Source organism: Roseateles sp. GW821-FHT09B06 (genome assembly GCF_059418245.1).
Genome location: NZ_JBWKPM010000007.1, coordinates 1 through 112,247 on the forward strand (window position 1 = coordinate 1; position 112,247 = coordinate 112,247).

A 112,247-nucleotide genomic window follows, 5' to 3' on the forward strand; every position below is an offset into this window, starting at 1 on the left:
ATCTCGCGGATGGACAGCCGCTCCCGCAGCGCCCATCTCCTGATGACACTTAGTGTCGCCACGTCAATCACTCCAATACTCCTGCCGCAATTTGCGGCAGGCTAGGGTTCATACGTGGGTCAGGTTTGAACGGAAATCAGTGACGGTTGAGGGTCAGTTCTTGCCGGAAATCAACAATGTTGACCTCTGACAGTTACGGTCCAGGGTCTATCCATGTGTTTTAGTCAAAACAGGCGCGCATCAGGGCCGCTAGCACCGGCCCTCCGGAAGCTGAAATCAGTGGCAAATCAGTGGCAGATTGGGCATTTCTGCCACTGCACGCAGCTACGCGCAACAACACGAAGCCAAACGCAAGTTGTTGATTTAAAATGACTTGGCTATTTTCTAGGAGCACGCGGAAGCTCAAAAATAGAAGTCATGACCCATTCGGGACGTAGAGGCCGGAGGTTCGAATCCTCTCACCCCGACCAGAATTTCCTTGCAAGTCGAGGATCCACGAAGCCCCTGACACAGGGGCTTCGTTATTTCCAGCCTACGTGGCGGCAAATTAGCGGCAGAACCATGTCCGCCCCCGCCCCACCTTCATGCGGCCCCGATGCTCCCCAGACGCCGCGCCTCAAGCATCGCCGCATTCGCAGGCATCTTGCGAGGACCTCTCACCGCGCATCTATAAGGGCCAAGCCCCCGTCCGCTTGAACAGCAACGCGCCACATCCGCAGGTCATGGCTGCCAACAGCACCGCAGTATTCGCTTAAGTTGCCCGCCCAACGGCCGATGACCGGTTTGAGCCTCCAACGCCCACCCCGGGGCTCCCGCCCTGATGCCTACAAACATCAGTCAAGGCCACCCATCACGGAATCGTGAGCTTCGGCACGGTCGGACATGCGCTCCGGGTACGGCTCGGTTTACAGTGGAAAATCCCTGGGCAATGATGACCCGCTGCGTCGGCAGCGTCCTTCTTGATACCCGGCAACAGCGCAACCGTCGATGAATGTGGACACATCCCTGATCGAGCCGCCCCACTCCGCCCTGTCGGGCGTCGCACGTGTGCTCGTGCATGCGGGCAAGTTGCCCGCCAAGACGGCAGAGGACCTGGCACGCCAGGCGCGCGAGAAGAAGACCAGCTTTGTGGCCGCCGTCATGGCGGCCAATGCCGTCTCATCCTTCGATCTTGCCCATACCTTGTCGTCCGCTCTGGCAATCCCGCTGGTGGACCTGGGTGCGATGGATGCGCAGCGCATGCCCGGCAACGTCATCGACAGCAAGTTGGCCCTTCAGTATCAGGTTGTTGTGCTGGGGCGCCGTGGCAATCGCCTGTTCATCGGCGGCGCGGACCCGACCGACCAAGAGGTGGTGGAACGCATCAAGTTCGCCACCCAACTGGCGCCGGAGTGGGTGATCGTCGAGTACGACAAACTGCTCAAGCATCTGCAGGGCACCGGCGCGAGCGCGGCCGAAACCCTGGAATCGATCGCCGGCGGCGACTTTGATTTCGATATTGCCGAGGAGGATGCCTCCCCCGAGCAGGAGAGTGCCGACATCTCCGACGTCGAGGACGCGCCGGTGGTGCGCTTCCTGCAGAAGATGCTGGTGGACGCCATCAATATGCGCGCTTCCGACCTGCATTTCGAGCCCTACGAATATCACTACCGTGTGCGCTTCCGCGTGGACGGCGAACTGCGCGAAATCACCCAGCCACCGATCGCCATCAAGGACAAGCTGTCCTCGCGCATCAAGGTGATCTCGCGCCTGGACATCGCCGAACGCCGCGTACCGCAGGACGGGCGCATGAAGCTGAAGTTCGGCAGCAAGGCCATCGACTTCCGCGTCAGCACCTTGCCGACCCTGTTCGGCGAGAAGATCGTGATCCGTATCCTGGATCCCTCCTCGGCCAAGCTGGGCATCGAGGCATTGGGCTACGAGAAGATCGAGAAGGAACGGCTGCTCGCCTGCATCGGCCGTCCCTACGGCATGATCCTGGTCACGGGTCCAACCGGCTCCGGCAAGACCGTGTCGCTCTACACCTGCTTGAATATCCTGAACCAGCCGGGCGTCAATATTTCGACAGTCGAAGACCCGGCCGAAATCAACCTGCCCGGCATCAACCAGGTCAACGTCAACGACAAGGCCGGCCTGACCTTCTCCGCGGCCCTGAAGTCCTTCCTGCGCCAGGATCCCGACATCATCATGGTCGGCGAGATCCGTGACCTGGAGACGGCCGACATTGCCATCAAGGCCGCACAGACCGGCCATATGGTGATGTCCACCTTGCACACCAATGACGCGCCGACCACGTTGACCCGTTTGCTGAACATGGGCGTGGCCCCGTTCAACATCGCCTCCAGCGTGCTGCTGATCACGGCACAGCGTCTGGCGCGCCGCCTTTGCGAACATTGCAAGGCAGCAGCCGAGTATCCCCGCGAGGCCCTGCTGCGCGCCGGTTTTGTCGAAGATGAGTTGGACGGTAGCTGGAAGCTCTACAGGGCCGTGGGCTGCTCGAGTTGCAACAATGGGTATCGAGGACGTGTCGGTCTTTACCAAGTGATGCCGGTCACCGAGGCGATTCAGCGCATCATCCTGGCCGAGGGAACGGCCATGGACATTGCCGTCCAGGCGCGTACCGAAGGTGTGCGTGACCTGCGGCAGTCCGGCCTGGTCAAGGTGAGAGCGGGCGTCACCACACTTGAAGAAGTGCTGGCGGCCACCAACGAATAAGCAACGGGACGGGCTCCCCCCGCTGGAGGTGATATGGCAACAAGCGCGATAGCCAAAAACGTGAAGGACTTTGTCTTCGAGTGGGAAGGCAAGGACCGCAACGGCAAGACCGTGCGCGGCGAACTGCGGGCCGGCGGCGAGGCCATGGTCAACGCTACCTTGCGCCGCCAGGGCATTCTGGTCAACAAGGTCAAGAAGCGCCGCGCCGGCGGCGGCAAGGCCATCAAGCAGAAGGACATCGCGGTCTTCACGCGCCAACTGGCGACGATGATGCGCGCCGGCGTGCCCCTGCTGCAGTCCTTTGACATCGTTGCGCGCGGCAGCACCAATGCGCGCATGACCCGGCTGCTCAACGAGATCCGCCAGGATGTCGAGACGGGCACGAGTTTGTCGGCCTCCTTCCGCAAGCATCCGATGTACTTCGATGCGCTGTACTGCAATCTGGTCGAGGCCGGGGAGGCGGGCGGTATCCTGGAGGCACTGCTGGACCGGCTGGCGATATATCAGGAAAAGACGGTCGCGATCAAGAACAAGATCAAGTCGGCCCTGACCTATCCGATCGCCGTGCTGGCGGTGGCCTTCGTGGTGGTGGCGATCATCATGATCTTCGTGATCCCTGCCTTCAAGGAGGTGTTCACCTCCTTCGGTGCCGATCTGCCCGCGCCCACCCTGATGGTGATCGCGATGTCGGAGTTCTTCGTCAGTTACTGGTGGGCCATCTTCGGCGCGCTGGGCGGCGGGATCTATTTCTTCATCCAGTCCTGGAAACGCTCGGAGAAGATGCAGAAGGCCATGGACCGGCTGCTGCTGAAGATCCCCGTGTTCGGCGATCTGCTCTACAAGTCGGCCGTGGCGCGCTGGACCCGCACGCTGGCCACCATGTTCGCTGCGGGCGTGCCGCTGGTCGAAGCGCTGGACTCGGTGGGGGGCGCCTCCGGCAATGCCGTGTTCTCCGAGGCCACCGAGAAGATCCAGCGCGATGTCTCCACCGGCTCGGCCCTGACCACCTCGATGCAGAGCACCGGCATCTTCCCGACCATGGTGCTGCAGATGGCCGCGATCGGCGAGGAGTCGGGCTCGCTGGACCATATGCTGTCCAAGGCCGCCGAGTTTTACGAGGACGAGGTCGACGAGGCCGTCAAGGCGCTGTCCAGCCTGATGGAGCCCTTCATCATCGTGATCCTGGGCACCATCATCGGCGGCATCGTGGTCTCGATGTACCTGCCAATCTTCAAGCTCGGCCAAGTGGTCTGATTCCCATCCCCTATCCATGACGCAAGAGCTTGAATGGTTGTTGTCGCCCTATGGCCTGGGCGTGCTGGGCCTGTGCATCGGCAGTTTCCTGAACGTGGTGGCACACCGCCTGCCGCTGATGATGGAGCGGCAATGGCTGGCCGAGGCCGGCGAGCAACTGGGCGACAGCGCCGAGCTGCAGCGCTGCGGCCTGGCCCAGCCGCAGGCCGATAAGCTGGCCGGCGCCGCGCAGGACCTGAGCCGTCGGCTGGGGGAAATGCCCGCCCTGGGCATCTCCCGACCCCGCTCGCGCTGCCCGTCCTGCGGCCATCAGCTCGCCTGGCACGAGAACCTGCCGCTGCTCGGCTGGCTGCGACTGGGCGGCCGCTGCGCGGCCTGCAAGGCCCGCATCTCGGCGCGCTACCCGCTGATCGAACTGGCCACCGGCCTGCTGTTCGCGGCCGTCGCCTGGCGTTTCGGTGCCCAACCCAGCAGCCTGCTGTGGTGCGGCTTCGCCGCCTGCCTGGTGGCACTGGCCGCAATCGACTGGGACACCACCCTGCTGCCCGATTCGCTGACCCTGCCGCTGCTGTGGGCCGGCCTGGCGGCGGCCCTGCTCGGATGGATTCCCGTTTCCCTCAGCAGTTCGCTGACCGGCGCCATGGTCGGCTACCTGTCGCTCTGGTCGGTCTACTGGCTGTTCAAGCTGGCCACCGGCAAGGAAGGCATGGGCTACGGCGACTTCAAGCTGCTGGCGGCGCTGGGCGCCTGGCTGGGCTGGCAGATGGTGCTGCCCATCGTGCTGGGCGCCTCGCTGATCGGCGCCGTCGTCGGCATCGCGATGAAGCTCAGCAGCGCGCTGCGCGAGGGCCGCTATGTGCCCTTCGGCCCCTTCCTGGCCGGCGGCGGCCTGGTCGTGCTGTTTGCCGGTCCGGAGCGCGTCCTGTCCTGGCTGGGCTGGGCCTGATGACCTTGCGCATCGGTCTCACCGGCGGCATCGGCAGCGGCAAGAGCACGGTGGCCGCCCTGCTGGCCGAAGCGGGCGCCGCGCTGGTCGACACCGATGCGATCTCGCGCGGGCTCACCGCATCCGGCGGCGCGGCCATGCCGGCCATCGCGGCCGCCTTCGGCAGCGCCATGGTGGCGGCCAACGGCAGCCTGGACCGGGCCCGCATGCGTGCCGCGGTGTTTGCCGATCCGCCCGCCCTGCAGCGCCTCGAGGCCATCCTCCACCCGCTGATCGGCGCCGAGACCGAGGCCCGGGCCGCGGCCGCCGGCCCGGGCGTGTCGATCGTCTTCGACGTGCCGCTGTTGGTGGAATCGGGCCGCTGGCGCCCGCGCGTGGACCGGGTGCTGGTGGTCGACTGCGAGGAAGACACCCAGATCCGGCGCGTGATGGCGCGCTCCGCCTGGACGCGCGAAGCGGTCGAGGCCGTGCTGCGCCAGCAAGCCGCGCGCACGCTGCGTCGCGCCGCGGCCGACGCCATCATCTACAACGAAGGGCTGAGCCTGGACGCGCTGCGCGCGCAAGTCCTGACCCTGGCCGCACGCTGGGGCTAAGACCTACACGGGGCGCCGGTCGCTTGTGAAACAATCGACCCCAAGCTCGGCACTGTCAGCCGGCATGCAAGGAATGGCCCCCTTGGTCCTCTACGAATACCCGTTCAACGAAAGCATCCGCACGATGCTGCGCCTGGAGCATCTGTTCGACCGACTTGGTCAGCTGATTGCCCGCGAGACGCCACTGGACCACCACTTCGCCCTGGTCACGATTTTCGAGATCATGGATGTGGCCTCGCGCGCCGACCTGAAGTCCGATCTGCTGAAGGAACTGGAGCGCCACAAGGCCCAGCTCAACAGCTATCGCGGCAACCCGGCCATTGCCGAGGAGGCGCTGGACGAGGTGATACGCCGCATCGACCACGCCTTCACCGGGCTGAACCAGCTCAACGGCAAGGCCGGCCACGCGCTCACGGCCAACGAATGGCTGATGAGCATCCGCAGCCGCATCAGCATCCCCGGCGGCACCTGCGAGTTCGACCTGCCGGCCTACTACAGCTGGCAGCAGCTGTTGCCGGTGCGCCGCCGCAACGACCTGATGCAATGGACCCAGAGCCTGATGCCGCTGGCCGAGGCCCTGCAGGTGCTGCTGGGCCTGCTGCGTGACTCCGGCGCCCCCCACAAGGTGGCGGCCCAGGGCGGACAGTTCCAGCAGAGCCTGCCGGCCGGCAAGACCTACCAGCTGTTGCGCATGCGCCTGGACCCGAGCCTGGGCCTGATTCCCGAGATCAGCGGCCACCGCCTGATGATCAATATCCGCCTGATGCGCCAGGACGAGGAAGGCCGCCTCAAGCCGGCGCAGCAGGATGCCAGCTTCGAGCTGACCCTTTGTGCATGAGCGAGCAGAAGCCCCCCGCCCCCAAACCCCGCATCGTGCCCTGCCCCACCTGCGGCGGGGACAGCGTGTTCGCGCCCAGCAATCAATGGCGCCCCTTCTGCAGCGAGCGCTGCCGCCAGATCGACCTGGGCGCCTGGGCCAGCGAAAGTTTCCGCGTGCAGGCCGCGCCGCCCAGCGATGACCAGGACCTAGAGCAGTAGGCCCAGCTCGCGCAGTTGCGGCCGTGCGGCCTCGGCCGTCGTGAAGTGCAGGGCCTGCCAGCCGACCGACCGAGCGGCCTCGATATTGGCCGGATGGTCGTCCAGGAACAGGCAGCTCTCGGGCGCCACACCGAAGCGCTCGACCGCCAGCCGGTAGATCTCCGGCCCCGGCTTGGACCGCTTGACCCGGCCCGAGAACAGGCCCGTCTCGAACCACCGATGCAGCGGATGGTGACGCTCGAGATGGTCCGCATAGGGCTCGGGCATGTTGGACAGGAAGAACAAGCGGTGGCCCGCCGCCTTCAGGTCCTCGATCAAACCCACCGTCTCGGGCAGCAGTTGCAGCTCGTCGGGCACCGCCGCCACCACCTGAGTCACCTCATCACGCGGCCAGCCGGTGCGTTCGGCAATGCGCGAGCTCACCTCCTCGGCGCCGATCAGGCCCTGATCGAAGGCGCCCCAGTCGCCGGCGTAATGCTGGAAGAAGGTGGCTGCCACGGCTTTGCCGGCCTCGAGATCGGCCACGCGATGCGGCCAGACGCGCGCCAGAAAACTGGGCGGGTGCCAGCGGAACAGCACGCCGCCGAAATCGAACACCACGTTCATCATGCGCGTAGCCTCTCCATCAGACCGGCGGTCGATCCGTCCAGGCCCACGACATCACCGCTCGCCAGCCGCGGCAGCAGGCTGTTGCACAGGGCCTTGCCGAGCTCGACACCCCATTGGTCGAAGCTGTTGATGCCCCATAGCGCGCCGGTGACGAAGATGCGGTGCTCGTAGAGCGCGATCAGCGCGCCCAGCGAGCGCGGGCTCAGGACATCCAGCAGCAGCGTCGTGCTGGGCCGGTTGCCCGGAAAACTGCGGTGTCGCGCCACGGTCAGCGCGCCCAGCGATTTCGACGCGGTCGGCGCCTTCTCCTGCAGCGCCTCCTCCACCGCCTTGCCCTGCATCAGGGCCTGCGACTGGGCCAGGCAGTTGGCCAGCAGTTTCCGGTGCTGGTCCTGCAGCAGCGCGGCCAGCTCGCCCCCCATGGGGTCGCCGTACCTGGGATGCTTGACCGCGATGAATTCGACCGGGATCACGTCCGTGCCCTGGTGCAGCATCTGGAAATAGGCATGCTGGCCGTTGGTGCCGGCCTCGCCCCAGACCACCGGGCTGGTGCCATAGGGCAAGACCTGGCCCTCGCGATCCACCCCCTTGCCGTTGCTCTCCATCTCCAGCTGCTGCAGATAGGCAGGCAGGCGGCGCAGCCCCTGGTGGTAGGGCGCCACCGAACGGCTGGTGAAGCCGTGGAAATTGCGGTACCAGATGTCGATCAGGCCCTGCAGCACCGGCAGGTTGCGCGCCAGCGGCGCCTGCCGGAAATGCTCGTCCATCGCATGCGCGCCGTCCAGCAGCGCGCGGAAGTTGTCGGCCCCGATCGCGATCGCGATCGGCAGGCCGATCACCGACCACAGCGAATAGCGGCCGCCCACCCAGTCCCAGAAGCCAAAGCTGGTGGTGATGCCGAAGGCTGCCGCGGCCTCGGTGTTGCTGCTGGTGGCGACGAAATGGCGCGCCACGTCGCCGCCGCCATTCTTCAGGAACCAGGCCTTGGCGGTACGGGCGTTGGCCAGGGTCTCCTGGGTCGTGAAGGTCTTGGAGGCGATCACGAACAGGGTCCGGCTCGCGTCCAGGCCGCGCAGCACCGCGGCCAGGTCGTGGCCGTCGACGTTGGAGACGAAATGCAGGCGCTGCCCCGGCTGGGTATAGGCGTCCAGCGCCTGCACCACCATCGCCGGGCCCAGATCGCTGCCGCCGATGCCGATATGCACGATGTCTCGGATGCCGCTGGCCGCCTGGTCGCGCACGCCCTCGGCAAAGGCCAGCATGCGCGCCAGCGCCTCCTGCACCTCGTCGCCGAACAGCCCCTGCCCGGCCGGCGCGCGCAGCGCCGTGTGCAGCACCGCGCGGCCCTCGGTGTGGTTGATCGGCGCGCCCCTGAACATCGCCTCGCGTTGTGACTCCAGATCGCAGTCGCGCGCCAGTTGCAGCAGCAGCTCCAGCGTGGCCGCGTCGATGCGGTTCTTGGACAGATCGGCGAACACCTCCGGCGCCTGCAGCGACCAGGCCGCAAAGCGGCCCGCATCGCTCGCGAAAGCCTCGCGCAGGTCGAAACCCCGGCCCTGCTTCAGATACAGGTCCTGCAGCGCGCCCCAGGCCGGGCTGTGGTCACAACGCGAATACACCATCAAAGCGCCTTTTCGATCATCTGGTCCAGCTTGGCCGAGTCGACGGCAAACAGGCGGATGCCTTCGGCCAGCTTCTCGGTGGCCATGGCGTCCTGGTTGAGGGCGAAGCGGAAGCCCGCTTCGTCGAAGGAGACCGCGGGAATGTCGGCCCGGCGGGCGGCTGCCGCGTCCAGCATGCGCGGCAGCGGAGTCTCGCTGGCCTGCAGCTGGCCCAGCAGATCGGGGCTGATGGTCAGCAGGTCGCAACCGGCCAGCGCCTGGATCTGGCCCACGTTGCGGAAGCTGGCGCCCATCACCTCGGTCTGGATGCCGTGCTTCTTGTAGTAGTTGAAGATCTGGGTCACCGACCTGACGCCAGGATCGTTGACGCCCGCCTGGGCTGCCTCGTCCCAGGCGGCACCGGCGCTCTTCTTGTACCAGTCGTAGATGCGGCCCACGAAGGGCGAAATCAGCCGGATGCCGGCGGCCCCGCAGGCCACGGCCTGGCAGAAGGAGAACAGCAGGGTCAGGTTGCAATGGATGCCCTCGCGCTCCAGCTCGGCGGCGGCCTGGATGCCTTCCCAGGTGGAGGCGATCTTGATCAGCACGCGCTCGCGCGGGATGTCGGCGGCTTCGTACAGACCGATGATGCGGCGCGCGCGGGCGGTGGTGGCTGCCTTGTCGAAGGACAAGCGGGCATCCACCTCGGTCGAGACGCGGCCCGGCACCACCTTCAGGATCTCCAGGCCGAAGCGCACCAGCACCCGGTCGACGATCTCGTCCAGCGCCAGGCCCTTGTGCGTGGCCACCGTGTCGTTCAGCAGCGGCGCGTAATCGCTCGACTGCACCGCCTTCAGGATCAGCGAGGGATTGGTCGTCGCGTCGCGCGGCGCGAACTGGGCCAGCTGCAGGAAGTTGCCGGTATCGGCGACGACGGTGGTGTGGGTCTTCAGTTGTTCGAGCTGGTTCATGATCGGTACGTCCAGTGGGTGACAGTCCCTATTAGAACCGCCTGGGCGGTCCGGATTGACCCCTTCAAGAAACTCGTGCATCATAAATCCGGTAACTTCGTTACATCAACGAAACATTCGAAAAAGCTCCGCGCATGTCATTCGATCTCGTGTTCTTCGGCGGTACCGGCGACCTCACCTGGCGCAAGCTGATGCCGGCCCTGTTCCAGGCCTTCCGCCACGGCAAGCTGCCCGAGGGCGGCCGCATCCTGGCCGTCGCGCGCGACGACATGCCCGACGAGCGCTATCGCGAATGGCTGAAGGAGCGCTTCCGCGAGGTCGAGGGCCCCAAGCGCCCCAGCGACGAGGAGTTCGAGCGCTTCGCCGCCCTGCTGCATTACCGCCGCATGGACCTGTCGCAGCCCGAGCATTACCAGCGCCTGAAGGAATGGCTGGCCGAACGCCAGGCCGACACCGTGGTGCTCTACCTCGCCACCAGCCCGCATCTGTTCACCCAGATCTGCGAGCAGCTGGGCGCGGCCGGCCTGAACGAGCCGCGCGTGCGCGTGGTGCTGGAGAAGCCGCTGGGCCATGACCTGGCCAGCGCCCAGCAGATCAACAAGGTGGTGAGCGCGGTGTTCTGCGAGGAGCAGGCCTTCCGCATCGACCATTACCTGGGCAAGCCTTCGGTGCAGAACCTGATGGCGCTGCGCTTCGGCAATGCGCTGTTCGAGCCGCTGTGGCGCCGCGAGAGCATCGCCAACATCCAGATCACCTTGGCCGAAAGCCTGGGCGTGGGCACGCGCGGCCCCTTTTACGACGGCACGGGCGCGCTGCGCGACATGGTGCAGAACCACGCGCTGCAGCTGCTGACGATGATCGCGATGGAGCCGCCGTCGACCAACGACGCCGATGCGATCCGCGACGAGAAGCTCAAGGTGCTGCGTTCGCTGAAGCCCTTCACCGCCGACTCCGTCACCCGCGACGTGGTGCGCGGCCAGTACCGCGCCGGCACGGTGGACGGCAAGGCCGTGGTGTCCTATCTCGACGAAGGCAGGATCCCGGCCGAAAGCGCCACCGAGACCTTCGTCGCGCTGCGCACCGAGGTGCAGAACTGGCGCTGGGCCGGCGTGCCCTTCTACCTGCGCACCGGCAAGCGCCTGGCGGCGCGCGACGCGCAGATCGTCGTCAATTTCCGCCCGGTGCCCCATCCGATCTTTCCGGGCGTCAACCAGCCGAACCGCCTCGTGATCAAGCTGCAGCCCGAGGACGGCCTGGAGCTGCAGCTGCTGGCGGCCAAGGGTGGCGCCCATGGCGAGGCGCTCTCGCCGGTCTCGCTGGACCTGGACTTCGACAAGGCGTTCGCGGCCAACCGTGTCGGCGCCTACGAGCGCCTGCTGCTGGATGCGATCGCCGGGCGTCTGAACCTGTTCGTGCGCAGCGACGAGCAGGAGCAGGCCTGGCGCTGGGTCGAACCCATCCTGGATGCCTGGGCCCGCGACAGCTCGGGGCCGCGCACCTACACGGCCGGCTCCTGGGGCCCGCCGGCCGCCAGCGCGCTGGTGGCGCGCGACGGTTTCGCCTGGGCGGAGGAACAATGATGGGTAGCCGCGCGGCGCCGGGCCGCCCCAGGCAAGCGGCCGTCCCCTCGGGGGACCGACTGCGGCACGCCGCAGCCGAGGGGCAGACATGAGCATGCTGGAACGCATCAAGGCGGCCCTGCCCGCCCTGCCCCCCGCCGAGCAGCGGGTGGCCAAGCTGTTGCTCAGCGATGCGCGCGCCTTCGCCAGCCTGCCGGTCAGCGAGCTGGCCGACCGCTCCCATGTCTCCAAGCCCACCGTGGTGCGCTTCTGCCGCAGCGTCGGCTATGACGGCCTGGCCGACTTCAAGCTCAAGCTGGCCGGCAGCGTCAACGAGGGCGTGCCCTTCGTGCATCGGGCGGTGGACGAGGACGACAAGCCCGGCGACCTGATCGTCAAGGTGGTGGACAACGCCGTCGCCGCGCTGCTGCATTACCGCAACGACGCGGCCGGCCATGCCTTCGAGCGCGCCATCACGGCGCTCGCCGAGGCCGGGCGCAACGGCCGGCGCATCGAGTTCTATGGCGTCGGCAACTCCGGCATCGTGGCGCAGGATGCACAGCACAAGTTCTTCCGCCTGGGCGTCAACACCATCGCCTGCAGCGACGGCCATGTGCAGCTGATGAGCGCAACCATGCTGCAGCCGGGCGACTGCGCGGTGATCATCAGCAATTCGGGGCGCAGCCGCGACCTGATGGATGCGGCCGAGATCGCGCGCAAGAAGGGTGCCACCACCATCATCATCACCGCGAGCGGCTCGCCGCTGGCGGCGATGGGGCAGGCGCCGGGCCAGGTCTTGCTGGCCGTGGACCATCCGGAAGATTTCGACCGCTACAGCCCGATGGTGTCGCGCCTGCTGCACCTGACCGCAGTGGACATCCTGACCACCGGCGTGGCGCTGCAGCTGGGCCCCAGGCTGCGCCCGCTGATGCAGGAGATCAAGCGCAATCTGCGCAGCAAGCGCTACGCCGCCTGACGCTCAGGCGCCATCCGGCAGCACGGCGGCGGGCCAGAGCAGTTCGGCCACGCCATAGACGCGTGCCAGCTCGCGCAGTTTGTCCGGCGCGCCGTGCACCTCCAGGGTCAGGCCTTGCAGGCCGCACAGCCGTGCCGCCTGCAGCAGCAGGGTCAACGCCGCCGAGTCGAACTCGCGCAGCTCGCCCGCATTGAGCCGCACGGTCTGGCCCGCGGCGTTGCCGACCTGCGCGGCCTCGGCGCGCAGGCTGGCCTGCAGGCCGGCCCACAGGGCCGGCGCCTGCTCCAGCCGGATGCTGGCCGGCAACTTCAGCATCGCCGCTGACATGGCGGCGCTCAGGACTTGGCGGCCGGGCCGGCCGCGGCCTTTGCGTTGCGGTCGGCCAGGGCCTTGATCAGGCCGTCGATGCCGTTGGCACCGATCTCCTGGGCGAAGCTGCTGCGGTATTGATCGGCCAGCCAGATGCCCAACACATTGACGTCGTAGATCTTCCAGATGCTGCCGACCTTCTCCAGGCGGTAGTCCAGCTGGATCGGCTCGCCCTTGCCGCGCACCTCGGTGCGCACCACCACTTCGGTGTCATCGGGGCTGGCGCGCAGCGGCTTCAGCGCAATGGTCTGCTCCTTCACCTGGGTCAGCGCGCCGGCATAGGTGCGCATCAGCAGAGACTTGAACTCGTCCTGCAGGCGCTTTTGCTGCTCTGGGCTGGCCTGGCGCCAGTAGCGGCCGACGGCCGTGGCGGTGATGCGCTGGAAATTCACATGCGGCATGACCTTGGCGTCCACCAAGGCGATGACCTTCTGGACGTCGCCGTTCTGGATGCCCTTGTCGGCCTTGACCGCTTCGATGGTTTCCAGCGAAAGCTGGCGGATCAGCAGATCGGGGGCGCTGGCATCGGCAGCACGCGCGGCAGGCAACATGGCCCCCGCCAGGCCCAGGGCCAGCAGGCCGCGCATCAGCGCGCGCTTGGAGACAACAGACATGGGTTTCCTTTCACTTTTGAGGCAGACCACCCCACAACGCGCAGGGGTGCTCGCCGGTTCACTGGCCGGCCTGGGGGCTCGCCGTCGGGGATGTAGGCGTCAGCACTTCGTAATCGTCCTTGCTTTCCCGCTCGATGCTGCCACGACGTGTCAGGTAGGCATCGCGGATGAAGGTGTACTTGTCCAGTGCGATGCCGTCTAGCATCTCGCCGGCGCGCAGGAAGTTGGAGCGGGCATTGACCGTGCTGAGCGCCGTCAGCGCCACCTTGGCCCGGCCATCGTCCAGCACCACGGAAGGGCTGGCCATCCAGTCCAGCGGCATGGCGATCGAGTCCCGCACCGAGGAGGGACCGAGCAGCGGCCAGACGATGTAGGCGCCGGTCCCGGCGCCCCAGCGCCCGAAGGTCGTGCCCATGTCCTCGCTGTGGCGCTCCAGGCCGGCCTCGGAGGAAATGTCCAGCAGGCCCGCGAAGCCCAAGGTCGAATTGACCGCCACCCGCATGGTTTGCTGCACACCGGTCTGAAAGCGCCCCTGCAGGAACAGGTTCACCGCCGACCAGGCATCGCGCAGATTGCCAAAGAAGTTGTCGACATTCTGGCGGATGGGCGCCGGCACCACCTCGCTGTAGGCGGTAGCCACCGGCTTCAGCACATGTTCGTCGAGTTTCTCGTTGAAGCCGAACACCTTGCGGTTCCAGTTCTCCCAGGGATCGAGTTGCTGGCCCTGTGAACCCGGGCCCTTCATGCTGGCGCAGCCGGCCAGACCGAGCACCAGCAGACCCAGCAACATCAATCGGCGCCAAGACAGGGGGGCGGCTGGCGTGTCGCTCATTTCTTCTCTCCGTTGGCACTGCCCATGTCTGCCGCCTTGCTGTTGATGAATTGGCCGATCAGGTTCTCCAGCACCACGGCCGATTGGGTCAGCTTGATGCTGTCGCCGGCAGCCAGGTTCTTCTCGTCCGCGCCGGGCTCCAGGCCAATGTACTGCTCGCCCAGCAGCCCCGAGGTCAGGATCTTGGCCGAACTGTCCTTGGGAAAGGCGACATTCTTGTGCAGATTCAAAACGACCCGCGCCTGGAAGGTCTTGTCGTCAAAGCCGATCGATTCCACCCGGCCCACGACAACACCGGCACTCTTGACCGCCGCACGCGGTTTCAGCCCGCCGATATTGTCGAATTTGGCCGTCACCCGATAAGTTTCATCAAAGTCAAGGCTGAGTAAATTGCCGGCCTTCAGGGCCAGGAACAGCAGGGCCGCGCCACCCAGCAGCACGAAGAAGCCCACCCACGCATCGTGACGAGACTGCATCCCATCTCTCCCTAATCTCAAATCAACTCAAATCGAAAACATCATCGCCGTCAGCACGAAGTCCAGCGCCAGCACCGCCAGCGAGGACAGCACCACCGTGCGCGTGGTCGCCTGAGACACCCCCTCCGGCGTGGGCTTGCAGGCATAGCCCTGCAGCAGCGCCACGAAGCTGACCGTCACGCCAAACACCAGGCTCTTGATCACGCCGTTGCCGACATCGGCGAACACGTCCACGCCGCCTTGCATCTGCGACCAGAAGGAGCCGGCGTCGACACCGATAAGTACCACACCGACCAGCCAGCCGCCAATCACCCCGACGGCAGAGAACACCGCCGCCAACATGGGCATGGCGATCACGCCGCCCCAGAAACGCGGCGCCAGCACGCGGCGGATCGGATCCACCGCCATCATTTCCATCGCGGTGAGTTGCTCGCCCGCCTTCATCAGGCCGATCTCGGCCGTCAGCGAGGTGCCGGCCCGACCGGCGAACAGCAGCGCCGTGACCACCGGCCCCAGCTCGCGCACCAGGCTCAATGCCACCAACAGGCCCACGGCCTCGGCCGAGCCATAGCGCTGCAGCGTGTAATAGCCCTGCAGCGCCAGCACGAAGCCGACGAACAGGCCCGAGACGCCGATGATGGACAGCGACCGGTTGCCCAGGAAGAACACCTGTTCGCGCACCAGGCCAAAGCGCAGCAGGGCCGTGCCGCTGCGCGCCAGCAGTTGCAGGAACAGCCGGGTGCTCCAGCCGATGTCGACCAGTTGCAGACGCAGCGCGCCGCCGATGTTGGCCAGCAGGTTCATGCCGCGCTCCCGACGCCAAAGTCCTCGGCCACCGGCACGGCCGGCTGGTGGAAATGCACCGGTCCGTCGGCCTGTGCGCCGACGAACTGCTGCACCAGCGGATCCTCGCTGTGGCGCAGCTCATCGGGCGTGCCCTGCGCGACCACCCGGCCGTTGGCAATCATCGCCACCTGGTCGGCGATCGCGAAGGTCTCGTGCAAGTCATGCGAGACGATGATGCTGGTCAGGCCCAGCGCGTCGTTCAGGTCGCGGATCAGCCGCGCCGCCACGCCCAGCGAGATCGGATCCAGGCCCGCAAAGGGTTCGTCATAGAGCACCAGATCCGGGTCCAGCGCGATCGCGCGCGCCAGCGCCACCCGGCGCGCCATGCCGCCGGACACCTCGGACGGCATCAGGTCGCGCGCACCGCGCAGGCCCACGGCGTTGAGCTTCATCAGCACCAGATCGCGGATCATGGCCTCCGGCAGCCGGGTGTGCTCGCGCAGCGGAAAGGCCACGTTCTCGAACACCGACAAGTCGGTGAACAGGGCGCCGAACTGGAACAGCATGCCCATGCGGCGGCGCACGGCGTAGAGCTGCTCCTGGTTCAGCGCCGCCAGATCCTGGCCGTCGAACAGCACCTGGCCCTTCACCGGCTTGAGCTGCCGCCCCAGCAGGCGCAGCACCGTGGTCTTGCCACCGCCCGAGGTGCCGATCAGGGCCAGCACCTTGCCGCGTTCCAGCCGCAGATTGACCTGCTCAAGAATCAAACGATCGCCATAGCCGCAGCTGACGTCGCGCAACTCGATCAGGGGAACTGCGGAAGCTGCCGATACCGTTTGTTGTGGGGCCATGAGGCACGCGATAGCAGGGCCGCGCGGCCCCTGGATGACAAAAGAGCGTGCATCATAGGGGAAAGCACGAGTAGCCGCCCTTTACAAGGCCGATCTGCCGCGCTCGTGGCTTGGCTGTCGTTTGTTTGCATTTGCTTTCAAACGGCACGTTGCGACACAAAAAACCCGACCCATTTCCCCATGAATTCGTGCGGCATTTCACAAATCGCCGCCGCCCGACCGCCCACGCCCGATCAGGCCCGATAAGTGGCGCGCACGCCGCCCCGTTCGCCTACAAAATGGGGCAGGGACGGATAAATGAGAATCATGACGTTTAAACCCGGGCACGGCCTTCGCCCTCCGCAACAGGGCTTCACCTTGATCGAGCTGATGGTGGCCGTGGCCATCGTCGCGATCCTGGCCTCGGTGGCCCTGCCTGCCTATACCGACTATGTGACGCGCGGCAAGATTCCCGAAGCCACCGCGCGCCTGTCGGTCCTGCAGGTGCAGATGGAGCAGTTCTTCCAGGACAACCGCAGCTATGTGGGCGCGCCGGCCTGCAATAACGATTCCGGCACCAGCAAGTACTTCAACTTTTCCTGCGCCTCGAAGAGCGCCACGGCCTTTGTGCTGCAGGCCGAGGGCAAGGATTCGATGGCCGGCTTCACCTACACGGTGAACCAGGCGGGCGCCAAGGCCACCACCTCGACCCCCTCGGGCTGGAGCACGGCCGCCACCTGCTGGATCACCAAAAAGGGCGGCATATGCTGAGGCGACCCGGCGGCCAGCGCGGCGTCGGTCTGATCGAAGCCATCGTGACCCTGGTGGTAGCCGGCCTGCTGCTGGCCATGGCGATGCCCTCCTTTTCCGTCTGGCTGCAGAACAGCCGCATCCGCCAGACCGCGGAATCCATCCTGGCAGGCCTGCAGTTCGCCAAGTCGGAAGCCACCACACGCAATGCCCTGGTGCGCTTCCAGCTGACCAGTTCGGTGGGCGACGACTGCGCCATCAGCGGCACCGGCAGCAGCTGGGTCGTGGATGTGGTGGACGCTGCCGACGACTCGGTGGAGGGGCGCTGCAATGCCGCGCCCTCGGACAGCGAAGCCCCGGGCATCCTGATGGTTCGTTCGGCCGCCGAAGGTTCCGGCGACACCCGGGTGCAGGCGACGACGGCCGCCCTGGTCTTCAACGGCCTGAGCCGGCTCTCCCCGGCACCGAACGGCAACATCACGATCAATGTCGGCAATGCCGACGCGCAGCGCTGCGCCGCGAATGGCGGGGACCTGAGCTGTCTGCGCATCGTCGTGACGACCGCCGGCCAGGTCCGCATGTGCAACCCGCGTTTCGCCGCCGGCGATCCGCAGGCCTGCTGACATGAGGCGCCTAGCCTACCCAGGATCGAGGGCCGGTGGCTTCATGCTGCTGGAGGTCTTGGTCGCGCTGCTCATCTTTGCCGTGGGTGTGCTGGGCCTGGTCGGACTGCAGGCGAACGCCATCCAGCAGTCGACCCAGGCCAAGTACCGGGCGGACGCGACCTTGCTGGCCAACGAGCTGATCGGGCAGATGCGGGTCTCGAACCGCGGCTTCGCCGGGATCCGCGACGACTTCGGCAGCAACGGCAATGGGCGGGCGCTGGGGCACTGGAAGACGCGCGTGGCCAATGTCCTGCCGGGCGCGGACGCGCTCCCGCCCAGGGTCGACGTCGAGCAGATCGATCCCATGCCGGCCCTGGTCGGCGCCGGCGCCAGCGCGGTGGCCGCCGGCTTGACCCCCAGCACGCGGGTGACGATCACGCTGCGCTGGAAAGCGCCCAAGGACGCGAGCTCGGGACCGCCGCGCAGCGTCGTCGTGGTCACCGAGATCAAATAACGGGGAGTCGCGGGTGCAAAAGGCAGCAATCCAACGGGCAGCAATCCAACGCCAGCGCGGCATCAGCCTGATCGAGCTGATGGTCGGCATCGTGGTGGCCATGGCGGCGGTGGTCGTCGTGATGCAGGTCTTCAAGGTCTCCGAAGGCGCGCGGCGCACCACCACCGGCAGTGACGACGCCCAGACCGTCGGCGCCATCGCCCTGACCGTGCTGCAGCGCGATCTGCGCCAAGCCGGCCAGGGGCTAAGCAATCTCAACCTGCTCGGCTGCAACCTGACCCTGCCCGCCGGCTGGCCCTTCAACGCACTGGCACCCGTGACGATCAATCACGCCAGCATCCCGGCCGGCGACCCCGATACCGACACCCTGCTGATCGCCTACGGCAGCGGGCTGGGTTCGCCCGAGGGCGACCGCATCAACACGCAGCCGGGCAGCAATGTCTACGCGGTGGCCACCACCTCGGCCTTCCGCAGCGCCGACCGCGTGGTCGTCGCCCCGACCGCCCGTGCCACGCCCTGCGAGCTGATCCTGACCCAGGTCACCGGGCAGCCCGAAGCGCCCCATGTCACGGTGGCCACGGGCATGGTGGGCGCGGCCAACGGCACGCTCTACAACTGGGGCCAGACCCCGCGCATCGCCGCTTATGCGGTGCGCAACGGGCACCTGACCAGTTGCGACTTCCAGACCCGGGACTGCCGCTCGTCCGCGGCGGCCAACTGGCCCGAGGTGGCCGCCGGCATCGTCAGCCTGCGGGCGCAGTACGGCCGCGACACCAGCACCGCGCGCGACGCCGTCGTCGATCTCTACGACCAGACCACGCCCGGCAATGCCTGCGGCTGGACCCGCGTCGTGGCCTTGCGCCTGGCCGTGGTCGCGCGCAGCGGCCAGTACGACAAGGAAACGGTGCTGCAGACCACGCCCGCCTGGGCCGCGGGCGCCAGCGCGCCGATCGTGCTGCAGGACGGCTGGGAGCATTACCGCTATCGGACCTTCGAGACCACCGTGCCGCTGCGCAATGTGCCGGGGCCGGGCTTTGCCGACATCGACCTATGCTGAGCCGCTACCCCAAGCCCGAGCGCCAGCGCGGCGTGGTGCTGCTGCTGTCCCTGATCGTGCTGGCCGCCATGTCGCTGGCCGCCATCGGCCTGATGCGCTCGGTGCTGATCAGCAACCGGGTCGCCGGGAACCTGGCCTTTCAGCAGTCGGCGACCCAGTCGGCCGATGTGGGGCTGGAGACCGCCATCGCCTGGCTGGAGCAGAAGGCGCGCGAACTGGAGGAGACACCCTCCAAGCAGAAGGTGCCGGCCAACAAGCTGTTCCAGGACATCGCCGCCGGCCCGGGCGAACCCTTCAGCTACACCGCGCGCCGCGAAGACCCGGCGCCCGGGCAGAGCTGGGAATCGTTCTGGAGCGGCAGCCTGCTGGCCAACCAGCGGGTCAACACCTTGCCGATGGACGCCGCCGGCAACACCGTGGCCTTCGTGATCCATCGGCTTTGCAATGGCAACGGCGACAGCCTGAACAGCGGCTGCGAGGCCTCCGCGGCGCTCGGCGCCTCGACCCAGACCAGCAGCAAGTCCAGCGGCATCAAGCTCCAGCTTCCCAGCCAGGTCTATTACCGCATCACCGTGCGGGTTCAGGGCCCGCGCAACGCGCTCAGCTTTGTCCAGGCCGTGGTCGCCATCTGAGCCCGGCTTCACCGACGCCCCCCGAGGTCGACATGAAATCCATCCGCATCTTCATCGCCGGCCTGCTGTGCGCGCTGGGCGCACCGGCCGCCCAGGCCGCCAACACCGACATCGCCTCGACGCCGCTGGTGGTCTCCTCGCCCACCAGCGTCAAGGCCAATCTGCTGTTCATCCTGGACGACTCGGGCTCGATGGATTTCGATTTCATGCCCGACCACGTCAACAGCGGCCTGTGCCGCTCCAAGGGAGCCGGCCTCGATGTCGGCGAAGCCTACAGCGGCAGCTTCACGAACCGCTGCTGCCAGGGTGGCAGCAGCACGGCGGCCTGCTGGGCAGGTGCGGCCCCCTTTGGCACGGACCGCGCCCACCCGCCGTTCCTGAGCAGCGGCTTCAACGGCATGGCCTACAACCCGGCGACCCGCTACCTGCCGCCGATCGATGCCACCGGCGCCGCCTACCCCAGCCAGGATCGCAGCGCGACGACCCAATGGACCCTGGTGAAGAACGACGCCTATGGCATCCAGAACAGCGGCAATATCAATCTGGTCAGCGGCTTCCCCGACACCGAATGGTGCACCGACGGCAGCTATACGAAATGCCTGCGCAATGGCAATTACGTGCTGCCCGGCAAGGTGGGCGGCGAGCTCTACAACAGCTACCGCGCCACCACGGCCAGCGGCGAAGGACTGATGGCCATCGGCGCGCCCGACGACGCGACGACCGAGACCCGCAAATGGGGGCCGCACTACTACCGCATCGTGCCCGGCGAGTACTGCGACGCCATGAACCTGCGCAACTGCCAGGCCACGGCCTCCTCCACCTACAGCCACCCCGCAGCGCTGCGCTGGTGCAGCAGCGACGCCGATGCCCGCGCCGCCAACCCGGCGGTCGGGTCCTGCCAGGCGGCGCGCACCGATGTCTATGCGCACGCGCGCTACCCCACCAAGGTGTTCACCACCGGCACGCCGGCGACCGAGGCTGCGCCGGCCGTACCGGCGCGGACCCATGTCTTCACGCTGGACATCAACGGCAGCTGCAACAGGAACAAGAAGATCGGCGTGGGCACGGTGCTGGTGAACGGTGTCGACCTGATGGGCGGCGTCGCGACCTCGCTGTACGGCAACGGCGACGAGAACAGCCTGGCGACCGACATACGCCGCAACATCAACGGCAGGACCGCGACCACCGGTTATTCGGCCAGCGGCACGGGCAGCAATATCGTGATCACGGCGCCGGTGTCCGCCGGCGATCTGACCGCAACGGCCTCGCTGAGCCGCGCCGCCGGCTCGCATGGCGACTGCAATCTCACGCCGATGACCACGCCGGCCTTCGCCGGCTATCAGGCCGAGGTCCCGGCCTCGCCCGGCGCCAAGGCCGGCTTTGCCGGCAGCTTCGAGCGGATCGACATCGTCCCGGAGCGCAGCAGCTATCCGAAGAGCATCGAGCGCAGCGACTGCGCCGGCACCACCTGCAGCTACGACGAGGAGATGAGCAACTTCGCGAACTGGTGGACCTATTACCACTCGCGCATGCAGTCGATGAAATCCTCCGCCAGCCGCGCCTTCGCCAATGCCGTCGGCAGCAACCGGCGCGTCGGCTACCTCAGCATCAACAACAACACCGGCGCCGACTTCCTCAACCTGGACACCTTTGAAGACACCGGCAGCTCCAAGCAGAAGAGCAACTGGTTCGGCAAGCTGTTCAAGGCCAAGCCCAGCAGCTCGACGCCGTTGCGCACGGCCCTGTCGCGTGCCGGCCGGCTCTACGGCGGGCGCCTCAACGACGCGCAGCTCAACGGCAGCACGGTCAAGGATCCGATGCAGTACTCCTGCCAGCGCAATTTCACCATCCTGTCGACCGACGGCTTCTGGAACGAGACGGCCACGCTGACCCAGTTCGACGGCACGACCGAGATCGGCGACCAGGACGGCGCCCTGGCCCGCCCGATGCTGGACGGCAACCAGGCCGGCAACACGCTGTCGGACGTGGCAGCCTACTACTACCGCACCGACTCGCGCACCGGCGACAGTGCCAAGAGCGAATGCAAGAGCGGCTCTTCCGGAGAGGATGTCTGCGGCAACAGCGCCGACAAGACCAAGGAGCCCGACGAGGTGCAGAACATGCGCACCTTCACCCTGGGTCTGGGTGCCTCCGGCTATATGCAGTTCAACAGCGACTACCTGAACGCCACGTCGGGCGACTTCTACGCGATCAAGCAGGGCTCCACACCCAACGCCGCGACCGGTGTCTGCAGCTGGGAGAGCGGCAGCAAATGCAACTGGCCGCTGCCCAGAAGCAACGAGCTGACCACCATCGATGACCTCTGGCATGCCGCCGTCAACGGCGGCGGCAGCTACTTCAGCGCCACGAACCCGACGACGCTCTATACCGGCCTGGCGACCGCCTTGAACGCGATCGATGTGCAGACCAAGGCCTCGGCGGCAGCCACCACCAGCAACCCCAATGTCTCGGCCGGCGACAACCAGCTGTTCGTCTCCAACTTCAGCTCCGGCGCCTGGTCGGGCGAACTGATGAGCCAGCGCATCAATGTCGAAACAGGCGCGGTGGACGACAGCAAGCAGGACTGGTCGGCGCGCGCCCTGCTGAACGCCAACACCAGCCGGACGATCTATATGTTCTCCGCCGGCGCGGGCGACAAGCTCAGGCCCTTCACCTGGAGCCAGCTCGGTGCCGACGAGCGGGCCTATTTCTCGAAGGACCATCTGCGCGCCACCGGCCGGGCCCTGAGCCAGTTCTGCGACGTCGGCATCTACTGCCTGACGGCCGCGGACCAGACGCTGGCGGCCGGCGAGCCGCTGCTCAACTTCCTGCGCGGCGACCGCAGCAACGAGGGCGATCCGAGCCAGGCGTCGCGCTACTTCCGCCAGCGCAGCGATGTGCTGGGCGACATCGTCAATTCCGAGGCCGTGTTCGTGAAACAGGCCATGTTCAACTACGCCGATGCCGGCTACAGCGCCTTCCGGGCCGCGACCAACAGCAGCACCAGCGGCCGCCAGGGCATGGTCTATGTCGGCGCCAACGACGGCATGCTGCATGCGTTCAGCGCCAGCACCGGTCAGGAACTCTGGGCCTATGTGCCCACGGCGGTGCTGCCCAAGCTCTACAAGCTGGCCGACAAGGAATACGCCAGCAAGCATGAGTACTTCGTCGACGGCACGCCGACGGTACAGGAGGTCCATATCGGCGGCCAATGGCGCACCCTGCTGGTCAGCGGCCTCGGGGCCGGCGGCCGCGCCTACTTCGCGCTCGATGTCACCGATCCGACCGCACCCAAGGCCCTGTGGGAGTTCACCCACGACAATCTGGGACTGAGCATGGGAAAGCCGGAGATCGGCAAGCTCGCCAACGGCAGCTGGGCGGTCTTCTTCGGCTCCGGCTACAACAATGTCTCGCCCGGCACCGGGCGGGGCTACCTGTTCGTCGTCGATGCCGCCAGCGGCAGCCTGCTGCAGAGCCTCGACACCGGCGCCGGGAGCAGCAGTGAGCCCAGCGGGCTGGCCCATATCCGCGCCTGGGTCGACAACGGCGATGCCGACAATACCGTGCAGCGCGTCTACGGCGGCGACAACCTGGGCAATCTCTGGCGCTTCGATGTCAACGACAGCATCGCGCCGGGCAGCGATGCACAGCGCCTGGCCACGCTGAAGGCGCCGGACGGCACGGCCCAGCCGATCACCTCGCGCCCCGAACTGGGCCAGGTCGGCAGCGTGCCCATGGTCTATGTCGGCACCGGGCGCTATCTCGGCCAGACCGACCTGTCGGACGCTACCCAGCAGAGCATCTACGCCATCAAGGACCGGCTCAACCAGCAGGACTTTGGCGATCCGCGCGACAAGGCCAACAAGTTCGTGGCCCAGGAGCTGAAGGTGTCGGCAAGCTGCCCGGAAGGCACCGCGGTCTGCAGCGCCGGTTCGACCGTGCGCACCAATGAAAACCCAAAGAGCGTCGACCTGGCGCACGACGGTGGCTGGTATGTGGACCTGCCCGCCGCCAGGGAGCGCGTCAACACCGACCCGCAGCTGGCCCTGGGCACCCTGGTGGTCAATTCGAACGTGATCGACACCGGCAATGTCTGCAAGGTCGGCGGCAGCAGCTTTGCCAACTTCCTGGACTACGCCACCGGCCGGCCGATCTCGACCGCGAAGGGGGTGGTCAGCGTGCCGCTGGGCAACGCCATCGCGACGCGCCCGGCCTTGATCAAGCTCCCCAACAACAAGGTGATCAGCGTGACCCGGCTTTCGGACAACCGCACGGTGTCGACACCGACACCGATCGAGCCCTCGGCCAGCAACACGCGCCGTCTTTCCTGGCGCGACCTGATCCAGGACTGAGCAGCGATGCGCGGCAGCCCCGGCGGAAGGCGCGGCACCGGCCTGGCAGGGCCGGCCTGCTGTGTTGCGCTGGCGCTGGTGTTGCATGGTCTGCTGCTGGTCCCGCAATGGGGCAAGCAGCCGCGCGCGATTGAGGGGGCAGCGGGGCATCGCGATGTCACGGCCAGGGTGCGCCTGCTGCCGCCCGTCCCGGTGATCGGCCCGTTGCAGGCTCCGGCCCCCTCCATGCTCGAGGGACCTCGGCCGCGCCGCCCGGATGAGTCGGCACCTCCCGTGGCGCCGCAGGATCAGGAGCTCTGGCAACCCTTGCCGGAAGGCCTGGTCTTGATCCAGTTCCCCGACGCCCCGATGCCGGGCAGCCGCCTGGCCTTGCGCGTGCTCCTCGCCGTCGATGCCGACGGCCACCCGCTGGACATCAGCAGCAATGCCGGTGCCGCGGTTGCCGAGGCCTTTGTCGAGGCGATCCAGCGTGGGCTGCGCGGCGTCGTCTTCGGCCCCGAGCAACGCGGCGGCCATGCCCTGCCCGCCACACTGTGCCTGAGCGTGGTGTTCGACGCGCGGCAGCCACAGGCCACGGCCCACCTCAACGCCACGGGCGGGCAGGACACGCGCCGCTGCCTGGCGGTACCCGTCGCCATCGAATCCTGAGCCCGGATCGGCGGCAGGGCACGGCCACCTCGGCCGGCGATCCACGCCCAGCCCAGTTCGGACAGGCGATGCGAGCGGTTGGGCCCCAAAGAAACGCTCTTTGCGCGTTGATTCGTGATCTCCCAGCCTGGCCTTGATCGCCTCTGCGAGGACCGGGTTACGCCGGGACGCGGGTGTGCGCAATGGCTCCGTGTCCCCCGGGCCGCAAGCGGCCCTCTTCCTTTACCTGCGCAATTGCGCACACCCGCATCCCGGCTTCTCCACCGCAGGGCTCTCGCGGAGAAAGCCAGACGCAACGCCAGGCCGTCGTCATTTCAGCATCACCAAACAACACGCAAAGCGCCAAAGAAAACGCCGGGAAAGATCCCGGCGCTCCTTAGGCAATCCTGCCTCGGCCCTTAGGCCCAGCGAGACTCAGCGCGGATTGCGGACGCTCCAGTCACGGCGCAGGCGTTGTGCCGGGGCACAGGCATAGATGTTGGTCGCGCCGATCGCCGAATTGACCAGGGATACATTGCCCTGGCAGTCTGGCGGCGGGATGCCCATTCCGACTGGCACCTGATTGCATTGCTCCGGGTGGGTTTCGCAGTTGGTGTTCGCATTGCGCGGAATCAGCACCGTGCCCACAGTCGCCGTCGGCGGGAAGCCACCGCCGGACAAGGTCTGGCTGGTGACGGGGCCGCACAGGGCGGGGATCGCGTAAGACCTGGCGACACCGAGGTTCCCGGTGCATGACTGACTGCTCGGGGCCGACGGCGTATTGGTGCCGAAGAAGGCGAAACCGCTGGTATAGGTCACCGCGTTGACCACCTTCTCGCCCGCGTTGGGCATGTTGTAGTAGCAGCCGTACTTGTCGTCGGCGATGGTGCTCAAGCCTGCCGTCGTCATCTGTGCCAGATCCGACAGCACCTTGGCATCCGTCTGGCCGCGGTCCAGAACCGTGTAGAAACGATTTTCGGTGCCGGAGGCCTTCAGCGGTTTTTCGCGGTCGCCGGTACCGACCTGGACCGCGTAGACCGGCTGCCCGCTCATGGTCACGGCCGTGACCGCCGGCGCGTAGAACATCTTCTGTCCGGTGCCGGACGAGCCGCTGAAATCGGCGATCTTGGTCAGCGTCCAGTCGGCCGGCGTGGCGCTGGCGAACTGCAGCCGGTAGACGCTACCGCCCAGGTCGACCGCATAGGCCCGGTCCATCTTTCCATCGCTGTTGGTGTCGACCGTGGCCACGGCGGCCGGAACGGGGCGATCGATACCGGTGAAGACCTTCAGGACCGAGCCGGTGCGGGCATTCAGTACGACGACGATATTGCCCATCGTGGTGGTGCCCGCCGGTGTGGTGTCCTCCGCCGGGTCATAGCCGCCACCCATGATCAGCACAGGATCCGCAACACCCTCGATGCGCGTCACCCGCGCCTCGGACCAGGTCTGGCCCAGGGCCGAGAGCCCGGTCGTCGCACTCGACACCTTCCACAGCAGGGTCGGGCTCGTGGGATCGGTCACATTGAAGGCATAGAGGGCCCGCCCACCGCGCCGCATCGCAGCATAGAGGAAGGTCTGCCCACCCGTGCCGCGGTTCTGATAGAAGGTGATGGGACCGTCCATTCCGTAATCCTTGCGCTGGGCCGTTGGATTCTGGGTCATGTTCGTGGCCGCGAACTGGATATCCGGCGCGTTGCTGCGCAGGCGCCCGAACTTGGTCCAGAACTCCGAGGGGACGAAGCTCCAGAGCTCATTTCCCGCATTGGTACCGGTCTTCGCCCCCCACACGGCATGCAGCATCCCGGCATTGGTGCCATAGAACACCACGACGCCGGTCGTGCCGCCGTAATTGATCACCACCGGGCTGGAATGGATCACGTCGCCATGGATGCTGCCCCGCACATTGACCGTCACGGCACTGCCGCCCGCTACGGGTGTCATCGTGCCCGGACCGGACTCGTCGCTGGGGCTGCGGTTGTCGGCGCCCCGGACCCAGGCGACCAGGGCGTCCCGCCCCGCGGTGTCGCCGGCACTCAGCCCCAGGTCGGCGGGAGCGATATTGCCGGTCGTGAAGTCCTGCAAACCGCCGCAGTTGCTGGTGCAGGTCTTGACCACGCGATTGGCCAGCAGCGCCGTGGTCAGGAACAGTTCGCGCATGCGCTGAGCGGCCCCCCCCTTCTCGACGATCTGTCCATCCGGCAGATCGCTGGCGCCGCCGGTGTTGACCTCGCCGGGCCAGACCTTGTTCTTCCAGAAGTCCGCATAGGGCGATGCCGTGCTCCAGAAGGAACGGGCCGACGGCAGGATGAAGCCGGTCACCGGATTGACCGCCGGCGCCGGCGGGTTTGCTGCATCGACCAGGCTGACCGCCTGGGTCGCCGCGGTATAGCCGAACTGATACTGCTTCAAGTTGCCGACCCAGCGCGGGTTGGTCTGTCCGTCCGGACGGAACATGCCCATGTAGACCTGGTTCAGGAAGGTGCCTTGCGCATTGACGCTCACCGGCAGGCTGGCCGAGGCGAACACGCTGTTGACCGCCTGGATCTGGTTGAACACATCATTCAGGGCATTGGTCAGCTGGTCGACGTTGGTCGCCTCATAGCCAAGGCCCCCACCCTGCACGGCGATTTCCTTGATGTAGTTGTTGGAGCGTACTTCCGATGGGCTTGGGCTGGCGCTGGTGATCGCCACCGAGTAGGTGATGATGTTCTGCACGCCGTCCTGGCTGCTCGCGTCGGCGTTGCGCAGGAAGCGCGAGGTCTCGTCGGCCCAGTTGTTCTGATCGTTGGTGCTGATGTAGCTGCTGGAGTAATTGATCTTGGTGGCATTGCCACCGGCCCCGGCCACGAGCGCCTGCACATCGGCCTCGGTCCCCTGGGGCGAACCATTGGAGATGATGATGACGTAGTTGCGCGCGCAGTTGTTGGCCGCGGGCGAGATGTAGTTGCCATCGGTCCCGAAGGCCTCGCCGTCCCATTGCCTGCGGCTGGCATTCGTCTGCGCCTTGCCCCGGTAGGGCGCGTTCCCCTTGTACCAGAGGTAGGCTTCCCACAGGGCCCGCGCATAGTCGGCATTGCTGCCCTGATCGGCACTGGACCCGATCGAGGTGCTCTTCAAGGCCTGGACCAGCGTCGGCTTGTTGGTGGCGTCGACCGGGAGGAAGCGCATGCGCGGATAGGCCCCGTCGGCATTGGGCGCATTCATATACATGATGCCGACCCTGAAACGTGCCGACCCATCCTGATTGACCGGCAAGGCCAGCAGCGTGTTCACCAGCGCGCATTTCTGGATGGCGATCTTCTTGCCCTGCTCGAGGTTGGGATTGTCCTGTTTGGGCCCGGGCGTATTGTCCGAATAGGTCGTGCAGGCATTGGCCGAACTCGAGGACCAGTTGGCCGAGGTATCCAGAACCAGCAGCACATTGGGCAGGTCCTCTTGCCTGGGCGGGTTGGCAAAGAGATCGATGTCCTCGTAACCCACCAGCGGCGACTGTTGAGCCCAGGCCGCCGACATGAGCAGGGGCGCCAGCAACACAGCCGCGCCGAAGCGGGCGCCGGCCAGCACGCGCTGGAGTGATGTCTTGTTCATTGCAATCCCCTCATGTTCATGTTCGGTCAGAGCGAGCCTCGATCAGTTGTTGCGCTCGCAGCGATCGCGGGACTCGCCCACCGAATAGGGCACGGCGACACCCTGGTTGACCTGGACGACTGTTCCGGTGCGCGCATCCGTGACATCGGCCTGCACATTCCAATGCGTCTCGACGCAGAAGGAATTGCCGGTCACCTGGGTCGATGTCGTGCCGCCCTCGATCAGTCCGGCGCCACCCGCACCGCTGCCCACCGCTCGACCGCCGCTGCCCGAGTCGCAGCGTATCCAGGCCGCCTTGGGCAAGCCGGTGGTGGACTCGCGCGGCAGTTCCTGGTTCAGCAGGGGCCGAATCTTGGAGCATTGGTCTGCCGGCGTCACGGTCACCGCATAGTCGCTGGTTCCGTCCCCGTCGACGTCCACATTGACGGAACTCGGTACCGCGGCCGACGCTGCCTGGAAGGCGGGAGTGCTGATCGTGGTCTCGATCGCCGCCTGCGCCGCGGCCGTGGCTTCTTGCCGAATGGCCATGTTCTGGGTCACGCGCAAATTGGTCGTGCTGGCGCGAAAGACGGAGATGCTCAGCAGACTGATGAGCACAAGGAAGATCATCACCATGATCAGGGTGACGCCTCTTTGAGCGGACGGCAGTCTCATGGGTTCTCCCTGGGGCCGGCGGTATTGGGCAGCGATACCAGGGCCGTATACGCACGGCGTTTGAACTGGGTCTCGCCGGACGCCGGCGAATAGGCAGCGAACAGGCTGCCGCGGTCATAGGACTTGTCGTCGGTGTAGCCCGGACTGCCGGAAGTGGCCCGCGAGATGAGTCGGATGCGCACCGCCACCACATTGGGCCAGTCGGTCGCGGCTCCGGTCGCGACGAAGTCGTCCACCGCGCTGTCGCCATTGGTGTCGCGCCCGAACTCGAACTGCAAATCCTCGATGCCATCGGAAACGATGCGCTCGACGATGCTGTTGCCCTGCAGCTCGCGCATCTTCAGGGTCGGTACCCCATCGCTGGGCGAGCAAACGCCGCAGGTCGAAACGAAATAGAGCCGCGAGGCATAGGCTCGAGCGGGACGCGCCGTCGTGCAATCCGGTCCCGTCAAGCCGAAATTAGCTGCGCCCGGCCCGGCTGCCAGCAGAAAACTGGTCGTCCCCGTCAAACACCCGTTGGACTGGACATACAAGGTGTTGGCCACCGTGGCCGCGGGAGCCACCGCCACCGGAGCCAGGCGCCGAACGATCAGGTAACCCGTGTTGGCGCGCTGATTCAGGGAGGCACAGCCCCAGGCAACAGGAACGGTCGTGCTCGCGCCCGGCCCTTGCACCGGTGCCGGTACGCGCACGGGCGTCGGCACCGCCGCCGTGGACCAGCCCATGTCGGCCGCCGTCGTTGTGCAGGGGTTCGCCTCACGAAAATCCACCACATCTCGCAGGCTCAGCTCGCCGTAGTACCCCGCCAACGCAATGTCGTCCCGCATCATGTCAATCGCGAAACGTCCGTTTTCGATCTGCCGGCTCGAACGGTCGAGTTCGGTACGGGCGGCGCTGTTGTTGACATACAGCACGATCAGGGCGGCGATCATGAACATCGATATCACGATGGCCACCATCAGCTCGACCAGCGTCATCCCTCGCTGATGCGCTCGGGACGCCAGAGCCATGGGCTTGCCAAGACACGCGTCACCTCGGCTCTTGCTGAAGCGCAGGCTAACCATCGAGATCTCCAAACCTCACAACCGTGGAAGTGAAGCGCATGAAACCATCGCTCACACTGAAGCCGTCGGGCACACAGGGCGCGGTGCTGGCGGTCAAGGATGCATTCGCCCCGCGCCATACCACCACGACATTGGCCGAGGCCGGGCCACTGGCACCCGCCGCCGGCGCGGCCACGGTGATGCAGCCGCGCGCATCGGACATAGCGCCCACATTGCTTCCGCCCGTCGTCTCGGCCGCACCGCGCAACAGGTTGCCCCATTCGCACAGGTCGGTGGCCGCTCGAGCCCCGGCAGCACATACGGCGGTGCCGCCCCCGCCGGCCGCGTTGGCCGCATCCAGCGCGTAACTGGAGACGGCCGCCCGATTGGCCTTGATGCGCTGGGCCATGTCCTCCACGAGAACCAGGGCCTGCGAGCGCTGATAAGACTCCGATTCGGCCACGAAGGCGCGCAGATTGAAGCCCAGCAATGCAAACAATCCAAACATGGTGACCACCAAGGCCACCAGGTTCTCGATCAGGGTCACACCACGATTGCGGGATCTTGCGGAGATAGGCCGGTTGCTCATGAGCATGCCCCCTTGTCGCTCTTGGGGCGCCCCGTGGCATCGATCACGATGCACGAGGCCGTAACGCCGCTGGGAACCGGTTCCGCCATGGTCACGTTGATGCGCACGGGGGTCAGGCCGACGATGCGTCCGTCGGCGCCGACACTCAGGCTGGAAAGCGCCGCAGCCGCCGAGTCCTTCGCATCAAATCGAAGCTTGGGTGCCACGCCGGTACGGCTGGTGACCAAGGTGCCGCCGGAGGTCGCCAGGTTGACGGTCCAGCCACTCGACCAACCGTCGGAACCCGTGCTGATGGGGGTGATCACCACCACCGAGCGTCGATTGATCGCCTCGCTCCGAGCCAACAGCAGGTCACCCACCAGATCGAACGAGCCATTGCGCACCCGCTGGTTATCGATGAAGGTGGACATGGCCGGCGCCGCGACGGCCGCGAGAATGGCGGCAATCGCGATGACCGTCACCAGCTCCACCAGCGTGAAGCCGCCCACGAGCCGCTGCATCGGTCTAGTTGGCATACCCATGGCTACCAGCATCCCGACGCCGGGGTCTTGGCGCCCAAATGGTTGACCGTCAAGGTCCCGCAGCTGTCGCTGGACTGCCCCCCTTGGGGAATTGCGGTGACGGTGAAGGTAGGTTGTGCACCTGCGGTATTGGTCGCGGTGACGCTGAAGCTGTACAGGGTTGCCAGCTTGGCGTCGATGCCGACGCCGATGGGGGCCGCCGCGATGGCCGCCGCATCGGCGGCCGCGACATAGCGACGCGCATCCAGCAGCAATTGCATTTCCTTCTGCGCGACCTGCAGCATGACCGACTGCGCGCCCGAACGACGCGACTTTCTGACCTGATCCTGGTAGGCCGGATAGGCGATCGCCGCCAGAATGCTCACAACGGCCACGACGATCATCAACTCGATCAAGGTGAAGCCGGCATGGATTCGCGGGGGTCTTGCACGCATGGTCATGCTTTGGATCCGATTGGGGAAAGAAGGGTTCAGGCTGCTTTCGACAAATTGTCTGCCGTGCCGCAATCCTTAAGCGTGAAAACTGCACGAACCGACACCTGGCAGCGACGAGCGGAAGGCGCTCAGCGACCAGTGGTCAGACTTGCGCAAGCCATGTGACTGAAATGCAAAAAGCCACCCGCAGGTGGCTGTGCCGGGGAATTGCTCTCCCCCTCAGCGCGGCAGCTCGCTGCCCCCCATCAGGAACTCATCCACCGCCCGCGCGGCCTGCCGGCCCTCGCGGATGGCCCAGACCACCAGGCTCTGGCCGCGGCGCATGTCGCCGGCGGCGAACACCTTGGCCACATTGGTGGCGTAGCCGCCCGTGAAGTCGGTCGAGGCCTTGGCGTTGCCGCGCGCATCCTTGGCCACGCCGAAGGCGTCCAGGATGGTGGCGACCGGGCTGACGAAGCCCATGGCCAGGAACACCAGGTCGGCCTTCAGCACCTGCTCGGAGCCGGCCACCTCGACTTGTCTGCCGCCCTGCCATTCGACGCGCACGGTCTTGACGCCGGTCAGCTTGCCCTTCTCGCCCAGGAATTCCTTGGTGGCGATCGCGAACTCGCGCTCGCAGCCCTCCTCGTGGCTGGACGAGGTGCGCAGCTTGATCGGCCAATAGGGCCAGGTCAGCGGGCGGTCTTCCTCTTCCGGCGGCTGGGGCATCAGCTCGAACTGGGTGACGCTCTTGGCGCCATGGCGGTTGCTGGTGCCCACGCAATCGCTGCCGGTGTCGCCACCGCCGATCACGATCACATGCTTGCCGTCGGCACGGATCTGACCCTTGAGCTTGTCGCCGGCATTGACCTTGTTCTGCTGCGGCAGGAACTCCATCGCGAAATGGATGCCGGCCAGCTCGCGACCCGGCACCGGCAGATCGCGCGAGGCCTCGGCGCCGCCGGTCAGCAGCACGGCGTCGAACTGGGTCTTCAGGTCCTCGGCCGAGATGGTTTCCTTGGCCCAGTTGGTGACCTTGCTGTCCTCGGCCAGCGCACCCACCAGCACGCCGGTGCGGAACCGCACGCCCTCGGCCTCCATCTGCTTGACGCGGCGGTCGATATGCGACTTCTCCATCTTGAAGTCCGGGATGCCATAGCGCAGCAGGCCGCCGACACGGTCGTTCTTTTCGAACACCGTCACCGCATGGCCGGCGCGCGCCAGCTGCTGGGCCGCGGCCAGGCCGGCCGGGCCGGAGCCGACCACGGCCACGGTCTTGCCGGTTTTTGCCTTCGGCGGCTGCGGCTTGACCCAGCCCTCTTCCCAGGCACGGTCGATGATGGCGTGCTCGATGGACTTGATGCCCACCGCGTCGTCATTGACGTTCAGGGTGCAGGCCGCCTCGCAGGGCGCGGGGCAGATGCGGCCGGTGAACTCGGGGAAGTTGTTGGTGCTGTGCAGCACATGAAGAGCATTCGCCCAGTCGTTGCGATACACCAGATCGTTGAAGTCCGGGATGATGTTGTTGACCGGGCAGCCGCTGTTGCAGAAGGGCGTGCCGCAGTCCATGCAGCGCGCGCCCTGGATCTTGGCCTGCTCGGCGTTCAGACCGATGACGAATTCCTGGTAGTTCTTGATCCGCGAGGTGACGGGCTCATAGCCCTCTTCCAGGCGCTCGTACTCCATGAAGCCGGTGACTTTTCCCATGATGCTTCTTCTTTCTACTTTCTGCGGCTTCAGGCCTTGACCGGGGCGGCCGGCGCCTTGGCGTGAGCGATGGTTTCGGCGGCTTCCTTGGCGGCATTGATCTCGCCCAGGGCGCGCTTGTACTCGTGCGGGAAGACCTTGACGAACCTGGCGCGCGATTCGGCCCAGTGGTCGAGGATGTCGCGGGCGCGCTGGCTGCCGGTCCAGCGGTGGTGGTCCTCGATCATCTTCTTCAGGATCGCCTCGTCGGTCTGCTGCGCGCCGTCGCCCAGGTGATGCCAGATCGCCCGTTCCGTGCTCGCCTCCTGCTCGGCCGCGGGCAGGATCTTGTCCAGCGCCACCATGCTGGGATTGCAGCGCTTGGCGAACTGGCCGTCCTCGTCATAGACATAGGCGATGCCGCCGCTCATGCCGGCCGCGAAGTTGCGGCCGGTCTTGCCCAGCACGACCACGGTGCCGCCGGTCATGTACTCGCAGCCATGGTCGCCGGTGCCCTCCACCACCGCGGTGGCACCCGACAGGCGCACCGCGAAGCGTTCGCCGGCCACGCCGCGGAAGAAGGCCTCGCCGCGGGTCGCGCCGTAGAGCACGGTGTTGCCGACGATGATGTTCTTCGTCGCGTCGCCGCGGAAGTCGATCGACGGCCGCACCACCACGCGGCCGCCCGACAGGCCCTTGCCGGTGTAGTCGTTGGCGTCGCCGATCAGGTAGAAGGTGATGCCCTGGGCCAGGAAGGCACCGAAGCTCTGGCCGCCGGTGCCCTCCATCTGGATGAAGATGCTCTGGTCCGGCAGGCCCTCGGGTTTGCGGCGCACCAGCTCGCCCGACAGCATCGCGCCCACGGTGCGGCGCACGTTCGTCACCTGCTGCATGAACTGCACCTTCTCGCCCTTCTCGAAGGCGGGCAGGCATTTCTCGATCAGCTTGACGTCCAGCGCGCGGTCCAGGCCGTGGTCCTGCACATCCACATGGATGCGCGGCACATCGGCCGGCACGTTCGGACGGTGGAACACGCGGCCGAAGTCCAGGCCCTTGGCCTTCCAATGCGTGATGCCCTTCTTCATGTCCAGCAGATCGCTGCGGCCGATCAGCTCGTCGAACCTGCGCAGGCCCAGCTGGGCCATGATCTGGCGCGCTTCCTCGGCGACGAAGAAGAAGTAGTTGACGACATGCTCGGGCTTGCCCGTGAACTTGGCGCGCAGCACCGGGTCCTGCGTCGCCACGCCCACCGGGCAGGTGTTCAGGTGGCACTTGCGCATCATGATGCAGCCCTCGGCCACCAGCGGCGCGGTGGCGAAGCCGAACTCGTCGGCACCCAGCAGGGCACCGATCACGACATCGCGGCCGGTCTTCATCTGGCCGTCGGCCTGCACGCGCACGCGGCCGCGCAGGCGGTTCAGCACCAGGGTCTGCTGCGCCTCGGCCAGGCCCAGCTCCCAGGGCGTGCCGGCATGCTTGATCGAGCTCCAGGGCGAGGCGCCGGTGCCGCCGTCATGGCCGGCGATCACCAGATGGTCGGCCTTGGCCTTGGCCACGCCGGCCGCGATCGTGCCCACGCCCACTTCCGAGACCAGCTTGACCGAGATGTCTGCCTTGGGGTTGACGTTCTTCAGGTCGTGGATCAGCTGGGCCAGGTCCTCGATCGAATAGATGTCGTGGTGCGGCGGCGGCGAGATCAGGCCGACGCCCGGCACCGAATAGCGCAGCATGCCGATGTACTCGCTGACCTTGCCACCGGGCAACTGGCCACCCTCGCCGGGCTTGGCGCCCTGGGCCATCTTGATCTGGATCTGGTCGGCGCTGACCAGGTATTCGGTCGTCACGCCGAAGCGGCCGGAGGCCACCTGCTTGATCTTGGAACGCAGGCTGTCGCCTTCCTTCAGCTCGTAGTCGACCGCGATCACCTTGTTGCCGATCACGTCGCTGACCTTGGTGCCGGCCGTGATCTTGATGCCCTTGAGCTCATTGCGGTAGCGCGCCGGATCCTCGCCGCCCTCGCCGGTGTTGCTCTTGCCGCCGATGCGGTTCATCGCGACGGCCAGCGTTGCATGGGCCTCGGTCGAGATCGAGCCCAGCGACATCGCGCCGGTGGCGAAGCGCTTGACGATGTCGGCCGCGGATTCGACCTCCTCGACCGGAATCGCCCTGCTCGGATCGAACTTGAACTCGAACAGGCCGCGCAAGGTCATGTGGCGCTTGCTCTGGTCGTTGATGATCTGGGCGTACTCTTTGTAGGTGTCGAACTTGCCCGAGCGCGCGCTGTGCTGCAGCTTGGCGATCGCGTCCGGCGTCCACATATGCTCCTCGCCGCGGCTGCGCCAGGCGTATTCGCCACCGGCCTCCAGCATCGTGTGCAGCACCGGGTCGTCGCCGAAGGCGGCCTTGTGCAGGCGGATCGCCTCCTCGGCCACCTCGAACACGCCGATGCCACCCACCTGGGTGGCGGTGCCGCGGAAGTATTTCTCGACGAAGTCCTTCTTGAGGCCGATGGCCTCGAAGATCTGCGCGCCGCAGTAGGACATATAGGTCGAGATGCCCATCTTGGACATGATCTTCGAAAGGCCCTTGCCCACGGCCTTGATGTAGTTGTAGACCGCCTTCTCGGCACTCAGATTGCCCGGCAGCTCGGCATGCATCGCGGCCAGGGTCTCCAGCGCCAGATAGGGGTGCACCGCCTCGGCGCCAAAGCCGGCCAGCACCGCGAAGTGATGCACCTCGCGCGCCGTGCCGGTCTCGACCACCAGGCCGGCGGTCGTGCGCAGGCCCTCGCGCACCAGATGGTGGTGCACGGCCGACAGCGCCAGCAGCGCGGGGATCGCGATGCGCTCGGCCGACACATGGCGGTCGCTGATGATCAGGATGTTGTGGCCGCTCTTGATCGCATCCACGGTCTCGGCGCACAGCGAGGCCAACTGGGCCTCGACGCCCTCGCGGCCCCAGGCCAGCGGATAGGTGATGTCCAGCTCATAGGGCTTGAACTTGCCATGCGTGTGCGCCTCGATCGCGCGCAGGCGCGCCATGCCCTGGAAGTCCAGGATCGGCTGGGTCACCTCCAGGCGCATCGGCGGGTTCACCGCGTTGATGTCCAGCAGGTTGGGCTTGGGGCCGATAAAGCTGTTCAGGCTCATCACGATGGCCTCGCGGATCGGATCGATCGGCGGGTTCGTCACCTGGGCGAACAGCTGCTTGAAATAGTTGTAGAGCGGCTTGTCCTTGGAGGACAGCACGGCCAAGGGCGAGTCGTTGCCCATCGAGCCGATGCCTTCTTCGCCGTTGGTGGCCATCGGCGCCATCAGGAACTTGATGTCTTCCTGGGTGAAGCCGAAGGCCTGCTGGCGCTCCAGCAGCGGGGTCTCGAACGCGAGCGGCTTGGCGTCGGCAACCTCGACATCGTCCAGCTTGACCCGGACGTTCTCGATCCACTGGCGGTAGGGCTTGGCGAAGGCGAACTGGTTCTTCAGCTCCTCGTCGTCGATGATGCGACCCTGCTCCAGGTCGATCACGAACATCTTGCCCGGCTGCAGGCGCCACTTCTTGACTATTCTGTTCTCGGGGATGGGCAGCACGCCGGACTCGGAGGCCAGCACCACCAGGTCGTCGTCGGTCACGCAGTAGCGCGCCGGACGCAGGCCATTGCGGTCCAGCGCCGCGCAGACCTGGCGGCCGTCGGTGAACACCATCGCGGCCGGGCCGTCCCAGGGCTCCATCATCGCCGCGTGGTATTCGTAGAAGGCGCGGCGGCGCTCGTCCATCAGCTCATGCTGCTCCCAGGCCTCCGGGATCATCATCATCGCCGCATGGGCCAGCGGGTAGCCGCTCATCGTCAGCAGCTCGATCGCGTTGTCGAAGGTGGCGGTGTCGCTCTGATGCTCGAAGCTGATCGGATAGAGCTTCTTCAGATCGTCGCCCAGCACCGGCGACTTCATCACGCCCTCGCGGGCGCGCATCCAGTTGAAGTTGCCCTTGACCGTGTTGATCTCGCCGTTGTGCGCGACCATCCGGTAGGGGTGGGCCAGCGGCCATTCGGGGAAGGTGTTGGTGGAGAAGCGCTGGTGTACCAGGGCGATGGCCGAGACCACGCGCGGGTCGGCCAGGTCCTTGTAATAGCTGCCCACCTGGTCGGCCAGCAGCAGGCCCTTGTAAATCACCGTGCGGCAGCTCATGCTGGGCACGTAGTACTCGCGGCTGTGGGTCAGCTTCAGCGCCTGGATCGCACTGGAGGCGGTCTTGCGGATCACATAGAGCTTGCGCTCCAGCGCATCGGGCACGATCACATCGGTGCCGCGGCCGATGAAGATCTGGCGGATGATCGGTTCCTTCTCGCGCACCGTCGGCGACATCGGCATGTCCCGGTCCACCGGCACGTCGCGCCAGCCCAGCAGGACCTGGCCCTCGGCCTTGATCGCGCGCGCCAGTTCCTGTTCGCAGGCCAGACGGGAGGCATGCTCCTTGGGCAGGAAGATCATGCCGACGCCGTATTCGCCGGGCGGCGGCAGCTCGATGCCCTGCTTGATCATCTCGGCGCGGTAGAAGTCGTCCGGGATCTGGATCAGGATGCCGGCGCCGTCGCCCATCAGCTTGTCGGCGCCCACCGCACCGCGGTGGTCCAGGTTCTCCAGGATCTTCAGACCCTGCTGGACGATGGAATGCGCCTTCAGTCCCTTGATATGGGCCACGAAGCCCAGCCCGCAGGCGTCCTTCTCGTTGGCCGGGTTGTAGAGGCCATGGGCACTCAGGTCTTGGATTTCTTGCTGGATCTGGTCGGCCTGGCTCATGCTGCTCTCCTTGGGCTGGGAGGCGAAGATTACTGCGGCGCACAAAAGCCTGCAATTGGCAATAAATAGGGTCAGACTCTTTTATTGCAGGAAGCACACAGATTGCTTGAATAAAATAGGGACACAGTCAAACAACGCGGGACGGTCGGCCGCGGCGGCGCGGCTGCAGCGGCCGATCGGTGTCCTGCGCCAGGCCTTGCAAGAAACCTGCCGAGCCCAGTGGCCAGCCCTTCTGCGCCGCCTCGTGCAGACGCTGCCGTTCGTCCGGCGCCACGCCCTGCTCCAGCCAGGCCCGCCAACCGGCCTCGCGCTCGAACGGGGTGTTGCCCAGGGCCCAGAACAAGGCGTGATCAAACACCAGCGGGTCGCGCCGCCGCCCCAGGTGATGGGCGGCGCTGGACCAAGGGTAGTCCTCCGGCGCGGCCAGCAGAAAGCCCGCGCGCTGCGGGTTCAGCTCGATGTAACGCATGCAGGCCAACAGATAGCCGGCCGGCTCCAGCGGCGCGGCGCGGAAGCGTCCGTCCCACAGCGTGCCGCTGCGACCATGGCGCTTGTTGAAGGCCGCCACATAGCGCCGCCCCAGCGACTGCATCATGCGGCTCAGGCCCTCGGCCGTTTCGGGCGTGGCCAGCAGGTGCAGATGGTTGTCCATCAGCACATAGGCGTGGATGGCCACCTTGTGCAAGGCCGCGCTCTCGCGCAGTTCGGCCAGCAGGCGTTCGCGGTCGGTATCGTCCAGCACGATGGGCTGGCGGTTCAGGCCGCGCTGGATCAGGTGGTGAGGGAGGCCGGCAAGAGCCAGCCGGGCAAGTCGTGCCATGGGAATCGGATCGAGTCTGACCCCAATTAAATCAGAACAAAGCCTTGCCCGTGAGTCGCTGATGCTCCTTCAGCGCGAAACGGTCCGTCATGCCGGCGATGTAGTCGGCGCAGGCGCGCGGCAGGTCGGGCTCGGCCGCATGATCGGCCGGCAGCTGCGCGGGATCGCTGCGATAGATCTCGAACAGCTCGCGCAACACCCGCTCGGCCCGCGTGCGGGTCTCCTGCACCTGGGGATGCCGGTACAGGCTGGCAAACAGGAAGCGCTTGAGCTCGGTGCTGGCGCGGCGCATCTCGGGGCTGAAGCGCAGCAGCGGCGCCGCGGCATGACGCACCGCATCCGCGTCGGCCGGCGCGGCCTCGGCCAGCGCCGCGCGGCTGGCATCGATGATGTCGTAGACCTGGCTTGAGAGCATGCGGCGGATGGTCTCGGCCAAGAGGCGCTTCGGCGCCAGGCCCGGATGCTCGGCCAGCGCCTCGCGCAGATAGCGCCGCACCAGGGGCACGGCCGCCTCCAACTGCTCCAGCTCCAGCAGGCCGGAACGCACGCCGTCGTCGATGTCATGCGCGTTATAGGCCACCTCGTCGGCCAGGTTGCAGAGCTGAGCCTCCAGGCTGGGCTGCCGCCCAAGCAGGAAGCGCGTGGCCACGCCACCGGGCTCGCGGGCCTCGATCAGTTCCGCATTGCGGCGGCTGCAATGCTTGAGGATGCCCTCCCGGCTCTCGAACGTGAGATTGAGTCCATCGAAGGCGGGATAGCGCTGCTCCAACTGGTCGACGACGCGCAGGCTCTGCAGATTGTGCTCGAAGCCGCCATGGTCCTTCATGCACTCGTCCAGCACGTCCTGACCCGCGTGCCCGAAGGGCGTGTGGCCCAGGTCATGGGCCAGCGCGATGGTCTCGATCAGGTCCTCGTCCAGGGCCAGGCTGCGGCCGATCGAGCGGCCCAGCTGCGCCACCTCCAGCGAATGGGTCAGCCGGGTGCGGAACAGATCGCCCTCGTGGTTCAGGAACACCTGGGTCTTGTAGACCAGACGCCGGAAGGCCGTGCTGTGGACGATGCGATCGCGGTCGCGCTGGTACTCGCTGCGCGTGGGCACGGCCGGCTCGGCGAAGCGCCGGCCACGGCTGTTCAGGGGGTCACAGGCGTAGCGGGCGAGCGGCATCGTGATGTCGGCGTTCGTCTCAGTCGCAGTGGGTATTCAGGACTTCGGCCACCAGGGCATCGGGTGCGCCCCGCATGCCAGCCTTGCCCAGGCCCTCGATCACGACGAAACGGATCTCGCCGCCCTCGCTCTTCTTGTCCACCCGCATCAGCTCCAGGTAGCGCTCGACACCGAGCCGGGGGGCGCACACCGGCAGGCCTGCGCGCTCGATCAGGCGCTGCATGCGCACCAGGAACTCCGGCGGCATCAGGCCCAGCCGCACCGAGAGGTCGCTGGCCAGCACCATGCCGCAGCCGACCGCCTCGCCATGCAGCCATTCGCCATAGCCCAGGCCCGTCTCGATCGCATGGCCGAAGGTGTGGCCGAAATTGAGGATGGCGCGCAGGCCCTGTTCGCGCTCGTCCTGGCCGACCACCCAGGCCTTGATCTCGCAGCTGCGCTTCACGGCGTACGCCAGCGCCGCCTTGTCACGCGCCAGCAGCGCGTCGAGATTGGCTTCGATCCAGGCCAGGAAGTCCGCATCGGCGATCGGACCGTACTTGATCACCTCGGCCAGGCCCGCAGCCAGTTCGCGTGGCGGCAGCGTGTCCAGCGTATCGAGGTCGGCGATCACGCGCGCCGGCTGGTAGAAGGCGCCGAGCATGTTCTTGCCCAGCGGGTGATTGATCGCGGTCTTGCCGCCCACCGAGGAATCGACCTGGGCCAGCAAGGTGGTCGGCACCTGCACGAAGGGCACGCCACGCATATAGACCGCCGCGGCGAAGCCGGTCATGTCGCCCACCACGCCACCGCCCAGCGCGAACAGCACCGTCTTGCGGTCGCTAGCCGTGGCCAGCAGATGGTCGATGATGCGGTTCAGCGAGGCCCAGTCCTTGTAGCGCTCGCCATCGGGCAGGATGACCGCCTCGACACGGGCATAGTGGGCTGCCAGCTGCTTGCGCACGCGCTCAAGAAACAGCGGTGCCACCGTTTCGTTGCAGACCACCAGCGCCGCTGCAGCGCGTGGCAGTTCCTGCCAGGTGGCCGGCCGGTCGAGCAGGCCGGAACCGATCAGGATGTCATAGCTGCGCTCGGCCAGCGCAATCGGAACATGGACGGGGGACGGCGAGTGCAAGGCGGCATTCATGCCCCCGAGTGTACGAGGCGCTCAGACGCGCTCGGCACCGACCGTGGCGGCCACCCGCTCGGGGCTGATCAGCCCGGCAAGCTCCAGCTGCATCAGGATCATGTTCACCAGGCCATGCACCGAAGGGCGCCCGGTCTCCAGCACATAGTGGGCGGTGAGGCGATACAGCGGGTCGCGCTGCGCATAGAGCTCGCGCAGCCTCTTCAGCGGATCGCGCACCTGCAGCAGCGGCCGTTGGGTGTCGTGGCGCAGGCGGCGGAACAACTCCTCGGGCGAGGAGCGCAGATAGAACACCGTGGCACCGCTCGACATCGCAGCGCGATTGGCCTCGCGCAACACGGCGCCACCGCCGGTGGCCAGTACCATCTCCTGATCCCGCGCCATCAGCTCGGCGATCGCCTCGGACTCGAGAATGCGAAAAGCCTCTTCGCCCTTGCGGTCGAAGAAGCTCTTGATGCTCTCGCCGCCAAGCCGCTTTTCGATCTCGGTGTCGGAGTCCAGGCAAGGGATGCCCAGTTGCCGCGCTAAGTGGCGCCCGACGGTGGACTTGCCACCGCCGGGCATGGCGACCAGGGCGATCTTCAAGAAGTTACCGCTCGCCGCGGCCCTCAGTCGGCCACCAGACAAGATCCGCTGGCGGCCACACCGTAGGGACTGCTCACAAACGCGGGGGGCGGCGTTTCCCGCTTGAGGGCCGTCGCCTCGACGGGCAGCCATGCCGTCCAGATGGCCGGCGGGCTACGGACATCGGCCGCCACGGAAATCTGCACCTGCACCCAGCCGGCATGGCTCTTTGGATACTCGATCTTCAGCACCGCCTGGCCCGAGGTGTCGGTCCTGTCGGAATTGACCATGCTCACCGTCACGTCGGACTTGCGCGGCTCCAGCATGCCGTTGCTGTTGCGGTCCTCGCCGACCTCCAGTGCCCCATTGCGGTTCAAGTCCTCGTTAGCGCAGGCCAGGAACCTCGTCAACACCCAGGCCGACGCGGCCTGACTCCATGAATAGAAGCCCTTGCCATAGGCCAGTGCATCGACAGAGGGCGTGACCTGCTGCGAACCGACGGGATTGCCAGCAGCATCCGCCACCTGCACGACGAAGCGCTTGACATAGGTCAGGCCCGTGCTGCCTTCTTCGATCGTGTCGTCGGTACCGATCGTTACCGCCAGACCTTCGGCCACCACCGTCAAGGTTTGCGTGCTTGAGTTGGGGCAGGTTCCGACCGCGAAATCGTTGTAGTCCCAGCAGGCCCGAATCACGACACCGTCGGTCGGGCTTGCCGCCGCCCCGGCCTTGTAGCTGGTCACCGCGGCTCCCTGGGCATCGGAATAGACCAAGGTGTTGCCGGAGCTGAGGCTGCCGTTGGGGGTTGCGGCACCGTTGAAGTCAAACCGCACCCGAACATTGGATACCGGGGTGTTGTTCGCACCCAGGAACAAGGCCTTGATCTGCGCCTGGTTGTTGGTCGTCGTCGTATTGACCTTGAGCACATTGGGCGTGGCGGTCACCGGCACCGGCAAGGTCACCACGGGCATGCTCGCCGGCGGAATCGTCGTTGTGCCGCCGGTGACGACCACGCTCTGCAATGCCGAAACCCCGGCGGCGGTCGCCGTGAAGGTCAGGGTACCGGCCGTGGCCGGAGCGGTGTAGTTGTGCACATACAGGCCATTGTCATCGGTCGTCCCGGTAACCGCGCTCAAGCCCGGCGCCGACACGTTGACCGCGATATTCCGGATCGGCGAGCCATTGACATCGGAAACGCGATACTCGATGGCAGCGGCCGCTCCCGGTACAACCGTGGCCGGCAGCGCCGTCGGTGCCAATTTGACGCCCGTCACCTGGAAGCGATCGGTCTTGGTCAAGGTGCCGCTCTTGGCCGTCAGGTTGATCAGTCGGTTGGACTTGTCGTCGCCGATCTTGACAACGGCGGTCCAGACACCGCTGGCATTGGTCACCGTGCCCGAGGGCACGTAGGTGGCGCCGCTGTCCACTTCGAAGGTCACCGGGATGCCGGCCACCACCTTGCCGCCCGTCCCGGTCGCTGTCACGGTCACGGTGACCGCATCGGTGCCGGAGTTGTTGACCGTGCGCTTGTCCAGCAACATCGACAGCGCCGTAGCGACCGGCTCGGTAGTGGTCGAATCCACCACCGTGAAACTGGCCGTCTTCGAGACACTGCCGGAGGTCGCGGTCAAGGTGATGGTCCGGTTGGTTTTGTCCGAACCGATCTCGATCGTTGCCTTCAGCTCACCCTTGTCGTCGGTCATCGTGCCGGCCGGCTTAACGACACCATTGGCATCGGCCGCAAAACCCACCGTGACGTTCTTGACCGCCACGCGGTTCTTGTCGAGCGCCGTGACGGTTGCCGTGACGGGCACGCTGCCGTCGTTGGGCACGCTGCTCTTGTCCAGCACGATGGATAACTCGGCCACGCCGGTCGTCGTGCCACCGCCGCCCAGCACAGGGTCGCCGGCATCACCGCCACCGCCACCGCAGGCACTTACCAGCGCCGTCAGAGCCACAACTGCCAGCGCACGCGCCGCAGCCATTTTCGAATCCCACAAGCTTCTCATCAAAAAACTCCTGCTACACCGAGGCTAGAAGGCCGCGGCATTCTCCCTTTGTACTCAGCGAACGGTCACGCGATCGTTGACGACCTTGGGCGTCAAGAAGATCAACAGCTCCGTCTTGCTGGAGACGCGCGCCCGGCTCTTGAACAGATGGCCCAGCACCGGCACATCGCCGAGCAGCGGCACCTGCGACACGTCCTCGCGCTCGTCCATCGTGAAGATGCCGCCGATCACCACGGTGCCGCCGTTCTCCACCAGTACCTGGGTCTGCACATGCTTGGTGTTGATCGCATAACCTTGCGGGGTCAGGGTGCCGCGGCTGTCCTTGTTGATATCCACGCTCAGGATCACATTGCCCTCGGGCGTGATCTGGGGCGTGACTTCCAGCTTCAGATTGGCCTTGCGGAACTGGATCGAGGTGGCGCCGCTGGAGGTGGCCACCTGATAGGGCAGTTCCTCGCCCTGCTCGATCAGGGCGCGCACCTGGTCCGCCGTGATGACGCGCGGGCTGGACACGATCTTGCCCTTGCCATCGGCCTCCAGGGCCGACAGCTCCAGGTTCAGGAAGCGATTGGCCGAGGCACTGAACAGCGAGAGCGCGAACGAGGCCGCGCTGGCGCCGCCGAAAAGGTCGGACGACACGTTGGCCGGCAGATTGACGAAGTTGCTGTTTCCGTAGTTCTGCGCCACGCCCTGATTGGTCTGGGCAGCGACGGCATTGGAGTTGCCGCCGATCGTCAGGTAGTTGTTGCCACCGACGTTGTAGCCCGGAATGCCCCCCTGCAGACCGCGCAGGTCCTGCGAGCCCAGCTTGACGCCCAACGAGCGGCCGAAGCGGTCGTCGGCCTCGACGATGCGCGCCTCGATCAGCACCTGGCGCACCGGGATGTCGATCTTGGCGATCATGGCCGTGATCTCCTCCAGCTTGGAGGGGATGTCGGTCACGAACAGCTGGTTGGTGCGGGTTTCATAGATCAGGCTGCCGCGCGGCGACAGGATGCGCGCGTTGTTCTGATTACCGCCACCGCCACCACCACCGCCCTGGCCGGCCGTCTGCCCGGTCAGGCCCTTGGCCACTTCCTCGGCCTTGGTGTAGTTGAGCTGGATGGACTGGGTGCGCAGCGGTTCCAGCTGCTGGATCTGGGCCTTGGACTCCAGGTCCAGCTTCTCCTTGGCGGCCAGCTCGTCCTTGGGCGCGATCCACAGCACGTTGCCGGACTTCTTCAGTCCCAGGCCCTTGGCCTGCATGATGATGTCCAGTGCCTGGTCCCAGGGCACGTCCTTCAGACGCAGAGTGACGCTGCCGGTCACGGTGTCGCTGGTCACGACGTTGAAGTTCGTGAAGTCCGCGATCACCTGCAGCAGCGCTCGCACCTCGATGTTCTGGAAGTTCAGCGACAGCTTGTCACCCGCATAGCCCGGGCCTTGCGTCAGCTTGTTGGGGTCGACCTTCTGCGGCCGCACCTCCAGCACGAACTGGTTGTCGCTCTGATAGGCGCTGTGCTCCCAGCTGCCCTTGGGCTCGACCAGCATGCGCACGCGATCACCGTTCTGCGCGATCGAAACCGTCTGCACCGGCGTGCCGAAGTCCGTCACGTCCAGCTTGCGGCGCAGCCGCTCGGGCAGGTTGGAGCGCAGGAACTCCACCACCAGGTTCTGCCCCTGCTGCTGGATGTCCACGCCCACCTGATTGCTGGGCAGGTTGACGATCACCCGGCCGGCGCCGTCCGCGCCGCGACGGAAGTCGATGTCCTGCAGGGTCTGCGGCGCGGAGTTGAGGCTCTGCGCGAAGTGCACCGGCTCGTTCGGCGCGGGGCTGGCCGCCACGCCGGGCGCGGGATCGAGCACGATCAGCAACGCACCCTCCTGCAACTCGGCGCGGTAGCCCGAGGGCTGGCGCAGGTTCAGCACGATGCGCGTACGTTCTCCGGCCTGCGCCAGATTGGCGGAGCGCAGATTGCCCTGGTTGATCTCGACCAGATTGCGCCCCAGCGCATTGCTCACGCCCGGCAGATCAATCGCGATGCGCGGCGGCGTCTGCACCGTGAAGCCCTTGGGCAACTCGGTCAGCGGCTGCGCCAGCTCGATGCGAAGCACCTCCGCACCGGCCTGCTGCATGGTATTGATCGAGCGTATGGCGTTCTGCGCCTGCGCTTGCGCGGGCAGCATCGCGCACAAGCCCAGGGCCAAGGCCCATGCGCCCGCCACGGTGCCCGCTCTTTGGCGCCATTGACTCATCCTCAAGATCTCCTGGAAGTTCTTCATCGTCCCTTCTCCTGAAGCTGGAGGGTACTGGTGCGTTCAATCCACTCGCCCGCAGCGTCCTGGACGACTTCTCGCAAGGTGATATCGGTCTCGCTGATCTTCATGATGCGACCGAAGTTCTGTCCCAGATAGTCGCCGGCCTTGACCTGATGCAATAGGTTGTCGACGCGCAGCAGCGCATAGCGTCGGTTCTGGCGCGTCAAGCTGCCCACCATGGACATGCTGTCGAGCGGGAAGGCCTCCAGCGGTTCGCGCCGCCGGCCCATCTCGGCCGCCAGCAGCGAGTTCGGCTGGTTTGCCTCCTGCTTGACCGCCACGCTCAGCTTCTGCGGACTGAAGGGCTCGACCCCACCCTGAGCCGCATAGGGCTGCGGCAGGAATTTCTTGGGCGGCACCAGGGGCGTCACGCTGGGACGCGCCTCACGCTTCTGCTGCTCCATCCATTCCTGCAACTCGCCAAGATCGGCCGCGCAACCGACCAGAAGCACACCCAGCAGCATGCTCGCGGCGAGCGAACGTGGCAGTGGGCGACAATCCATGCGCCTCAGCACCCTCATTTCTTGGCTCCCCCGTTCTTCTTGGCCGAAGCCGCCTTGCGCTGCTCCGCCACCTCGGTAGCGTCCAGATAGCGGTAGGTGCGCGCGGTGGCCTCCATGCTCAGGTTGCTGCCCACGGCCTCCTTGCCGGTGGGCATCACGACGATCAGGTTGTGCAAGGTGACGATGCGCGACAGATTCGACACGTCGGCCGTGAAAGAGCCGACGTCGTGATACCGCCCCGACACGCGCAGCGCGATCGGCAGCTCGGCGTAATAGTCCTTCACCACCACCTGGCCCGGGCGAAACAGCTCGAACTGCAGCCCGCGCCCCAGGCCGGCCTGGTTGATGTCGGACAGCAGCGCATCCATCTCGGCCTTGCCGGGCAACTGCTTCTCCAGCTGTGTCACATATTCCTCGACCTGACTCTTCTGCTTGCGCAGTTCGGGCAGGTTGATGGCCTGGGCCAGCTTGGCTCGGTAATCATCCTTGAGGGCGGGCTCCTTGGCCCGCTCGGCGTCCAGATTGGCCTGCTCGTCCGACAGCAACAGGAACCAGCCGACCACAACCGCGAACAACATCACGACCGCGAAGGCCGTCATGCGCGGCAGCAGCGGCCATTGCCCCGGCTGGTTGGGATTGAGGCCACGGAATTGACCTGCCACGCCCTCGAACCAGGCGTTCAGATCGATATTCAAAGAGGATTTCTTGCTCGCCATATGGGAACCCGGCTCGTCAGGATCGCTTGACCGGGGCCGCACTGGCGGCCCCTTCCGGCGCCTCGGCCGCCGGGCTCTTGATGGAAACCCGCATCGAGAACTCGAACAGGCGCCGCTGGTCGCGGGTGTTCGCGGTCACGTTGGCGAGCTTGATCTCGACCAGTTCTGGCTTTTCCAGCCATTCAGAGCTGCGCGACGCATTGCGCAAGAACTCCGATACCCGCTCATTGGTCTGGGCAATGCCGGTCACCGTCACCACCTTGTCGGCCTGGCGGATGGCGGTGAGGTAGATGCCTTCCGGGGTGTGCCGGGCCAACTCATTGAGCAGATGCACCGGCGTGTTGCGGTCGGTCTGCAGGTCCTCGACCGCCTTCTGGCGCGACTTCAGCGCATCGATCTCGGCACGCAGATTGGCGATGTCCTTGATCTGCGCCTCCAGACGGCCGATCTCATTGCCCAGATAGCGATTGCGGCTCTGCTGTTCGTCGGTCAGATGCAGCAGCAAGGCGTAGGCCGCGGCCACGATGCCGGCGCCGACCAAGGCGGCCAAGCCCATGCCGGCAAAGAAGGCCTGCTTGCGGTGCTTGCGCTTTTCTTCCCGATGGGGAAGCAGGTTGATCAGGATCACTGGAAGAACCTCCGCATCGCCAAACCGCAGGCGGTCAGGTAGGCGGGCGCCTCACGGCGCAGCTTGGGTTCACGCACCGCCGAACCCAGGACCATGTTTTCAAAGGGATTCACGACCATGCAGGCAAACCCCGTCAGCTCGGTGACCTTTTCCTTCAAACCGCCCAGGGTAGCGGTACCGCCGGCCAGCATCACGTAATGCACCTTGTGGTGTGGCGTGCTGGTGAAGAAATACTGCAGCGCCCGGCCGATTTCCTGCGACAGGCTGTCCACAAAGGGAATCAGCACCGCCTGTTCGAAATCCTCGGGCAAATCACCCGAGAGTTTCTTCTGCTCGGCTTCTTCAAAGGAAAACCCGTATTGCCTCGAGATCAGTTGCGTCAACTGCGAGCCGCCAAAGGCCTGATCGCGGTCGTACAACATCTCATCGTCGCGCAGCACCTTGAGGCTTGTCGTGTCGGCGCCGATCTCGAACAAGGCCACCAGCGCGTCCTTGCCCTCGCTCGGCAACGCGGCGATCAGGCGCCCCATCGCCATGCGCGAGGCATGAGATTCGATGTCCAGCACCATCGGCCGCAGCCCGGCCGCCTCGGCCAGACCCTGGCGATCCTGCACACGGTCCTTGCGCGATGCCGCGATCAGCACCTCAACATCGCCCACCGAGGTCGGGCTGGGGCCGATCACGCAGAAATCCAGACTCACCTCGTCCAGCGAGAAGGGAATGTACTGGTTGGCTTCGGCCTCGACCTGAATCTCCAACTCCTCCTCGCGCAGCCCCGCCGGCAACATGATCTTCTTGGTGATCACGGCCGATTGCGGCATGGCCAGCACGGCGTCGCGGGTACGGGTGCCGCTACGTGCCACGACGCGGCGCACCGCATCGGCCACCTCGTCGAATTTCTCGATCTGCCCGTCGGTGATCCAGCCCTTCTCGAAAGGCTCGGACGCGAAGCGCTCCAGCACCATTTCCCCGCTGGAACTCTGACTCAATTCCACCAGCTTGACACTGGAAGAACTGATATCCAGGCCAATCATGGGCGGATGCTTGCGACCACGCAGTACGTCAAGTATTCCCACGACGTGAACCCCCCAACGCGCTTAGGCAGCGCCCAACTATTAATAAGTTACTTGAATGCTAGCAGTAATGCCTTTGACGCCACGAGGCTTTCCCGCCACACAGCAAGTAACACCACGTTGCGAAACATACACGCCCGCCGGCAATCGAAAGCTCGGAAAAACACCTCCTTTACGGCCCCTGCAACCGGCTGCTAACAAGCGACAGCCCCGTTCGCCGGCGCTTTCTATAATGAGCGCACGCTATCCGAAAGGCCCATGAGCGACGCCCAGAAAAAGACCTCCCGGAGTTCCGCACCCGAGTCCTCGCGAGCCTCCCGCCCTCACCCCGTCCTGGCGCTTGCCGGCCGCAGCCTGGCCTGGCTGCTGGGCCTGGCGCTGGCAGGCCTGCTGTCGGTGCTGCTGCTGGTCGGCCTGGGCCTGGCCATGGCCTACCCCAACCTGCCCGACATCGGCGGCCTGACCGACTACCGGCCGAAGCTGCCGCTGCGCGTGCTGTCCAGCGAGGGGGTTCTGCTGGGCGAGTTCGGCGAGGAGCGGCGCAGCTATCTGCCGGTGGCCCAGATCCCCAAGGTCATGCAGGACGCCGTGCTGGCGATCGAGGACGCGCGCTTCTACCAGCATGGCGGCGTCGACTACCTGGGCGTGCTGCGCGCCGGCCTGGCGAACATCAGCGACTCGCGCAGCCAGGGCGCCTCCACCATCACGATGCAGGTGGCGCGCAATTTCTATCTGTCCACCGAAAAGACCTTCACCCGCAAGATCTACGAGATCCTGCTGGCGCTCAAGATCGAGCGCGTCCTGCCCAAGGACAAGATCCTCGAGATCTATATGAACCAGATCTTCCTGGGGCACCGCGCCTACGGTTTCGCGGCCGCCAGCGAGGTCTATTTCGGCAAGCCGCTCAAGGACATCTCGATCGCCGAGGCGGCCATGCTGGCCGGCCTGCCCAAGGCGCCCTCGGCCTACAACCCGATCAGCAATCCGCGCCGCGCCACCCTGCGCCAGCAGTACATCATCGATCGCATGCTGGACAACGGTTTCATCACCGAGGAGCAGCATGCCGAGGCCAAGGCCCAGCGCCTGCGCTACCGGCCCCAGATCAGCGAGAACGCCGCCCATGCCGAGTATGTGGCCGAAGCCGCGCGCCAGCTGATCTTCAGCCAGTACGGCGACGACACCTACAGCCGCGGCCTGAATGTCTATCTGACGATACGCGCCGACGAGCAGCTGGCCGCCTACCGCGCGCTGCGCCGAGGCATCATGGACTACGAGCGGCGCCAGGTCTACCGCGGCCCGGAGGCCTATGTGGACCTGCCCGCCGAGCCGGCCGACCTGGACAGCCGCATCGCCGAGGCCCTGTCCGACCATCCGCCCAATGACGAGTTGCTGCCGGCGGTCGTGCTCAGCGCCGACCCGAAGAAGGTGGTGGCGATGCTGCAGAACGGCGAGCCGGTGGAAATCGTCGGCGAAGGCCTCAAACCCGCCAGCTCGGGCCTGACCGACCGCGGCAATCCCAAGACCCGTATCCGCCGCGGCGCCATCATCCGGGTGCTGAAGACCGGCAAGGAAGGCAGCAAGGAGCCCTGGACCGTCACCCAGTTGCCCGAGGTCGAGGGCGCCTTCGTCTCGATGGATCCGCGCAACGGCAATCTGCGTGCCCTGGTCGGCGGCTTCGACTACGCCAAGAACAAGTTCAACCATGTCACCCAGGCCTGGCGCCAGCCCGGCTCCGCCTTCAAGCCCTTCATCTACTCGGCGGCCCTGGAAAAGGGCTTCACACCCAGCACGGTGGTCAACGACGCCCCGCTGTTCTTCGATGCCACCACCACCGGCAGCCAGCCCTGGGAGCCGAAGAACTACGACGGCACCTTCGAGGGCCCGATGCCGCTGCGCCGCGCGCTGGCCAGGTCCAAGAACATGGTGTCGATCCGCGTGCTGCAGTCCAGCGGCGTGCATTTCACCCAGGACTGGATCGGACGTTTCGGTTTCGAGGCCGACAAGCACCCCGCCTACCTGACGATGGCGCTGGGCGCCGGCTCGGTCACGCCGATGCAGATGGCTCAGGCCTATGGCGTATTCGCCAACGGCGGCCATCTGCTGGCACCGCGCCTGATCGCGCGCCTGACGGACAATTCCGGCCGCCAGCTCTACCAGGCCCCGACGGCCGAGGCCGAACAGAGCCCGCTGGTGATCGAACCGCGCAACGCCTTCCTGATGAGCAGCCTGCTGCAGGAGGTCACGCGCAGCGGCACCGCGGCGCGGGCCCAGTCGGCCCTCAAGCGCACCGATCTCTACGGCAAGACCGGTACCACCAACGACTCGATGGACGCCTGGTTCGCCGGCTACCAGCGCGAGGTGGTGGCCGTGGTCTGGATCGGCTACGACCAGCCGCGCAAGCTGGGCAGCCGCGAAACCGGCGGCGGCCTGTCGCTGCCGGTCTGGATCGAGTACATGGGCTTTGCGCTGCGCAATGCGCCGGTGGCCGAGTACAGCGCCCCCGAGGGGGTCGTGAACCTGAACGGCGAGTGGTACTACGACGAGTACGCCGGCAACAGCGGTGTGCGGGCGCTGAGCAATGACACCGGCCACGCGCCCCAGTCCCAGGACACGAGCCCCGAGGAAAAGAAGAGCATCCTCGACCTGTTCAGGCGCTGACCCTGAGCGCCGCGCACGCCTTCAGGGGGCCGCCCTGTTGAACCGGCAGAGTCGGATTGGCGGATTGGCAGATTGGCGAATTGGATCTGCGGGCCGCGCCGGGCCACAAAGCTCAGCGTGGCATGAAAACCAGTTCGCGGCCGCCCTGCTCGCTGGCGGACTTCGACAGCACCGCATGGAACTCCCGCCCCTCGCGCTCCAGCCATTGGCCGTTCACATGGCGGAAGTGGTAGCCGCCGGCACGCGCCGCCAGCCAGAGCTCCTGCAGCGGCGGCTGGGTGTTCAGCACGATCTTGCTGCCGTTCGGGAAACTCAACTCCAGCAGGCCGCCGGTGCGGTGGGTGTCGATGTCGATCACATCGGCCTCCAGCCAGACATCGACCTGCGCCTCGACCCCGGCCAGCACGGCATTGGCCTTGGCGTGATAGTCGGCGTCGCTGAGTGGGGTGCTGGCAAGGGCGGCGGTCATGACCGATAAACTCGTGGCAATGAATACATCCACAAGTGTAGGTCCGCGCGCCCTCGCCGTCCTGGGCGCAGCCCTGTTCTCCCTGCTGCTGGCGGGCTGCGGCCAGAAAGGGCCGCTGAAACTGCCGGAGCAGCCCAAGCCGCCGGCCGCGGCCGCCTCGCAGCCGAAGGCCTGATGAGGCGACCGGCGCCCTAGATTCGCCCTTCCTCGACGGCGTGGCAGGCCACCTGCACGCCCTTGAACTCGAGCAGCGCGGGCCGTTCGGCCTTGCAGCGCGCATTGGCATGCGGGCAGCGCGGGTGGAAGCTGCAGCCGCTGGGCGGGTTCAGCGGGTTCGGCACCTCGCCCTGCACCGGCGTGCGGGCGCGGCCCGACATATGGATGTCGGGAATCGCGTCCAGCAGCATGCGCGTGTAGGGGTGGCGCGGCGCGGCGAACAGATCGGCCTTGTCGGCCACCTCCACGAGGCGCCCCAGGTACATCACGCCGACCTGGTCCGACACATGGCGCACCACCGCCAGGTTGTGCGAGATGAACAGATAGGTCAGGCCCTGCTTGCGCTGCAGGTCCTTCATGATGTTCAGCACCTGGGCCTGCACCGAGACATCCAGCGCCGAGGTGGGCTCGTCGCAGACCAGGAACTCGGGCTCGGTGGCCAGCGCGCGGGCGATCGAGATGCGCTGGCGCTGGCCGCCGGAGAACTGGTGCGGGAACTTCTCGCGGTCCGCCGGCGACAGGCCCACCGACTGCAGCAACTCGCCGACACGCGTTTTCAGTTCCTCCGGCCGACTGATCAGTCCATGCTCGCGCAGCGGCTCGCCGATGATGTCCTGCACCTTCCAGCGCGGGTTCAGCGAGGCGTAGGGATCCTGGAAGATCATCTGCATGCGCCGGCGCAGCGCCTGGGCGCCCCCGGGACCACCGGCGGCCAGGGTCTGGGCGGTATCGGCGCCGTCGAAGCTGACCGCGCCGCGCGTGGGCTTATACAGCCCCACCAGCAGGCGCGCCACCGTGCTCTTGCCACAGCCCGATTCGCCGACCAGGGCCAAGGTCTTGCCCTTCTGGATGCTAAAGCTGACACCATCGACCGCATGCACGAAGGCCCTGGGCTTGCGCTCGACGACACGGTTCAGCCAGGGTGGCGAGACATCGAAGATCTTGGCCAGATCCCGGACTTCGACCAGCGGGCGGCTCATACGGCGGTTTCCTTGTGGGCTTCGGCATGCAGCCAGCAGGAGGCCTTCGTGGCCTGCACCTGCATCAGTTCGGGGCGCTCGGTGCGGCAACGGCCGAACACCTTGGGGCAGCGCGGGTTGTAGGCGCAACCCGCGGGAATCGTGTTCAGACGCGGCATCGCGCCGTCGATCTGCAAGAGGCGCTCGCGATCCTCGTCCATCGCGGGAATCGAGCCCATCAGGCCCACCGTGTAGGGATGTGCCGGCTTGTGGATCACATCGTGCACCGGCCCGATCTCGGCCACGCGGCCCGCATACATCACGGCCACGCGGTCGCAGGTCTCGGCGATCACGCCCATGTCGTGCGTCACCAACATCACCGCAGCCCCCTGCTCCTTGCAGATGCGCTTGAGCAGCGAAATGATCTGCGCCTGGATCGACACGTCCAGCGCCGTGGTCGGCTCGTCGGCCACGATCAGTTTGGGTTCGGCCGCCAGGGCCAGCGCGATCACGACGCGTTGGCGCATGCCGCCGGAGAACTGGTGCGGGTACTGGTCGATACGCTGCTCGGCGGCCGGGATGCCGGTCTGCTTCAGCAGATCGATCGCACGGGCGCGCGCCTGGCTCTCGCTCAGGTTCAGGTGCGTCGTGATCGTCTCGATCAGCTGGCGGCCCACCGTGTACAGCGGGTTCAGCGAGGTGAGCGGATCCTGGAACACCGCGCCGATCTGGCGGCCGCGGATCTTGCGCATCTCGTCGTAGGGCAGGTTGTCGATGCGCCGGCCCGCGAGCAGGATCTCGCCGCCGGCGATGCGCCCGGGCGGATCCAAGAGGCCGATTATCGAGGCACCGGTCAGCGACTTGCCGGCGCCGGATTCGCCCACCACGCCCAGGATCTCGCCCGGCGCGATGTCGAAGTTGATGTCGTCCAGCGCCAGCAGGGTGCCGCGCCGTGTCGGAAACTCGACGCGCAGATGGCGGACTTCAAGCAGGGGTGCGGTCATGGGGTGGTCTTCAGTTGCCGAGCAGGTGCCGCCGATCCGGCCTTGCCGGGCGGTCGGCGCCGCCCCCTCGAGGGGGCGCGCGAAGCGCGTAGGGGGTGGATCATCTCAGGCGAGGGTTCAGCGCATCGCGCAGCCAGTCGCCCAGCAGGTTCACCGACAAGGCGATCAGCACCAGCATCACGCCGGGCCAGATCGTGATCCACCATTCGCCGGAGAACAGGAAGTCGTTGCCGACGCGGATCAGCGTCCCGAGCGAGGGGCTGGTCGGCGGCACGCCGACGCCCAGGAAGGACAGGGTCGCCTCAGTGATGATGGCCGCCGCGACCTGGATCGTGGCCAGCACCAGCACCGGCCCCAGCACATTGGGCAGCACATGCTTGCGCATGATGCGCAGCGGGCTGACGCCGATCACGCGCGCGGCCTGCACATATTCCTTGTTGCGCTCCACCATCGTCGAGCCGCGCACCGTGCGCGCGTACTGCACCCAGCCGGTCAAGGCGATCGCGAAGATCAGCACCGCAAAGGCCAGCGTGTCATGGGCATTGGGGAACATCGCGCGGCCCACGCCATCGATCAGCAGCGCGATCAGGATCGAGGGGAAGGACAGCATCACGTCGCAGACGCGCATGATGAAGGCGTCCACCCTGCCGCCGACGAAGCCGGCCAAGAGGCCGAGACCGACGCCGATCAGCATCGACAGCAGCACCGAGGCCAGGCCGACGAACAGCGAGATGCGCGCGCCGTACATCAGCGCCGAGAGGATGTCGCGCCCCTGGTCGTCGGTGCCCAGCAGGTACTTGGTCGAGCCTTCGGCCTCCCAGGCCGGCGGCAGGCGCGCATCCATCAGCTCCAGCGAGGCCAGGTCGAAGGGGTTGTGCGGCGCGACGAACTCGGCGAACACGGCACAGAACACGCAGACGGTGGCAATCAGCGCCGCAACGATGGCGGTTGGCGAGCGGGTGAAAGAATGCCAGACGTCGCCGTCGAAGAAGCGCCTGAATGCGCTCGGGGCGGCCACCGCGGCGGCGGTGGAGCTTGGGGGACGGGAACTCATTGAGCAGGAACTCCGGGTGGCGTGGCGATGGCGAGGGGCAGGCCTTGCTCGACCAGGGCGGCGAACAGCGCGCCGCCCAGCGGCAGGATCTCGTCGTTGAAGTCGTAGCGAGGGTTGTGCAGGCCGCAGGCATTGCCGCTGCCATCGGTCGCGGCCTGGCCGATGCGCAGGTAGGCGCCGGGCTTGGCCTGCAGCATGAAGGAGAAGTCCTCCGAGCCCATGCTCGGCGGCAGGTCGGTCTGGACATTGGCCTCGCCGACCACAGACTGAGCGACCCGGGCCGCGAACAGCGCCTCGGGCGCCGTGTTGATGGTGGCCGGGTAGAGCCGCTTGTAATTCACCGTCGCATGGCCGCCGAAACCCAGGGCCAGCGATTCGATCAGGGCATTGAGCCGCTCCTCGACCAACTGCTGCACCTCCGGTCGGAAGCTGCGCACGGTGCCGCTCAGGCGCGCCTCGCGCGGGATCACGCTGAAGGCGCCCGCATCGCCGGCCTGCATCGAGCACAGGCTGATGACGGCCTGGTCCATCGGCGCGACATTGCGCGACACCAGGCTCTGCACCGCCGTGATCACATGGCCGGCCATCAGCACCGGGTCGATGGCCAAGTGAGGGTGCGCGCCATGGCCGCCGCGGCCCTGCAGCACGATCTCGATCTGGTCGGCCGCCGCCATCATCGCGCCCGTGTTCAGGCCGATGCGTCCGGCCGGCATCAGCGGCCAGTTGTGCATCGCATAAACCGACTCGACCGGAAAGCGCTCGAACAGGCCATCCTTGATCATCTCGCGCGCGCCGGCATAGCCCTCCTCGCCGGGCTGGAAGATCAGCACCGCGGTGCCGTCGAACTGGCGCGTCTCGACGAGGTGGCGCGCCGCCGCGACCAGCATCGCGGTATGGCCGTCGTGGCCGCAGGCATGCATCAGGCCCGGCGTGGCGGAGCGCCAGGGCACGTCGTTGTCCTCCTGCAGCGGCAGCGCATCCATGTCGGCGCGCAGGCCCAGCATGCGGCCACCGGCGCCGCCGCGGCCATGGATCAGGGCCACGACGCCGGTGCGGCCGATGCCGGTGTGGATCTCGTCGACGCCGCAGACGCGCAAGGCCTCGACCACGCGCGCCGCGGTGCGCGTCTCCTGGAAACCGAGTTCCGGCATCGCATGCAGCTCGCGCCGCAAGGCGGTCAGTTCGCCGCGCAGCGCGAAGAGGCGCTGGTAGGCGCCGTTGTCGGCCAAGGCTGCCATCTCAATGGCCTCCGGCCTTGCCTTCGATGCGCAGGCGCGGATCGACCGCGAAATAGAGCATGTCGACCAGCAGGTTGATCGTGACGAAGATGAAGGAGATCAGGCACAGATAGGCGGCCATCACCGGAATGTCGGCGAACTGCACGGCCTGGATGAAGAGCAGTCCCATGCCGGGCCACTGGAACACGGTCTCGGTGATGATGGCGAAGGCGATCAGCGAGCCGAGCTGCAGGCCGGTGATCGTGATCACCGGCACCAGGGTGTTCTTCAGCGCATGCCCGAAGTAGACCGAACGGTCGGAGAGGCCGCGGGCGCGCGCGAACTTGATGTAGTCGGTGCGCAGCACCTCCAGCATCTCGGCGCGCACCAGGCGCATGATCAGGGTCAGCTGGAACACCGACAGCGTGACCGCGGGCAGCAGCAGGTGCTTGAGGCCGTCCCAGGTCAACAGGCCCGTGGTCCAGGTACCGAAGGCGACCACGTCGCCGCGCCCGAAGCTCGGCAGCCATTTCAGGTTCACCGCGAAGATCAGGATCAGGAGAATGCCGATCAGGAAGGTCGGCAGCGACACGCCCAGCAGCGACAAGGTCATCAGCAGCTGCGACGCGAAGCGGCCGCGCCGCAGCGCCGCGTAGACCCCCAGCGGGATGCCCACCAGCAGGGCGATCACACCGGCCGCCGTGGCCAACTCCAAGGTGGCGGGGAAGCGCTCGACGATCAGCGTGGAAACCTTGCGCCCCTGGCGCAGGCTCAGGCCGAACTCGCCCTGCACCGCGTTGCCGATGAACTTGGCGAACTGCACCGGGAAGGGATCGTCCAGGCCCAGGTCGCGGCGCAGCTGTTCACGCTGCTCCTGCGTGGCATCCTGACCCAGCAGATTGGTGACCGGGTCGCCGACATACTGGAACAGCATGAAGGCGATGAAGGCCACCGTCAGCATCACGACGATGGCCTGCGCGAGGCGTCTCAGAATAAAAACTAGCATGTCTTGGTCGGCGATTGATGAGTGAGGCCCGGCGCAGCGCTGCTTGCCGCATGCATGATTCAGGCCACCCCGGCGACACGCCCGCAGACGTTCACGTCGCGCGCCAAGCTTGGCAGCTGGTCACAGCAAGGCAGCCCCTCAGCGCATGCTCCGGCAGCGCCGCACCACCGAGGGGCGTCCTGCCGTCTGGGCGCCATCATGGACAAGTCCGCCCGCGCGACAAACCGGGAAAGCCCTGATGAAAAGACGGCCCGGTTCAGAAAACAAGACTGCCCGGCAGACTGCGCTGCTGAGCGTCGCGGAACACCATGGCGCCATAGCAGGCCTCGGCACGCGTACCGGTGTTGTCGCCATCGGTCATGAAGGCCGCACCGACCAGGGAGCCGGGCTCCTCGCCGAAGGCGCGCCGGTAGTCGGCCGCGATGTCGCGCTCGAAGCGGCGCCAGCGCGCCGGCTCGGCCGACCCGGAGCCGACGACGATCTTGCGGATGCGGTCGCTGCGCGCGCTGACCACGAGGGTCTCGGGCGCCGCCTTGGCGTCCCAGACATACATCAGGGTCGCGAAGGGCGGCGCCTCGCCGCTGACGGTCTCGGCCAGTTCGAACAGCATGCGATTGCGTGCCGAGAGCCGCGCCACGTCGCCGTCGAAGGCCAGCAGCAGCCGCGCCGGGGCGTCGTCGGTTTCGGGTGCCGCGACGGTGGCGTTCTGCTGATGGCTGGCAATCCACCAGTCGAACTCCAGCCGCTCGACCTGCCGAACGTCCAGTTGCAGGCGCCGCCGCCACATGCTGACCGAGCGCTCGGCATGGGCCAGCACGCAGGGCCGCCCGCCGCGCTCGGCCAGGCTGTAGTTCGTCCTGCGCTTGCCGGGCAATTCGCGCATGACCCAGCCGTCCAGCTCGGGCGGCCGCTCGGCGGGTAGCGGAACCTGCGGCGTTTGCGCGCAGGCCGTCAGCAGCAGGGTGGACAGGCAGAACAGACGCAGGGGATTCATCGCGGGGCGGTGCAGAACATGGATCGGCTACGGCGCCTTGCCCACCAAGATCGGCAGGGGCCGCGAGTATCGCAGCGCGCCGACGGGCGTCGTACCGCCGGATCGGGTGTCACCAAGGCGCCAGGTGCGAGCAGGGTTTGCTCTTGTTGGCCTGTTGCAACAAGCGGCAATCTTGTTAGCGCTCTTCGCACAGAATCAGTCTCGGACCCCTATCACAAATAAAGGAGACATCGATGAACAAGGCCGTACTGGCTCTGAGTATCTTGGCAGCCAGCACCAGCGCCGCCTGGGCGCAGTCCAGCGTGACCCTGTACGGCATCGTTGATGCCGGCCTGCGCTGGACCAGCAATGCCAATCCGGGTGTCGCCAAGAAGACCATGACTCCCGGCGGCATGTCGCAGAGCCGCCTGGGCGTCAATATCTCCGAGGACATGGGGGGCGGCCTGCGGGCCATTGCCAACCTGGAGCATCGCCTGAACTCCGACACCGGCACGGTCGCCGCGGCCGATTTCTGGCGCCAGTCCTGGGTCGGCATCCAGTCGAGCGATTTCGGCCGCGTCACCCTCGGCCGCCAGTACAACATCCTGTTCGACATCTACACCTCGACCTACGCCTCCTTCCGGTACTCGCCCTATATCGAGGCCTACAAGCCCGAGATCGGCCTGTCGATGGGCGCCCGTCAGGACAATATGGTCAAGTACCTGGTCGAGTTCGGTCCGGTCCGCGGCGAGCTCCAGGTCTCCGCCGGCGAAGGCAACTCGCAGAACAAGTCTCATGGCGGCTTGCTGCGCTATGCCCAGGGCCCGATCGCGGTGGGTGGCGCCTTCCTGCAGGTCGAGGACACGCTGGGCAAGAAGGTCAAGGGCACCACCTTCGGCGGCTCGTACACCACCGGTCCTTGGTACATCAATGCGTCCTGGGCACAGAACAAGTTCGACAGCGGCGGTCTGCTGGGGGCCGCCTACACGGCCGGCCTGCTGGGGCCTGTGCTGAACGCGGCCGCCAACGACGTGAAGAAGCGCGACATGATCTCGGCCGGAGCCACCTATCAGCTGACCACCCAGCTGAATCTGGGCGCGCATTACTGGTATGCCACCCAGACCCACTACAGCCCGCTGCGTCCGCAGAAGAGCAAGGGCGACTACTTCGCCGTCGTTGCGGATTACGCCTTCTCCAAGCGCACCGATGCCTATCTGGAGATGGACTACACCAAGTTCGACGGTCATGTTGCCTACGGCAACAATGCCACCAAGCGCGGCGGCGCGATGGTCGGCGTTCGGCACCGCTTCTGAGCGCCAAGACCGCATCACGGTCAGCCAGCCAAGCCGCCTTCGGGCGGCTTTTTCATTGCTGGCGAAGTGTTGTTCGGCGCACAACACCCACCCAGCCCGACTCGCCAGAGGTCGGCAAGACGGTTAGACAGATATGCAGGCCAATCGATGCCGCCGCCCGCGAACGGCGTCGTGACCGTGGAATCTCCACGCGCCGACATCCGCTCTTCACCGCCCCCGCCATCCGGGCGGCCTCACGCCCACAAAAAAGCCGCCCGAAGGCGGCTCTCGATTCCGAGACAGGCCCGCCGAAGCGGGCCGATCATCAGAAAGCGTGGCGGATACCCACTTCAACGGCACCGTTGTCGTAGTTGTTCTTGATCAGGGCAGCGTTCTGGCCGGCGACGATGAACTTGGCGGTCGCCTTGTTCTTGATCATCGCGGCCGTGCCGTACAGAGCGGTGCGCTTGGACATGTCATAGACATAACCGACGGCGAACTGGTCGGCGTCGCCGAAGCTGGCGGCCTTCGCTGCATTGTTGGCGTCAGCCGTGGTGTAGCTGGCGCGCAGCGTGCCGCTGCCCAGAGGCATGGTCGCGCCGATCGTGTACAGGTTCTGCTTGCGGGTGGTGCCGCCGTTGATGTCGTACTTGTTCTGGCTGTAGATGCCGACCAGCTTGAACAGGCCGAAGTTGTACGAACCGGCAGCGGTGGCGGTCTTGAAATCGCCGGTGATGGTCTCGGTCTTGCTGACGCCGCCGTTCACATTGATCGGGCCTTGGGCATAGCCCACACGGCCGCCAACGTACTTGCCGCCCACCGAGCCTTCGCCGGCGGCCACGGCCGCTTCACCGTAGAAGCCGCCCAGGTTGCCCGGCAGGAAGTAACCAACCATATTGTCGGCACGGGTCTTGGTGTCAGCACCGCTGCCCAGCACCGAGTACAGGTTGGCAATGTCGCCAACGCCGTTGGTGCCGAACGGATCGAAGTCGGCGTAGGCGTTCCAGCTCGGGGTCAGGTAACGGCCCATGCGGACCTCACCGAAGTCGCCCGACAGGCTCACGGTCGAGCGGCCATGCCAGAAACGGCTGCTGGTCAGGTTGCCGTTGTCCGAATTGAAGCGGTGCTCGATCCAGAAGCTGGCCTTCAGGCCGCCACCCAGGTCCTCGACGCCACGGAAGCCCAGACGGCTGCTGGCCAGGCCGTTGTTGCCCATGGTTTGGGTAGTCGCACCGCCGCCCTTGTTGTAGCGCACGTTGGCATCAACGATACCGAACAGCGTGACCGACGACTGAGCTGCCGCAGCACCGACCATCGAGCCGAGCACGGCCAGCGCAATCAGGGATTTCTTCATTCGATTCTCCTTGGTTGAGTAAGAGGTCCCGATCCGGGAAGCCCTTCTGACAGGGCCGATCAGGCCAACCTCCTGAGCGGAAGTTGACGTATTGCACCAGAGCAAACCCTGGATGACCAGATGCGGACGGTGAAAAGCGAAGGCTTCGTTGTCGGAGCGCAACGAGGCGCGAAACTCAAAAAAACGTCATTTGCGTGGAGCACATTTGCTGGGCAAGAGATTGCGAAAAAGCAAACGACGTGCCGGGCAGCCCAGGCCTCTTAAACTCTGTGCATGCGTGTTTCATCATCCCGACTCTCGGCCCCCGACCGCCTGCTGGCCAGCCTGGATCATGGCCTGCGTACGGTATTCGGTCACCATGGCAGTGCGCGGCCGGCGCCGGCGCCGGCGGCGACGGCACCTCCCTTGGACGAACATGAGCAGCGCCTGTCCGGCGCGCTGATGCGCGTCAATCATGTGGGCGAGATCTGCGCCCAAGCGCTGTACCAGTCCCAGGCCCTCATTTGCAAGGACGAGGCGCTGCGCGCGCATTTCCTGCACGCCGCCCAGGAAGAGGTGGACCACCTGGCCTGGACGCGCGACCGACTGCGGGAACTGAACAGCCACACCAGCTACCTGGCCCCGCTATGGTGGGGCGGAGCTTTTGCCTTCGGCACCCTGGCCGGGCTGGCCGGCGACAAGCTGAGTCTGGGCTTCGTGGTCGAAACCGAGCGCCAGGTGGAAGCGCATCTGGCCGGTCATCTGGACCGCCTGCCCGCGTCCGACCAAACCTCGCGCGCCATCGTCGAGCAGATGAAGCAGGATGAAGCCCGTCATGCCGAGGAGGCGCTGGCCGCCGGCGGCCGGGAACTGCCCATGCCCGTCAAGGGCCTGATGCGCGCGGCGGCCAAGGTGATGACCCTGACCGCTCATCACATCTGATCAGACCTCGACGATCTCCACCGAGGTCGTGATCGCGGCCGTCTTGGCCAGCATGATGCTGGCCGAACAGTATTTCTCGTGCGACAGCGCCACCGCCCGCTCCACCGCGGCCGGATTCAGGCCCTTGCCCGTGACCACGAAATGCATGTGGATGCTGGTGAAAACCTTGGGGTCGCTGGGCGCCCGCTCGGCCTTCAGTTGCACCCGGCAGCCCTGCACGTCCTGACGTCCGCGCTTGAGGATCAGCACCACGTCATAGGCGGTGCAGCCACCGGTGCCGGCCAACACCGTTTCCATCGGCCGCGGCGCGAGATTGCGGCCGCCACCATCCGGGGAGCCGTCCATCGCCAGCATATGGCCGCTGCCGGTTTCGGCCACAAAGGCCATACCGTCGGCCCCCATCCAATTGATCGTGCATTCCATCGGGATTCCTTGTGATGCCACTCATTCCCCGCCGGCGGCGGCCGTGAATTTCTCACCCGCAGGACAAAAACATATTGCAGCGCAACATGAACCGGCATTAGAATTCTAATCAGTCAGACGAAAACGAGTCGCAAACGTATGCGACTATATGCCGAACAAGGTTATTGCCAAAATGAAGCATAGATCCCTCGTTATGCACCGTTTTGGAGAATAGCAATTCTAGCGAACGGTCCCCGGATCTGGTTTTCGTCGCACCGGTTGTCTCCTCCACCGCCTCCATGGTGGATTCAGCCCGAGCCCGCAAGGACTCGGGCTTTTTTTCGTCCTCGTCGGATTACGCACCATAACGGTGAAATTAGCCCTCCAGGCCCTCGCTTATGATGCTGCACCGCAATAGTCAGCATTGGAGAGCATGTCATGGCCGGCCCAGCCCCTTCGCGCCGCAAGCCTCGGAAGCAGCTTGGCAAGCCCGCATTGATTCACAGTGACAACAGCTATCTGCAGCGCATCCTGAACGCGAAGGTCTACGAGGTCGCCATCGAGAGTTCTCTCGATGCCGCCAAGAATCTCTCCAAGCGCTTGGCCAACAAGGTGTTTCTGAAACGCGAGGACCAGCAGCCCGTTTTCAGCTTCAAACTGCGCGGCGCCTACAACAAGATGGCCCATCTCTCGCCCGAGGCGCGCGCTCAGGGCGTGATCTGCGCCTCGGCCGGCAACCATGCCCAGGGCGTGGCCCTGTCGGCCAAGCGTCTGGGCTGTCGCGCCGTCATCGTGATGCCGGTCACCTCGCCCAAGGTCAAGATCGATGCCGTCCAGGCCCTGGGCGGCGAGGTCGTGCTGCATGGCGACAGCTTCACCGACGCCTATGGCCGCGCCATCGAACTGGAGCGCGAGCAGGGCCTGAGCTTCGTCCACCCCTTTGACGACCCCGACGTGATCGCCGGCCAAGGCACGATCGCGATGGAGATCCTGCGCCAGCACCCCGGGCCGATCGACGCGATCTTCGTAGCCATCGGCGGTGGCGGCCTGATCTCCGGGGTGGCCGCCTATATCAAGGCGGTGCGCCCCGAGATCAAGGTGATCGGCGTGCAGACCAAGGACTCCGATGCCATGATCCGCTCGGTCAAGGCCGGCAAGCGCGTGCAACTCAGCGACGTGGGCCTGTTCTCCGACGGCACCGCGGTCAAGCTGGCCGGCGAGGAAACCTTCCGCATCACCCGGGCCCTGGTGGACGACTTCATCACCGTGGACACCGACGCCGTCTGCGCCGCCATCAAGGACGTGTTCGAGGACACCCGCAGCATCCTCGAGCCCGCCGGCGGCCTGGGCGTGGCCGCGATCAAGCAGTACGTCGCCAAGACCGGCGCCAAGGGCCAGACCCTGGTGGCCATCACCAGCGGCGCCAATATGAACTTCGACCGCCTGCGCTTCGTCGCCGAGCGTGCCGAGGTCGGCGAGCAGCGCGAGGCCTTGTTCGCCGTCACCATCCCCGAGGAACGCGGCAGCTTCCTGCGCTTTTGCGAACTGCTGGGGCCGCGCAGCGTCACCGAGTTCAACTACCGCATCGCCGATGCCGAGGCCGCCCATATCTTCGTCGGCATCTCGATCAGCAAGCCCGACGAGGCCGACAAGCTGAGCAAGCTCTTCGTCAAGCATGGCTTCCCGAACGAGAACCTGACGGACAACGAACTGGCCAAGCAGCACCTGCGCCACATGGTCGGAGGCCGCGGCGAACTGGCCAGGAACGAGCGCCTGTACAGCTTCACCTTCCCCGAGCGCCCCGGTGCGCTGATGCGCTTCCTGGCCAGCATGCATCCGGACTGGAACATCAGCCTGTTCCACTACCGCAACCAGGGCGCCGACTACGGCCGCATCCTGGTGGGCATCCAGGTACCCAGGGGCGACAGCGCCGCCTTGCGCGACTTCATCGGCTCGCTCAACTACCCCTTCGAGGACGAGAGCCAGAACCCGGTCTACAAGCTCTTCCTGCGCTAGGGCCGCCGCGGATGACGCCGCGCCCGGCTTGACCCCAGAATCAGGCCTGCCATGCCCATCCACCAGTCCCTGATCTCGCCGACCGCCAATCCCGAACTGGAACGGGCCCTGCGCGAACGCATCGACCGGCGTGCGGCCATCGCCGGCGGCATGGGCGAGTTGGAACCGCTGGCCGTGCGCCTGGGGCTGGTGCAGAACACCCTGAGCCCGCGCTTTCGCGATCCCACGCTGGCGCTGTTTGCGGCCGACCATGGCCTCGCCGTGGACGGCATCGACCTGCTGCATGGCCGCAGCACGCGCGAGCAGGCCATGCTGGCCCTGCAGCAACGCCTGCCGGTGGCCGTGTTCGCACGGCTGCAGGGCCTGCAGCTGAGCGTGGTGGACTGCGGCGTGGCCGAGCCGCTGGGCCCGCATCCCAAGCTGCTGGCGCGCAAGATCGCACATGGCACGCGCAACGCCCGCGTCGGTCCGGCCATGAGCCTGGAGCAGGCCCATGCCGGCCTGCGCGTCGGCATGGAAATCGTGAACAGCCTGAGCGGCAATGCGCTGGCCTGCGCCGGTCTGGGCCAGGGCTCGGAGGAAAGCGCGGCCCTGCTGCTCGCCGCCCTGACCGGCAACCCCTTGCGCGACTTCATCGTCTCCGGCCCCGACATGCGCCAGGACCGCCTGGCCCATCTGCTGCTGATCCTGCAAAACGCCCAGGGCCGTCATCGCGAACTGCGCGAGCCGCTGGACGTGCTGGCCGCGCTGGGCGGCTTCGAGATCGCGGTGATGGCCGGCGCGATGCTGGTGGCCGCGGCGAAGCGCCAGCTGATCATCGTCGACGGCCTGGCCGCCTGCGCGGCACTGAAGGTGGCCTCCCTGATCGCCGCGCCGGTCACCGACTACGCGGTGTTCTGCCGCAGCCATGGTCACCGCGGGCTGGACGAGGCGCTGGCCCTGTTCCACGCCTCGGCCCTGCTGGAACTGGGCATGGAGGGCAGCGACGGCACCGGCGCCGCGCTGGCCTGGCCCTTGATCCGCAGCGCGGCCGCCCTGCTCAGCGAACTGCCCGAGCTCGCTCACAAGCCGGCCGCAGCCCCTCCCGATTCCCAACCCCTGCCGATCCTGCCCCCGCCGGTCGGCGGACCGGCGAGCAAGCTCTGATCAGCGCGTCGTCTCGCGGCGCGGCGGACCGGCCTCGGCCGGCTGCAGCGGCTGCTGGACCGGCGGGGCCACCGGCACCATCGCCGAGGGTGGGGGCGGCGTCACGGCCGCGGCGGGTGGCGCGGGCTCCTGGCCGGGCAGCGGCTCGCTGCGCACCACCGGCAGGCTGCCGGTATTGGCCGGCGCCGGCGGCGCCAGGGTCAGCTTCAGGCTCACAACACCCTGGCTGCCCAGGGCGGCGGAGTTGCCGTCCAGGGCCAGCAGGCGCATCTCGCCGTCGACCGCAGCGCCGACCCGCACCGGACGCGGCGGCGCCCCATCCACCGCGATCATGGCCACGCCCTCCCCCGCATGCGCGGTGCCGGCCTGTTTGGGCGCTACCAGGCCCACCAGCTTGTAGCGTCCCTCGCCGGCGGCCACAGCCAGCGGCGCCGCGACGGCCTGGGGCTCGCCCAGCAGCCGCGACAGATTGGCGCGCGGGCCGGCGGCGTCGACGGCCGGCACGGCCTGCGCCGGCACCGGCAGCGGCCGGGCACCCAGCTTCAGCCACCAGAAAACGCTGACACAGGCCAGCAAGGCCCAGACCACGAAAGCCAACAATCGAGCAAGCATGTGCCGATTATGATTCAGCGATTCAGTCGATCGGCCCCCACCGCCAGCCTCTCCATGCAAACACGCCCCTCCCTCAAGCGCCTGCTGGCGCGCGGTCCAGCGAACCGGACTACCGGTTTCACCCTGATCGAGCTGTTGGTCGTGCTGGTCATCATCGGCGTGCTGGCGGCCCTGGTCGTGCCCAATGTGCTGGACCGCGCCGACGACGCGCGCGTCACGGCGGCACGCACCGACGTCAACAACCTGATGCAGGCCCTCAAGCTTTACAAGCTCGACAACCAGCGCTTCCCCACCGGCGAACAGGGCCTGGAGGCGCTGGTGCGCAAGCCCGGCAGCGGCCCGGCACCGGCCAACTGGAAGCCCTATGTCGAAAAGCTGCCCAACGACCCCTGGGGCCGGCCCTATCAGTACGTCAACCCGGGCGTGAAGGGCGAGATCGATGTCTACAGCTTCGGTGCCGACGGCCAGGCCGGCGGTGAAGGCAAGGACGCCGACATCGGCTCCTGGCAGTAAGGTGACCCACCCCCTACCGGCTGCACCGGCCCCCTCCAGGGGGCAACGCCGGCCACCCGGCAAGGCCGGATCGGCACCGTTCGCTGGGGAAGACCTCCGTTTCAAATGGGTGGCGGGAAGGCCATCGCCTTGCCGGGGTTTCACGCTGATCGAGCTGCTGGTGGTGGTGGCCCTGATCGCCATTGCCACCGCCACCCTGAGCCTGGCGCTGCGCGATCCGGCCAGCGCCCAGCTGGAACGCGAGGCCGAACGCCTCGCGGCCCTGTTCGAGACCGCCCGCGCGGAAGCGCGCGCCGCCGGACTGGCGGTGCAATGGCGCCCGGTGTCGGACAATCCCGACGCGCATTTCCGCTTCCAGGGCCTGCCGGCGCGCATGCAGCTGCCCAGCCGCTGGCTGGGCGAGCCGGTGGCGGTGGAGATCGCCGGCGCCGCCAGCGTGCGCCTGGGGCCGGAGCCGGTGATCGGTGCGCAGCGCCTGCGCCTGTCGCTCGGCAATCAGCGCCTGCTGCTGGTCAGCGACGGGCTGGGGCCCTTCCATACCGAGAGCGAGGAACCGTCATGAGTCGCCGGTGCGCGCGCGGCTTCACGCTGGTGGAGGTGCTGGTGGCGCTGGTCATCGTCGGCATCACCCTGGCCGCCGGCCTGAAGGCGGCCGGCGCCCTGACCGACAATGCCGAACGCCTGCTCCAGGTCAGCGCCGCCCAATGGTGCGCCGAGAACCAGCTGACCGAGCTGCGCCTCTCCGGCCAGTTCCCCGGCGTCGGCGACAGCGATTTCAGCTGCCAGCAACTGGGCCGCGACTACCACGGCCAACTGCAGATACGGCCCACGCCCAACCCCAATTTCCGCCGCATCGATGCGCTGATGGCCAATGCCGACGGCGTGCCCCTGCTCTCGCTCACCACCATCATGGGACGGTACTGATGGCGCCCGCCAGACAAGGCCATGCGCCGGGCTTCACCCTGGTCGAGGTGCTGGTGGCCCTGCTGATCCTGGCCGGCATCGCGGTGATGTCCTGGCGCGGCATCGACGGCATGCTGCGCAGCCGCGAGATCAGCCAGGGCAGCCTGGAGCGCAGCGAGCGCCTGCAGGCCGTGCTGGTGCAATGGGAGCAGGACCTCGGCGCCCTGCAGGACGGCGAGGTGGTCGACCCGCTGAGCTTCGACGGCGCCAGCCTGCGCATCACGCGGCGCCAGGACGCGGGCCTGCAGCTGGTCAGCTGGAGCCTGCGCAACGGCCAGCTCTATCGCTGGGCCAGCCCGGTGTTCACCACTCGCCGCGCGCTCGCCGAGGCCTACACCAGCAGCCAGCAGGGGCTGGCCACCCAAGGCCAGCTGCTGCCGGCGCTGGACGGACTGGACGGCTGGCAGATGTTCTTCTATCGCGGCAATGCCTGGAGCAATGCCCAGTCCAGCGGCGACGTGGCCGCGCCCGCCGCCTCGGCGGCCTCCGGCGTGGAGACGACGGAAGCCCGCGTGCTGCCCCGCGGCGTGCGCATGGTCCTGCAGTTCGCGCCCGGCGGCCAGCTGGCCGGCAGCCTGACGCGCCAGGTCCTGCTGGGGCCGCAATCATGAGACGCCGGCCGCAGCGCGGCGCCGCCCTGCTGACGGCGATGCTGATCGTCGCCCTGGTCGCCAGCCTGGCCGGGGCCATGGTGTGGCGTCAGTACCGGGCCGTGCAGATCGAGGCCGCCGACCGCGCGCGCGCGCAGGCCGCCTGGGTGCTGCAGGGCGCGCTGGACTGGGCCCGCCTGATCCTGCGCGAGGATGCGCGGGCCAACCGCAACGAGCCGGTCGACCATCTTGGCGAGGTCTGGGCCGTGCCACTGGCCGAGTCGCGGCTGTCCACCTTCCTGGCGGCCGACCGCGACAACGTCGTCGACGGCGAGGGGCCCGAGGCCTTCCTGTCCGGCAGCCTGAGCGACGCCCAGGCGCGCTACAACCTGCGCAACCTGCTGGGCGGCACCGAGACGCCGGCCCTCGAGCTGCGCACCCTGGAGCGACTGTGCGAAAGCGCCGCGGTGCCGACCGACACCGCCGGCCGCATCGCCAGCCAGCTGCGCGCCGCCTTTGCCGGCTCGTCCGATGCCGAGGGCGTCGCGCTGAAGCCGCGCGATCTGGACCAGCTGCGCTGGCTGGGCCTGAGCGCGGACACCATCGAGCGCCTGCGCCCCCTGGTGACCCTGCTGCCGCGCCCCACGCCGGTGAACCTGAACACCGCGCCGCGCGAGGTGATCGCCGCACTGTTCGACGGCATGGACCTGGCCTCGGCCCAGCGTCTGGTACAGGCGCGCCAGTCCTCGCCGCTGCGCAATCTGGAACAGGCCAAGGCCCAGCTGCCGCAAAGCGTCGCCCTGAGCGCCGAACGCGCCTCGGTCGGCTCGTCCTACTTCATCGTCAGCGGCCGGCTGCGCCTGGACGAGCGCCTGCTGGAGGAACGTTCGCTGATCTGGCGGCGCGATCTCGACATGCAGGTGCTGAGCCGCCAACGCGTCAACCTGATCGCCGAAACCGGCGGCTGATGCGCACCTCGCGCGGCCGGCCCGTCACCTCCTCCTAGAATGCCCCACCGATTCATGCCATGAGCACCCTGATCCTTCTCCTGCCCCAGCGCAGCCGGATGCGCGCCCAGGGCCTGACCGCGCCCGTCGCTCCGAACGACGGCGCGCGCGAATACGACTATGTGCTGACCCTGGACGGCAAGCATGTCGAGGCCCAGGGGCGTGCCGCCGCCGCCCTGCTGCCGCGCGCCGACAGCGTGCTGGCCGTGCCGGCCGATGCCGACATCGCCTGGCAACGCCTGACCCTGCCGCGCATCGGCCGCAGCAAGCTGCGCGCCGCGCTGGCCGGCCTGCTGGAGGAGGCCCTGCTGGACGACACCGAGAGCCTGCACTTCGCCATCGAGCCCGAGATGCTGGGCGGCGAAGCGGCCTGGGTGGCGGTGACCCAGCGCGCAGCGCTGGCCGAGCAGCTGGCGCAGCTGGAGCGGGCCCAGCTCTTCGTCGACCGCGTCACGCCGCTGAGCTGGCCCGAAAGCCAGATCGGCGGCCAGGCGCGCGGCCATTTCTTCGAGGATGGCGCGCGCGGCCTGCAGCTGAACTGGAGCCATGCCGACGGCTCGGCCACGCTGTGCCTGGCCGGCAGCCTGGCCCGCGACCTGTTCCCGCCCGCCACCGTGCAGTCCGCCGGCTGGACCGGCACGCCCGGCGTGATTCCGGCCGCCGAGCGCTGGCTGGGCTCCACGGTCGCCCCGCTGACCGAGGCCGAGCGCGCCCTGCAGGCGCTGCGCTCGCCCTGGGATCTGCGCCAGTTCGAGCTGGCGCCGCGCACCCGCGGCATCCGCGCGCTGCGCGAGTTCTGGCGCGGCCTGCAGAGCCCGCGCTGGCGGCCGGTGCGCTGGGGCCTTGCGGGCCTGGTCGCGGTGCAGCTGCTGGGCCTGAACCTGTGGTCCTGGCAGCAGCAGCGCCAGCTGCAGGAACGCCGCGCGGCGCTGGCCAGCACCTTGCGCGGCGCCCATCCGCAGGTGCGCGCCGTGCTCGACGCGCCGGTGCAGATGCGGCGCGAGACCGAGCTGCTGCGCGCCAATGCCGGCCGCGCCGGCGAGCAGGATCTCGAGACCCTGTTGTCCGCGGCCGCCACCGCCTGGCCCAGCGAGCGCGGCCCGATCGACGCGCTGAGCTTCGAGACCGGCCGCCTGCAGATATCCGCCAATGGCTGGAGTGAGACCCAGATCCAGCAATTCCGCCGCCAGCTGCAAAGCGAGGGCTGGCAGCTCGACCTGGCCGACGGCCGCATGAGCCTCAGCCGCGCCCGCACCCTATGAGCAAGAAACTTCTCGGTCTCGATGCCGACAGCCCCGCCGGCCAGCGCTGGCAGGCCCTGCAGCAGCATTGGCTGGCGCTCGGCGCGCGCGAGCGCGCTCTGCTGCAGCTGGCCGGCACGGCGCTGCTGCTGCTGCTGGTCTGGAGCCTGGCCGTCGGCCCGGCCCTGCGGACCCTGCGCCAGGCGCCGGCCCAACTGGCCGAGTTGGACCTGCAGCTGCAGTCCATGCAGGCCATGGCGCTGGAAGCGCGCGAGCTGCGCCAGCTGCCCGCCGTGCCGGCGGCCCAGGCCCAGCAGGCGCTGCGCGCGGCCAGCGAGCATCTGGGCGCGGCGGCGCGGCTGAGCATCACCGGCGAGCGCGCCGTGCTGAGCCTCAACGGTGTCGACAGCGAGGACCTGCAGACCTGGCTGGGCGAGGTGCGCAGCGCCGCCCGCGCCCGTCCGATCGAGGCCAGCCTGCAGCGCGGGGCGAACGGCTTCACCGGTTCGATCGTGCTGGCACTGGGTGCCGCACCATGATCAACAGCTCGGGCGCGGCCCGCCCTCATCACCCGCACCCCTCGCGGCGCTGGAGCATCGCCGGCGCCTTGCTGGGCGCCCTGCTGGCCCTGCTGGCATTCGCGCCGGCCAGTTGGCTGGCCCATGGCCTGGCCCGCGCCACCGACGGCCATCTGCTGCTGGCCGAGACGCGCGGCAGCGTCTGGAACGGCTCCGGCCTGCTGGTGCTCACCGGCGGCGCCGGCAGCCGGGACGCCAGCGTGCTGCCCGGCCGGGTGGACTGGCAGATCGGCCTGCGCGGCATGGCCCTGCTGCTGACGGCACGCCAGGCCTGCTGCATCAACGGCGAGCTGCAGCTGCTGATCCGCCCCGGCCTGGGGCGCTTCTCGGTCAGCCTGCCGCAGAGCGGCAGCGACTGGCTGGCCCGCTTCCCCGCGGCCCTGCTGGGCGGTCTCGGGACGCCCTGGAACACCCTGCAGCTCGGCGGCGGCATGCGCCTGGCGGCACGCGACTTCAGCCTCGAATGGGCCCAGGGCCGCTGGCGCCAGCTGGGCCAGCTGGACCTGGACTTCGTCAACATGTCCTCGCGCGTCGCGACCCTGGCGCCGCTGGGCAGCTACCGCTTCAGCATCGCCGCCAACCCGGGCCAGGAAGGGGTTTCGACCCTGCGCCTGACCACGCTGGACGGCGCCCTGCTGCTGAATGGCCAGGGCAGCCTCAGCAGCGGCCGGGTGCGCTTCCAGGGCGAGGCCCAGGCCGCGCCCGAGCGCGAAGAGGCCTTGAACAATCTCCTGAACATCATCGGACGTCGCCAGGGTGCGCGCTCCCTCATTTCGATCGGATAGAGCATGACCGCCAAGCTCCTGCCCCTGCTCGCTGCACTGACCCTGGCCCTGCCGGCATTCGCGCAAGGCCCGGCCTCGGCGCCGCCCCGCGGCCCCGCGCTGCGCGCCCAGACCCCGGTGACCCTGAACTTCGTCAATGCCGACATCGAGGCGGTGACGCGCGCGATGGGGGCGATGATGGACCGCCAGTTCCTGATCGACCCGCGCGTCAAGGGCACGATCACGCTCTACAGCGAGCAACCCCTGAGCGTGCGCGAGGCCTATCTCAGCTACCTGGCCGGCCTGCGCGGGCTGGGCTTCACGGTGGTCGAGGCCGGCGGCCTTTACAAGGTGGTGCCCGAGGCGGATGCCAAGCTGCAGACCGGCTCGGTGGTGGTGGGCGGCGACAGCAAGCAGCGCGGCGACCAGATCCTCACGCAGATCTACAAGCTCAACCACGAGAACGCCAACAATCTCGTCGCGGTGCTGCGCCCGCTGATCAGCCCCAACAACACCATCAACGCCAATCCGGGCAACAACAGCCTGGTGATCACCGACTACGCCGAGAACCTGCAGCGCATCTCGCGCATCATCGCGGCGATGGACACGCCGGGCAGCACCGACATCGAGGTGGTGCCGCTCAAGCATGCGGTGGCGTCCGACATCGCGGCCCTGGTGCAGCGCCTGGCCGACGGCAGCGGCGGCGGCACGGCCGGCGCGGCACCGGGCGTCAGCGGCGGCGCGCTGAGCGTGCTGGCCGACCCGCGCAGCAACGCCCTGATCCTGCGCGCGCCCAACCCCGCGCGCATCGCCGCCATCCGCGCGATGATCGAGAAGCTCGACCAGCCGGCGCTGGACAACAACGCCAGCGGCAATATCCGCGTGGTCTACCTGAAGAATGCCGACGCCACCAAGCTGGCCACCGTGCTGCGCGCCGCCTTTGGCGGCGGTGCGGGCAGCAGCAGTGGCAGCAGCTCGACCGGCAGCGCCGCCAGCGGCAGCGGCCTGGGCAGCTCGGCCCTCACGCCAGCCAGCCAGGGCACGCTCAACACCGGCAGCCTGAGCGGCAGCAGCGGCAGCAGCGCCAGCGGCTCGAGCGTGGCCAACACGCCGGTGGCCGCCTCCGCGGGCCCGTCCACCGGCGGCTTCGTGCAGGCCGATCCCTCGACCAACTCGCTGATCATCACCGCCCCCGAGCCGCTGTACCGCCAGATCCGCGCCGTGATCGACCAGCTCGACTCGCGTCGGGCCCAGATCTATGTGGAGTCGATGATCGTCAAGGTCGACGCCAGCAAGGCCGCGCAGTTCGGCTTCCAATGGCAGGGCATCTCAGGCAACAAGGGCGATTCGACGATCGGCGGCCTGGGCACCAACTTCGGCAGCGGCTTTTCCAACATCGTCAACCTCTCGGCCGCCACGGCCGGCGGCCTGACGGGCATCTCCACGGCCATCTCCAGCGGCGTCAACCAGGGCCTCAACATCGGCCTGCTACGGAAGATCGGCGATTTCTACACGCTGGGCGCGATCGCCAACTTCCTGGAAGCCAACACCGGCGCCAACATCCTCTCCACGCCGAACCTGGTCGCGCTGGACAACGAGGAGGCCAAGATCGTGATCGGCCAGAACGTGCCCTTCGTGACCGGCAGCTTCACCAATACCGGCACCGGCTCCGGCTCGGTCAATCCCTTCCAGACCATCGACCGCAAGGACGTCGGCCTGACCCTGAAGATCAAGAGCCAGATCGGCGAGGGCGGCACGGTGCGCATGACGATCTACCAGGAGAATTCCTCGGTGATCGCCGCCACCAGCAGCTCCAGCGCCGGCCCCACCACGGACAAGAGCTCGATCGAGACCTCGGTGGTGGTGGACGACGGCGCCATCATGGTGCTGGGCGGCCTGCTGAAGGACGAGTACCAGGACGGCGAGGACCGCGTGCCGGGCCTGGCCAGCATCCCGGTGCTGGGCAATCTGTTCAAGAGCGAGAACCGCAAGCGCGTCAAGACCAATCTGATGGTGTTCCTGCGCCCCGTGGTGATGCGCGACCAGAAGACTCTGGACCAGCTGACGCTGGACCGCTACGAGGTGATCCGTGCCACCCAGCAGGAGGCCGCGCCCAAGCCCAAGGTGATGCTGCCCGACACCGGCGCGCCGGTGCTGCCGGCGCTGCCCGGCTCGGTGCCGGCCGTGCCGCGGATCGACTCGCCGGCGGCCACGCCGGTGCCGGTGCCGGCCTCGGCGCCCTCGTCGAACTGAGCGCGAGGCTGCCGCCATGGCCATCCGCCACCCCCTGCCCTATGCCTATGCCAAGGCCCACACCGTGCTGCTGGAGGACGACGGCACCCAGCTGACCCTGTGGGCCGCGCCCGAGGTGGCGCTGTCCACGCTGTCCGAGGTGCAGCGCCTCTATGCGCTGGACCGGCTGGAGCATGAGGCCCAGGGCACCCTGGCCGAGCGCATCGCCAGCGCCTATGCCGGCAGCGAGTCGAGTGCGGCCATGGTGGTCGGCGAGGTGGAAAGCGCGGTGGACCTGTCGCGCATGATGCAGGACCTGCCGGCGGTGGAAGACCTGCTGGAGGCGGCCAACGACGCGCCCATCATCCGCCTGCTCAACGCGCTGCTGACCCAGGCCGCCAAGGACGGCGCCAGCGACATCCACATCGAACCCTATGAGCGCGCGAGCGCGGTGCGCTTCCGCGTCGACGGCACCCTGCGCGAGGTGGTGCAGCCCAAGCGCGGCCTGCATGCGGCCCTGATCTCGCGCCTGAAGATCATGGCCGAGCTGGACATCGCCGAGAAGCGCCTGCCGCAGGACGGCCGCATCTCGCTGCGCATCGGCGGCCGCGCCATCGACGTGCGCGTCTCCACCCTGCCCTCGGCGCATGGCGAACGCGCGGTACTGCGCCTCTTGGACAAGACCGAGTCGAAGTTCACGCTGGAAGGCCTGGGCATGAGCGGCGATGTGCTCGCCGCCTTCCAGCAGCTGGTGCAGCAGCCGCACGGCATCGTGCTGGTGACCGGCCCCACCGGCTCGGGCAAGACGACCAGCCTCTACGCCTCGCTGCAGAAGGTGGACACCGAGACCACCAATGTGCTGACGGTCGAGGATCCGATCGAGTACGAGCTGCCCGGCATCGGCCAGACCCAGGTCAATGCCAAGATCGACCTCACGTTCGCCAAGGCCCTGCGCGCCATCCTGCGCCAGGACCCGGACGTGATCATGATCGGCGAGATCCGCGACTACGAGACCGCGCAGATCGCGATCCAGGCCTCGCTGACCGGCCACCTGGTGCTGGCCACCTTGCACACCAATGACGCGCCCAGCGCCGTGACCCGGCTGATGGACATGGGCGTCGAGCCCTTCCTGCTCAGCTCCAGCCTGCTGGGCGTGCAGGCCCAGCGCCTGGTGCGCAAGCTCTGCCCGGCCTGCCGGCGCCAGGGGCCGGACGGCCGCTGGCACCCGGTGGGCTGCCCGGTGTGCGGCCAGACCGGCTACAAGGGCCGCACCGGCGTCTACGAGCTGATGGTGGTGGACGACGAGTTGCGCGCGCTGATCCACCAGCGCGTCTCCGAAGGCGAGCTGCAGACGGCGGCGCGTGCCAAGGGCCTGCGCTCGATGCGCGAGGATGGCGAGCGCCTGATCGACGAGGGCATCACCTCGGCCGAAGAGGTGCTGCGCGTCACCCGTGACTAGGCGCAACTAAGCCATGCCCGCCTTCAAATACGAAGCCCTGAACGCCGCCGGGCGCAGCAGCACCGGCCTGCTGGAGGCCGACAACGCGCGCGCCGCGCGTGCCCAGCTGCGCGCGCAGCAGCTGGTGCCGCTGAGCGTGCAGCCGGTCGAGCAGCATGGCGCCGAAGGGCGCGGCAGCTTCAGCTTCAAGCGCCGCGTGTTCAGCGCCACCACGCTCTCGGTCTGGACCCGCCAGCTGGCCGGCCTGGTGGGCTCCGGCCTGCCGATCGAGCGTGCGCTGACCGCGCTGGCCGACGAGAGCGAGGACCAGCGCCAGGCCGAGCTGCTGGCCCAGCTGAAGGCCGAGGTCAACGCCGGCGCGACCTTCGCGCGCGCGCTGGCCAGCGCGCCGCGCGAGTTCGACGAGGTCTACCGGGCCGTGGTCGCCGCCGGCGAGCAGAGCGGCGCCCTGGGCGCGGTGCTGGAGCGCCTGGCCGACGATCTGGAGCAGCGCCAGGAGCTGCGCGCCAAGCTGATCGGCGCAATGGCCTACCCGGCCATCGTCTCGCTGATCGCGCTGGTGATCGTGATCTTCCTGGTCACCTATGTGGTGCCGCAGATCGCCACCGTGTTCACCGGCAGCAAGCGCGCCCTGCCCTTCCTGACCGTGGCGATGCTGGCCGTCAGCGACTTCGTGCGCCACTGGGGCTGGCTGATGCTGGCGCTGCTGGCGGGCGGCTTCGCGGCCTTGTCCTGGGCGCTGCGCAAGCCCGCCTTCCGCGAGCGCTTCGATGCCGCCACGCTGAACCTGCCGCTGCTGGGCCGGCTGGCGCGCGGCTACAACGGCGCCCGCTTTGCCGCCACCCTGGCGATGCTGGCCGGTGCCGGCGTGCCGATCCTGAAGGCCCTGCAGGCCGCCGCCGAGACCCTCTCCAACCGCGCGATGCGCGCCGATGCGCTGGACGCGCTGGTGCAGGTGCGCGAGGGCGCGCCGCTGGGTTCGGCGCTGGCCGGCAAGAAGCGCTTCCCGGGCATCCTGGCGATGTTCGCGCGCCTGGGCGAGCAGACCGGCGCCCTGCCCGAGATGCTGGAGCGCGCCGCGCGCCAGCTGGGCACCGAGGTGCAGCGCCGCGCGATGGCGGCGGCCACCCTGCTGGAGCCGCTCTTGATCGTCGCGATGGGCGCGATCGTGCTGCTGATCGTGCTGGCGGTGCTGCTGCCGATCATCCAGCTCAACACCTGGGTCAAATAAGCCGCGGCGAACGGCACTATTCGACGATCCGGGGTTTTCTCCTACACCGCGCGCGCCCGGGCTTTGCTTGAATAGACTTGAGTCCTGAGCCCGGAGGACGGGAGTTGAGCCATGAGCACGAACGCCATCGCCTGTGTCAGCCCGCGCATCCCGATCGCGCAGATGCGCAGCGTGTTCAGCGTCAGCGAGGTCGAGCGCAAGCTCGCCAAGCTGCACGAGCGCGAGCATGAGGCCTTGCGCAGCACCTACCAGCGCATGCTGGACAAGGGGCCGCAGCGCTTCCAGGTCAAGCCCTCGGGACTGCCGGTCATGTCCGAGCTCTACGACGAGCTGCCCAATTTCCATCCGGTGCTGGACGATGTGCGGCGCCAGATCGCGCTGTGCGAGGACAGCGGCGATGCGCTGGAAATCACGCCCCTCTTGCTGCTGGGCCCGCCGGGCGTCGGCAAGACCCATTTCGCGCGCCAGCTGGCGGCCCTGCTGGGCACCGGCATGGGCTTCGTCTCGATGAGTTCGCTGACCGCCGGCTGGGTGCTCTCCGGCGCCTCCAGCCAGTGGAAGGGCGCCCGGCCCGGCAAGGTTTTCGAGGCCCTGGTCGACGGCGACTACGCGAATCCGGTGATGGTGGTCGACGAGATCGACAAGGCCGGCGGCGAGGCCAGCTACGACCCGCTGGGCTCGCTCTACAGCCTGCTGGAGCATGACACCGCCGGCAGCTTCACCGACGAGTTCGCCGAGGTGGCGGTCGATGCCAGCCAGGTGATCTGGGTGGCCACGGCCAATGACGCGCGCGCCATCCCCGGGCCGATACTGAACCGCGTCAACATCTACGAGATCGAGGCGCCCGATGCCGATGCCGCGCGCCGCATCGCGGCCCGGCTCTATGCCTCGATCCGCGCCCAGCACGACTGGGGCCGGCGCTTCGACGAGACCCCCAGCGCAGCGCTGCTGGAGCGCATGGCCGAGCTGGCGCCGCGCGAGATGCGGCGCGCCTGGATGACGGCCTTCGGCAACGCCAAGCTGGCGCGTCGCAGCACCGTCCTCTGCGAAGACCTGCCGGAGCCCGAAGCCCGGCGCAATCCGATCGGGTTCACGCACTGAGCGCAAGGGCGCGGCCACTATGATGGCCGCATGCCTGCAAGTCTGGACGGCCAGCTGGTCGTCGCCATCTCGTCGCGCGCCCTGTTCGATTTCGAGGAGGAGAACGAACTCTTCGAGGCCGAAGACGACCGCGCCTATATGCGCCTGCAGCAGCAGCGCCTGGACCTGCCGGCCAAGCCCGGCGTGGCCTTCTCCCTGGTGCACAAGCTGCTGGGCTTCAACCTCGCCGGCGTGCCAGCGCGGGTCGAGGTCGTCGTGCTCTCGCGCAACGACCCGGTCTCGGGCATGCGGGTGTTCCGCTCGGCCCAGCATTACGGCCTGACCATCCAGCGCGGCGTGTTCACGCGCGGCGGTTCGCCCTGGCGCTATTTGCGCCCGCTCAAGGCCCAGCTCTTCCTCTCCGCCAACGAGGAGGACGTGCGCTCGGCCCTGACCGCCGGCGTGGCCGCGGCACGCGTCTACCCGCAGTCGGCGCGCGCCTCCGGTGCCCATCCCCGCGAGCTGCGCATCGCCTTCGACGGCGATGCCGTGCTGTTCTCCGACGAGGCCGAGCAGGTCTTCCAGGCCAACGGACTGGATGCCTTCCAGGCCCATGAGCGCGAGCGCGTGCTGACGCCGCTGGCGGCCGGCCCCTTCAAGCCGGTGCTGGCCGCCCTGCACCGGCTGCAGCAGGATCGCGAGGATGCGATGAGCATCCGCACCGCCCTGGTCACCGCGCGCAGCGCGCCGGCGCACGAGCGCGCGCTGCGCACCCTGATGGACTGGCGCATCGAGGTGGACGAGGCGATGTTCCTCGGCGGCCTGCCCAAGGGCGAGTTCCTGCGCGAGTTCGAACCCGACTTCTTCTTCGACGACCAGATCGGCCATGTCGAGAACGCCACCGCCCATGTGCCGGCCGGCCATGTGGCGGCCGGTGTCAAGAACCACTAGCCTCCGCCCTTTCCAGAGCTCCAAGCGCGCCGGACGGCAAGGGGCGTGACGCCGCCCCTCCCGGCGCACTCTCCCCTGTGCGGGGGACAGGCCTTGCCAGTCCCCGGCAGCGCCCTTACATTTGCCGCAAACACATGCATTGCATGATCGTGTCCGGGCGGGCCGATGAGACGCCAGCCCTCGGGCGATGTCGTGCAAGGGAGTCGATGCAATGAGCGCTCCGCCTGAGGCCGGGGCGGTCGGGCTGGCGCCCGGCCGCCGAATGTGGGTGATTGCCGGCCTCGTGCTGGCATTGATCCTCGTGCCGCTCTGCCTGCTGGCCTGGTACTCCACCGGCAAGCCGGCGCCGGGTGAGAAGCTCAGCATCGCCGTGCCCTCGGCCCCGCATGCGGCCCTGCTGCATATCGCCGCCGCCCGGCAACTGTTCGCGGCCGAGGGGCTGGACGTGAGCATCGTGCCGACCACGCATGGCAAGGTCGCGCTGGACCAGTTGGCCCAGGGCAAGGTCGACCTCGCGGCGGCGGCCGAAGTGCCCTTCGTCGTCAATGTGATGAATGGCCAGCCGCTGGCCATCGTCGCCTCGGTGGCCAGTGCCTCCAGCGAGATGGCCGTGATCGCACGGCGCGACCGCCAGATCAGCCGGCCCGGCGAGCTGGCGGGCAAGCGCATCGGCATCACGCGCGGCACCAGCGGCGAGTACTACCTCTGGGCCTTTCTGACCCGCCACAAGCTCGCGCCCGACAGCGTGACCCTGGTCGACGCCGCGCCGGACCGGCTGGACCGCGAGCTGGCCGACGGCAGGCTCGATGCGATCGCGGCCTGGCAGCCGACGCGCGGCCGCGCGGTGACGGCGCTGGGCCAAGACGCCGTCTCGCTGACCGAGCCGCATGCCTATACCGCGACCTATGTGCTGATCGGCAAGAACGACTATCTGCGGCAGCACCCCCGCACGCTCGAGAAGCTGCTGCGCGCCCTGCTAAATGCTGAGGCCTTCCAGCGCGAGCAACCGCAGCTGGCGCTGCAACTGGTAGCCGAGCGCCTGCGCGTCGAGCCCAGCAGCCTGGCGCCCAGCTGGCAGGACCAGGACTTCCGTGTCGACCTGCTGCAGTCGCAGCTGATCACGCTGGAGGACGAGGCCCGCTGGGCCATGGCACGCGGCTACGCGCCCGCCGGCGCGGCGCCGAATTTCCTCTCGCACCTCCATCTCGACGCGCTGCGGGCCGTGCGGCCGGAGCGGGTCACGGTCGTGCATTAGGGCCGAACGGGAGCGCTTGTGAAGATCAGCACCAAAGCCCGGCTGGCCACCTTCACCGCGCTCGCCACGATAGCGTTCATCGCGCTGATGATCTGGCGCGCCAACGGCGAGGTCGAGGACGCCCAGCGCCAGCTCCGCCAGACCACCGCGGTCGCGCGCGCGCTCAGCGATCTGCGGCTGGTGACCTTCGAGTACATCCTGTATCGCCAGGAGCGCGCCCGCCTGCAGGAGCAGAAGGTCGCCGCGCGCCTGGAGCGCCTGCTGGCCGACAGCGCCTTCGGCGCCCGGGAGCAGGCCAAGCTGCTCGAGGACCTGCGCCACCGCCATGCGGCCGCGCACCGCCTGTTCGGCGAGCTGCAGCCTGCCTCCACCGACGAGCAGGCGGGCGCGCCGGGCGGCGACGCGGCGATGCAGCGCTTCGAGGCCCAACTGGCGAGCCGGCTGCTGATCTACCAGCAGGAAAGCGTGACCGACGCGACGCGTCTGGCGGAGTTCTCGACCGAGCGCATCAATGCCGCACAGCAGCGGGTGGTGATCGTGATCCTGGCGGGCCTGGCCCTGATCGCCGCCATCATCGCCGCCGCCGCCTGGCTCCTGCGTCGCAGCATCCTGGCGCCCATCGGCCGGCTGGAGCAGGCGACGCGCGAGGTCGCCGCTGGCAACTGGGACTACAAGCTCGACATCGGCAGCACCGACGAGATCGGCCGGATGTCGCGCAACTTCGATGCGATGACCCATGCGCTGCGCGACTCCTTCGCCCATATCGAGCGCAGCAACCAGGAGCTGGCGGCGCTCAACAAGGAGATCGAGGCCTTCAGCTATTCGGTCTCGCATGATCTGCGCAGCCCGCTGCGCAGCATGGACGGCTTCGCGCTGGCGCTGATCGAGGACTACGGCGACAAGCTGGACGAGGACGGCAAGGACGCGCTGCAGCGCATCCGTGCCGCCAGCCAGCGCATGGGACGGCTGATCGACGAGCTGCTGGGCCTGTCGCGGGTGACGCGGGCCGAGCTGTCGATCCGCTCGGTCGATCTGAGCGAGATCGCGCGCGAGATCGCCGCGTCGCTGGACCAGCAGCAGCCCGGGCGCAGCGCGCGCTGGGAGATCGACGCGGGCATCACGGTGCAGGCCGACAAGGCCCTGATGCAGATCGCGATGCAGAACCTGCTGGAGAACGCCTGGAAGTTCACCGGCAAGACCGCGCAGCCGGTGATACGCGTCGGCGTCAAGGAGCAGGAGGGGCGCCGGGCCTGCTTCGTGGCCGACAACGGGGTCGGCTTCGACATGGCTTATGCGGGCCGGCTGTTCGGCGCCTTCCAGCGCCTGCACCACGAGAGCGAGTTCTCGGGCACCGGCATCGGCCTGGCGATCGTGCAGCGCATCTTCCACCGCCATGGCGCAAAGATCTGGGTGCAGGCCCAGCCCGACCGCGGCGCGACATTTTTCTTCAGCTTGACGGAGCAGGGCGATGAGCGAAGCGAACAAGGTCATCTTGCTGGTTGAGGACAACCCCGACGACGCCGCGCTGACCTTGCGGGCGTTCAAGCGCAGCCACCTGGTGAACCCGATCACCGTGGCGCGCGACGGCATCGAGGCGCTGGACTTCCTGTTCGCCCGCGGCGCCTACGCCGACCGGGTCGACGCGCCGCTGCCGACCCTGGTGGTGCTGGATCTGAAGCTGCCCAAGCTCGATGGCCTGGGCGTGCTGCGGGCGATCCGGGCCGACCCGCGCACCCAGCTGCTGCCGGTGGTGATCCTGACCTCCTCGAAGGAGGAGCAGGATCTGATTTCGGGCTATTCGCTGGGCGCCAACAGCTATGTGCGCAAGCCCGTCGACTTCACGGAGTTCCTGGAGGCCGTCAAGGTGCTGGGCATCTACTGGCTCGCCATCAATCAACTGCCGCCGCGCGGGGTTATCGAGTGAGCAGCAAGGACATCCAGATTCTCTTTGTCGAGGACTCCGAGGACGACGCCAAGCTGGCCATGCTGGCCCTGCGCCGCGGCGGCTACCGGCCGAGCTACCAGCGCGTCCAGGACGCCGCGGCACTGCGCGCGGCGCTGAGCCAGGCGCGCTGGGATGCGGTGCTGGCGGACTTCAGCCTGCCGCGCTTCAGCGGCCTGGAGGCGCTCAACATCTTCCGCACCACCGAGCTCGACATTCCCTTTGTCTTCGTCTCCGGCACCATCGGCGAGGAGACGGCCGTGGCGGCGATGAAGGCCGGCGCCAGCGACTATGTGATGAAGCAGAACCTGGCGCGCCTGGCGCCGGTGCTGGAACGCGAGATGGAGCAGGCCCTGATCCGCGCCAAGCACCGCCAGGCGCAGATCGATCTCAAGCTCTCGCGCGACCGCTACATGGACCTGTACGATTTCGCGCCGGTCGGCTACATGACCTTGTCGCATGACGGGGAGATCGTGCAGCTCAACCTGACCTGCGCCGCGATGCTGGGCGACCGGCGCGAGCATCTGCTGGGCACCCGCTTTGCGCAGTCGGTGGCGGCGGTCGACCTCGACCGCTGGTACGAGCATTTCCTGCACACCCTGCACCGCGGCAGCCGGCAGCGCCTCGAGCTGCTGTTGCACGGTGCCGGCGAGCTTGGCTTTCATGCCCAGCTCGACTGCGTGCGCGTCAAGGCCAAGCTCAATATCCCGATGGTGCGCGTCGTCGTGACCGACATCAGCGAGCGCAAGAAGGCCGAGGCGGACCGGCAGCAGTTCGAGGCGCAGCTGCGCCATATCCAGAAGATGGAGTCGATCGGCACCCTGGCCGGCGGCATCGCCCATGATTTCAACAACATCCTCGGCGCCATCCTGGGCAATGTCGATCTGGCCCGCGGCGAGCTCGGCCAGTCCCATGCGGCACTGAGCAATCTCGACGAGATCCACAAGGCCAGCGTGCGCGCGCGCAATCTGGTGCGGCAGATCCTCACCTTCAGCCGCCGCGAACCGCAGGCGCTGCAGACCCAGCAGCTGCGGCCGGTGATCGAGGAGACCTACAAGCTGCTGCGCGCGACCCTGCCGGCGGGCATCGAGATCCATCTCGGGCTGACCGATGTGCCCTTGCATGTGCAGGCCGACGCCACCCAGATCCAGCAGGTGCTGATGAACCTGTGCACCAATGCCTGGCATGCGCTGAAGGACGGTGCCGGGCGCATCGACATCGGGCTCGAAGCGGTCCGGCTGGACGAGGCCGCCGCCCAGCGCCTGGGCGGACTGGCAAGCGGCGCCTATACCCGGCTCTGGGTCAAGGACAACGGCGCGGGCATCCCGGCCGAGATCCGCGAGCGCATCTTCGAACCCTTCTTCACCACCAAGCCGGTAGGGCGCGGCACCGGCCTGGGCCTGTCGGTCGTGCACGGCATCCTGGCCGCCCATCATGGCGCGATCGAGGTCGAGAGCGAGCCCGGCCGGGGCAGCGTCTTCCATATGTACTTCCCCTGCGTCGAACAGCAGGCCGATGCCACGATCGCACAGGCGGCGGCGCCGGAAGCCATCAGGGGGCATGGCGAGCATGTGCTTTATGTCGACGACGACGAGACCATGATCCTGGTGGTCGAGCGCATCCTGCAGCGCGCGGGCTATCGCGTCAGCACCTTCCAGGACGCCCAGCAGGCGATCGCCGCGGTGCGCGAGCATCCGGAGACCTTCGACTTCATCGTCACCGACTTCAATATGCCGGATTGCTCGGGCCTCGACATCGCGCATGCGGTGGCGCGCATCCGGCCCGAGATCCCGGTCGTGATCAGCACGGGCCTGATTACCGAGGAACTGCGCAACAACGCGCGCGACTCGGGCGTGCGCGGCCTGCTCGAGAAACAGAACACCTCGCAGGACCTGGGTGAAATGCTCGGGCGCATCCTGTCGCGCGAGCCCCGGCGGGTGGAGTAGCGGGGCGCAAAGCCTTGCCGCCGCCCTGTCGGACCACATGGCGGACAATCTGGCCCTCCATTGATCCGACACAACAAGATGCAGCCCCAAGCCGACATCGCCCTGATCGGCCTGGCCGTCATGGGCCAGAACCTGATCCTGAACATGGACGACCACGGTTTCACCGTGGTCGCCTACAACCGCACCACCGCCAGGGTCGACGAATTCCTGGCCCATGAGGCCAAGGGCACCAAGGTGCTCGGCGCGCATTCGATCGAGGAAATGGTGTCCCTGCTGAAGCGCCCGCGTCGCGTGATGCTGATGGTCAAGGCCGGGGCGCCGGTGGACGAGTTCATCGAGCAGCTGCTGCCGCACCTGGAGCCGGGCGACATCATCATCGACGGCGGCAACTCGCTGTTCGACGACACGGCGCGGCGCGTCAGGTATGTCGAGTCCAAGGGCCTGCTCTATATCGGCACCGGCGTCTCCGGCGGCGAGGAAGGCGCGCGCTTCGGCCCCAGCATCATGCCCGGCGGCTCGCCGGCGGCCTGGCCCCATGTGAAGCCGATCTTCCAGGCCATCGCGGCCAAGGTTGCCGGCCCCGACGGCAAGGAAGCGCCCTGCTGCGACTGGGTCGGCGAAGGCGGTGCCGGCCATTACGTGAAGATGGTGCACAACGGCATCGAGTACGGCGATATGCAGCTGATCTGCGAGGCCTACCAGCTGATGCAGGAAGGCTTGGGGCTGACACCGGCCGAGATGAGCGCGGTGTTCGCCGACTGGAACCGGGGCGAGCTCGATTCCTATCTGATCGAGATCACCCGCGACATCCTGGCCAAGACCGATGAGGACGGCGCGCCCCTGGTCGACAAGATCCTCGACACCGCGGGCCAGAAGGGCACCGGCAAATGGACCGTGATCTCCTCGGCCGATCTGGGCATCCCGATCACCTTGATGGCCGAGGCCGTGTATAGCCGCTGCGTCTCGGCGATGAAGAGCCTGCGCGTCGAGGCCGCCAAGGTGTTCGGCGGCGGCAGCCGCAAGGTCAGCGATGCCGACAGCGAGCGCGCCGCCTTCGTTGAGGCCACCCGCCAGGCGCTCTACGCCTCCAAGATCATCAGCTACGCCCAGGGCTATATGCTGATGGCCGCGGCCGCCGAACAGAACGGCTGGCACCTGAACTACGGCGGCATCGCGCTGATGTGGCGCGGCGGCTGCATCATCCGCAGCGCCTTCCTGGGCGATATCAAGAACGCCTTCGACCAGGATGCGCAGCTGCAGAACCTGCTGCTGGCGCCCTTCTTCGCGGCGGCGATCAAGAAGAGCGAGGCCAGCTGGCGCAAGGTGGTGGCCACGGCCGTGGAGAAGGGCATCCCGGTGCCGGCCTTCGCCAGCGCCCTGTCCTTCTTCGACGGCTTGCGCAGCGCGCGCCTGCCCGCCAACCTGCTGCAGGCCCAGCGCGACTATTTCGGCGCCCACACCTACGAGCGCGTGGACCAGCCGCGCGGCCGGTTCTTCCACACCAACTGGACCGGCAGCGGCGGCCGCACGGCGTCGAGCACCTACTCGGTCTGAGCCCGCTCGGCCGGCAAGAGACAAGGGCGGCCATGGCCGCCCTTTCTCATGGCCGATTCCGGATCAACTCAGGGTCACGCGGGCAAACTTGCGTTTGCCGACCTGCAATACGAAGGTGCCAGGCTGAACCTTCAAGCCCTTGTCGCTGATCACCGCACCATCGATCTTGACGCCGCCCTGCTCCACCATGCGCAGGCCTTCACTGCTCGACGCCACCAGTCCCGCCGCCTTCAACAGGGCACCGAGACCCATCTCACCGGAGAGGGTGATCTCGGGAACGTCGTCGGGGATGCCGCCCCTGGCTCGATTGTTGAAGTCCTCCTCGGCAGCCTCCGCTGCGGCCTTGGAATGGAAGCGCGCGGTGATCTCCTTGGCCAGCAGCACCTTGGCGTCCTTCGGATTGCGGCCGGCCTCGACCTCGGTCTTCAGCCGGGCGATCTCGTCCAGGCTGCGGAAGCTCAGCAGGTCGAACCACTTCCACATCTGCACATCGCTGATCGACAGCACCTTGGCGAACATGGTGTTGGCCGGGTCGGTGATGCCCACGTAGTTGTTCTTGGACTTGGACATCTTCTCGATGCCGTCCAGGCCCTCCAGCAGCGGCATGGTCAGGATGCACTGCGGCTCCTGGCCGTATTCCTGCTGCAGGTGGCGGCCCATCAGCAGGTTGAACTTCTGGTCGGTGCCGCCCAGCTCCAGATCGCTCTTCAGCGCCACCGAGTCGTAGCCCTGCATCAGCGGGTAGAGGAACTCGTGCACCGAGATCGGCGTCTGTGCCGCATAGCGCTTGGTGAAGTCGTCGCGCTCCATCATGCGCGCCACCGTGTACTTGGCGGCCAGCTGGATCAGGCCGCGCGCGCCCAGCGGGTCGCTCCACTCGGAGTTGTAGCGGATCTCGGTCCTGGCCGGGTCCAGCACCAGGCTGGCCTGCTTGTAATAGGTCTCGGCGTTGAACTTGATCTGCTCTGGCGTCAGCGGCGGGCGGGTGGCGTTGCGGCCCGAGGGGTCGCCGATCATCGAGGTGAAATCGCCGATCAGGAAGATCACCTGGTGGCCCAGATCCTGCAGCTGGCGCATCTTGTTCAGCACGACGGTGTGGCCGATATGGATGTCCGGCGCGGTCGGGTCCAGGCCCAGCTTGATACGCAGTGGTGTTCCGGTGGCTTCCGAACGCGCCAGCTTGCGCTCCCAGTCGGCCTGCGGCAGCAGCTCGTCAACGCCGCGCAGCGAGACGGCCATGGCCTCGCGCACCCTGTCGGTGACCGGATGGGCCGTGGCGGAAGAGGGCTCGGCGGCAGGAGTTCGCGATTCGGACATGTTCGTGAAGTTTGGGCGCAGGCCAGATGTAAAGCCTTGATTCATCGGGTTTTCTTGGCATTCGCGCGGCCCGCGGCTCGCTATACTCGCCGCTGTTTTGCGCTCGCCACCCCTCGTTTGGGGGGAGGTGCCAGCCCCAAATTCTAGTGGACGTCTCGAGGTCCACCGCGTTCCGCGCCGCTCCACCGGGCTCGGCGGGACCGCCAAACAACAAGGTCCCAGGTTAAGCGTGATTGACTGGAAAAACGAACTGAAGCAAGCCGTAGCCAAGGCCGAAGGCTTCGCCGCTCGCCATCCGAAGGCCCTCACCCGCAGCGTCGTCATCGCGCTGGGGGGCTTCGCCATCACCGCCTTCGGTATCGCGCCGCTGGCGCCGAATGCCGCCGACCTGCCGCAGCACCTGATCAGCGAGCCGACCCAGACCCTCGATCTGGAAGAGCAAATGGCCGCGCTGGCCGCGCACCCGCTGAGTCTGGTGCGCAACGATGTGACCCGCAGCAGCGACACGGCCGACAGCCTGCTGCGCCGCATGGGCGCCTTCGACCCCGCCGCCGCCGCCTTCCTGCGCAGCGACGCCCTGGCCCGCCGCGTGCTGCAGGGCCGCGTCGGCAAGATGGTGCAACTCGACGCCGAGGCCGACGGCAAGGTTCGCGCCATGATCGTGCGCTTCCCGGCCGAGCTGGCCGAGCAGCAGGACAGCCATTTCAGCCGCCTGAGCATCACCCGCAACGCGCAGGACGGCTTCGAGGCCAAGCTCGAAGCCGTGCCGCTACAGCCGCAGACCCGCCTGGGCAGCGGCGTGGTGCGCAGCTCGCTGTTCGTCGCCACCGACGAGGCCGGCATCCCCGATGCCATCGCCTCGCAGATGGCCGACATGTTCTCCGCCGACATCGATTTCCATCGCGAACTGCGCAAGGGCGATCGCTTCTCGGTCGTCTTCGAGGCCATGACCGCCGACGGCGAACCGATCAACTGGGGCCAGAGCAGCGGCCGCGTGATCGCCGCCGAGTTCGTCAACGGCGGCAAGAGCTACACCTCGGTCTGGTACCGCGACCCGGCCAGCGGCAAGGGCAGCTACTACGGCCTGGACGGCGAGAGCAAGCGCCGCGCCTTCCTGGCGGCACCGCTGGAGTTCTCGCGCGTGACCTCCAATTTCTCGATGCGCTTTCATCCCATCCTGCAGACATGGCGCGCCCATCTGGGAACGGATTACGGCGCGCCCACAGGCACCTCGGTGCGCAGCGTCGGCGATGGCACGGTCGACTTTGCCGGCTGGCAGAACGGTTTCGGCAACGTCATCCATCTGCGCCACGGCGGTGATCGCACGACGGTTTATGCCCACCTGAGCCGCATCGACGTCAAGAAGGGCCAGAAGATCGAGCAGGGCCAGAAGATCGGTGCCGTCGGCGCCACCGGCTGGGCCACCGGCCCGCACCTGCACTTCGAGTTCCGCGTGGGCGGCAAGCAGCTCGATCCGCGCGTGATGGCCAAGGCCGCCGAGACCATCCAGCTCTCGCCCACCGCCAAGGCCCAGTTCAGGCAGCAGGTCACCGGCATCAAGGCCCAGCTGGCCGCCGCCGAGTCGATGGACGTCGGCACCACTCAGTAATGACGGATCCCATGGCCGATCTCTACATCGGCCTGATGTCCGGCACCTCGCTGGACGGGGTCGATGCCGTGCTAGTGCGCTTTCCCGGCTGCGGCGGCGCACCGATCGAGGTGCTCGATCACCAGCACCGCCCCTTCGAGCCGGACCTGCGCGAGGAACTGCTGGCACTCAACAGCCCCGGCGACAACGAGGCGCATCGCTGCGCCATCGCCGCCAATCGCATGGCGCACGCCTATGCAGAGCTGGTTCACACCTTGCTGCGCCGGAGCGGCCATGGCCCCGGTGATGTGCGCGCCGTCGGCGCCCACGGCCAGACCATCCGGCACCGCCCCGGCGAGTTCGATGGCAACGGCTACACCCTGCAGCTGCTTAACGGCGCCTTGCTGGCCGAGCTGAGCGGCATTGACCTGGTCTGCGACCTGCGCGGCCGCGACGTCGCCGCCGGCGGCCAGGGCGCCCCGCTGGTACCCGCCTTCCACCGCGCGCTGTTCGCGCGACCGGATGCGGACATCGCCGTGCTCAATATCGGCGGCATCAGCAATATCAGCCTGCTGGGCCGCGACGGCTCGACCAGCGGCTTCGACTGCGGCCCCGGCAACTGCCTGATGGACCACTGGGTGGCACGGCATCACGGCCAGCCTTATGACGCCGACGGCGTCTGGGCCGCCAGCGGGCAGGTACTGCCCGCGCTGCTGCAGACCATGCTGGCCGAGCCCTTCTTCGCGCTGACGCCGCCGCGCAGCACCGGCCGCGATCTGTTCAACCCCGGCTGGCTGGAACGCCACCTGGGATCGCAGCCGCAGACGCGCCCGCAGGATGTCCAGGCCACCCTGCTGGAGCTGACGGCCGCCAGCATCGCCGATTGCCTGCGCGGCACCGCTTGCAGCGAACTGCTGGTGTGCGGCGGCGGCGCGCTGAACGGCCGTTTGATGCAGCGCCTGCAGGCCCGACTGCCGACCTTGCAGGTACTGAGCAGCGACGCCCGAGGACTACCACCGATGCAGGTCGAGGCGGCGGCCTTCGCTTGGCTGGCCCAGCGCTTCCTGCGCCGCGAGACAGGCAATCTGCCGCGCGTCACCGGCGCCGCCGGTCCACGCGTGCTGGGCGCACTCTACCCGGCCTGAGCGCCGGTCGCAAAAAAGCCGCCCGTGGGCGGCTCCTGTTTGGCAAGGAGGCGCTCAGACCGAGAAGCTCGAACCGCAACCGCAGGTCGTGGTGGCATTCGGGTTCTTGATCACGAACTGCGCGCCCTGCAGGTCTTCCTTGTAGTCGATCTCGGCACCCATCAGGTACTGCAGGCTCATCGCGTCGATCAGCAGCGTGACGCCGTTCTTGCTCATTTGTGTGTCGTCGTCGTTCACGGCCTCATCGAAGGTGAAGCCGTACTGGAAGCCGGAGCAGCCGCCGCCCTGCACGAAGACGCGCAGCTTCAGCTCCGGATTGCCCTCCTCGGCCACCAGATCCCGCACCTTTTCGGCCGCGCTGTCGGTGAAGATCAGCGGCACGGGCATGTCGTCGGCGCCGGCGGTTTGGGTTTCGAGAACTGCGCTCATAGAAATTCCTGGTAGATGGGCTCTTGCCCGCTATTGTCCACCCAAACGGCGAACCTTGCAGCCCGAGGTATTTGGGGCCGAGCCCAAATGAAACAAGGCCGCTGCGGGGCAGCGGCCTTGTCGCAAAGCCCGGCCACCCGCGGGCGACCGGCTTTGTTGAGGATCAGCGCTTGCTGAACTGCTTCCGGCGACGCGCACCGTGCAGACCGACCTTCTTACGCTCGACTTCACGCGCATCACGTGTGACGAAGCCGGCGCGGCTCAGTTCGGGCTTCAGGGCTGCGTCGTAGTCGATCAGCGCGCGGGTGATGCCGTGACGCACGGCGCCGGCCTGACCCGACTCGCCGCCACCGTGCACGTTCACCTTGATGTCGAAGGCCTCGCCATTGTTCGTCAGCAGCAGGGGCTGCTTGGCGATCATGATCGAGGTCTGACGACCAAAGTACTGCTCGACGGGCTTGCCGTTGATGACGATTTGGCCCGTGCCCTTCTTGATGAAGACACGTGCGACCGACGACTTGCGGCGGCCGGTACCATAGTTCCAGTTTCCGATCATCACCGCTCCTTAGATTTCCAGAGCCTTGGGCTGCTGGGCGGTGTGCGGATGCGTGGCACCGGCGTACACCTTCAGCTTCTTCACCATGGCATAGCCCAGCGGGCCCTTGGGCAGCATGCCCTTGACAGCCTTCTCCAGGGCACGACCCGGATGCTTGGCTTGCATGTCCTTGAACTTGGTGGCGTAGATGCCGCCCGGGAAGCCCGAGTGACGGTAGTACACCTTGTCCGTGGCCTTGTTGCCCGTGACACGCAGCTTGTCGGCGTTGATGATGACGATGAAATCACCGGTGTCGACGTGAGGCGTGTAAATGGCCTTGTGCTTGCCGCGCAAACGGAGTGCCACTTCGCTGGCAACACGTCCGAGCACCTTGTCGGTGGCGTCAATCACAAACCACTCGTGCGTCACTTCTGCCGGCTTGGCGCTGAAGGTCTTCATGAGTTTCTTTCGGTAACTCCGGCCATTCCGAGGAACGACGGGAGCAGTCGCATGGCTGTTCTGCTAAATCGCAGTCCCCGCTGCCCTCATTCGGTGCCGCTTCGTCAAAGGCGGCCTCTCAGCCCGGCAAAAGGGACTTCTTTCCCGCAGCCAAATACAGGAAAGCCCGCGAGTGTATCAAAGGCGCCGTCGGCCGACAAGCCCAGGCCCCTACGCGCACTGACAGCCGCCTTTGCCGCGGGTATCATGCGGGTTATTACTTAGCAAGGCCTCGCGATGAATACCCCGGCCCGCAAGCCGCCCCCCGCAGATGCCACCCCCGCCTGGGGAGCCCTGCAGCATCTGTCGTCCTGGGTGCCCATCCGCTCGCTCGCGCGGCGGCACCGTCGGCGCATCCGCGACCATTTGCTGAGCCTGTCCGAACGCGACCGCTATCTGCGCTTCGGCTATCCGGCCTCGGACGAGCAGATCATCCGCTACGCGATGGGCCTGGATTTCGAGCGCGACGAGGTGCTGGGCATCTTCAACCGTCGGCTGCAGTTGGTGGCCATGGCCCATCTCGCCTACGAACCGCGGCCGCAGCGCCAGGGCCAGCCGGCGATGGCCGAGTTCGGCGTTTCGGTGCTCGGCAAGGCGCGCGGACGCGGCTTTGGCGCCCGCCTGTTCGAGCGCGCGGCCCTGCACGCGCGCAACCGCGGCATCGAGACCCTGTTCATCCATGCGCTGAGCGAGAACGCGCCGATGCTGAAGATCGCCCGCAAGGCCGGCGCCACCGTCGAGCGCGACGGCTCCGAATCCGAGGCCTGGTTGCGCCTGCCGCCGGACACCATGGCCTCCCATGTGGGCGAGGCGATCGAGCGTCATATGGCGGAACTGGACTTCCAGTTCAAGCGCCATATCCAGCTGCTGGGCAACATCATCGACGGCGTCGGCGAGGTCAAATCCCAGTTCGATGACGCCGGCAAGGCTGCCAAACAGTAAGCCGTTCGGCGCCGACCGCGCGTTATGCCCACCCCGCAACCCAGGGTGAGCCCGGGGCGCGATGCCGTGATATTCAGTTACATTCTGCGCTTGAACACCCATGGGAGGTGTTCATAACCATTCGAGATCACGAGGGATGCAAACAATCGTTCCGTGGATCATCGCGCTGGTGTGCGGTCTCGGCTTTGCGACGTTGGCGCTGCTGTGGGCGCTGCGACGCCCTCGCCAGACCGTCAAACCCCTGCCCATCGAATGGTCCCTGAGCGCGCGCCCCGTGTTCAGCACCGACGAGCGGCGCGTCCATCGCCTGCTCAAGGAGGCCCTGCCTCACCATGTGATTCTCGCCAAGCTGCCCTTGGTGCGCTTTTGCCAGCCCACCGAGGCCAAGCAGGTGCGTTACTGGTTCGATCTGCTCGGCGCCACCCATGTGAGCTTCGCGATCTGCAGCCCGAACGGCCGGGTGCTGGCCGCCGTCGACCTGGACAGCGAACGCCAGGCCTCCAGCCGTACCCTGCAGATCAAGCAATCGGTGCTGGGCGCCTGCCGCGTGCGCTACCTGCGCTGCCCGATCGACAACCTGCCCAGTGCCGCCGAGTTGCAGTTGCTGGTGCCCTTTGGCGGCAGTGCCAACCGCGGCCCGCAGCCGGCACCGACCGTGGCCGCGCGCCCCAGCATCAGCGCCAAGACGCCGCGCCGTGGCGGCCGCGAGAATCTCTGGCAGGACTCGGCAGTGTTCCATGATTCCTTCTTCGCGCCCGACAGCCGCTATGACAGCCTGGCGGGAAGTCGCCCGGGCTTCCGCAACAGCCGCCCCTTCGGCGAGCCGCTGGGCGCCGATTCGCAGTATCCGGACGAGGCGCCGAATGACATCGTTGGCGTGGTGGTGGACTCACCACGCTACAGCCACCGCTAGACTGCAGACTCTCGCCCCCCTGTTCCTTCCAACGGCGCCTCGGGCGCCGTTTTCATTTGCCCCTCATGAGCAGCACCGACACCGGCTTTCGCGACCTGACCCCCGAGTTCATGCTGAACGCGATGGAGGCTGCCGGGCTCTACGGCGACGGCCGCATGCTGCAGCTGAACTCCTACGAGAACCGCGTGCTGCAACTGCATCTGGAGGATGGCCATTCTTTCAGCGGGGTGGCGGTGGCCAAGTTCTACCGCCCCGGGCGCTGGAGCGACGCGCAGATCCTGGAGGAGCATGCCTTCGCGCAGGAGCTGGTCGAGGCGGAGGTTCCGGTGGCCGCCCCCTGGCCCCTGGGCACGCCCCCCTCGACCCTGATTCATTTCCAGGGCCAGCGCTTTGCCGTCACGCCGCGCCAGGGCGGGCGGGCGCCCGAGCTGGAAGACCCCGAGGTGCTGAGCTGGATCGGGCGCTATCTGGGCCGCATCCATGCGGTGGGCCGCGCCCGGCCTTTTGAACATCGCCTGGCCTGGGCCAGCGCCCAGCCGGGTCAGGCGGCGCTGGACTTCCTGCTGGCGAACGAGACCGTGCCGCTGGAGATCCGTCCGGCCTGGGCCGATGCGGTGCAACGCTGCCTGGCCGCGATCCAGCAGGCCTTCGACGCCTTGCCGGAGTTGCGCCTGCAACGCCTGCACGGTGACTGCCACCCCGGCAACATCCTCTGGACACCCGACAAGGGACCGCATTTCGTCGACCTGGACGACGCCGTCACCGGCCCCGCGGTGCAGGACCTGTGGATGCTGCTCTCGGGCGACGCCCTGAGCATGCGCCGCCAGCTGGAATGCGTGCTGGAAGGCTACGAGGCGGTGCTGGACTTCGATCGCCGCGAGCTGGCGCTGATCGAACCGCTGCGCACCCTGCGCATGATCCACCACAGCGCCTGGCTGGCGCGGCGCTGGGGCGACCCGGCCTTCCCGCTGGCCTTCCCCTGGTTCGGCACGCCCAACTACTGGAGCGACCAGGTGATCAAGCTGCGCGAGCAACTGGAGGCGATGGCGCCCCAGCCGCCCGCCTCCGGCACGCCCCCCGATGAAGACGAATACATCTTCTGGGATGCGTAGTCAGCCCAGCAGCATCGCGTTGACCCGCCGCACATAGGCCGCCGGGTCCTCCAGGCTGCCGCCCTCGGCCAGCACGGCCTGGTCGAACAGCACCTGGGCCAGATCGTCGAAATACGCGCTGCTGTCGAGCTTCCTGACCAGCGCATGCTCGGCGTTGATCTCCAGGGTCGGCAGCGAGCTCGGCGCGGTCTGGCCGGCCTGCTTCAAGAGGCGCGCCAGATGGCCGCTCATGTCGCCCTCCTCGACGACGATGCAGGCCGGCGAATCGACCAGGCGCGTGCTGATGCGCACGTCCTTGGCGCGATCCTTCAACGAGGCCTTCAGGCGGTCGAGCAGCGGCTTGTTGGCCTCGGCGGCTTCCTCGGCCTTCTTCTTCTCATCCTCGTCCTGCAGCTTGCCCAGGTCGATTGCGCCCTTGGCCACCGACTGCAGCGGCTTGCCCTCGAACTCGTAGAGATGCGAGAGCATCCACTCGTCGACGCGGTCGATCAGCAGCAGCACCTCGATGCCCTTCTTGCGGAAGATCTCCAGCTGCGGGCTGTTCTTGGCGGCCTGCAGCGAGTCGGCGGTAATGTAGTAGATCGCGTCCTGGCCTTCCTTGGCCCGGCTCAGGTAGTCGGCCAGCGAGACGTTCTCGTCGGCGTGGGTTGAGGCGAAGCGCAAGAGCTTGGCCAGGCGCTCCTGGTTCTGGTGGTCCTCGCCGATGCCCTCCTTCAGCACCGAACCGAAATCCTTCCAGAAATCGGCGTATTTGGCCTTCTCGGCGGCGTCCTCGCTGTCGGCCAGCGCTTCCAGCATGGCCAGCACGCGCTTGGTCGAGCCCTCGCGGATCGCCTTCACGTCGCGGCTTTCCTGCAGCAGCTCACGCGAGACATTCAGCGGCAGGTCGGCCGAGTCGATCACGCCCTTGACGAAGCGCAGGTAGACCGGCATCAGCGCCTCGGCGTCGTCCATGATGAAGACGCGCTTGACGTAGAGCTTGACGCCGCCGCGCTTGTCGCGGTTCCACAGATCGAACGGCGCCTTCTTCGGGATGTAGAGCAGCTGGGTGTACTCGCTGCGGCCCTCGACGCGGTTGTGCGTGTAGGCCAGCGGCGCTTCCTGGTCGTAGCTGATCTGCTTGTAGAACTCCTCGTACTGCTCCTGCGTGACCTCGCTCTTGCTGCGGGCCCACAATGCCGAGGCCTTGTTGACGCTTTCCCACTCGTCCTTCAGGACCTGCTCGCTCTTCTCGGCGTCCCACTCCTCCTTCTTCATCAGGATGGGCAGGGAGATATGGTCCGAGTATTTGCCGATGATGGACTTCAGGCGCCAGGTCTTCAGGAACTCTTCCTCGCCCTCGCGCAGATGCAGGATCACATCGGTGCCGCGACCGGCCTTGGCGATGGTCTCGACCTCGTAGTCGCCGGTGCCTTCGGAACTCCAGCGCACGCCCTCCTCGGCCTTCAGGCCGGCACGGCGCGTCTCGACCGTGATGCGGTCGGCCACGATGAAGCCGGAATAGAAGCCGACGCCGAACTGGCCGATCAGATTCAGATCCTTCTTCTGTTCGCCAGACATGGAATCTAGCTTGGCCATGAACTCGCGCGTGCCGCTCTTGGCGATCGTGCCCAGATGGGCGATCGCTTCCTCGGCGCTCATGCCGATGCCGTTGTCGCTGATCGTCACCGTGCGGGCGGCCTCGTCGAAACTGACTCGCACCTCCAGGTTCGGCGCGTCCTCGAACAACTCGGCCTTGTCCAGCGCCTCGAAGCGCAGCTTGTCGCAAGCGTCCGAGGCGTTGGAGACCAGCTCGCGCAGGAAGATTTCCTTGTTGGAATACAGCGAATGGGTGACGAGGTGCAGGATCTGCTTGACCTCGGCCTGGAAGGAATGGGTTTGTTTTTCCATGGCTTCGTCGTGAATGTGAGGAAAGAAAAAAAGCGGCCGCGCCGCCGCGCCCCTCAGGTAGGGGCGCGGCGGCGCAGTTCAAGAGCAGATCAGTAGGACAGGCTCAGCTTGGGCAGATCCACCCGCACCAGGGCCTTGGACAACGCCCCGCTGGTGGCACGGGCGAAATCCAGGGCGAAAACCGGGTCTGCGAACGCCGCCGGGCCGGCGGCCGCGGCCACCGCAAGCACCTTGTCGGCAATCAGCACCTTGCCCGAGCCCCGGATCGGCTCGCATTCGTTCTTCACGAACTGCTCGTCCAGCCAGCGGCGGGCGGCCTCGAAATCCAGCACCTCGTTGCCATCCACCACCAGGTCGAACTCCTGGTCCGGACCGAACACGACCTTGATCTCGCTGCGCATCGCTTGCCTCCTGAAATACGGGTCGATTCTCGCTCAGCCGCGCGCCTGCTTGACCGCCGCGCTCAAGACCTCCAACACCGCCAGCGAGTCGTCCCAGCCCAGGCAGGCGTCGGTGATGCTCTTGCCGTATTCCAGCTTGCTCGGATCATCCTTGCCGGGGCTGAACTTCTGTGCGCCATCCAGCAGATGGCTTTCCACCATCACGCCGAAGATCTGCCGGCTGCCCGCCTTCAGCTGGTCCGCGATGTCGCGCGCCACGTCCAGCTGACGCTCGTGCTTCTTGCTGCTGTTGGCGTGCGAGCAGTCGACCATCAGCCGGGTGTCCAGCTTGGCGGCCGCGAGATCGGCGCAGGCCGCGGCCACGCTGTCGGCGTCGTAGTTGGGGGCCTTGCCGCCGCGCAGGATCACATGGCAGTCCTTGTTACCCTTGGTCTCGACGATCGCCACCTGGCCGTTCTTGTGCACTGACAGGAAATGGTGGGCGCGCGCCGCGGCCTGGATCGCGTCGGTCGCGATCTTGATATTGCCGTCGGTGCCGTTCTTGAAACCGATCGGCGCCGAGATGCCCGAGGCCAGCTCGCGGTGCACCTGGCTCTCGGTCGTGCGCGCGCCGATCGCGCCCCAGGAGATCAGGTCGCCGATGTACTGCGGCGAGATCACGTCCAGGAACTCGCTGCCGGCCGGCATGCCCAGGCGGTTGATCTCCAAGAGCAGTTGGCGCGCGATGCGCAGGCCCTCGTCGATGCGGTAGCTCTCGTCCAGATAGGGGTCGTTGATCAAGCCCTTCCAGCCCACCGTGGTGCGCGGCTTCTCGAAATAGACCCGCATCACGATCTCCAGCGTACCGGCGTGTTTCTCGCGCTCTACCATCAGCCGGCGCGCATATTCCAGCGCCGCAGCCGGATCGTGGATCGAGCAGGGGCCGATGATGACCAGCAGCCGGTCGTCCTTCTTCTGCATGATGTCGCGGATCTTCTGGCGCGTGCCGGTGATCAGGCGCTCCATCGGCGTGCCGGAGATCGGGAAGAAGCGGATCAGGTGTTCGGGCGGCGGCAAGGGGGTGATGTCTCGGATGCGTTGGTCGTCGGTCTCGCTGGTCTTGTCCTGCGGCGAATACCAGCGTTCGGCCTGGTGCTGCGCGGTGGTCTTGGCATTCATGGGGCGTGGCTCTTTCCGGGTCTGATCGATCATGGGACGAAAAAAAACCGCCGGGGCTTGCCCCGGCGGTTTCTAGAGATTCGTTGCGCTCGACTTGCTTGCTTACGCGTTCGCCTCTCCTCCGCCGGTGCGGTGCGAGAACCAAAAGAAAGCAAAGAAATAAAACTTGCCGACGAAACGCATGGGCCAAATGTAGCACGATGCCTTGGGGATCGCGTTGCAGCGCGGCATCGGGGATGCCTGCGGGCCGCGATCGGCCCGCAGGCTCCCTCACTTCCGCGCCATCGCCATGTAGTCGACCGTCAGATGCGTCAGCGTGCGCACGCCGACCAGCAGGCTGGCCTCGTCGACGAAGAAGCGCGGCGAATGGTTCGGCTCGGCCTTGGCCGGATCCTGGCCGGGCGGCGTCGCGCCGATGAATACGAACAGGCCCGGCACCGCCTGCGCGAAGAAGGAGAAATCCTCGCCGCCGGTGCTCTTCTGGATCAGCTCGGCCTTCGCGCCGGGAACGCGCTGCAGGCTCGGCACCATCCTCTCGGTCAGCGCCGCGTCGTTCACGGTCGGCGCGTAGCCATCGGCCTCGAAATGCACATGCGCCGTGCCGCCGCCGCTCTGCGCGATCAGCGACGCGGTCTCGCCCATGCGCGTCATGATGAACTTGCGCATCTCCTCGTCGTAGGTGCGCAGCGTTCCGCTCATCTTCGCCTCGTCGGGAATGATGTTGTAGCGACTGCCGGCATTGAAGGTGCCGACCGTCAGCACCGACGGCTCCTTGCTCACATTGACCTGCCGGCTCGCGATGGTCTGGAAGCCCAGCACGATCTGCGCGCCGAGCACGATCGGGTCGATGCCGCCCCAGGGCTGCGAGCCATGCGTCTGGCGCCCCTTGACCTCGACCTTGAACGCGTCCGAGCCCGCCAGGATGGGCCCGGACCGGTAGCCGATCAGCCCGGTGTTTCCCACCGACATCAGGTGCAGGCCGAACACGACATCGGGCCGCGGCGCATCGAACGCACCCTCGTTCAGCATCCGGCGCGAGCCGCCGATCTCGCCGTTCGGCAGCTTTTCCTCCGCCGGCTGGAACAGCAGCTTCACGGTGCCGGGCAGGCGCTCCTTCATCGAGGCCAGCACCTCGGCCACGCCCATCAGGATCGCGACATGGCCGTCATGGCCACAGGCGTGCATCACGTCGACCTCCTTGCCGTCCCATACCGCCCTGGCCTTGGACGCGAACGGCAGGTCGAGCTGCTCCTTCACCGGCAGCGCATCCATGTCGGCGCGCAGTGCCACGACCGGGCCGAGCTTGCCCCCCTTCAGCGTCGCGACGATGCCGGTCACGGCGCCCCCCTCGCGCACCTCGAAGCCGAGTTTCTTCAGATGGGCGGCGACCAGGGCTGCCGTGCGCCGCTCCTGGTTGCCGAGCTCGGGGTGCTGATGGATGTCGCGACGCCACGCGATCACCTTCGACTCGATCGCCTTCGAGCGCTCGGCGATCAGCGGGTAGAGCGCCTGGGCGGCGGCGGGCGCGCTGGCGGCCGCCGCCTGTGCATGGGCCGCGCCGGCGGCGGCGATCAGGGCGCTCAGAGCGAGCAGGGACGCGTTGAAGAAACAGGACGGCAGGCGCATCGACGGACTCCGCAAGGGCAGTGGGACAGAAGGCCGCCAGCATGCCGGAAGCGCTATCGATTGCCAGTCGTTTTTCCAGCTTGCGATAAGCTGCACCTATCAATGGCCACCACCACCCTCAGCCCCAATGTGCTGCATGAGCGCCTGCTCGCGCGCCTGCGCATGCGCCACCTGCATCTGATCGCGGCGCTGGCGTCGGCCGGCAATCTGCGCCGCGCCGCGCTGGCGATCCATGTCAGCCAGCCGGCCGCGACGCAGATGCTGCGCGAGATCGAGAGCCTGCTCGAGCTGCGCCTGTTCGAACGCCACGCGCGAGGCATGCGCCCGACGCCGGCCGGCAGCACGCTGGCGGCGCAGGCGCGCACGATGCTCGACGCGCTGCGTGTCGTCAGCGAGGGCGCGGCCGCGCACGCGCAGGAAGCCGCACGGCCGCTGCGCATCGGCGCGCTGCCGGCCGCGGTCGCCAGCCTGCTGCGCCCGGCCATGGCCGCCTTGCTGGCACGGCCCGGCCTGCACCTGAATCTGGTCGAAGACAGCAGCGACCGGCTGCTCGCCGGCCTGGCAAGCGGTGCCTTCGACATGGTGCTGCTGCGTCGGCCGGCGCGGCTCGCCAGCGGACAGCACTTTGTCGCGCTGAAGACCGACCGCATGGTGGTGTTCACCTCGCCCTCACACCCAGCGGCCCAGCGGGCGCGCGTGCGCTGGAGTGATCTGGCCGGCTCCCGCTGGCTGCTCGCGCCGGAGGGTTACGCGGTGCGCGCGCTGATCGACGACGCGCTGAAGCGCGCGCGCATCGTGCCGATCGAACACCCGATCCAGAGCCTGGCGCCGCTGCTGATCGAGTCGCTGCTGGCCGGTGGCGATGCCGTCGCGGCCGGGCCGCGTTCGGTGCTCGACCCGCTGCCGCGGGGCAGCGTCGTCGAACTCAAGCTCGCGCTGGATGCCCCCCTGGAGCCGCTCGGCGCGCTATGTCGGACCGATGCCGCGAGCGCCAACGCTCAGGCGCTGGACGAGTTCCTCGCGGTGCTAAAGACGGGCGTAGCGCCCGGCTGAGCAGGCTCTCAGGCCATCTCAGGCCGTGCCGCCCACCGTCAGCCCGTCGATGCGCAAGGTCGGCTGGCCCACGCCCACCGGCACGCTCTGGCCTTCCTTGCCGCAGACGCCCACGCCCGTGTCCAGGCGCATGTCGTTGCCGATCATCGAGACGCGGGTCAGCGCGTCGGGGCCGTTGCCGATGATGGTCGCACCCTTCACCGGGTACTGAATCTTGCCGTCCTCGACCCAGAAGGCTTCGCTGGCGGAGAAGACGAACTTGCCGGAGGTGATGTCCACCTGGCCACCGCCGAAGTTGGTGGCGTACAGGCCCTTCTTGATGCTGGCGATGATTTCCTTGGGGTCCTTGTCGCCGCCCAGCATATAGGTGTTGGTCATGCGCGGCATCGGCACATGGGCATAGCTTTCGCGCCGGCCGTTGCCGGTGGGCTTCACCTTCATCAGGCGCGCGTTCATCGCGTCCTGGATATAGCCCTTCAGGATGCCATCCTCGATCAGCACATTGCGCTGCGAGGCGCAGCCCTCGTCGTCGATATTCAGCGAACCGCGGCGGTCGGGGATCGTGCCGTCGTCCAGCACCGTGACGCCCTTGGCCGCGACGCGCTGGCCAACGCGGCCCGAGAAAGTGCTGGAGCCCTTGCGGTTGAAATCGCCCTCCAGGCCATGGCCCACCGCCTCGTGCAGCAGCACGCCGGGCCAGCCCGGGCCCAGCACCACGGTCATCTCGCCGGCCGGGGCCGGGCGCGATTCCAGATTGGTCAGCGCGGCCGAGACGGCCTGCTCGGCATAGCTGGCGATCATCTCGTCGCTGAAATAGGCCAGGCCGAAGCGCCCGCCGCCGCCGCCGCTGCCCACCTCGCGCCGGCCGTTCTGCTCGGCGATCACGGTGATCGACAGCCGCACCAGCGGCCGCACGTCGGCCGCCAAGGTGCCGTCGGCGCGCGCGATCAGCACCACCTCATGCTCGGCCGCCAGTCCGGCCATCACCTGCGCCACGCGCGGGTCCTTGGCGCGCGCCATCTTCTCGGCGCGCTCCAAGAGCGCGACCTTGGCCGTGCTGTCCAGGCTGGCGATCGGGTCGGCGTCGCCATAGAGCGCGCGGCTGCCCGGCACGGTCGGCGTGCTGGGCACCTGCACGCGCCTGCTCTGTCCGGCCGCGGCGATCGAGCGCACGGTGCGCGCGGCGTCCAGCAGGGCGGCCTCGGAGATGTCGTCCGAATAGGCGAAGGCGGTCTTCTCGCCGGCGACCGCGCGCACGCCGACGCCCTGGTCGATCGAGAAGCTGCCGCTCTTGACGATGCCCTCCTCCAGGCTCCAGCCCTCGGCGCGCGTGGTCTGGAAATAGAGGTCGGCATCGTCGACCCGGTGTTCGGTGATCAGCCGCAGGGCCTTGGCCAGGGACGCCTCGGTCAGGCCATAGGGTTCCAGCAGCTGGGCTTGGGCCGTCGCGAGACGGGCCAGGGTGGGTTCGCGCGAGATCATGGCGGGATTATGGCGCGCCGTCCTTCAATGCGAGCGCGCGCTCGTAAAGCCCGTTGCGCGGTGCGCCGCTGAGCTCGGCGGCCAGGCTCACGGCCTGCTTCAGCGGCAGCTCGCGCAGCAGCACGGCCAGGGTCCGCTCCGCCTCGGGCGCCAGCTCGGCCTCGGACGCCGCGTCCGGCGCCTTGGCATGCAGCACCAGCACGAACTCGCCGCGCTCGCGCTGGGCATCGCCGGCGATCCAGGCCGGCAGCTCGGCGGCCGGGGCCGTGTGCACGGTCTCGAACTGCTTGGTCAGCTCGCGGCAGACCGTCACGCGCTGCGCGCCGCAGAGCTCGGCCAGCAGCTCGATCAGGGCCTTGATGCGGTGCGGCGCCTCGAACAGCACCTGGCTGCGCGGGCTGCCGGCCAGGGCCTGCAGCGCCGTGCGGCGCTCGGCCGCCTTGGTCGGCAGGAAGCCGGCGAACTCGAAGCCCGCGGCCGCCATGTCGCCGGCCACGCTGAGCGCCGTCACCGCGCTGCTGGCGCCGGGGACCGGCAGCACGCGCAGGCCCGCCGCGGCCACCTCCGCCACCAGCACCGCGCCGGGGTCGGAGATGGCCGGCGTGCCGGCGTCCGACACATAGGCGATGCGCTCGCCGGAGCGCAGCCGCGCGATCAGCGCCGTGCTGGCCTCGCGCTCGTTGTGCTGGTGCAGCGCGATCAAGGGCTTGTGCAGGCCCAGATGGCGCAGCAGGCCGCCGGAGACGCGCGTGTCCTCACAGGCCACCGCATCGACCAGGCCCAGCACATGGGCGGCGCGGAACGTCAGGTCGGCCAGATTGCCGATCGGCGTGGCCACCACGTAGAGCGTGGCTGCGGGATACTGCTGGCCACCGGCCGCGGCCGCGGCCGCCTGCATCAGCAGGGAGGCGTCGATGTTCAAATGGGGCTCCACCAAGGTTCGGGGCGATGCCGCCGAGGACCGCGCGCTGCAGCACCTGCAGCAGCGGGGCCTGCGGCTGCTGGAGCGCAATTATCGGGTCGCGGCCGGCCCCGGCGCGCGCGCCGGCGAGGTGGACCTGATCATGCGGGACCGCGACGGGACCCTGGTCTTCGTCGAGGTGCGGGCCCGGCTCGATGCCTCGCATGGCGGCGCCGCGGCCAGCGTCACGCCGACCAAGCAGCGCCGGCTGATCTATGCGGCGCGCCATTACCTGCTGCGCCATGCCACGCCGCCGCCCTGCCGCTTCGATGTCGTCGCGCTGGACGGCGACGGTATCGACTGGTTGCAGGCCGCGTTCGAGGCCCAGGACTAGGGGTTGACCCTGGCTTATGATGCGGGTCAATGCTTGAGCAACGCATCCAACAACAGTTTTTCGAGAGCGCCGACCTGCAATACCAGGTGGCCGAAGGTTTGTCCCGCCCTCTGGCGGTGGCGGCGCAGATGCTGGTGGACGGCATCACCGCCGGCGGCCGCGTGCTGTGCACGGGCCTGGGCCTGTCGGAACTGGACGCGCGCTACATGGCCGCACTGCTGGCGGGGCGCTTCGAACAGGAGCGCCCGGGCCTGGCGGCCTGGGCCCTGGACGGGCTGACCGCCCCGGCCCGCCAGATCCAGACCCTGGGCCATCCCGGCGACCTGCTGCTGCTGTTCGAGGCCGGCAGCGCCAGCCGCGCCAGCCATGGCGCGCTGCTGGAGGCCGCCCATGCCCAGGAGATGAGCGTGATCGCGCTGACCGGCAGCCAGGACGAAGAGCTGCGCGGCCTGCTGCTGGACACCGATGTGCAGATCCGCGTGCCGCACAGCCGCTTCGCCCGCGTGGCCGAGACGCAGCGCCTGCTGGCCCATTGCCTGTGCGATGCGGTCGACATGCAGCTGCTGGGCACCGGCGAGTGACGCAAGACCCATGGGAGACCGAATGACCGCTAAGACCACAACCCGCCTGGCGCGCCGCGCCGCCCTGCTCGGCGCCCTGAGCGCCGCCCTGCTGACGAGCGCCTGCGCACCGCTGCTGGTGGGCGGCGCGATGGTCGGCACCGCGCTGATGACCACCGACCGCCGCACCTCGGGCACGCAGATCGAGGACCAGGGCATCGAGCTCAAGGCCGCCGCCCGGCTGCGCGAGCAGGTCGGCGACCGCGGCCATATCAACGTCAACAGCTACAACCGCATCGTGCTGCTGACCGGCGAGGCACCCAGCGAGGGCGACCGCGCCGCGGCCGAGCGCGTCGTGGCCCAGGTCGAGAACGTCAACCGCGTGCTCAACGAGATCGTGGTGGCCGGCAACAGCTCGCTGAGCAGCCGCTCCAACGACGTGCTGATCGCGAGCAAGGTCAAGGCCAGCCTGGTGGACGCGCGCGACCTGATCTCCAACGCCTTCTATGTGGTGGTGGAGCGCGGCACGGTCTTCATCATGGGCCGCGTGACCGAACGGGAGGCCACCCGCGCCAGCGAGATCGCGCGCGGCGTCGGCGGCGTGCAGAAGGTGGTGCGGGCGATGGAGGTGATCAGCGAAGAGGAACTCGCGCGCATCACGCCCAAGCCGAAACAGTGAGCCCCTCGCCCAGGGGTACCTGGGCGATCCCCCGAGGGATGCCGATGCTCGCGCGGGTTGCCGCGCGCTCACATCGGCTCAAGCCATCCTTGGGGCGCCCCGGCGGATGGCTTGATCAGGCAGCCATTACTTCAGCCGTTTGATCAGGCTCGAGGTGTCCCAGCGCCCGCCGCCCAGGGTCTGGACGTCGGCGTAGAACTGGTCCACCAGGGCGGTCACCGGCAGCTTGGCGCCGTTGCGGCGCGCCTCGTCCAGCACCAGGCCCAGGTCCTTGCGCATCCAGTCGACCGCGAAGCCGAAATCGAACTGGTCGGCCACCATGGTCTTGCCGCGGTTGTCCATCTGCCAGCTCTGGGCCGCGCCCTTGCCGATCACGTCCAGCACCTGCCTCATGTCCAGGCCCGCCTTCTGACCGAAGGCCACGGCCTCGGACAGACCCTGCACCAGGCCGGCGATGCAGATCTGGTTCACCATCTTGGCCAGCTGGCCGGCGCCGCTCTCGCCCACCAGGGTCACGGCCTTGGCGAAGGCCAGGGCCACCGGTTGCATGGTCTCGAAGGGCGCGGCATCGCCGCCGCACATCACGGTCAGCGCGCCATTGACGGCGCCGGCCTGGCCGCCCGAGACCGGCGCATCGACGAACTGCAGGCCGCGCTTGAGCGCCTCGGCATGCAGCTCGCGCGCCAGCTCGGCGGAAGCGGTCGTGTGGTCGACGAAGATGGCCCCGGAGCGCATGCCGGCAAAGGCCCCGGCCTCGCCCAGCACGACGCTGCGCAGATCGGCGTCGTTGCCGACGCAGGCAAACACGATATCGGCATCGGCCGCCGCGGCCGCCGGCGTCGCGGCGAAGGTGCCGCCGTATTCCTTGGCCCAGGCCTCGGCCTTGGCCGCGGTGCGGTTGTAGACCGTCACCGCATGGCCGGCCCGGGCCAGATGGCCGGCCATGGGATGCCCCATGACGCCGAGGCCGAGGAACGCCAGCTTGCGCGGCGCGATGGATTCATAGGTGCGAGTGCTCATGCTGTGCTTCCTGTCGACGAACTCGACGGATTCTCCAACACATGCCGTCCCCATCCAGCGACCGCCGCGGATCCGGCTCCGCCGGTAGGGGTGGTCAGACGATCGTCAAATGCTCGGTGCCGGAAGACAGGTCGCCCTGGCGTGCGCGCTCGCTGTTCAGCTTGATCTGCAGCCGCAGGTCGTTGACCGAGTCGGCATTGCGCAGCGCGTCCTCGTAATTCACCTTGCCCTGTTCGTAGAGGTCGAACAGGGCCTGGTCGAAGGTCTGCATGCCCTGCTCGCGCGAGCGCTTCATCAGTTCCTTGATCTCGCTGACCTCGCCCTTGAAGATCAGGTCGGAGATGAGCGGCGTGTTCAGCAGGATCTCCACCGCGGCGATGCGGCCCTTGCCCTCCTGGCGCGGCAACAGGCGCTGGCTGACCAGGGCGCGCAGATTCAGCGACAGGTCCATCAGCAGCTGGCTGCGGCGCTCCTCGGGGAAGAAGTTGATGATGCGGTCCAGCGCCTGGTTGGCGCTGTTGGCGTGCAAGGTGGCCATGCAGAGGTGGCCGGTCTCGGCGAAGGCCACGGCATGCTCCATCGTTTCGCGGTCGCGGATCTCGCCCATCAGGATCACGTCGGGCGCCTGACGCAGCGTGTTCTTCAGCGCCGCTTCCCAGTTGTCGGTGTCGATGCCCACCTCGCGCTGCGTGACGATGCAGTTCTTGTGCGGATGCACGAACTCGATCGGGTCTTCGATCGTGATGATGTGGCCGTAGGTGCTCTCGTTGCGGTGGTCGATCATCGCCGCCAGGCTGGTGCTCTTGCCCGAGCCGGTGGCGCCCACCACGATCACCAGGCCGCGCTTGGCCTGCACCACCTCGTTGAGGATCGGTGGCAGATCCAGCTGGGCGATGGTCGGCAGGGTGGCGGGAATCGTGCGCAGCACCAGGCCGACCTGGCCCTGCTGCAGAAAGGCATTGGCGCGGAAGCGTCCGATACCGGCCGGCGAGATCGCGAAGTTGCACTCCTTGCTGCGCTCGAACTCGGCCGCCTGCTTGTCGTTCATGATGGAACGTGCCAGCTGCAGCGTGTGGTTGCCGGTCAGCGGCTGCGGCGAGACCTTGGTGACCTTGCCGTCCACCTTGATGGCGGGCGGGAAATCCGCGGTCAGGAACAGGTCCGACCCGCGGCGCGAGATCATCAGGCGCAGCAGATCGTTGATGAATTTTGAGGCCTGATCGCGTTCCATAAATTCTCCAGTTCGATAGCCGCTACGGGCCGAGCGCCGGGCCGCCCCAAGCCGGCCCGCGCTGCAATCCGATACGGGCCACGGCCCGCATCGGATTGCACCCCCTCGGGGGGTGGCCCGACGTACCCGCCGGGCCGGGGCTCCCAATCACCCGGGGAAGTTGTCCGGGAACTTCGCCTTGGAGCGCGCCTCGGCGGGCGAGATGATGTTGCGCCTCACCAGATCGGTGAGGTTCTGGTCCAGGGTCTGCATGCCCAGGCTGTTGCCGGTCTGGATGGCCGAGTACATCTGTGCCACCTTGTTTTCGCGGATCAGATTGCGGATCGCCGAGGTGCCCAGCATGATCTCGTGCGCCGCGACCCGGCCGGTGCCGTCCTTGAGTTTGCACAGGCTTTGCGAGATCACCGCCACCAGCGACTCCGACACCATCGCCCGCACCATTTCCTTCTCGGCCGCCGGAAACACGTCGACGATGCGGTCCACGGTCTTGGCCGCCGAGGAGGTGTGCAGGGTGCCGAACACCAGGTGGCCGGTCTCGGCCGCGGTCAGCGCCAGGCGGATGGTTTCCAGGTCGCGCATTTCGCCCACCAGCACCGCGTCCGGGTCCTCGCGCAGCGCCGAGCGCAGCGCGTTGGCGAAACTCAGCGTGTGCGGCCCGACCTCGCGCTGGTTGATCAGGCTCTTCTTCGATTCATGCACGAACTCGATCGGATCCTCGATGGTGAGGATGTGGCCATACTCGTTCTCGTTCAGGTGATTGACCATGCCGGCCAGCGTGGTCGACTTGCCCGAGCCCGTCGGACCGGTCACCAGCACCAGGCCGCGCGGCTTCAGCGCCAGATCGGCGAAGACCTTGGGCGCGTTCAGCTGCTCCAAGGTCAGGATCTTGGACGGAATGGTCCGGAACACGGCGCCGGCGCCCCGGTTCTGGTTGAAGGCATTGACGCGAAAGCGCGCCAGGCCCTGGATCTCGAACGAGAAGTCGCACTCCAAGGTCTCTTCGTAGGCCTTGCGCTGCGAGTCGCTCATGATGTCGTACACCATGTCGTGCACCTGCCGGTGCTCCAGCGCCTCGACATTGATGCGGCGCACATCGCCATGCACCCGAATCATCGGCGGCAGTCCGGCCGAGAGATGCAGGTCGGAGGCCTTGTTCTTGACCGAGAATGCCAGCAGTTGGGTGATATCCATGAGGAAGGCGAATAGCTGAAGGCCATTATGGCGACGATCTCCGAGAACTTACAACAGCTCCATCAGCGCATCACAAGTGCTTGCAAGACCGTCGGTCGCCCCGTGCAAAGCGTCACGCTGCTGGCTGTCAGCAAGACGTTTCCAGGCGACGCCGTGCGCGCCGCCCATGCCGCCGGCGAGCATCGCTTCGGCGAGAACTATGTGCAGGAGGGTCTGGACAAGATCGCGCAGCTGGCCGACCTGCGCGGCCGGCTCGAATGGCATCTGATCGGCCCGCTGCAGAGCAACAAGACGCGCGCGGTGGCCGAGGCCTTCGACTGGGTGCACAGCGTGGACCGGTTGAAGATCGCCGAGCGCCTGTCGGCGCAGCGCCCGGCCGGAATGCCGCCGCTGCAGGTCTGCCTGCAGGTCAATATCAGCGGCGAGGCCAGCAAGAGCGGCTGCTCGGTGGCCGAGCTGCCGGCGCTGGCCGGCGCGGTGGCGGCGCTGCCACGGCTGCGCCTGCGCGGCCTGATGGCCATCCCCGAGCCGGCCGCCGACGTCGCGGCGCAGCGGCCGCCGCACCGCGCGCTGGCGCGCCTGCTGGCCGAACTGAACGCCACGCAAGACCTGGCCCTGGATACCCTGTCGATGGGCATGAGCGCCGATCTGGAGGCCGCCATTGCCGAGGGGGCCACCCTGGTGCGGGTGGGCACCGCAATCTTCGGCACGCGGTGAACAACAAGAAGGCGGCGATGCCGCGCTACCGGCTGCTGGCCGAGGAGATCGCCGGCCTGATCGCCGGCGGCACCCTGCGCCCCGGCGAGCGCCTGCCCTCGGTGCGCCAGACCCAGGCCGCGCGCGGCTGCAGCGCCGCCACCGTGTTCCAGGCCTATTACCTGCTGGAGTCGCGCGGCCTGGTGCGCGCGGCCGAACGTTCCGGCTATTTCGTCGCGCCCCCGCCCGCGCCACGGCCGGCAGCGGCCCGACCCAGCGGCCGGCCGCGCCCGGTGGCCGTCAGCGAGCTGGTGTTCCAACTGCTGGGCAGCGGCGGCCAGGCCCTGCAGGCCCCCTTCGGCTCGGCCTTCCCCAGCCCCGCGCTGTTCCCGCTGGATGCGCTGCGCCGCGCGCTGGCGGCCGGCGCGCGCTTGACCCGCCCGGCCCAGCTGACCGCCGAAGTCCCGCTGGGCCACGAGGAGCTGCGCCGCCAGATCGCGCTGCGCTATCTGCGCCAGGGCCTGACGGTGGCGCCCGAGGAGATCGTGCTGACCAACGGCGCGCTGGAGGGGCTGAACCTGAGCCTGCAGCTGCTGACCCGCCCCGGCGATGCGGTGCTGATCGAATCGCCCTGCTTCTACGCGGCGCTGCAGGCCCTGGAACGCCTGGGGCTGCGCGCCATCGAGCTGCCCACCGACCCGGCCGAGGGCGCCGACCTGGACGCGCTGGCGCGGCTGATCGCGCGCCATGCGCCCAAGGCCTGCTGGCTGATGACGAGCTTCCAGAATCCGCTCGGCAGCCTGATGCCGCCGGACCGCAAGCGCGCCCTGGCGGCGCTGCTGGAGCGCCATGGCATCCCGCTGATCGAGGACGATGTCTATGCCGAGCTGCAGCATGCGGGCGCGCCGCCGCTGCCGGCCAAGGCCTTCGAGGGCGAGGTGCCGGTGCTGCACTGCGGCTCCTTCTCGAAGAGCCTGGCACCCGGCTACCGGGTCGGCTGGGTGGCGGCCGGCCGCCTGGCGCCGGCCCTGCTGCGCGCCAGGCAGAGCCAGAGCCTGTCGGGCTCCTGGCCGGCCCAGGCCGCGGTCGCGCAATACCTGCAGGGCGGCGACTTCGATCGCCACCTGCGCGCGCTGCGCCGCAGCCTGGCGCGCCAGCAGCAGGCCATGCTGGACGCCATCGCCCGCCATTTCCCGCCGGCCACCCGGGTGAGCCGGCCGCAGGGCGGCTATTTCCTCTGGGTGGAGCTGCCCGCCGGCTGCGACAGCCTGGCCCTGCATGGGCCGGCCCTGGCCGAGGGCATCAGCCTGGCGCCGGGGCCGATGTTCTCGGCCGGCGGCGCCTTCCGCCACTGCCTGCGCCTGAACTCCGGCCAGCCCTGGACGCCCGTGCTGGAGCGGGCGATGGCAAGGCTGGGCCGGCTGATAGGGTCGCAACTTGGCTGATCTGCTCCTTCCCGTCCCGGCCCGGCGCGGGCACCATCGGGCCCGATGAGAGCGATCCATGTCCTCCCGCTGCTCCTGGCCCTGCTGCTCGCCGGCCCGGGCGGCGCCGTGCCGCCCCGGGTCGAGGACAGCCTGGCCCAGCGCGCCCAGGCCTGCACCCTGTGCCATGGCAAGGAGGGTCGCGCCGCGGCCGACGGCTATTACCCGCGCCTGGCCGGCAAGCCGCAAGGCTACCTGTACAAGCAGCTGCTGAACTTCCGCGACGGCCGGCGCGACTACGGCCTGATGAGCGAGCTGGTCGCGCCGCTGTCCGATGCCTATCTGCACGAGCTGGCCGGTCATTTCGCCGCGCTGGACCTGCCCTACGGCCCGCCGCAGGCCCCGACGCTGGACGCCGCCGCGCTGGCGCGCGGCCGGGCCCTGGTGCAGCAGGGCGACAAGGCGCGCGGCATCCCGGCCTGCGTGCAATGCCATGGCGAACGCCTGACCGGGGTCCAGCCCTTCGTGCCGGGCCTGCTGGGACTGCCGCGCGACTATCTGAACGGCCAGCTGGGCGCCTGGCGCAGCGGCCAGCGCCGCGCCGTCGCGCCCGACTGCATGGCCGAGATCGCCCGCCGGCTGCGTCCCGATGAGATCAATGCCGTCTCGCAATGGCTGTCCGCCCAGGCCCTGCCGGCCGGCGGTGCCAAGCCGGCGGCCGGCTTCGGCGGCCCGCTGCCGGTCGAATGCGGAGACCTGCGGTGAAGCGGCGACTGGGCCTGCTGCTGGCGGCCGGCACCCTGCTGGGCGCGACGCTGGCGGCGCTGGCGACGCTCTGGGCCCTGAACCGCCTGGACGAGCAGCCGCCCTCCCCGACGCCACTGGCGATCACGCCGGCCCTGGTCGAACGCGGCGCCTACCTGGCCCGTGCCGGCAACTGCATGGGCTGCCACACCGAGCGCGGCGGCCAGCCCTATGCCGGCGGCCGCGCCGTGCCCACGCCCTTCGGCAGCGTGTTCGCCCCCAATCTGACCCCCGACCCCTCCACCGGCCTGGGCGCCTGGTCGGCCGACGAGTTCTGGCGCGCGCTGCACAACGGCCGCGGCCGCGACGGCCGGCTCCTGACGCCCGCCTTCCCCTACACCAACTACGCGCTGGTGACGCGCGCCGACAGCGACGCGCTCTACGCCTACCTGCGCAGCCTGGCGCCGGTGACCCGTCCGAACCGGCCGCACGAGCTGCGCTTCCCCTACGACACCCAGGCCGCGCTGGCCGTCTGGCGCGCGCTCTACTTCCGCCCCGCGGTGTTCACGCCCGACCCCGGTCACGGCGCTTCCTGGAACCGCGGCGCCTACCTGGTGCAGGGCCTGGGCCATTGCAGCGCCTGCCATGCGCCGCGCAACGGCCTGGGCGCCAACGGCGGGCCGGCCGACTTCAGCGGCGGCATGCTGCAGGAACTGGGCTGGCATGCCCCCTCGCTGCATGACCCGTCCGAGGCCGGCGTGGCGCGCTGGAGCGCGGCCGAGCTGCGCCAATGGCTGCAGACCGGCCGCAACGCGCACGCCACGGCCCTGGGCCCGATGGGCGAGGTGGTGCTGGGCAGCACCCAGCATCTCGGCGAGGACGATCTGGAGGCGATGGCGACCTATCTGCGCGGCCTGTCCCTGCAGACGCGACCGCGCGCCAAGCCGCCGCGCCCCGACCCGGCCCTGCGCGAACTGGGCGCCAAGCTCTACGAGCAGCATTGCGCCTCCTGCCACGGCGCGCAGGGTCAGGGCGTGCCGGGCATCTATCCGGCCCTGGCCGGCAGCCGCACCGTGACCATGGACTCCAGCGCCAACCTGCTGCGCGTCATCCAGCGCGGCGGCTTCGCCCCGGCCACCGCCGGCAATCCGCGCCCCTTCGGCATGCCGCCCTTCGCCGGCGTGCTGAACGATCGCGAACTGGCCGCCCTGGCCAGCTATCTGCGCAACGCCTGGGGCAACCAGGCCGGCGACGTGCGGCCTCTGGACGTGCTGCGGCACCGCTAGCAAGCCGGAACGCAGATCGACAGCGTCAGGTCTTGCCTCGCAAGACCTGACCCCGGCAACCGCATGCGCCGCGCGTCGGCCGGTGTTAACCCTAGGTTTCCGGTTGTAACCGCGATCTTTGTCACGTGCCTCCGCGGCACCTTCGAGACACCCCCTAAAGCGGGGGTCGTTCGCCCCGATAGTCCGGGCTGCACCCGTTACCGCGGGCTTTCGAAGTCAATGATCGAACCGAGGGATCTTCCGATGAGGTTTCTGACACAGCTGCGCATCAGCCATCGACTGGCCGTCAGCTACGCCCTGCTCGTCCTGTTGCTGATCGCGATCGGCGCCTTCGGCGCCCACAACGCCAGCCGCCTGGCCCGCGACCTGGACAGCATGGCCAACACCAGTCTTGTGAAGATTGCCGCGGCCAATGCGCTGGAAGGCAATGTCAATGTGATCGCCCGCGCCGCGCGCGACCTGATCCTGCTGGACGAGGCGCGCCAGATCAAGCGCCAGAACGCCGCCATCGACGAGGCCGTGGCCGACA

General features: G+C 67.5%; 103 protein-coding genes and 1 pseudogene (1 of these 104 running past the window's edge). 53 read left to right on the forward strand and 51 right to left on the reverse strand.

Going from position 1 to position 112,247, the window contains the following annotated elements; all coding sequences use genetic code 11:
• Positions 1–71: pseudogene (locus AC07OQ_RS08160) on the reverse strand (XRE family transcriptional regulator); the annotation flags it as partial.
• Positions 72–987: 916 nt separating this feature from the next.
• Between AC07OQ_RS08160 and pilB the strand changes: the two are divergent.
• From pilB to AC07OQ_RS08190, 6 genes are all read left to right on the forward strand, one after another.
• Positions 988–2,715 (forward strand): type IV-A pilus assembly ATPase PilB, encoded by a 1,728-nt coding sequence (pilB, locus tag AC07OQ_RS08165; RefSeq protein ID WP_495052610.1) that lies wholly within the window; start codon positions 988–990, stop codon positions 2,713–2,715.
• Positions 2,716–2,748: 33 nt separating this feature from the next.
• Complete coding sequence (locus AC07OQ_RS08170) at positions 2,749–3,969, forward strand: type II secretion system F family protein (RefSeq protein ID WP_495052611.1); 1,221 nt, start codon at positions 2,749–2,751, stop codon at positions 3,967–3,969.
• Positions 3,970–3,985: 16 nt separating this feature from the next.
• Positions 3,986–4,915: a prepilin peptidase gene (locus AC07OQ_RS08175; protein WP_495052612.1), complete on the forward strand. Its 930-nt coding sequence runs from the start codon at positions 3,986–3,988 to the stop codon at positions 4,913–4,915.
• Positions 4,915–5,508, forward strand: a complete 594-nt coding sequence (coaE, locus tag AC07OQ_RS08180) for a dephospho-CoA kinase (protein ID WP_495052613.1) — start codon at positions 4,915–4,917, stop codon at positions 5,506–5,508. Before AC07OQ_RS08175 ends, coaE begins: the two co-directional genes overlap by 1 nt.
• 82 nt (positions 5,509–5,590) lie before the next feature.
• Positions 5,591–6,346, forward strand: a complete 756-nt coding sequence (gene zapD / locus AC07OQ_RS08185) for a cell division protein ZapD (RefSeq protein WP_495052788.1) — start codon at positions 5,591–5,593, stop codon at positions 6,344–6,346.
• On the forward strand, positions 6,343–6,546 hold the full coding sequence (locus tag AC07OQ_RS08190; RefSeq protein ID WP_495052614.1) for a DNA gyrase inhibitor YacG: 204 nt from the start codon (positions 6,343–6,345) through the stop codon (positions 6,544–6,546). The genes zapD and AC07OQ_RS08190 overlap by 4 nt, the downstream gene beginning before the upstream one ends.
• Here the strand turns inward: AC07OQ_RS08190 and AC07OQ_RS08195 are convergent.
• The 3 genes from AC07OQ_RS08195 to tal are packed head-to-tail and all read right to left on the reverse strand — an operon-like array spanning position 6,535 to position 9,727.
• Positions 6,535–7,155 carry an HAD family hydrolase gene (locus tag AC07OQ_RS08195; RefSeq protein WP_495052615.1) on the reverse strand — a complete coding sequence of 207 codons (621 nt, stop codon included), beginning with the start codon at positions 7,153–7,155 and terminating at the stop codon, positions 6,535–6,537. The genes AC07OQ_RS08190 and AC07OQ_RS08195 overlap by 12 nt on opposite strands.
• The gene (pgi, locus tag AC07OQ_RS08200; RefSeq protein ID WP_495052616.1) at positions 7,152–8,777 is read right to left on the reverse strand and encodes a glucose-6-phosphate isomerase; all 1,626 of its coding nucleotides are present in this window, start codon (positions 8,775–8,777) and stop codon (positions 7,152–7,154) included. Before pgi ends, AC07OQ_RS08195 begins: the two co-directional genes overlap by 4 nt.
• Positions 8,777–9,727 carry a transaldolase gene (tal, locus tag AC07OQ_RS08205; protein ID WP_495052617.1) on the reverse strand — a complete coding sequence of 317 codons (951 nt, stop codon included), beginning with the start codon at positions 9,725–9,727 and terminating at the stop codon, positions 8,777–8,779. Before tal ends, pgi begins: the two co-directional genes overlap by 1 nt.
• A gap of 134 nt (positions 9,728–9,861) precedes the next feature.
• On the opposite strand from tal, the gene zwf reads away from it, so the two are divergent.
• Positions 9,862–11,307, forward strand: coding sequence for a glucose-6-phosphate dehydrogenase (zwf, locus tag AC07OQ_RS08210; RefSeq protein WP_495052618.1), 1,446 nt, complete (start codon positions 9,862–9,864; stop codon positions 11,305–11,307).
• Positions 11,308–11,401: 94 nt separating this feature from the next.
• Positions 11,402–12,262, forward strand: a complete 861-nt coding sequence (locus AC07OQ_RS08215) for a MurR/RpiR family transcriptional regulator (protein WP_495052789.1) — start codon at positions 11,402–11,404, stop codon at positions 12,260–12,262.
• A gap of 3 nt (positions 12,263–12,265) precedes the next feature.
• Here the strand turns inward: AC07OQ_RS08215 and AC07OQ_RS08220 are convergent, their stop codons facing one another.
• Genes AC07OQ_RS08220 through AC07OQ_RS08245 form a run of 6 tightly spaced genes read right to left on the reverse strand, consistent with a single transcriptional unit; the run spans position 12,266 to position 16,190 of the window.
• The gene (locus AC07OQ_RS08220; RefSeq protein WP_495052619.1) at positions 12,266–12,577 is read right to left on the reverse strand and encodes an STAS domain-containing protein; all 312 of its coding nucleotides are present in this window, start codon (positions 12,575–12,577) and stop codon (positions 12,266–12,268) included.
• 20 nt (positions 12,578–12,597) lie between these two features.
• Positions 12,598–13,245, reverse strand: a complete 648-nt coding sequence (locus AC07OQ_RS08225) for an MlaC/ttg2D family ABC transporter substrate-binding protein (RefSeq protein ID WP_495052620.1) — start codon at positions 13,243–13,245, stop codon at positions 12,598–12,600.
• A gap of 58 nt (positions 13,246–13,303) precedes the next feature.
• A complete protein-coding gene (locus AC07OQ_RS08230) occupies positions 13,304–14,077 on the reverse strand; it encodes an MlaA family lipoprotein (protein WP_495052621.1) in 774 nt (257 codons plus the stop codon).
• Positions 14,074–14,553 (reverse strand): outer membrane lipid asymmetry maintenance protein MlaD, encoded by a 480-nt coding sequence (mlaD, locus tag AC07OQ_RS08235; protein ID WP_495052622.1) that lies wholly within the window; start codon positions 14,551–14,553, stop codon positions 14,074–14,076. Before mlaD ends, AC07OQ_RS08230 begins: the two co-directional genes overlap by 4 nt.
• Before the next feature lie 27 nt (positions 14,554–14,580).
• Entirely contained in the window at positions 14,581–15,357 is a 777-nt protein-coding gene (gene mlaE, locus AC07OQ_RS08240; protein ID WP_495052623.1) for a lipid asymmetry maintenance ABC transporter permease subunit MlaE, read from the reverse strand.
• Positions 15,354–16,190, reverse strand: coding sequence for an ABC transporter ATP-binding protein (locus AC07OQ_RS08245; protein WP_495052624.1), 837 nt, complete (start codon positions 16,188–16,190; stop codon positions 15,354–15,356). Before AC07OQ_RS08245 ends, mlaE begins: the two co-directional genes overlap by 4 nt.
• Before the next feature lie 306 nt (positions 16,191–16,496).
• On the opposite strand from AC07OQ_RS08245, the gene AC07OQ_RS08250 reads away from it, so the two are divergent.
• From AC07OQ_RS08250 to AC07OQ_RS08280, 7 genes are read left to right on the forward strand one after another with little or no spacing between them, the layout of a single operon-like run.
• Positions 16,497–16,940, forward strand: a complete 444-nt coding sequence (locus AC07OQ_RS08250) for a type IV pilin protein (protein WP_495052625.1) — start codon at positions 16,497–16,499, stop codon at positions 16,938–16,940.
• Complete coding sequence (locus tag AC07OQ_RS08255; protein ID WP_495052626.1) at positions 16,934–17,542, forward strand: GspH/FimT family pseudopilin; 609 nt, start codon at positions 16,934–16,936, stop codon at positions 17,540–17,542. Before AC07OQ_RS08250 ends, AC07OQ_RS08255 begins: the two co-directional genes overlap by 7 nt.
• Positions 17,543–17,585: 43 nt before the next feature.
• Positions 17,586–18,038, forward strand: coding sequence for a type IV pilus modification protein PilV (gene pilV / locus AC07OQ_RS08260; protein ID WP_495052627.1), 453 nt, complete (start codon positions 17,586–17,588; stop codon positions 18,036–18,038).
• 13 nt (positions 18,039–18,051) lie between these two features.
• The gene (locus tag AC07OQ_RS08265) at positions 18,052–19,095 is read left to right on the forward strand and encodes a PilW family protein (RefSeq protein ID WP_495052628.1); all 1,044 of its coding nucleotides are present in this window, start codon (positions 18,052–18,054) and stop codon (positions 19,093–19,095) included.
• The gene (locus AC07OQ_RS08270; protein ID WP_495052629.1) at positions 19,089–19,727 is read left to right on the forward strand and encodes a pilus assembly PilX family protein; all 639 of its coding nucleotides are present in this window, start codon (positions 19,089–19,091) and stop codon (positions 19,725–19,727) included. Before AC07OQ_RS08265 ends, AC07OQ_RS08270 begins: the two co-directional genes overlap by 7 nt.
• A 32-nt stretch (positions 19,728–19,759) precedes the next feature.
• On the forward strand, positions 19,760–24,079 hold the full coding sequence (locus AC07OQ_RS08275) for a pilus assembly protein (protein WP_495052630.1): 4,320 nt from the start codon (positions 19,760–19,762) through the stop codon (positions 24,077–24,079).
• A gap of 6 nt (positions 24,080–24,085) precedes the next feature.
• Positions 24,086–24,727, forward strand: a complete 642-nt coding sequence (locus AC07OQ_RS08280; RefSeq protein WP_495052631.1) for a hypothetical protein — start codon at positions 24,086–24,088, stop codon at positions 24,725–24,727.
• Positions 24,728–25,141: 414 nt separating this feature from the next.
• Here the strand turns inward: AC07OQ_RS08280 and AC07OQ_RS08285 are convergent, their stop codons facing one another.
• The 18 genes from AC07OQ_RS08285 to AC07OQ_RS08370 form a co-directional block, all read right to left on the reverse strand.
• A complete protein-coding gene (locus AC07OQ_RS08285; protein ID WP_495052632.1) occupies positions 25,142–28,294 on the reverse strand; it encodes a pilus assembly protein in 3,153 nt (1,050 codons plus the stop codon).
• A 42-nt stretch (positions 28,295–28,336) separates the two neighbouring features.
• Positions 28,337–28,948, reverse strand: coding sequence for a pilus assembly PilX family protein (locus tag AC07OQ_RS08290; RefSeq protein WP_495052633.1), 612 nt, complete (start codon positions 28,946–28,948; stop codon positions 28,337–28,339).
• On the reverse strand, positions 28,945–30,012 hold the full coding sequence (locus AC07OQ_RS08295) for a PilW family protein (RefSeq protein WP_495052634.1): 1,068 nt from the start codon (positions 30,010–30,012) through the stop codon (positions 28,945–28,947). Before AC07OQ_RS08295 ends, AC07OQ_RS08290 begins: the two co-directional genes overlap by 4 nt.
• Complete coding sequence (locus tag AC07OQ_RS08300) at positions 30,005–30,586, reverse strand: type IV pilus modification PilV family protein (protein ID WP_495052635.1); 582 nt, start codon at positions 30,584–30,586, stop codon at positions 30,005–30,007. The genes AC07OQ_RS08295 and AC07OQ_RS08300 overlap by 8 nt, the downstream gene beginning before the upstream one ends.
• A complete protein-coding gene (locus AC07OQ_RS08305; protein ID WP_495052636.1) occupies positions 30,577–31,080 on the reverse strand; it encodes a GspH/FimT family pseudopilin in 504 nt (167 codons plus the stop codon). The genes AC07OQ_RS08300 and AC07OQ_RS08305 overlap by 10 nt, the downstream gene beginning before the upstream one ends.
• 23 nt (positions 31,081–31,103) lie before the next feature.
• Entirely contained in the window at positions 31,104–31,541 is a 438-nt protein-coding gene (locus AC07OQ_RS08310) for a type IV pilin protein (protein ID WP_495052637.1), read from the reverse strand.
• A 213-nt stretch (positions 31,542–31,754) separates the two neighbouring features.
• Positions 31,755–33,221 carry a glutamate synthase subunit beta gene (locus AC07OQ_RS08315; RefSeq protein ID WP_495052638.1) on the reverse strand — a complete coding sequence of 489 codons (1,467 nt, stop codon included), beginning with the start codon at positions 33,219–33,221 and terminating at the stop codon, positions 31,755–31,757.
• 29 nt (positions 33,222–33,250) lie between these two features.
• Positions 33,251–37,996 (reverse strand): glutamate synthase-related protein, encoded by a 4,746-nt coding sequence (locus AC07OQ_RS08320; RefSeq protein ID WP_495052639.1) that lies wholly within the window; start codon positions 37,994–37,996, stop codon positions 33,251–33,253.
• A gap of 127 nt (positions 37,997–38,123) precedes the next feature.
• Positions 38,124–38,816 (reverse strand): transposase, encoded by a 693-nt coding sequence (locus AC07OQ_RS08325; protein ID WP_495052640.1) that lies wholly within the window; start codon positions 38,814–38,816, stop codon positions 38,124–38,126.
• Positions 38,817–38,847: 31 nt separating this feature from the next.
• Positions 38,848–39,981: a deoxyguanosinetriphosphate triphosphohydrolase gene (locus AC07OQ_RS08330; protein WP_495052641.1), complete on the reverse strand. Its 1,134-nt coding sequence runs from the start codon at positions 39,979–39,981 to the stop codon at positions 38,848–38,850.
• Positions 39,982–40,000: 19 nt separating this feature from the next.
• Complete coding sequence (gene aroB / locus AC07OQ_RS08335; RefSeq protein WP_495052642.1) at positions 40,001–41,107, reverse strand: 3-dehydroquinate synthase; 1,107 nt, start codon at positions 41,105–41,107, stop codon at positions 40,001–40,003.
• Between the two features lie 21 nt (positions 41,108–41,128).
• Positions 41,129–41,692 (reverse strand): shikimate kinase, encoded by a 564-nt coding sequence (locus AC07OQ_RS08340; RefSeq protein ID WP_495052643.1) that lies wholly within the window; start codon positions 41,690–41,692, stop codon positions 41,129–41,131.
• Positions 41,693–41,715: 23 nt separating this feature from the next.
• Positions 41,716–43,680 (reverse strand): hypothetical protein, encoded by a 1,965-nt coding sequence (locus AC07OQ_RS08345; protein WP_495052644.1) that lies wholly within the window; start codon positions 43,678–43,680, stop codon positions 41,716–41,718.
• 54 nt (positions 43,681–43,734) lie between these two features.
• Positions 43,735–45,942 (reverse strand): type IV pilus secretin PilQ, encoded by a 2,208-nt coding sequence (locus AC07OQ_RS08350; protein WP_495052645.1) that lies wholly within the window; start codon positions 45,940–45,942, stop codon positions 43,735–43,737.
• Entirely contained in the window at positions 45,939–46,442 is a 504-nt protein-coding gene (locus AC07OQ_RS08355) for a pilus assembly protein PilP (RefSeq protein WP_495052646.1), read from the reverse strand. Before AC07OQ_RS08355 ends, AC07OQ_RS08350 begins: the two co-directional genes overlap by 4 nt.
• Positions 46,443–46,495: 53 nt before the next feature.
• Positions 46,496–47,197, reverse strand: a complete 702-nt coding sequence (locus AC07OQ_RS08360) for a type IV pilus inner membrane component PilO (RefSeq protein WP_495052647.1) — start codon at positions 47,195–47,197, stop codon at positions 46,496–46,498.
• Positions 47,198–47,213: 16 nt separating this feature from the next.
• Positions 47,214–47,825 carry a PilN domain-containing protein gene (locus tag AC07OQ_RS08365; RefSeq protein WP_495052648.1) on the reverse strand — a complete coding sequence of 204 codons (612 nt, stop codon included), beginning with the start codon at positions 47,823–47,825 and terminating at the stop codon, positions 47,214–47,216.
• On the reverse strand, positions 47,822–48,859 hold the full coding sequence (locus AC07OQ_RS08370; protein ID WP_495052649.1) for a pilus assembly protein PilM: 1,038 nt from the start codon (positions 48,857–48,859) through the stop codon (positions 47,822–47,824). The genes AC07OQ_RS08365 and AC07OQ_RS08370 overlap by 4 nt, the downstream gene beginning before the upstream one ends.
• A 297-nt stretch (positions 48,860–49,156) precedes the next feature.
• Between AC07OQ_RS08370 and AC07OQ_RS08375 the strand changes: the two genes are divergently transcribed.
• On the forward strand, positions 49,157–51,556 hold the full coding sequence (locus tag AC07OQ_RS08375; protein ID WP_495052650.1) for a penicillin-binding protein 1A: 2,400 nt from the start codon (positions 49,157–49,159) through the stop codon (positions 51,554–51,556).
• A gap of 112 nt (positions 51,557–51,668) precedes the next feature.
• Here AC07OQ_RS08375 and cyaY read toward each other — a convergent pair whose 3' ends face one another.
• Positions 51,669–52,025: an iron donor protein CyaY gene (gene cyaY, locus AC07OQ_RS08380; RefSeq protein WP_495052651.1), complete on the reverse strand. Its 357-nt coding sequence runs from the start codon at positions 52,023–52,025 to the stop codon at positions 51,669–51,671.
• A gap of 19 nt (positions 52,026–52,044) precedes the next feature.
• Between cyaY and lptM the strand changes: the two genes are divergently transcribed.
• Positions 52,045–52,200 (forward strand): LPS translocon maturation chaperone LptM, encoded by a 156-nt coding sequence (gene lptM, locus AC07OQ_RS08385; RefSeq protein ID WP_495052652.1) that lies wholly within the window; start codon positions 52,045–52,047, stop codon positions 52,198–52,200.
• Positions 52,201–52,216: 16 nt separating this feature from the next.
• Here the strand turns inward: lptM and AC07OQ_RS08390 are convergent, their stop codons facing one another.
• The 6 genes from AC07OQ_RS08390 to AC07OQ_RS08415 all read right to left on the reverse strand — a co-directional run bounded on the left by AC07OQ_RS08390 (position 52,217) and on the right by AC07OQ_RS08415 (position 58,475).
• Entirely contained in the window at positions 52,217–53,221 is a 1,005-nt protein-coding gene (locus AC07OQ_RS08390) for an ABC transporter ATP-binding protein (protein WP_495052653.1), read from the reverse strand.
• Positions 53,218–54,204: an ABC transporter ATP-binding protein gene (locus AC07OQ_RS08395; RefSeq protein WP_495052654.1), complete on the reverse strand. Its 987-nt coding sequence runs from the start codon at positions 54,202–54,204 to the stop codon at positions 53,218–53,220. The genes AC07OQ_RS08390 and AC07OQ_RS08395 overlap by 4 nt, the downstream gene beginning before the upstream one ends.
• Positions 54,205–54,304: 100 nt before the next feature.
• Positions 54,305–55,258 carry an ABC transporter permease gene (locus AC07OQ_RS08400; protein ID WP_495052655.1) on the reverse strand — a complete coding sequence of 318 codons (954 nt, stop codon included), beginning with the start codon at positions 55,256–55,258 and terminating at the stop codon, positions 54,305–54,307.
• Entirely contained in the window at positions 55,255–56,496 is a 1,242-nt protein-coding gene (locus AC07OQ_RS08405) for a M20 aminoacylase family protein (RefSeq protein ID WP_495052656.1), read from the reverse strand. Before AC07OQ_RS08405 ends, AC07OQ_RS08400 begins: the two co-directional genes overlap by 4 nt.
• Position 56,497: 1 nt before the next feature.
• Entirely contained in the window at positions 56,498–57,481 is a 984-nt protein-coding gene (locus tag AC07OQ_RS08410) for an ABC transporter permease (RefSeq protein WP_495052657.1), read from the reverse strand.
• 256 nt (positions 57,482–57,737) lie between these two features.
• Positions 57,738–58,475 carry a DUF3047 domain-containing protein gene (locus tag AC07OQ_RS08415; RefSeq protein WP_495052658.1) on the reverse strand — a complete coding sequence of 246 codons (738 nt, stop codon included), beginning with the start codon at positions 58,473–58,475 and terminating at the stop codon, positions 57,738–57,740.
• Between the two features lie 233 nt (positions 58,476–58,708).
• Here AC07OQ_RS08415 and AC07OQ_RS08420 point away from each other — a divergent pair, with 233 nt between their 5' ends.
• Complete coding sequence (locus AC07OQ_RS08420) at positions 58,709–59,767, forward strand: porin (protein WP_495052659.1); 1,059 nt, start codon at positions 58,709–58,711, stop codon at positions 59,765–59,767.
• Positions 59,768–60,071: 304 nt separating this feature from the next.
• On the opposite strand, the gene AC07OQ_RS08425 is transcribed toward AC07OQ_RS08420, so the two are convergent.
• Positions 60,072–61,262 (reverse strand): porin, encoded by a 1,191-nt coding sequence (locus AC07OQ_RS08425; RefSeq protein ID WP_495052660.1) that lies wholly within the window; start codon positions 61,260–61,262, stop codon positions 60,072–60,074.
• Between the two features lie 111 nt (positions 61,263–61,373).
• Between AC07OQ_RS08425 and coq7 the strand changes: the two genes are divergently transcribed.
• Positions 61,374–62,021 (forward strand): 2-polyprenyl-3-methyl-6-methoxy-1,4-benzoquinone monooxygenase, encoded by a 648-nt coding sequence (gene coq7, locus AC07OQ_RS08430; RefSeq protein ID WP_495052661.1) that lies wholly within the window; start codon positions 61,374–61,376, stop codon positions 62,019–62,021.
• Here the strand turns inward: coq7 and AC07OQ_RS08435 are convergent, their stop codons facing one another.
• Complete coding sequence (locus AC07OQ_RS08435; protein ID WP_495052662.1) at positions 62,022–62,444, reverse strand: OsmC family protein; 423 nt, start codon at positions 62,442–62,444, stop codon at positions 62,022–62,024.
• A gap of 417 nt (positions 62,445–62,861) precedes the next feature.
• On the opposite strand from AC07OQ_RS08435, the gene ilvA reads away from it, so the two are divergent.
• Both ilvA and AC07OQ_RS08445 read left to right on the forward strand, forming a co-directional pair.
• Positions 62,862–64,439, forward strand: coding sequence for a threonine ammonia-lyase, biosynthetic (gene ilvA / locus AC07OQ_RS08440; RefSeq protein ID WP_495052663.1), 1,578 nt, complete (start codon positions 62,862–62,864; stop codon positions 64,437–64,439).
• 51 nt (positions 64,440–64,490) lie between these two features.
• Positions 64,491–65,585 (forward strand): nicotinate-nucleotide--dimethylbenzimidazole phosphoribosyltransferase, encoded by a 1,095-nt coding sequence (locus AC07OQ_RS08445; protein ID WP_495052664.1) that lies wholly within the window; start codon positions 64,491–64,493, stop codon positions 65,583–65,585.
• On the opposite strand, the gene AC07OQ_RS08450 is transcribed toward AC07OQ_RS08445, so the two are convergent.
• On the reverse strand, positions 65,586–66,197 hold the full coding sequence (locus AC07OQ_RS08450) for a hypothetical protein (RefSeq protein ID WP_495052665.1): 612 nt from the start codon (positions 66,195–66,197) through the stop codon (positions 65,586–65,588).
• 54 nt (positions 66,198–66,251) lie between these two features.
• Here AC07OQ_RS08450 and gspG point away from each other — a divergent pair, with 54 nt between their 5' ends.
• The 18 genes from gspG (at position 66,252) to gnd (ending at position 85,503) form a co-directional block, all read left to right on the forward strand.
• A complete protein-coding gene (gspG, locus tag AC07OQ_RS08455) occupies positions 66,252–66,710 on the forward strand; it encodes a type II secretion system major pseudopilin GspG (RefSeq protein WP_495052666.1) in 459 nt (152 codons plus the stop codon).
• A 109-nt stretch (positions 66,711–66,819) separates the two neighbouring features.
• Complete coding sequence (locus tag AC07OQ_RS08460) at positions 66,820–67,272, forward strand: pilus assembly FimT family protein (protein ID WP_495052667.1); 453 nt, start codon at positions 66,820–66,822, stop codon at positions 67,270–67,272.
• Complete coding sequence (gene gspI / locus AC07OQ_RS08465; protein WP_495052668.1) at positions 67,269–67,634, forward strand: type II secretion system minor pseudopilin GspI; 366 nt, start codon at positions 67,269–67,271, stop codon at positions 67,632–67,634. The genes AC07OQ_RS08460 and gspI overlap by 4 nt, the downstream gene beginning before the upstream one ends.
• Positions 67,634–68,284, forward strand: coding sequence for a type II secretion system protein GspJ (locus AC07OQ_RS08470; protein WP_495052669.1), 651 nt, complete (start codon positions 67,634–67,636; stop codon positions 68,282–68,284). Before gspI ends, AC07OQ_RS08470 begins: the two co-directional genes overlap by 1 nt.
• Complete coding sequence (gene gspK, locus AC07OQ_RS08475) at positions 68,281–69,231, forward strand: type II secretion system minor pseudopilin GspK (RefSeq protein WP_495052670.1); 951 nt, start codon at positions 68,281–68,283, stop codon at positions 69,229–69,231. The genes AC07OQ_RS08470 and gspK overlap by 4 nt, the downstream gene beginning before the upstream one ends.
• A gap of 59 nt (positions 69,232–69,290) precedes the next feature.
• Positions 69,291–70,532 (forward strand): type II secretion system protein GspL, encoded by a 1,242-nt coding sequence (gene gspL / locus AC07OQ_RS08480; protein WP_495052671.1) that lies wholly within the window; start codon positions 69,291–69,293, stop codon positions 70,530–70,532.
• Positions 70,529–71,050, forward strand: a complete 522-nt coding sequence (locus AC07OQ_RS08485; RefSeq protein ID WP_495052672.1) for a type II secretion system protein M — start codon at positions 70,529–70,531, stop codon at positions 71,048–71,050. Before gspL ends, AC07OQ_RS08485 begins: the two co-directional genes overlap by 4 nt.
• A complete protein-coding gene (gspN, locus tag AC07OQ_RS08490; RefSeq protein WP_495052673.1) occupies positions 71,047–71,874 on the forward strand; it encodes a type II secretion system protein N in 828 nt (275 codons plus the stop codon). Before AC07OQ_RS08485 ends, gspN begins: the two co-directional genes overlap by 4 nt.
• Before the next feature lie 3 nt (positions 71,875–71,877).
• Complete coding sequence (gene gspD / locus AC07OQ_RS08495; protein ID WP_495052674.1) at positions 71,878–74,106, forward strand: type II secretion system secretin GspD; 2,229 nt, start codon at positions 71,878–71,880, stop codon at positions 74,104–74,106.
• Between the two features lie 22 nt (positions 74,107–74,128).
• A complete protein-coding gene (gspE, locus tag AC07OQ_RS08500; RefSeq protein WP_495052790.1) occupies positions 74,129–75,544 on the forward strand; it encodes a type II secretion system ATPase GspE in 1,416 nt (471 codons plus the stop codon).
• Positions 75,545–75,557: 13 nt separating this feature from the next.
• Positions 75,558–76,775, forward strand: coding sequence for a type II secretion system inner membrane protein GspF (gene gspF, locus AC07OQ_RS08505; RefSeq protein ID WP_495052675.1), 1,218 nt, complete (start codon positions 75,558–75,560; stop codon positions 76,773–76,775).
• A 111-nt stretch (positions 76,776–76,886) separates the two neighbouring features.
• Positions 76,887–77,876 carry an AAA family ATPase gene (locus AC07OQ_RS08510; RefSeq protein WP_495052676.1) on the forward strand — a complete coding sequence of 330 codons (990 nt, stop codon included), beginning with the start codon at positions 76,887–76,889 and terminating at the stop codon, positions 77,874–77,876.
• 30 nt (positions 77,877–77,906) lie between these two features.
• Positions 77,907–78,806, forward strand: a complete 900-nt coding sequence (locus AC07OQ_RS08515) for a 5'-nucleotidase (protein ID WP_495052677.1) — start codon at positions 77,907–77,909, stop codon at positions 78,804–78,806.
• 211 nt (positions 78,807–79,017) lie between these two features.
• The gene (locus AC07OQ_RS08520) at positions 79,018–80,061 is read left to right on the forward strand and encodes an ABC transporter substrate-binding protein (protein WP_495052678.1); all 1,044 of its coding nucleotides are present in this window, start codon (positions 79,018–79,020) and stop codon (positions 80,059–80,061) included.
• 18 nt (positions 80,062–80,079) lie between these two features.
• Positions 80,080–81,564 (forward strand): sensor histidine kinase, encoded by a 1,485-nt coding sequence (locus tag AC07OQ_RS08525; RefSeq protein ID WP_495052679.1) that lies wholly within the window; start codon positions 80,080–80,082, stop codon positions 81,562–81,564.
• Positions 81,530–81,985 (forward strand): response regulator, encoded by a 456-nt coding sequence (locus AC07OQ_RS08530; RefSeq protein ID WP_495052680.1) that lies wholly within the window; start codon positions 81,530–81,532, stop codon positions 81,983–81,985. Before AC07OQ_RS08525 ends, AC07OQ_RS08530 begins: the two co-directional genes overlap by 35 nt.
• A complete protein-coding gene (locus AC07OQ_RS08535) occupies positions 81,982–83,949 on the forward strand; it encodes a hybrid sensor histidine kinase/response regulator (protein WP_495052681.1) in 1,968 nt (655 codons plus the stop codon). The genes AC07OQ_RS08530 and AC07OQ_RS08535 overlap by 4 nt, the downstream gene beginning before the upstream one ends.
• A gap of 78 nt (positions 83,950–84,027) precedes the next feature.
• Positions 84,028–85,503: a decarboxylating NADP(+)-dependent phosphogluconate dehydrogenase gene (gene gnd / locus AC07OQ_RS08540; RefSeq protein WP_495052682.1), complete on the forward strand. Its 1,476-nt coding sequence runs from the start codon at positions 84,028–84,030 to the stop codon at positions 85,501–85,503.
• 63 nt (positions 85,504–85,566) lie between these two features.
• On the opposite strand, the gene tyrS is transcribed toward gnd, so the two are convergent.
• Positions 85,567–86,820: a tyrosine--tRNA ligase gene (gene tyrS, locus AC07OQ_RS08545; protein ID WP_495052683.1), complete on the reverse strand. Its 1,254-nt coding sequence runs from the start codon at positions 86,818–86,820 to the stop codon at positions 85,567–85,569.
• A 229-nt stretch (positions 86,821–87,049) separates the two neighbouring features.
• Here tyrS and AC07OQ_RS08550 point away from each other — a divergent pair, with 229 nt between their 5' ends.
• Positions 87,050–88,429 carry a peptidoglycan DD-metalloendopeptidase family protein gene (locus AC07OQ_RS08550; RefSeq protein WP_495052684.1) on the forward strand — a complete coding sequence of 460 codons (1,380 nt, stop codon included), beginning with the start codon at positions 87,050–87,052 and terminating at the stop codon, positions 88,427–88,429.
• A gap of 11 nt (positions 88,430–88,440) precedes the next feature.
• Entirely contained in the window at positions 88,441–89,553 is a 1,113-nt protein-coding gene (locus AC07OQ_RS08555) for an anhydro-N-acetylmuramic acid kinase (protein ID WP_495052685.1), read from the forward strand.
• A gap of 54 nt (positions 89,554–89,607) precedes the next feature.
• Here AC07OQ_RS08555 and erpA read toward each other — a convergent pair whose 3' ends face one another.
• The 3 genes from erpA to rplM all read right to left on the reverse strand — a co-directional run bounded on the left by erpA (position 89,608) and on the right by rplM (position 90,976).
• Positions 89,608–89,982: an iron-sulfur cluster insertion protein ErpA gene (gene erpA / locus AC07OQ_RS08560; RefSeq protein WP_495052686.1), complete on the reverse strand. Its 375-nt coding sequence runs from the start codon at positions 89,980–89,982 to the stop codon at positions 89,608–89,610.
• 163 nt (positions 89,983–90,145) lie between these two features.
• The gene (gene rpsI, locus AC07OQ_RS08565; protein ID WP_195796144.1) at positions 90,146–90,538 is read right to left on the reverse strand and encodes a 30S ribosomal protein S9; all 393 of its coding nucleotides are present in this window, start codon (positions 90,536–90,538) and stop codon (positions 90,146–90,148) included.
• Between the two features lie 9 nt (positions 90,539–90,547).
• Positions 90,548–90,976: a 50S ribosomal protein L13 gene (gene rplM, locus AC07OQ_RS08570; protein WP_195796143.1), complete on the reverse strand. Its 429-nt coding sequence runs from the start codon at positions 90,974–90,976 to the stop codon at positions 90,548–90,550.
• A 276-nt stretch (positions 90,977–91,252) separates the two neighbouring features.
• On the opposite strand from rplM, the gene AC07OQ_RS08575 reads away from it, so the two are divergent.
• From AC07OQ_RS08575 to AC07OQ_RS08585, 3 genes are all read left to right on the forward strand, one after another.
• Positions 91,253–91,957: a GNAT family N-acetyltransferase gene (locus AC07OQ_RS08575; RefSeq protein WP_495052687.1), complete on the forward strand. Its 705-nt coding sequence runs from the start codon at positions 91,253–91,255 to the stop codon at positions 91,955–91,957.
• 136 nt (positions 91,958–92,093) lie between these two features.
• A complete protein-coding gene (locus AC07OQ_RS08580; RefSeq protein WP_495052688.1) occupies positions 92,094–92,870 on the forward strand; it encodes a DUF2726 domain-containing protein in 777 nt (258 codons plus the stop codon).
• Positions 92,871–92,935: 65 nt separating this feature from the next.
• Complete coding sequence (locus AC07OQ_RS08585; protein WP_495052689.1) at positions 92,936–93,982, forward strand: serine/threonine protein kinase; 1,047 nt, start codon at positions 92,936–92,938, stop codon at positions 93,980–93,982.
• On the opposite strand, the gene htpG is transcribed toward AC07OQ_RS08585, so the two are convergent.
• The 4 genes from htpG to AC07OQ_RS08605 form a co-directional block, all read right to left on the reverse strand.
• On the reverse strand, positions 93,983–95,872 hold the full coding sequence (gene htpG, locus AC07OQ_RS08590) for a molecular chaperone HtpG (protein ID WP_495052690.1): 1,890 nt from the start codon (positions 95,870–95,872) through the stop codon (positions 93,983–93,985). It abuts the gene before it with no gap.
• 89 nt (positions 95,873–95,961) lie between these two features.
• Positions 95,962–96,273, reverse strand: a complete 312-nt coding sequence (locus tag AC07OQ_RS08595) for a hypothetical protein (protein WP_495052691.1) — start codon at positions 96,271–96,273, stop codon at positions 95,962–95,964.
• A 33-nt stretch (positions 96,274–96,306) separates the two neighbouring features.
• Positions 96,307–97,431: a 3-deoxy-7-phosphoheptulonate synthase gene (locus tag AC07OQ_RS08600; RefSeq protein ID WP_495052692.1), complete on the reverse strand. Its 1,125-nt coding sequence runs from the start codon at positions 97,429–97,431 to the stop codon at positions 96,307–96,309.
• Positions 97,432–97,701: 270 nt separating this feature from the next.
• The gene (locus tag AC07OQ_RS08605; RefSeq protein ID WP_495052693.1) at positions 97,702–99,057 is read right to left on the reverse strand and encodes an amidohydrolase; all 1,356 of its coding nucleotides are present in this window, start codon (positions 99,055–99,057) and stop codon (positions 97,702–97,704) included.
• A 102-nt stretch (positions 99,058–99,159) separates the two neighbouring features.
• Here AC07OQ_RS08605 and AC07OQ_RS08610 point away from each other — a divergent pair, with 102 nt between their 5' ends.
• Positions 99,160–100,110: a LysR family transcriptional regulator gene (locus AC07OQ_RS08610; RefSeq protein WP_495052694.1), complete on the forward strand. Its 951-nt coding sequence runs from the start codon at positions 99,160–99,162 to the stop codon at positions 100,108–100,110.
• 18 nt (positions 100,111–100,128) lie between these two features.
• Here the strand turns inward: AC07OQ_RS08610 and tldD are convergent, their stop codons facing one another.
• Both tldD and rsmI read right to left on the reverse strand, forming a co-directional pair.
• A complete protein-coding gene (gene tldD / locus AC07OQ_RS08615) occupies positions 100,129–101,592 on the reverse strand; it encodes a metalloprotease TldD (protein WP_495052695.1) in 1,464 nt (487 codons plus the stop codon).
• A 7-nt stretch (positions 101,593–101,599) separates the two neighbouring features.
• On the reverse strand, positions 101,600–102,514 hold the full coding sequence (rsmI, locus tag AC07OQ_RS08620) for a 16S rRNA (cytidine(1402)-2'-O)-methyltransferase (protein WP_495052696.1): 915 nt from the start codon (positions 102,512–102,514) through the stop codon (positions 101,600–101,602).
• Between rsmI and AC07OQ_RS08625 the strand changes: the two genes are divergently transcribed.
• Genes AC07OQ_RS08625 through AC07OQ_RS08635 form a run of 3 tightly spaced genes read left to right on the forward strand, consistent with a single transcriptional unit; the run spans position 102,507 to position 104,126 of the window.
• The gene (locus AC07OQ_RS08625) at positions 102,507–102,887 is read left to right on the forward strand and encodes a YraN family protein (protein ID WP_495052697.1); all 381 of its coding nucleotides are present in this window, start codon (positions 102,507–102,509) and stop codon (positions 102,885–102,887) included. The genes rsmI and AC07OQ_RS08625 overlap by 8 nt on opposite strands.
• A 29-nt stretch (positions 102,888–102,916) precedes the next feature.
• Positions 102,917–103,468 (forward strand): SIS domain-containing protein, encoded by a 552-nt coding sequence (locus tag AC07OQ_RS08630; protein WP_495052698.1) that lies wholly within the window; start codon positions 102,917–102,919, stop codon positions 103,466–103,468.
• Positions 103,469–103,490: 22 nt separating this feature from the next.
• Positions 103,491–104,126, forward strand: a complete 636-nt coding sequence (locus tag AC07OQ_RS08635; protein ID WP_495052699.1) for a BON domain-containing protein — start codon at positions 103,491–103,493, stop codon at positions 104,124–104,126.
• A 126-nt stretch (positions 104,127–104,252) separates the two neighbouring features.
• On the opposite strand, the gene AC07OQ_RS08640 is transcribed toward AC07OQ_RS08635, so the two are convergent.
• The 3 genes from AC07OQ_RS08640 to AC07OQ_RS08650 form a co-directional block, all read right to left on the reverse strand.
• Positions 104,253–105,146: an NAD(P)-dependent oxidoreductase gene (locus tag AC07OQ_RS08640; protein ID WP_495052700.1), complete on the reverse strand. Its 894-nt coding sequence runs from the start codon at positions 105,144–105,146 to the stop codon at positions 104,253–104,255.
• A gap of 94 nt (positions 105,147–105,240) precedes the next feature.
• A complete protein-coding gene (locus tag AC07OQ_RS08645; RefSeq protein ID WP_495052701.1) occupies positions 105,241–106,377 on the reverse strand; it encodes a PilT/PilU family type 4a pilus ATPase in 1,137 nt (378 codons plus the stop codon).
• Between the two features lie 147 nt (positions 106,378–106,524).
• Positions 106,525–107,568 (reverse strand): type IV pilus twitching motility protein PilT, encoded by a 1,044-nt coding sequence (locus tag AC07OQ_RS08650; protein ID WP_495052702.1) that lies wholly within the window; start codon positions 107,566–107,568, stop codon positions 106,525–106,527.
• A gap of 27 nt (positions 107,569–107,595) precedes the next feature.
• On the opposite strand from AC07OQ_RS08650, the gene AC07OQ_RS08655 reads away from it, so the two are divergent.
• From AC07OQ_RS08655 to AC07OQ_RS08675, 5 genes are all read left to right on the forward strand, one after another.
• Complete coding sequence (locus AC07OQ_RS08655; RefSeq protein WP_495052703.1) at positions 107,596–108,285, forward strand: YggS family pyridoxal phosphate-dependent enzyme; 690 nt, start codon at positions 107,596–107,598, stop codon at positions 108,283–108,285.
• Between the two features lie 17 nt (positions 108,286–108,302).
• Positions 108,303–109,709 (forward strand): aminotransferase-like domain-containing protein, encoded by a 1,407-nt coding sequence (locus tag AC07OQ_RS08660; protein WP_495052791.1) that lies wholly within the window; start codon positions 108,303–108,305, stop codon positions 109,707–109,709.
• Between the two features lie 45 nt (positions 109,710–109,754).
• Positions 109,755–110,453, forward strand: a complete 699-nt coding sequence (locus AC07OQ_RS08665; protein ID WP_495052704.1) for a c-type cytochrome — start codon at positions 109,755–109,757, stop codon at positions 110,451–110,453.
• Positions 110,450–111,718: a cytochrome c gene (locus tag AC07OQ_RS08670; protein ID WP_495052705.1), complete on the forward strand. Its 1,269-nt coding sequence runs from the start codon at positions 110,450–110,452 to the stop codon at positions 111,716–111,718. The genes AC07OQ_RS08665 and AC07OQ_RS08670 overlap by 4 nt, the downstream gene beginning before the upstream one ends.
• Positions 111,719–111,961: 243 nt before the next feature.
• A protein-coding gene (locus AC07OQ_RS08675; protein ID WP_495052706.1) for a methyl-accepting chemotaxis protein crosses the window boundary here: on the forward strand, positions 111,962–112,247 show its 5' portion. It continues 1,271 nt past the right edge of the window; 286 of the gene's 1,557 nt are visible here — the first part of the coding sequence; its start codon is at positions 111,962–111,964; its stop codon lies off the right edge, out of view.

What these genes read in the sequence shown, in the direction of transcription:
- pilB (WP_495052610.1), top strand. Translation starts at nt 988, where the DNA reads ATGAATGTGGACACATCCCTGATCGAGCCGCCCCACTCCGCCCTGTCG.
- AC07OQ_RS08170 (WP_495052611.1), top strand. Translation starts at nt 2,749, where the DNA reads ATGGCAACAAGCGCGATAGCCAAAAACGTGAAGGACTTTGTCTTCGAG.
- AC07OQ_RS08175 (WP_495052612.1), top strand. Translation starts at nt 3,986, where the DNA reads ATGACGCAAGAGCTTGAATGGTTGTTGTCGCCCTATGGCCTGGGCGTG.
- coaE (WP_495052613.1), top strand. Translation starts at nt 4,915, where the DNA reads ATGACCTTGCGCATCGGTCTCACCGGCGGCATCGGCAGCGGCAAGAGC.
- AC07OQ_RS08190 (WP_495052614.1), top strand. Translation starts at nt 6,343, where the DNA reads ATGAGCGAGCAGAAGCCCCCCGCCCCCAAACCCCGCATCGTGCCCTGC.
- AC07OQ_RS08195 (WP_495052615.1), bottom strand. Translation starts at nt 7,155, where the DNA reads ATGATGAACGTGGTGTTCGATTTCGGCGGCGTGCTGTTCCGCTGGCAC.
- pgi (WP_495052616.1), bottom strand. Translation starts at nt 8,777, where the DNA reads ATGGTGTATTCGCGTTGTGACCACAGCCCGGCCTGGGGCGCGCTGCAG.
- tal (WP_495052617.1), bottom strand. Translation starts at nt 9,727, where the DNA reads ATGAACCAGCTCGAACAACTGAAGACCCACACCACCGTCGTCGCCGAT.
- zwf (WP_495052618.1), top strand. Translation starts at nt 9,862, where the DNA reads ATGTCATTCGATCTCGTGTTCTTCGGCGGTACCGGCGACCTCACCTGG.
- AC07OQ_RS08215 (WP_495052789.1), top strand. Translation starts at nt 11,402, where the DNA reads ATGCTGGAACGCATCAAGGCGGCCCTGCCCGCCCTGCCCCCCGCCGAG.
- AC07OQ_RS08220 (WP_495052619.1), bottom strand. Translation starts at nt 12,577, where the DNA reads ATGCTGAAGTTGCCGGCCAGCATCCGGCTGGAGCAGGCGCCGGCCCTG.
- AC07OQ_RS08225 (WP_495052620.1), bottom strand. Translation starts at nt 13,245, where the DNA reads ATGTCTGTTGTCTCCAAGCGCGCGCTGATGCGCGGCCTGCTGGCCCTG.
- AC07OQ_RS08230 (WP_495052621.1), bottom strand. Translation starts at nt 14,077, where the DNA reads ATGAGCGACACGCCAGCCGCCCCCCTGTCTTGGCGCCGATTGATGTTG.
- mlaD (WP_495052622.1), bottom strand. Translation starts at nt 14,553, where the DNA reads ATGCAGTCTCGTCACGATGCGTGGGTGGGCTTCTTCGTGCTGCTGGGT.
- mlaE (WP_495052623.1), bottom strand. Translation starts at nt 15,357, where the DNA reads ATGAACCTGCTGGCCAACATCGGCGGCGCGCTGCGTCTGCAACTGGTC.
- AC07OQ_RS08245 (WP_495052624.1), bottom strand. Translation starts at nt 16,190, where the DNA reads ATGGCCCCACAACAAACGGTATCGGCAGCTTCCGCAGTTCCCCTGATC.
- AC07OQ_RS08250 (WP_495052625.1), top strand. Translation starts at nt 16,497, where the DNA reads ATGACGTTTAAACCCGGGCACGGCCTTCGCCCTCCGCAACAGGGCTTC.
- AC07OQ_RS08255 (WP_495052626.1), top strand. Translation starts at nt 16,934, where the DNA reads ATGCTGAGGCGACCCGGCGGCCAGCGCGGCGTCGGTCTGATCGAAGCC.
- pilV (WP_495052627.1), top strand. Translation starts at nt 17,586, where the DNA reads ATGCTGCTGGAGGTCTTGGTCGCGCTGCTCATCTTTGCCGTGGGTGTG.
- AC07OQ_RS08270 (WP_495052629.1), top strand. Translation starts at nt 19,089, where the DNA reads ATGCTGAGCCGCTACCCCAAGCCCGAGCGCCAGCGCGGCGTGGTGCTG.
- AC07OQ_RS08275 (WP_495052630.1), top strand. Translation starts at nt 19,760, where the DNA reads ATGAAATCCATCCGCATCTTCATCGCCGGCCTGCTGTGCGCGCTGGGC.
- AC07OQ_RS08280 (WP_495052631.1), top strand. Translation starts at nt 24,086, where the DNA reads ATGCGCGGCAGCCCCGGCGGAAGGCGCGGCACCGGCCTGGCAGGGCCG.
- AC07OQ_RS08285 (WP_495052632.1), bottom strand. Translation starts at nt 28,294, where the DNA reads ATGAACAAGACATCACTCCAGCGCGTGCTGGCCGGCGCCCGCTTCGGC.
- AC07OQ_RS08290 (WP_495052633.1), bottom strand. Translation starts at nt 28,948, where the DNA reads ATGAGACTGCCGTCCGCTCAAAGAGGCGTCACCCTGATCATGGTGATG.
- AC07OQ_RS08295 (WP_495052634.1), bottom strand. Translation starts at nt 30,012, where the DNA reads ATGGTTAGCCTGCGCTTCAGCAAGAGCCGAGGTGACGCGTGTCTTGGC.
- AC07OQ_RS08300 (WP_495052635.1), bottom strand. Translation starts at nt 30,586, where the DNA reads ATGCTCATGAGCAACCGGCCTATCTCCGCAAGATCCCGCAATCGTGGT.
- AC07OQ_RS08305 (WP_495052636.1), bottom strand. Translation starts at nt 31,080, where the DNA reads ATGCAGCGGCTCGTGGGCGGCTTCACGCTGGTGGAGCTGGTGACGGTC.
- AC07OQ_RS08310 (WP_495052637.1), bottom strand. Translation starts at nt 31,541, where the DNA reads ATGACCATGCGTGCAAGACCCCCGCGAATCCATGCCGGCTTCACCTTG.
- AC07OQ_RS08315 (WP_495052638.1), bottom strand. Translation starts at nt 33,221, where the DNA reads ATGGGAAAAGTCACCGGCTTCATGGAGTACGAGCGCCTGGAAGAGGGC.
- AC07OQ_RS08320 (WP_495052639.1), bottom strand. Translation starts at nt 37,996, where the DNA reads ATGAGCCAGGCCGACCAGATCCAGCAAGAAATCCAAGACCTGAGTGCC.
- AC07OQ_RS08325 (WP_495052640.1), bottom strand. Translation starts at nt 38,816, where the DNA reads ATGGCACGACTTGCCCGGCTGGCTCTTGCCGGCCTCCCTCACCACCTG.
- AC07OQ_RS08330 (WP_495052641.1), bottom strand. Translation starts at nt 39,981, where the DNA reads ATGCCGCTCGCCCGCTACGCCTGTGACCCCCTGAACAGCCGTGGCCGG.
- aroB (WP_495052642.1), bottom strand. Translation starts at nt 41,107, where the DNA reads ATGAATGCCGCCTTGCACTCGCCGTCCCCCGTCCATGTTCCGATTGCG.
- AC07OQ_RS08345 (WP_495052644.1), bottom strand. Translation starts at nt 43,680, where the DNA reads ATGAGAAGCTTGTGGGATTCGAAAATGGCTGCGGCGCGTGCGCTGGCA.
- AC07OQ_RS08350 (WP_495052645.1), bottom strand. Translation starts at nt 45,942, where the DNA reads ATGAAGAACTTCCAGGAGATCTTGAGGATGAGTCAATGGCGCCAAAGA.
- AC07OQ_RS08355 (WP_495052646.1), bottom strand. Translation starts at nt 46,442, where the DNA reads ATGCTGCTGGGTGTGCTTCTGGTCGGTTGCGCGGCCGATCTTGGCGAG.
- AC07OQ_RS08360 (WP_495052647.1), bottom strand. Translation starts at nt 47,197, where the DNA reads ATGGCGAGCAAGAAATCCTCTTTGAATATCGATCTGAACGCCTGGTTC.
- AC07OQ_RS08370 (WP_495052649.1), bottom strand. Translation starts at nt 48,859, where the DNA reads ATGATTGGCCTGGATATCAGTTCTTCCAGTGTCAAGCTGGTGGAATTG.
- AC07OQ_RS08375 (WP_495052650.1), top strand. Translation starts at nt 49,157, where the DNA reads ATGAGCGACGCCCAGAAAAAGACCTCCCGGAGTTCCGCACCCGAGTCC.
- cyaY (WP_495052651.1), bottom strand. Translation starts at nt 52,025, where the DNA reads ATGACCGCCGCCCTTGCCAGCACCCCACTCAGCGACGCCGACTATCAC.
- lptM (WP_495052652.1), top strand. Translation starts at nt 52,045, where the DNA reads ATGAATACATCCACAAGTGTAGGTCCGCGCGCCCTCGCCGTCCTGGGC.
- AC07OQ_RS08390 (WP_495052653.1), bottom strand. Translation starts at nt 53,221, where the DNA reads ATGAGCCGCCCGCTGGTCGAAGTCCGGGATCTGGCCAAGATCTTCGAT.
- AC07OQ_RS08395 (WP_495052654.1), bottom strand. Translation starts at nt 54,204, where the DNA reads ATGACCGCACCCCTGCTTGAAGTCCGCCATCTGCGCGTCGAGTTTCCG.
- AC07OQ_RS08400 (WP_495052655.1), bottom strand. Translation starts at nt 55,258, where the DNA reads ATGAGTTCCCGTCCCCCAAGCTCCACCGCCGCCGCGGTGGCCGCCCCG.
- AC07OQ_RS08405 (WP_495052656.1), bottom strand. Translation starts at nt 56,496, where the DNA reads ATGGCAGCCTTGGCCGACAACGGCGCCTACCAGCGCCTCTTCGCGCTG.
- AC07OQ_RS08410 (WP_495052657.1), bottom strand. Translation starts at nt 57,481, where the DNA reads ATGCTAGTTTTTATTCTGAGACGCCTCGCGCAGGCCATCGTCGTGATG.
- AC07OQ_RS08415 (WP_495052658.1), bottom strand. Translation starts at nt 58,475, where the DNA reads ATGAATCCCCTGCGTCTGTTCTGCCTGTCCACCCTGCTGCTGACGGCC.
- AC07OQ_RS08420 (WP_495052659.1), top strand. Translation starts at nt 58,709, where the DNA reads ATGAACAAGGCCGTACTGGCTCTGAGTATCTTGGCAGCCAGCACCAGC.
- coq7 (WP_495052661.1), top strand. Translation starts at nt 61,374, where the DNA reads ATGCGTGTTTCATCATCCCGACTCTCGGCCCCCGACCGCCTGCTGGCC.
- AC07OQ_RS08435 (WP_495052662.1), bottom strand. Translation starts at nt 62,444, where the DNA reads ATGGAATGCACGATCAATTGGATGGGGGCCGACGGTATGGCCTTTGTG.
- ilvA (WP_495052663.1), top strand. Translation starts at nt 62,862, where the DNA reads ATGGCCGGCCCAGCCCCTTCGCGCCGCAAGCCTCGGAAGCAGCTTGGC.
- AC07OQ_RS08445 (WP_495052664.1), top strand. Translation starts at nt 64,491, where the DNA reads ATGCCCATCCACCAGTCCCTGATCTCGCCGACCGCCAATCCCGAACTG.
- AC07OQ_RS08450 (WP_495052665.1), bottom strand. Translation starts at nt 66,197, where the DNA reads ATGCTTGCTCGATTGTTGGCTTTCGTGGTCTGGGCCTTGCTGGCCTGT.
- gspG (WP_495052666.1), top strand. Translation starts at nt 66,252, where the DNA reads ATGCAAACACGCCCCTCCCTCAAGCGCCTGCTGGCGCGCGGTCCAGCG.
- gspI (WP_495052668.1), top strand. Translation starts at nt 67,269, where the DNA reads ATGAGTCGCCGGTGCGCGCGCGGCTTCACGCTGGTGGAGGTGCTGGTG.
- AC07OQ_RS08470 (WP_495052669.1), top strand. Translation starts at nt 67,634, where the DNA reads ATGGCGCCCGCCAGACAAGGCCATGCGCCGGGCTTCACCCTGGTCGAG.
- gspK (WP_495052670.1), top strand. Translation starts at nt 68,281, where the DNA reads ATGAGACGCCGGCCGCAGCGCGGCGCCGCCCTGCTGACGGCGATGCTG.
- gspL (WP_495052671.1), top strand. Translation starts at nt 69,291, where the DNA reads ATGAGCACCCTGATCCTTCTCCTGCCCCAGCGCAGCCGGATGCGCGCC.
- AC07OQ_RS08485 (WP_495052672.1), top strand. Translation starts at nt 70,529, where the DNA reads ATGAGCAAGAAACTTCTCGGTCTCGATGCCGACAGCCCCGCCGGCCAG.
- gspN (WP_495052673.1), top strand. Translation starts at nt 71,047, where the DNA reads ATGATCAACAGCTCGGGCGCGGCCCGCCCTCATCACCCGCACCCCTCG.
- gspD (WP_495052674.1), top strand. Translation starts at nt 71,878, where the DNA reads ATGACCGCCAAGCTCCTGCCCCTGCTCGCTGCACTGACCCTGGCCCTG.
- gspF (WP_495052675.1), top strand. Translation starts at nt 75,558, where the DNA reads ATGCCCGCCTTCAAATACGAAGCCCTGAACGCCGCCGGGCGCAGCAGC.
- AC07OQ_RS08510 (WP_495052676.1), top strand. Translation starts at nt 76,887, where the DNA reads ATGAGCACGAACGCCATCGCCTGTGTCAGCCCGCGCATCCCGATCGCG.
- AC07OQ_RS08515 (WP_495052677.1), top strand. Translation starts at nt 77,907, where the DNA reads ATGCCTGCAAGTCTGGACGGCCAGCTGGTCGTCGCCATCTCGTCGCGC.
- AC07OQ_RS08520 (WP_495052678.1), top strand. Translation starts at nt 79,018, where the DNA reads ATGAGCGCTCCGCCTGAGGCCGGGGCGGTCGGGCTGGCGCCCGGCCGC.
- AC07OQ_RS08530 (WP_495052680.1), top strand. Translation starts at nt 81,530, where the DNA reads ATGAGCGAAGCGAACAAGGTCATCTTGCTGGTTGAGGACAACCCCGAC.
- gnd (WP_495052682.1), top strand. Translation starts at nt 84,028, where the DNA reads ATGCAGCCCCAAGCCGACATCGCCCTGATCGGCCTGGCCGTCATGGGC.
- tyrS (WP_495052683.1), bottom strand. Translation starts at nt 86,820, where the DNA reads ATGTCCGAATCGCGAACTCCTGCCGCCGAGCCCTCTTCCGCCACGGCC.
- AC07OQ_RS08555 (WP_495052685.1), top strand. Translation starts at nt 88,441, where the DNA reads ATGGCCGATCTCTACATCGGCCTGATGTCCGGCACCTCGCTGGACGGG.
- erpA (WP_495052686.1), bottom strand. Translation starts at nt 89,982, where the DNA reads ATGAGCGCAGTTCTCGAAACCCAAACCGCCGGCGCCGACGACATGCCC.
- rpsI (WP_195796144.1), bottom strand. Translation starts at nt 90,538, where the DNA reads ATGATCGGAAACTGGAACTATGGTACCGGCCGCCGCAAGTCGTCGGTC.
- rplM (WP_195796143.1), bottom strand. Translation starts at nt 90,976, where the DNA reads ATGAAGACCTTCAGCGCCAAGCCGGCAGAAGTGACGCACGAGTGGTTT.
- AC07OQ_RS08575 (WP_495052687.1), top strand. Translation starts at nt 91,253, where the DNA reads ATGAATACCCCGGCCCGCAAGCCGCCCCCCGCAGATGCCACCCCCGCC.
- AC07OQ_RS08580 (WP_495052688.1), top strand. Translation starts at nt 92,094, where the DNA reads ATGCAAACAATCGTTCCGTGGATCATCGCGCTGGTGTGCGGTCTCGGC.
- AC07OQ_RS08585 (WP_495052689.1), top strand. Translation starts at nt 92,936, where the DNA reads ATGAGCAGCACCGACACCGGCTTTCGCGACCTGACCCCCGAGTTCATG.
- htpG (WP_495052690.1), bottom strand. Translation starts at nt 95,872, where the DNA reads ATGGAAAAACAAACCCATTCCTTCCAGGCCGAGGTCAAGCAGATCCTG.
- AC07OQ_RS08595 (WP_495052691.1), bottom strand. Translation starts at nt 96,273, where the DNA reads ATGCGCAGCGAGATCAAGGTCGTGTTCGGTCCGGACCAGGAGTTCGAC.
- AC07OQ_RS08600 (WP_495052692.1), bottom strand. Translation starts at nt 97,431, where the DNA reads ATGAATGCCAAGACCACCGCGCAGCACCAGGCCGAACGCTGGTATTCG.
- AC07OQ_RS08605 (WP_495052693.1), bottom strand. Translation starts at nt 99,057, where the DNA reads ATGCGCCTGCCGTCCTGTTTCTTCAACGCGTCCCTGCTCGCTCTGAGC.
- AC07OQ_RS08610 (WP_495052694.1), top strand. Translation starts at nt 99,160, where the DNA reads ATGGCCACCACCACCCTCAGCCCCAATGTGCTGCATGAGCGCCTGCTC.
- tldD (WP_495052695.1), bottom strand. Translation starts at nt 101,592, where the DNA reads ATGATCTCGCGCGAACCCACCCTGGCCCGTCTCGCGACGGCCCAAGCC.
- AC07OQ_RS08625 (WP_495052697.1), top strand. Translation starts at nt 102,507, where the DNA reads ATGTTCAAATGGGGCTCCACCAAGGTTCGGGGCGATGCCGCCGAGGAC.
- AC07OQ_RS08630 (WP_495052698.1), top strand. Translation starts at nt 102,917, where the DNA reads ATGCTTGAGCAACGCATCCAACAACAGTTTTTCGAGAGCGCCGACCTG.
- AC07OQ_RS08635 (WP_495052699.1), top strand. Translation starts at nt 103,491, where the DNA reads ATGACCGCTAAGACCACAACCCGCCTGGCGCGCCGCGCCGCCCTGCTC.
- AC07OQ_RS08640 (WP_495052700.1), bottom strand. Translation starts at nt 105,146, where the DNA reads ATGAGCACTCGCACCTATGAATCCATCGCGCCGCGCAAGCTGGCGTTC.
- AC07OQ_RS08645 (WP_495052701.1), bottom strand. Translation starts at nt 106,377, where the DNA reads ATGGAACGCGATCAGGCCTCAAAATTCATCAACGATCTGCTGCGCCTG.
- AC07OQ_RS08650 (WP_495052702.1), bottom strand. Translation starts at nt 107,568, where the DNA reads ATGGATATCACCCAACTGCTGGCATTCTCGGTCAAGAACAAGGCCTCC.
- AC07OQ_RS08655 (WP_495052703.1), top strand. Translation starts at nt 107,596, where the DNA reads ATGGCGACGATCTCCGAGAACTTACAACAGCTCCATCAGCGCATCACA.
- AC07OQ_RS08660 (WP_495052791.1), top strand. Translation starts at nt 108,303, where the DNA reads ATGCCGCGCTACCGGCTGCTGGCCGAGGAGATCGCCGGCCTGATCGCC.
- AC07OQ_RS08665 (WP_495052704.1), top strand. Translation starts at nt 109,755, where the DNA reads ATGAGAGCGATCCATGTCCTCCCGCTGCTCCTGGCCCTGCTGCTCGCC.